General features: G+C 66.7%; 109 protein-coding genes, 1 tRNA gene and 1 pseudogene (1 of these 111 running past the window's edge). 64 read left to right on the top strand and 47 right to left on the bottom strand.

All coding sequences use genetic code 11. The features are described from left to right. Positions 1-114 precede the first annotated feature (114 nt). The 4 genes from OCUBac02_RS01635 to OCUBac02_RS01620 all read left to right on the top strand — a co-directional run bounded on the left by OCUBac02_RS01635 (position 115) and on the right by OCUBac02_RS01620 (position 5,643). Positions 115-2,688: a DNA translocase FtsK gene (locus tag OCUBac02_RS01635; protein ID WP_173043210.1), complete on the top strand. Its 2,574-nt coding sequence runs from the start codon at positions 115-117 to the stop codon at positions 2,686-2,688. 187 nt (positions 2,689-2,875) lie between these two features. Further along, positions 2,876-3,709, top strand: coding sequence for an outer membrane lipoprotein carrier protein LolA (locus OCUBac02_RS01630; RefSeq protein ID WP_173043209.1), 834 nt, complete (start codon positions 2,876-2,878; stop codon positions 3,707-3,709). A gap of 82 nt (positions 3,710-3,791) precedes the next feature. After that, on the top strand, positions 3,792-4,607 hold the full coding sequence (gene xth / locus OCUBac02_RS01625) for an exodeoxyribonuclease III (protein WP_173043208.1): 816 nt from the start codon (positions 3,792-3,794) through the stop codon (positions 4,605-4,607). 118 nt (positions 4,608-4,725) lie between these two features. Next, positions 4,726-5,643, top strand: coding sequence for an EamA family transporter (locus OCUBac02_RS01620; RefSeq protein ID WP_244639061.1), 918 nt, complete (start codon positions 4,726-4,728; stop codon positions 5,641-5,643). 10 nt (positions 5,644-5,653) lie between these two features. Here the strand turns inward: OCUBac02_RS01620 and OCUBac02_RS01615 are convergent, their stop codons facing one another. Together OCUBac02_RS01615 and OCUBac02_RS01610 are read right to left on the bottom strand one after the other, a co-directional pair. Beyond that, positions 5,654-6,118 (bottom strand): cyclic nucleotide-binding domain-containing protein, encoded by a 465-nt coding sequence (locus OCUBac02_RS01615; RefSeq protein ID WP_173043206.1) that lies wholly within the window; start codon positions 6,116-6,118, stop codon positions 5,654-5,656. Positions 6,119-6,121: 3 nt separating this feature from the next. Next, a complete protein-coding gene (locus OCUBac02_RS01610; protein WP_047576737.1) occupies positions 6,122-6,808 on the bottom strand; it encodes a response regulator transcription factor in 687 nt (228 codons plus the stop codon). Between the two features lie 82 nt (positions 6,809-6,890). Between OCUBac02_RS01610 and OCUBac02_RS01605 the strand changes: the two genes are divergently transcribed. Then, positions 6,891-7,457: a L,D-transpeptidase family protein gene (locus OCUBac02_RS01605; protein ID WP_244639060.1), complete on the top strand. Its 567-nt coding sequence runs from the start codon at positions 6,891-6,893 to the stop codon at positions 7,455-7,457. Positions 7,458-7,561: 104 nt separating this feature from the next. Further along, positions 7,562-7,942 carry a glyoxalase superfamily protein gene (locus OCUBac02_RS01600; protein ID WP_173043205.1) on the top strand — a complete coding sequence of 127 codons (381 nt, stop codon included), beginning with the start codon at positions 7,562-7,564 and terminating at the stop codon, positions 7,940-7,942. Between the two features lie 113 nt (positions 7,943-8,055). Here OCUBac02_RS01600 and OCUBac02_RS01595 read toward each other — a convergent pair whose 3' ends face one another. Continuing rightward, complete coding sequence (locus OCUBac02_RS01595) at positions 8,056-8,721, bottom strand: YggS family pyridoxal phosphate-dependent enzyme (protein ID WP_173043204.1); 666 nt, start codon at positions 8,719-8,721, stop codon at positions 8,056-8,058. 161 nt (positions 8,722-8,882) lie between these two features. On the opposite strand from OCUBac02_RS01595, the gene leuS reads away from it, so the two are divergent. Genes leuS through holA form a run of 3 tightly spaced genes read left to right on the top strand, consistent with a single transcriptional unit; the run spans position 8,883 to position 13,064 of the window. Next, on the top strand, positions 8,883-11,507 hold the full coding sequence (gene leuS, locus OCUBac02_RS01590; RefSeq protein WP_173043203.1) for a leucine--tRNA ligase: 2,625 nt from the start codon (positions 8,883-8,885) through the stop codon (positions 11,505-11,507). After that, the gene (locus OCUBac02_RS01585; RefSeq protein ID WP_173043202.1) at positions 11,494-12,027 is read left to right on the top strand and encodes an LPS assembly lipoprotein LptE; all 534 of its coding nucleotides are present in this window, start codon (positions 11,494-11,496) and stop codon (positions 12,025-12,027) included. Before leuS ends, OCUBac02_RS01585 begins: the two co-directional genes overlap by 14 nt. A gap of 8 nt (positions 12,028-12,035) precedes the next feature. Next, entirely contained in the window at positions 12,036-13,064 is a 1,029-nt protein-coding gene (gene holA, locus OCUBac02_RS01580) for a DNA polymerase III subunit delta (RefSeq protein ID WP_173043201.1), read from the top strand. A gap of 1 nt (position 13,065) precedes the next feature. Here the strand turns inward: holA and OCUBac02_RS01575 are convergent, their stop codons facing one another. The 8 genes from OCUBac02_RS01575 to hemE form a co-directional block, all read right to left on the bottom strand. After that, positions 13,066-13,947 (bottom strand): ParB/RepB/Spo0J family partition protein, encoded by an 882-nt coding sequence (locus tag OCUBac02_RS01575; protein ID WP_173043200.1) that lies wholly within the window; start codon positions 13,945-13,947, stop codon positions 13,066-13,068. Positions 13,948-13,977: 30 nt separating this feature from the next. Next, positions 13,978-14,808, bottom strand: coding sequence for a ParA family protein (locus tag OCUBac02_RS01570; protein ID WP_173043199.1), 831 nt, complete (start codon positions 14,806-14,808; stop codon positions 13,978-13,980). Continuing rightward, positions 14,805-15,452: a 16S rRNA (guanine(527)-N(7))-methyltransferase RsmG gene (rsmG, locus tag OCUBac02_RS01565; RefSeq protein WP_173043198.1), complete on the bottom strand. Its 648-nt coding sequence runs from the start codon at positions 15,450-15,452 to the stop codon at positions 14,805-14,807. Before rsmG ends, OCUBac02_RS01570 begins: the two co-directional genes overlap by 4 nt. Then, positions 15,449-17,335, bottom strand: a complete 1,887-nt coding sequence (gene mnmG / locus OCUBac02_RS01560; RefSeq protein WP_173043197.1) for a tRNA uridine-5-carboxymethylaminomethyl(34) synthesis enzyme MnmG — start codon at positions 17,333-17,335, stop codon at positions 15,449-15,451. Before mnmG ends, rsmG begins: the two co-directional genes overlap by 4 nt. 65 nt (positions 17,336-17,400) lie before the next feature. Further along, positions 17,401-18,834: a tRNA uridine-5-carboxymethylaminomethyl(34) synthesis GTPase MnmE gene (gene mnmE, locus OCUBac02_RS01555; RefSeq protein ID WP_348521640.1), complete on the bottom strand. Its 1,434-nt coding sequence runs from the start codon at positions 18,832-18,834 to the stop codon at positions 17,401-17,403. 498 nt (positions 18,835-19,332) lie between these two features. Then, the gene (gene rho, locus OCUBac02_RS01550) at positions 19,333-20,598 is read right to left on the bottom strand and encodes a transcription termination factor Rho (protein WP_047572568.1); all 1,266 of its coding nucleotides are present in this window, start codon (positions 20,596-20,598) and stop codon (positions 19,333-19,335) included. Positions 20,599-20,824: 226 nt separating this feature from the next. Beyond that, positions 20,825-21,247 (bottom strand): protoporphyrinogen oxidase HemJ, encoded by a 423-nt coding sequence (gene hemJ, locus OCUBac02_RS01545; RefSeq protein WP_047572571.1) that lies wholly within the window; start codon positions 21,245-21,247, stop codon positions 20,825-20,827. An 11-nt stretch (positions 21,248-21,258) separates the two neighbouring features. Further along, complete coding sequence (hemE, locus tag OCUBac02_RS01540) at positions 21,259-22,293, bottom strand: uroporphyrinogen decarboxylase (protein ID WP_173043196.1); 1,035 nt, start codon at positions 22,291-22,293, stop codon at positions 21,259-21,261. A gap of 489 nt (positions 22,294-22,782) precedes the next feature. Here hemE and OCUBac02_RS01535 point away from each other — a divergent pair, with 489 nt between their 5' ends. The 5 genes from OCUBac02_RS01535 to dnaQ are packed head-to-tail and all read left to right on the top strand — an operon-like array spanning position 22,783 to position 26,432. After that, positions 22,783-23,613: a pyruvate, water dikinase regulatory protein gene (locus tag OCUBac02_RS01535; RefSeq protein WP_173043195.1), complete on the top strand. Its 831-nt coding sequence runs from the start codon at positions 22,783-22,785 to the stop codon at positions 23,611-23,613. Further along, positions 23,610-24,236: a Maf family protein gene (locus OCUBac02_RS01530; protein ID WP_173043194.1), complete on the top strand. Its 627-nt coding sequence runs from the start codon at positions 23,610-23,612 to the stop codon at positions 24,234-24,236. The genes OCUBac02_RS01535 and OCUBac02_RS01530 overlap by 4 nt, the downstream gene beginning before the upstream one ends. Positions 24,237-24,247: 11 nt before the next feature. Continuing rightward, positions 24,248-25,081 carry a shikimate dehydrogenase gene (locus OCUBac02_RS01525; protein WP_173043193.1) on the top strand — a complete coding sequence of 278 codons (834 nt, stop codon included), beginning with the start codon at positions 24,248-24,250 and terminating at the stop codon, positions 25,079-25,081. 15 nt (positions 25,082-25,096) lie between these two features. Beyond that, positions 25,097-25,711, top strand: a complete 615-nt coding sequence (gene coaE, locus OCUBac02_RS01520; RefSeq protein WP_173043192.1) for a dephospho-CoA kinase — start codon at positions 25,097-25,099, stop codon at positions 25,709-25,711. Positions 25,712-25,715: 4 nt separating this feature from the next. After that, positions 25,716-26,432 carry a DNA polymerase III subunit epsilon gene (dnaQ, locus tag OCUBac02_RS01515; RefSeq protein ID WP_173043191.1) on the top strand — a complete coding sequence of 239 codons (717 nt, stop codon included), beginning with the start codon at positions 25,716-25,718 and terminating at the stop codon, positions 26,430-26,432. 119 nt (positions 26,433-26,551) lie between these two features. Here dnaQ and OCUBac02_RS01510 read toward each other — a convergent pair whose 3' ends face one another. Both OCUBac02_RS01510 and secB read right to left on the bottom strand, forming a co-directional pair. After that, the gene (locus tag OCUBac02_RS01510; RefSeq protein ID WP_173043190.1) at positions 26,552-27,286 is read right to left on the bottom strand and encodes a TerC family protein; all 735 of its coding nucleotides are present in this window, start codon (positions 27,284-27,286) and stop codon (positions 26,552-26,554) included. A 172-nt stretch (positions 27,287-27,458) separates the two neighbouring features. Next, positions 27,459-27,953 (bottom strand): protein-export chaperone SecB, encoded by a 495-nt coding sequence (gene secB / locus OCUBac02_RS01505; RefSeq protein WP_047580132.1) that lies wholly within the window; start codon positions 27,951-27,953, stop codon positions 27,459-27,461. A gap of 246 nt (positions 27,954-28,199) precedes the next feature. Here secB and OCUBac02_RS01500 point away from each other — a divergent pair, with 246 nt between their 5' ends. The 5 genes from OCUBac02_RS01500 to OCUBac02_RS01480 all read left to right on the top strand — a co-directional run bounded on the left by OCUBac02_RS01500 (position 28,200) and on the right by OCUBac02_RS01480 (position 32,124). Further along, positions 28,200-28,925: a Tim44/TimA family putative adaptor protein gene (locus OCUBac02_RS01500; protein WP_173043189.1), complete on the top strand. Its 726-nt coding sequence runs from the start codon at positions 28,200-28,202 to the stop codon at positions 28,923-28,925. Continuing rightward, positions 28,922-30,091 carry a murein transglycosylase A gene (gene mltA, locus OCUBac02_RS01495; protein WP_173043188.1) on the top strand — a complete coding sequence of 390 codons (1,170 nt, stop codon included), beginning with the start codon at positions 28,922-28,924 and terminating at the stop codon, positions 30,089-30,091. Before OCUBac02_RS01500 ends, mltA begins: the two co-directional genes overlap by 4 nt. A 1-nt stretch (position 30,092) precedes the next feature. Then, positions 30,093-30,656, top strand: a complete 564-nt coding sequence (locus OCUBac02_RS01490) for a Smr/MutS family protein (RefSeq protein ID WP_173043187.1) — start codon at positions 30,093-30,095, stop codon at positions 30,654-30,656. Beyond that, positions 30,653-31,027 carry a helix-turn-helix domain-containing protein gene (locus tag OCUBac02_RS01485; RefSeq protein WP_173043186.1) on the top strand — a complete coding sequence of 125 codons (375 nt, stop codon included), beginning with the start codon at positions 30,653-30,655 and terminating at the stop codon, positions 31,025-31,027. Before OCUBac02_RS01490 ends, OCUBac02_RS01485 begins: the two co-directional genes overlap by 4 nt. A gap of 98 nt (positions 31,028-31,125) precedes the next feature. Then, positions 31,126-32,124 (top strand): adenosine kinase, encoded by a 999-nt coding sequence (locus OCUBac02_RS01480; RefSeq protein WP_173043185.1) that lies wholly within the window; start codon positions 31,126-31,128, stop codon positions 32,122-32,124. Positions 32,125-32,329: 205 nt separating this feature from the next. Here the strand turns inward: OCUBac02_RS01480 and OCUBac02_RS01475 are convergent, their stop codons facing one another. The 4 genes from OCUBac02_RS01475 to OCUBac02_RS01460 form a co-directional block, all read right to left on the bottom strand. Next, entirely contained in the window at positions 32,330-32,965 is a 636-nt protein-coding gene (locus OCUBac02_RS01475; protein ID WP_173043184.1) for a pyridoxamine 5'-phosphate oxidase family protein, read from the bottom strand. Between the two features lie 214 nt (positions 32,966-33,179). Further along, positions 33,180-35,354, bottom strand: coding sequence for a polyribonucleotide nucleotidyltransferase (gene pnp, locus OCUBac02_RS01470; protein WP_047579445.1), 2,175 nt, complete (start codon positions 35,352-35,354; stop codon positions 33,180-33,182). A gap of 259 nt (positions 35,355-35,613) precedes the next feature. Beyond that, a complete protein-coding gene (gene rpsO / locus OCUBac02_RS01465) occupies positions 35,614-35,883 on the bottom strand; it encodes a 30S ribosomal protein S15 (protein ID WP_047579443.1) in 270 nt (89 codons plus the stop codon). Positions 35,884-36,050: 167 nt separating this feature from the next. Beyond that, a complete protein-coding gene (locus tag OCUBac02_RS01460; RefSeq protein WP_465247749.1) occupies positions 36,051-36,428 on the bottom strand; it encodes a winged helix-turn-helix transcriptional regulator in 378 nt (125 codons plus the stop codon). A gap of 124 nt (positions 36,429-36,552) precedes the next feature. Between OCUBac02_RS01460 and OCUBac02_RS01455 the strand changes: the two genes are divergently transcribed. Next, a complete protein-coding gene (locus tag OCUBac02_RS01455; RefSeq protein ID WP_173043183.1) occupies positions 36,553-37,176 on the top strand; it encodes an NAD(P)-dependent oxidoreductase in 624 nt (207 codons plus the stop codon). 75 nt (positions 37,177-37,251) lie between these two features. Here the strand turns inward: OCUBac02_RS01455 and OCUBac02_RS01450 are convergent, their stop codons facing one another. Together OCUBac02_RS01450 and OCUBac02_RS01445 are read right to left on the bottom strand one after the other, a co-directional pair. Beyond that, entirely contained in the window at positions 37,252-37,602 is a 351-nt protein-coding gene (locus OCUBac02_RS01450) for an Atu4866 domain-containing protein (RefSeq protein ID WP_173043182.1), read from the bottom strand. A 485-nt stretch (positions 37,603-38,087) separates the two neighbouring features. Further along, on the bottom strand, positions 38,088-40,199 hold the full coding sequence (locus OCUBac02_RS01445; RefSeq protein WP_173043181.1) for a methyl-accepting chemotaxis protein: 2,112 nt from the start codon (positions 40,197-40,199) through the stop codon (positions 38,088-38,090). Positions 40,200-40,560: 361 nt separating this feature from the next. Between OCUBac02_RS01445 and hslV the strand changes: the two genes are divergently transcribed. The 20 genes from hslV to trmB all read left to right on the top strand — a co-directional run bounded on the left by hslV (position 40,561) and on the right by trmB (position 58,442). Continuing rightward, positions 40,561-41,130, top strand: coding sequence for an ATP-dependent protease subunit HslV (gene hslV / locus OCUBac02_RS01440; RefSeq protein ID WP_173043180.1), 570 nt, complete (start codon positions 40,561-40,563; stop codon positions 41,128-41,130). Then, positions 41,127-41,660, top strand: a complete 534-nt coding sequence (locus OCUBac02_RS01435) for a GNAT family N-acetyltransferase (protein ID WP_173043179.1) — start codon at positions 41,127-41,129, stop codon at positions 41,658-41,660. The genes hslV and OCUBac02_RS01435 overlap by 4 nt, the downstream gene beginning before the upstream one ends. Then, complete coding sequence (gene hslU / locus OCUBac02_RS01430) at positions 41,657-42,967, top strand: ATP-dependent protease ATPase subunit HslU (protein WP_173043178.1); 1,311 nt, start codon at positions 41,657-41,659, stop codon at positions 42,965-42,967. Before OCUBac02_RS01435 ends, hslU begins: the two co-directional genes overlap by 4 nt. Before the next feature lie 80 nt (positions 42,968-43,047). Then, positions 43,048-43,308 (top strand): ribbon-helix-helix domain-containing protein, encoded by a 261-nt coding sequence (locus tag OCUBac02_RS01425; RefSeq protein ID WP_047578942.1) that lies wholly within the window; start codon positions 43,048-43,050, stop codon positions 43,306-43,308. Further along, the gene (locus OCUBac02_RS01420; protein ID WP_173043177.1) at positions 43,305-43,619 is read left to right on the top strand and encodes a type II toxin-antitoxin system RelE/ParE family toxin; all 315 of its coding nucleotides are present in this window, start codon (positions 43,305-43,307) and stop codon (positions 43,617-43,619) included. The genes OCUBac02_RS01425 and OCUBac02_RS01420 overlap by 4 nt, the downstream gene beginning before the upstream one ends. A gap of 16 nt (positions 43,620-43,635) precedes the next feature. After that, positions 43,636-45,189 carry a murein biosynthesis integral membrane protein MurJ gene (gene murJ, locus OCUBac02_RS01415; RefSeq protein ID WP_173043176.1) on the top strand — a complete coding sequence of 518 codons (1,554 nt, stop codon included), beginning with the start codon at positions 43,636-43,638 and terminating at the stop codon, positions 45,187-45,189. A 46-nt stretch (positions 45,190-45,235) separates the two neighbouring features. After that, complete coding sequence (trpS, locus tag OCUBac02_RS01410; protein ID WP_173043175.1) at positions 45,236-46,285, top strand: tryptophan--tRNA ligase; 1,050 nt, start codon at positions 45,236-45,238, stop codon at positions 46,283-46,285. 73 nt (positions 46,286-46,358) lie between these two features. Further along, the gene (locus OCUBac02_RS01405; RefSeq protein WP_047577943.1) at positions 46,359-46,853 is read left to right on the top strand and encodes a universal stress protein; all 495 of its coding nucleotides are present in this window, start codon (positions 46,359-46,361) and stop codon (positions 46,851-46,853) included. A 101-nt stretch (positions 46,854-46,954) separates the two neighbouring features. Further along, on the top strand, positions 46,955-47,515 hold the full coding sequence (locus tag OCUBac02_RS01400) for a NifU family protein (RefSeq protein WP_173043174.1): 561 nt from the start codon (positions 46,955-46,957) through the stop codon (positions 47,513-47,515). Between the two features lie 55 nt (positions 47,516-47,570). Then, positions 47,571-48,257, top strand: coding sequence for a tRNA (adenosine(37)-N6)-threonylcarbamoyltransferase complex dimerization subunit type 1 TsaB (gene tsaB / locus OCUBac02_RS01395; RefSeq protein WP_173043173.1), 687 nt, complete (start codon positions 47,571-47,573; stop codon positions 48,255-48,257). A gap of 53 nt (positions 48,258-48,310) precedes the next feature. Then, positions 48,311-48,808 carry a GNAT family N-acetyltransferase gene (locus OCUBac02_RS01390; protein WP_173043172.1) on the top strand — a complete coding sequence of 166 codons (498 nt, stop codon included), beginning with the start codon at positions 48,311-48,313 and terminating at the stop codon, positions 48,806-48,808. 82 nt (positions 48,809-48,890) lie between these two features. Beyond that, positions 48,891-49,691, top strand: a complete 801-nt coding sequence (locus OCUBac02_RS01385; protein WP_047580165.1) for a lysophospholipid acyltransferase family protein — start codon at positions 48,891-48,893, stop codon at positions 49,689-49,691. 106 nt (positions 49,692-49,797) lie between these two features. Further along, the gene (gene miaB / locus OCUBac02_RS01380) at positions 49,798-51,168 is read left to right on the top strand and encodes a tRNA (N6-isopentenyl adenosine(37)-C2)-methylthiotransferase MiaB (protein WP_173043171.1); all 1,371 of its coding nucleotides are present in this window, start codon (positions 49,798-49,800) and stop codon (positions 51,166-51,168) included. A gap of 174 nt (positions 51,169-51,342) precedes the next feature. Continuing rightward, positions 51,343-52,527, top strand: a complete 1,185-nt coding sequence (locus tag OCUBac02_RS01375) for a PhoH family protein (protein ID WP_465247748.1) — start codon at positions 51,343-51,345, stop codon at positions 52,525-52,527. Then, positions 52,524-53,096 (top strand): rRNA maturation RNase YbeY, encoded by a 573-nt coding sequence (gene ybeY, locus OCUBac02_RS01370; protein WP_173043170.1) that lies wholly within the window; start codon positions 52,524-52,526, stop codon positions 53,094-53,096. Before OCUBac02_RS01375 ends, ybeY begins: the two co-directional genes overlap by 4 nt. A gap of 12 nt (positions 53,097-53,108) precedes the next feature. Continuing rightward, complete coding sequence (locus tag OCUBac02_RS01365) at positions 53,109-54,098, top strand: hemolysin family protein (protein ID WP_052232409.1); 990 nt, start codon at positions 53,109-53,111, stop codon at positions 54,096-54,098. Next, entirely contained in the window at positions 54,098-55,693 is a 1,596-nt protein-coding gene (gene lnt / locus OCUBac02_RS01360; protein WP_173043169.1) for an apolipoprotein N-acyltransferase, read from the top strand. Before OCUBac02_RS01365 ends, lnt begins: the two co-directional genes overlap by 1 nt. Positions 55,694-55,819: 126 nt before the next feature. Then, positions 55,820-56,233 carry a helix-turn-helix domain-containing protein gene (locus OCUBac02_RS01355; RefSeq protein ID WP_173043168.1) on the top strand — a complete coding sequence of 138 codons (414 nt, stop codon included), beginning with the start codon at positions 55,820-55,822 and terminating at the stop codon, positions 56,231-56,233. 129 nt (positions 56,234-56,362) lie between these two features. Further along, complete coding sequence (metK, locus tag OCUBac02_RS01350; protein WP_173043167.1) at positions 56,363-57,595, top strand: methionine adenosyltransferase; 1,233 nt, start codon at positions 56,363-56,365, stop codon at positions 57,593-57,595. A 151-nt stretch (positions 57,596-57,746) separates the two neighbouring features. Continuing rightward, complete coding sequence (gene trmB, locus OCUBac02_RS01345; protein ID WP_244639059.1) at positions 57,747-58,442, top strand: tRNA (guanine(46)-N(7))-methyltransferase TrmB; 696 nt, start codon at positions 57,747-57,749, stop codon at positions 58,440-58,442. On the opposite strand, the gene OCUBac02_RS01340 is transcribed toward trmB, so the two are convergent. Then, entirely contained in the window at positions 58,417-59,505 is a 1,089-nt protein-coding gene (locus OCUBac02_RS01340) for a DUF2336 domain-containing protein (RefSeq protein ID WP_047580159.1), read from the bottom strand. The genes trmB and OCUBac02_RS01340 overlap by 26 nt on opposite strands. A 220-nt stretch (positions 59,506-59,725) precedes the next feature. On the opposite strand from OCUBac02_RS01340, the gene rimP reads away from it, so the two are divergent. The 7 genes from rimP (at position 59,726) to OCUBac02_RS01305 (ending at position 67,561) form a co-directional block, all read left to right on the top strand. Continuing rightward, positions 59,726-60,424 carry a ribosome maturation factor RimP gene (gene rimP / locus OCUBac02_RS01335; protein ID WP_082009843.1) on the top strand — a complete coding sequence of 233 codons (699 nt, stop codon included), beginning with the start codon at positions 59,726-59,728 and terminating at the stop codon, positions 60,422-60,424. Positions 60,425-60,429: 5 nt separating this feature from the next. Continuing rightward, positions 60,430-62,022, top strand: coding sequence for a transcription termination factor NusA (gene nusA, locus OCUBac02_RS01330; protein WP_173043166.1), 1,593 nt, complete (start codon positions 60,430-60,432; stop codon positions 62,020-62,022). Between the two features lie 14 nt (positions 62,023-62,036). Then, positions 62,037-62,726 (top strand): RNA-binding protein, encoded by a 690-nt coding sequence (locus tag OCUBac02_RS01325; protein ID WP_280528839.1) that lies wholly within the window; start codon positions 62,037-62,039, stop codon positions 62,724-62,726. Beyond that, positions 62,723-65,545 carry a translation initiation factor IF-2 gene (gene infB / locus OCUBac02_RS01320; RefSeq protein ID WP_173043165.1) on the top strand — a complete coding sequence of 941 codons (2,823 nt, stop codon included), beginning with the start codon at positions 62,723-62,725 and terminating at the stop codon, positions 65,543-65,545. Before OCUBac02_RS01325 ends, infB begins: the two co-directional genes overlap by 4 nt. A gap of 152 nt (positions 65,546-65,697) precedes the next feature. Beyond that, a complete protein-coding gene (rbfA, locus tag OCUBac02_RS01315) occupies positions 65,698-66,156 on the top strand; it encodes a 30S ribosome-binding factor RbfA (RefSeq protein ID WP_047578450.1) in 459 nt (152 codons plus the stop codon). Next, positions 66,146-67,093, top strand: a complete 948-nt coding sequence (truB, locus tag OCUBac02_RS01310) for a tRNA pseudouridine(55) synthase TruB (protein ID WP_173049228.1) — start codon at positions 66,146-66,148, stop codon at positions 67,091-67,093. The genes rbfA and truB overlap by 11 nt, the downstream gene beginning before the upstream one ends. A gap of 6 nt (positions 67,094-67,099) precedes the next feature. Continuing rightward, a complete protein-coding gene (locus OCUBac02_RS01305) occupies positions 67,100-67,561 on the top strand; it encodes a DUF3592 domain-containing protein (protein ID WP_173043164.1) in 462 nt (153 codons plus the stop codon). 167 nt (positions 67,562-67,728) lie between these two features. Here OCUBac02_RS01305 and hemA read toward each other — a convergent pair whose 3' ends face one another. From hemA to OCUBac02_RS01290, 3 genes are all read right to left on the bottom strand, one after another. Then, positions 67,729-68,940, bottom strand: coding sequence for a 5-aminolevulinate synthase (gene hemA / locus OCUBac02_RS01300; RefSeq protein WP_173043163.1), 1,212 nt, complete (start codon positions 68,938-68,940; stop codon positions 67,729-67,731). An 80-nt stretch (positions 68,941-69,020) separates the two neighbouring features. Beyond that, positions 69,021-70,280 (bottom strand): Zn-dependent hydrolase, encoded by a 1,260-nt coding sequence (locus tag OCUBac02_RS01295; protein ID WP_173043162.1) that lies wholly within the window; start codon positions 70,278-70,280, stop codon positions 69,021-69,023. Positions 70,281-70,561: 281 nt separating this feature from the next. Beyond that, positions 70,562-71,308 carry an SDR family NAD(P)-dependent oxidoreductase gene (locus OCUBac02_RS01290; RefSeq protein ID WP_173043161.1) on the bottom strand — a complete coding sequence of 249 codons (747 nt, stop codon included), beginning with the start codon at positions 71,306-71,308 and terminating at the stop codon, positions 70,562-70,564. 413 nt (positions 71,309-71,721) lie between these two features. Between OCUBac02_RS01290 and OCUBac02_RS01285 the strand changes: the two genes are divergently transcribed. Further along, positions 71,722-72,528: a WecB/TagA/CpsF family glycosyltransferase gene (locus tag OCUBac02_RS01285; RefSeq protein ID WP_244639057.1), complete on the top strand. Its 807-nt coding sequence runs from the start codon at positions 71,722-71,724 to the stop codon at positions 72,526-72,528. A 10-nt stretch (positions 72,529-72,538) separates the two neighbouring features. Beyond that, a complete protein-coding gene (locus tag OCUBac02_RS01280; protein WP_173043159.1) occupies positions 72,539-73,441 on the top strand; it encodes a DUF6492 family protein in 903 nt (300 codons plus the stop codon). Here OCUBac02_RS01280 and OCUBac02_RS01275 read toward each other — a convergent pair. Further along, a complete protein-coding gene (locus OCUBac02_RS01275) occupies positions 73,433-74,671 on the bottom strand; it encodes a lipopolysaccharide biosynthesis protein (RefSeq protein ID WP_173043158.1) in 1,239 nt (412 codons plus the stop codon). The genes OCUBac02_RS01280 and OCUBac02_RS01275 overlap by 9 nt on opposite strands. 110 nt (positions 74,672-74,781) lie before the next feature. On the opposite strand from OCUBac02_RS01275, the gene OCUBac02_RS01270 reads away from it, so the two are divergent. Beyond that, positions 74,782-75,882: an endo-1,4-beta-xylanase gene (locus OCUBac02_RS01270; RefSeq protein WP_173043157.1), complete on the top strand. Its 1,101-nt coding sequence runs from the start codon at positions 74,782-74,784 to the stop codon at positions 75,880-75,882. Between the two features lie 24 nt (positions 75,883-75,906). After that, the gene (locus OCUBac02_RS01265; RefSeq protein WP_173043156.1) at positions 75,907-78,381 is read left to right on the top strand and encodes an exopolysaccharide transport family protein; all 2,475 of its coding nucleotides are present in this window, start codon (positions 75,907-75,909) and stop codon (positions 78,379-78,381) included. Between the two features lie 54 nt (positions 78,382-78,435). Here OCUBac02_RS01265 and OCUBac02_RS01260 read toward each other — a convergent pair whose 3' ends face one another. Further along, positions 78,436-79,491, bottom strand: coding sequence for a glycosyltransferase family 2 protein (locus OCUBac02_RS01260; RefSeq protein WP_173043155.1), 1,056 nt, complete (start codon positions 79,489-79,491; stop codon positions 78,436-78,438). A 159-nt stretch (positions 79,492-79,650) separates the two neighbouring features. On the opposite strand from OCUBac02_RS01260, the gene OCUBac02_RS01255 reads away from it, so the two are divergent. Then, positions 79,651-80,820 carry a glycosyltransferase gene (locus OCUBac02_RS01255; RefSeq protein ID WP_173043154.1) on the top strand — a complete coding sequence of 390 codons (1,170 nt, stop codon included), beginning with the start codon at positions 79,651-79,653 and terminating at the stop codon, positions 80,818-80,820. Positions 80,821-80,826: 6 nt separating this feature from the next. Here OCUBac02_RS01255 and OCUBac02_RS01250 read toward each other — a convergent pair whose 3' ends face one another. Further along, the gene (locus OCUBac02_RS01250; RefSeq protein WP_173043153.1) at positions 80,827-81,936 is read right to left on the bottom strand and encodes an AbrB family transcriptional regulator; all 1,110 of its coding nucleotides are present in this window, start codon (positions 81,934-81,936) and stop codon (positions 80,827-80,829) included. A 286-nt stretch (positions 81,937-82,222) separates the two neighbouring features. Between OCUBac02_RS01250 and OCUBac02_RS27590 the strand changes: the two are divergent. From OCUBac02_RS27590 to OCUBac02_RS01225, 6 genes and pseudogenes are all read left to right on the top strand, one after another. After that, a pseudogene (locus OCUBac02_RS27590) lies at positions 82,223-82,831 on the top strand (DMT family transporter); the annotation flags it as partial. Positions 82,832-82,979: 148 nt separating this feature from the next. Beyond that, a complete protein-coding gene (locus OCUBac02_RS27585; RefSeq protein ID WP_465247771.1) occupies positions 82,980-83,306 on the top strand; it encodes an EamA family transporter in 327 nt (108 codons plus the stop codon). A 116-nt stretch (positions 83,307-83,422) separates the two neighbouring features. Further along, entirely contained in the window at positions 83,423-84,466 is a 1,044-nt protein-coding gene (locus OCUBac02_RS01240) for a GMP reductase (RefSeq protein WP_047580355.1), read from the top strand. Positions 84,467-84,562: 96 nt separating this feature from the next. Further along, entirely contained in the window at positions 84,563-85,597 is a 1,035-nt protein-coding gene (locus tag OCUBac02_RS01235) for a transporter substrate-binding domain-containing protein (protein ID WP_197933300.1), read from the top strand. Between the two features lie 121 nt (positions 85,598-85,718). Then, the gene (locus OCUBac02_RS01230; protein WP_244639056.1) at positions 85,719-86,882 is read left to right on the top strand and encodes an amino acid ABC transporter permease; all 1,164 of its coding nucleotides are present in this window, start codon (positions 85,719-85,721) and stop codon (positions 86,880-86,882) included. After that, a complete protein-coding gene (locus tag OCUBac02_RS01225; protein WP_047580746.1) occupies positions 86,879-87,922 on the top strand; it encodes an amino acid ABC transporter permease in 1,044 nt (347 codons plus the stop codon). The genes OCUBac02_RS01230 and OCUBac02_RS01225 overlap by 4 nt, the downstream gene beginning before the upstream one ends. A 178-nt stretch (positions 87,923-88,100) precedes the next feature. On the opposite strand, the gene OCUBac02_RS01220 is transcribed toward OCUBac02_RS01225, so the two are convergent. Continuing rightward, entirely contained in the window at positions 88,101-88,649 is a 549-nt protein-coding gene (locus OCUBac02_RS01220) for a GcrA family cell cycle regulator (RefSeq protein WP_173043151.1), read from the bottom strand. 543 nt (positions 88,650-89,192) lie between these two features. On the opposite strand from OCUBac02_RS01220, the gene OCUBac02_RS01215 reads away from it, so the two are divergent. From OCUBac02_RS01215 to OCUBac02_RS01205, 3 genes are read left to right on the top strand one after another with little or no spacing between them, the layout of a single operon-like run. Further along, positions 89,193-90,413, top strand: coding sequence for an aspartate aminotransferase family protein (locus tag OCUBac02_RS01215; protein ID WP_173043150.1), 1,221 nt, complete (start codon positions 89,193-89,195; stop codon positions 90,411-90,413). Positions 90,414-90,457: 44 nt separating this feature from the next. Continuing rightward, complete coding sequence (gene argF, locus OCUBac02_RS01210) at positions 90,458-91,378, top strand: ornithine carbamoyltransferase (RefSeq protein ID WP_047577722.1); 921 nt, start codon at positions 90,458-90,460, stop codon at positions 91,376-91,378. Next, on the top strand, positions 91,378-92,382 hold the full coding sequence (locus OCUBac02_RS01205) for an Hsp33 family molecular chaperone (protein ID WP_173043149.1): 1,005 nt from the start codon (positions 91,378-91,380) through the stop codon (positions 92,380-92,382). Before argF ends, OCUBac02_RS01205 begins: the two co-directional genes overlap by 1 nt. Before the next feature lie 228 nt (positions 92,383-92,610). Here the strand turns inward: OCUBac02_RS01205 and argE are convergent, their stop codons facing one another. Both argE and apaG read right to left on the bottom strand, forming a co-directional pair. Continuing rightward, positions 92,611-93,789: an acetylornithine deacetylase gene (argE, locus tag OCUBac02_RS01200; RefSeq protein WP_280528838.1), complete on the bottom strand. Its 1,179-nt coding sequence runs from the start codon at positions 93,787-93,789 to the stop codon at positions 92,611-92,613. After that, positions 93,786-94,178, bottom strand: coding sequence for a Co2+/Mg2+ efflux protein ApaG (gene apaG, locus OCUBac02_RS01195; protein ID WP_173043148.1), 393 nt, complete (start codon positions 94,176-94,178; stop codon positions 93,786-93,788). The genes argE and apaG overlap by 4 nt, the downstream gene beginning before the upstream one ends. A gap of 194 nt (positions 94,179-94,372) precedes the next feature. Between apaG and OCUBac02_RS01190 the strand changes: the two genes are divergently transcribed. Beyond that, a complete protein-coding gene (locus tag OCUBac02_RS01190; RefSeq protein ID WP_173043147.1) occupies positions 94,373-95,461 on the top strand; it encodes a 2'-deoxycytidine 5'-triphosphate deaminase in 1,089 nt (362 codons plus the stop codon). 114 nt (positions 95,462-95,575) lie between these two features. Next, positions 95,576-95,650, top strand: a tRNA-Gly gene (locus tag OCUBac02_RS01185). Positions 95,651-95,737: 87 nt separating this feature from the next. Here the strand turns inward: OCUBac02_RS01185 and OCUBac02_RS01180 are convergent. The 11 genes from OCUBac02_RS01180 to OCUBac02_RS01130 form a co-directional block, all read right to left on the bottom strand. Continuing rightward, on the bottom strand, positions 95,738-96,985 hold the full coding sequence (locus tag OCUBac02_RS01180; protein ID WP_173043146.1) for a site-specific integrase: 1,248 nt from the start codon (positions 96,983-96,985) through the stop codon (positions 95,738-95,740). Then, positions 96,972-97,229 carry a hypothetical protein gene (locus tag OCUBac02_RS01175; RefSeq protein ID WP_173043145.1) on the bottom strand — a complete coding sequence of 86 codons (258 nt, stop codon included), beginning with the start codon at positions 97,227-97,229 and terminating at the stop codon, positions 96,972-96,974. The genes OCUBac02_RS01180 and OCUBac02_RS01175 overlap by 14 nt, the downstream gene beginning before the upstream one ends. A 4-nt stretch (positions 97,230-97,233) precedes the next feature. Beyond that, on the bottom strand, positions 97,234-97,734 hold the full coding sequence (locus tag OCUBac02_RS01170; protein ID WP_173043144.1) for a hypothetical protein: 501 nt from the start codon (positions 97,732-97,734) through the stop codon (positions 97,234-97,236). Then, positions 97,731-99,605 (bottom strand): phage tail tape measure protein, encoded by a 1,875-nt coding sequence (locus OCUBac02_RS01165; protein WP_173043143.1) that lies wholly within the window; start codon positions 99,603-99,605, stop codon positions 97,731-97,733. Before OCUBac02_RS01165 ends, OCUBac02_RS01170 begins: the two co-directional genes overlap by 4 nt. Before the next feature lies 1 nt (position 99,606). Further along, positions 99,607-99,831 (bottom strand): phage head-tail joining protein, encoded by a 225-nt coding sequence (locus tag OCUBac02_RS01160; protein ID WP_173043142.1) that lies wholly within the window; start codon positions 99,829-99,831, stop codon positions 99,607-99,609. A gap of 2 nt (positions 99,832-99,833) precedes the next feature. After that, positions 99,834-101,732, bottom strand: coding sequence for a prohead protease/major capsid protein fusion protein (locus tag OCUBac02_RS01155; protein WP_173043141.1), 1,899 nt, complete (start codon positions 101,730-101,732; stop codon positions 99,834-99,836). After that, on the bottom strand, positions 101,729-103,117 hold the full coding sequence (locus tag OCUBac02_RS01150) for a phage portal protein (RefSeq protein WP_173043140.1): 1,389 nt from the start codon (positions 103,115-103,117) through the stop codon (positions 101,729-101,731). The genes OCUBac02_RS01155 and OCUBac02_RS01150 overlap by 4 nt, the downstream gene beginning before the upstream one ends. Continuing rightward, positions 103,114-103,356 (bottom strand): hypothetical protein, encoded by a 243-nt coding sequence (locus OCUBac02_RS01145; protein WP_173043139.1) that lies wholly within the window; start codon positions 103,354-103,356, stop codon positions 103,114-103,116. Before OCUBac02_RS01145 ends, OCUBac02_RS01150 begins: the two co-directional genes overlap by 4 nt. Positions 103,357-103,626: 270 nt before the next feature. After that, positions 103,627-104,214: a hypothetical protein gene (locus tag OCUBac02_RS01140; protein WP_173043138.1), complete on the bottom strand. Its 588-nt coding sequence runs from the start codon at positions 104,212-104,214 to the stop codon at positions 103,627-103,629. A gap of 156 nt (positions 104,215-104,370) precedes the next feature. Beyond that, positions 104,371-104,961, bottom strand: coding sequence for a hypothetical protein (locus OCUBac02_RS01135; RefSeq protein WP_173043137.1), 591 nt, complete (start codon positions 104,959-104,961; stop codon positions 104,371-104,373). Beyond that, entirely contained in the window at positions 104,951-105,469 is a 519-nt protein-coding gene (locus OCUBac02_RS01130; protein ID WP_173043136.1) for a hypothetical protein, read from the bottom strand. The genes OCUBac02_RS01135 and OCUBac02_RS01130 overlap by 11 nt, the downstream gene beginning before the upstream one ends. Before the next feature lie 85 nt (positions 105,470-105,554). Here OCUBac02_RS01130 and OCUBac02_RS01125 point away from each other — a divergent pair, with 85 nt between their 5' ends. Further along, the gene (locus tag OCUBac02_RS01125; RefSeq protein ID WP_173049220.1) at positions 105,555-105,770 is read left to right on the top strand and encodes a helix-turn-helix domain-containing protein; all 216 of its coding nucleotides are present in this window, start codon (positions 105,555-105,557) and stop codon (positions 105,768-105,770) included. A gap of 63 nt (positions 105,771-105,833) precedes the next feature. Here OCUBac02_RS01125 and OCUBac02_RS01120 read toward each other — a convergent pair whose 3' ends face one another. The 7 genes from OCUBac02_RS01120 to OCUBac02_RS01090 form a co-directional block, all read right to left on the bottom strand. Further along, positions 105,834-106,505: a hypothetical protein gene (locus OCUBac02_RS01120; protein WP_173043135.1), complete on the bottom strand. Its 672-nt coding sequence runs from the start codon at positions 106,503-106,505 to the stop codon at positions 105,834-105,836. 156 nt (positions 106,506-106,661) lie between these two features. After that, a complete protein-coding gene (locus OCUBac02_RS01115; protein ID WP_173043134.1) occupies positions 106,662-106,862 on the bottom strand; it encodes a hypothetical protein in 201 nt (66 codons plus the stop codon). Between the two features lie 281 nt (positions 106,863-107,143). Continuing rightward, entirely contained in the window at positions 107,144-107,692 is a 549-nt protein-coding gene (locus tag OCUBac02_RS01110; RefSeq protein ID WP_280528858.1) for a PIN domain-containing protein, read from the bottom strand. Positions 107,693-107,714: 22 nt separating this feature from the next. Continuing rightward, positions 107,715-108,155, bottom strand: coding sequence for a helix-turn-helix domain-containing protein (locus OCUBac02_RS01105; protein WP_173043133.1), 441 nt, complete (start codon positions 108,153-108,155; stop codon positions 107,715-107,717). Between the two features lie 102 nt (positions 108,156-108,257). Next, entirely contained in the window at positions 108,258-110,129 is a 1,872-nt protein-coding gene (locus OCUBac02_RS01100; protein ID WP_173043132.1) for a phage terminase large subunit family protein, read from the bottom strand. Further along, the gene (locus tag OCUBac02_RS01095) at positions 110,126-110,578 is read right to left on the bottom strand and encodes a hypothetical protein (protein WP_173043131.1); all 453 of its coding nucleotides are present in this window, start codon (positions 110,576-110,578) and stop codon (positions 110,126-110,128) included. Before OCUBac02_RS01095 ends, OCUBac02_RS01100 begins: the two co-directional genes overlap by 4 nt. A gap of 469 nt (positions 110,579-111,047) precedes the next feature. Next, positions 111,048-112,286, bottom strand: partial view of an AAA family ATPase gene (locus OCUBac02_RS01090; protein WP_244639054.1) — the 3' portion only. It continues 87 nt past the right edge of the window; only the last 1,239 of its 1,326 coding nucleotides appear in the window; the start codon falls outside the window, past its right edge; its stop codon occupies positions 111,048-111,050.

The raw sequence follows: 112,286 nt of genomic DNA, 5'->3' as shown, positions 1-112,286 counted from the left end.
GGTCCGGCGCTGCCGATACGGCTCAAGGTTAAGCGGGTCTTAACCTCGGCTTCCTAACCTTCCGCTGATGGCCGGAATGACGCGGCCCGACAGCCGGATAAGACCCGAAACCGCATGCGCACGATCCGCCGCTCCCAATCGCTCATGGACCGCCTGCCGGACCCGGTGCGCGAGTTCCTGTCGCGCCGCGCCTCGGAGCTGACCGGGATGGGCGTGCTTGCCCTGATGGTCGCGATCGCCGTCGCTCTGGCGAGCTGGTCGGTCGACGATCCCAGCCTCAACAACGCCACCAGCGGCGCCGTGCGCAACTGGCTCGGCCGCCCCGGCGCCATGGTCGCCGATCTGCTGATGCAGCTCATCGGGCTCGGCGTCATCGCCCTGCTTTTCCCGCCGGTGATCTGGGCGCTCAGGCTCGTCCGCTTCCACATCTTCGACCGCGGCGCCCTCAAGCTCGGCCTCTGGGTCGTCGGCGTCACCGCGACCGCCGCCGTCGCCAGCGCCCTGCCGGCGACCCCGCGCTGGCCCCTGCCGACCGGCATGGGCGGCGTCATCGGCGACGGCCTTCTGTTCGGCACGCGCAATATCGCGGGCATCGCCGGCAGCGCGGTCGGCAGCCTCGTCGGCTTCCTCTATGCCGGCATCGCCATCCTCGCCGTCACCGCTGCCGCCGGCTTCGGCTTCGTCACAGACGAGGACCCGGCCCTCGACAGCGACGAGGCCGAGGATAGCTGGTCCGATGGCGACGAGCGCCGCGACGACGAGCCCGGCATCGCCGTCATCCTGATCGGCTGGCTTGCCCATGGCGCGATGGCCTTGCGCGCCGCGATCCTGCGCCGCCTGCCGCAGCCGCCGGAGCCCGCAATCGATACCGGTCTCGTTCCGACCCGTGACAATGGCCGCGTCCGCCGCGAGCCGCAATTCGGTGAGGCCCCCGCCGGCCGCCGCAGCCTGCCCGAATTCGATCCCGAGCCGCTCCCCGGCGCCCGTTCCGCTTCGGGCCCGAATCGCGCTTCCGACGACTATGATGCGCCCTTCGATCTCGACGACGAACCGCAGGACCTGCGCGATCTCAACGCCCCGCGCGTGACCATGCCGCGGCCGGCGCCGAAGCCCGGCAAGCGCATGCAGCGCGAGGCCCAGCCTTCGCTTCTCGACCGCGACACCTTCGAACTGCCGCCGCTGACCTATCTGGCCGAGCCGAAGAAGGTCGCGGCCAACGCGGTCTCGACCGACGCGCTGGAGCAGAACGCGACGCTGCTCGAAGGCGTGCTGGAGGATTTCGGCGTGCGCGGCGAGATTTCGCAGGTCCGCCCCGGTCCGGTGGTGACGCTCTACGAGCTTGAGCCCGCGCCGGGCACCAAATCCTCCCGCGTGATCTCTCTGGCCGACGACATCGCGCGTTCGATGAGTGCGGTGTCGGCGCGCGTTGCGGTGGTGCAGGGCAAGAACGCGATCGGCATCGAGCTGCCGAACACCCGCCGCGAGACCGTCTTCCTGCGTGAGCTTTTGGCCAGCCAGGATTTCGAGGCGACCAAGCACAAGCTCGCGCTCTGCCTCGGCAAGACCATCGGCGGCGAGCCGGTGATCGCGGATCTGGCGCGGATGCCCCACCTGCTCGTCGCGGGCACCACCGGCTCGGGCAAGTCGGTCGCGATCAACACCATGATCCTGTCGATCCTCTACCGGCTGAAGCCGGAGGAGTGCCGCCTGATCATGGTCGATCCCAAGATGCTGGAGCTCTCCGTCTATGACGGCATCCCGCATCTGCTCACCCCGGTCGTGACCGATCCCAAGAAGGCGGTCGTCGCCCTGAAATGGGCGGTGCGCGAGATGGAGGAGCGCTACAAGAAGATGTCGAAGCTCTCGGTGCGCAACATCGACGGCTTCAATGCCAGGGTCGGCGAGGCCAAGGCGGCGGGCGAGGTCATCACGCGCACGGTCCAGACCGGCTTCGACAAGCACAGCGGAGAGGCGATCTACGAGGAGGAGGTCATGGACCTCGAGCCTCTGCCCTATATCGTCGTCATCGTCGACGAGATGGCCGACCTGATGATGGTCGCCGGCAAGGAGATCGAGGGCACGATCCAGCGCCTCGCCCAGATGGCGCGCGCGGCCGGCATCCATGTCGTGCTGGCGACGCAGCGCCCCTCGGTCGACGTCATCACCGGCACGATCAAGGCGAATTTCCCGACCCGCATCTCCTTCCAGGTGACGAGCAAGATCGACTCGCGCACGATCCTGGGCGAGATGGGCGCCGAGCAGCTTCTGGGCCAGGGCGACATGCTCTACATGGCCGGCGGCGGGCGCATCACCCGCGTCCACGGCCCCTTCGTCTCGGATGCCGAGGTCGAGAAGGTCGTGGCCCATCTCAAGACCCAAGGCCGCCCGCAATATCTCGACGCCGTCACCTCCGAGGAGGACGAGGGGGGCGAGGACGAGGACGGCGCCGTCTTCGACAAGACCGGCATGGGTTCCGCCGAGAGCGACGACCCCTACGAGCAGGCCGTCGCCGTCGTGCTGCGCGACAGGAAGGCCTCGACCTCCTATATCCAGCGCCGCCTCCAGATCGGCTACAATCGCGCCGCATCCATCATGGAGCGCATGGAGAACGAAGGCATCGTCGGGCCCGCAAACCACGCAGGAAAGCGCGAGATCCTCGTCGAGGGCCAGAATCAGCACGACGAATGAGGCTTGCGACGAATCGGCACCCTTGCGGCAACCGGCACCAGTCCTCAAATTGCCATGACGATGCTGCAACCTCGGCAGCGAACCAGACGTTGAGACGGAAAGACCGGGTCGGGACATCGCCCGATCCTCGCGTCAGTGGTCTCTAGGCTTCGGCAGGACTAGCCGAGGCATAAGGAATGGAGCAGCCTTGCTCGACAGATTGACACCGGCCATTCGGGCTTCGGTTCTGGTGACGACGCTCATGGGCGGCGCGCTGACCGCTGCCCCGCTGGCGGCGCAGCCGCTCCAGCTCCAGCCGCCGAAGCCCGCTGCCGCGAAGCCGGCGGCGCCGCGCCTCGTCCTGCCGCCGCCCCGGCCCGCCGGACTCGGCCAGGGGCGTGCCGTCGCCACGGACGCCGCTCCGGTCCAGGCCGTGGCGACGAACGCTCCCGCGGCTGAGGCAGCGAAGCCCGTGACCGTTCCAGCCAAAGGCAAACAGCCCCCTCCCGCGACGCAGGAAGAGGCCGTCGAGCGGCTGAACGCCTATCTCAACAGCTTCCAGACCCTCCAGGGCAATTTCATCCAGCACGCCTCCAACGGTCGGCGCCTGGAGGGCCGCATCTATATCCAGCGCCCCGGCAAGATGCGCTTCGAGTACGAGCCGCCGACGACCACGGAAGTGATCGCGGACGGCACCTCCGTCGCCATCCGCGACAAGCGCCTGGCGACGCAGGATCTCTATTCCATCGGCCAGACGCCGCTGAAGTTCCTCGTCCGCGAGAAGATGGACCTGGCGCGCGAAGGCACGCTCAAGGGTGCCAGCATCGACGGCGATCTGCTCACCGTCCGGCTGGAGGATCGCTCGACGCTCGGGGGCACCTCGAAGATCACGCTGAAATTCGACCTCGTCGCCAACGAGCTGCGACAATGGGTCGTGGTCGATCCGCAGGGCTACGAGACCGCGATCTCGCTCTACAATCTCGACACGCGCCGCCGGCCCGATCCGCAGAACTTCGTGATCGACTACCAGCGCAGGCTCTGACCATATCAGGCAAGCCGAAAACGGCTTGCCTTTTGCGCTTCGACGACCCAGTTTCCGGCCTCCTCCCTGCCGGAAGCCTCGCGTGCAACTCACCGTCACCAGCTGGAACATCAATTCCGTCCGCCTGCGCATCGGCATGGTCGGCGAATTCCTGACCGCCCACGCCCCCGACGTGCTCTGCCTGCAGGAGACCAAGACGCCGGACGAGCAGTTCCCGGCCAAGGCCTTGAACCAGCTCGGCTATGTCCATCAGGCCTTCATCGGCCAGAAGGGCTATAATGGCGTCGCCATCGTCTCGAGATTGCCCTTCAGCGAGAAGGAGGCGATGTCGATGTGCGGCCGCAACGACGCCCGGCACATGACCGTGACGCTCGACAAGGCCGCAGGCCCAGCCGCAGGCATCGCCATCCATAATTTCTACATCCCGGCCGGCGGCGACCTGCCCGACCCCGAGAAGAACGACAAGTTCGCCCATAAGCTCGCCTTCCTCGACGAGATCGGCGCCTGGGGCGTGACCAGGAAGCCGACCGACCGGCCGGCGATCCTGCTCGGCGACCTCAACATCGCTCCGCTGGAGCATGACGTCTGGAGCCACAAGCAACTCCTCGACGTGGTCAGCCACACCCCGATCGAAACGACGACGCTGGAGAAGCTGCGCAGCGAGCTCGGCTGGACCGACGCCGCCCGCACGCTGCGGCCCGAGCCCGAAAAGCTCTATTCTTGGTGGAGCTATCGCGCGCAGGACTGGGCGGCCACGAACAAGGGCCGCCGGCTCGACCATATCTGGCTCTCGGATGGGCTGAAGCCGGCTTTGCGCGACCTCACCTTCCTGCGCGAGGCCCGTGGCTGGGAGCGCCCCTCCGACCACGTTCCGGTCACGGTGACGCTGGAGCTCTGACCGGCGATCGTCCAGCGCTCCATGCCGCAGCGGCCCCTCGGCCATGCCGGCCCGTCCTAACCGGCGGCCAAGCCGGCATGGTATGGCCGGCGGCACGTTCACCGGCGAAGCCAGTCCCGTGCAGCCAGCCCCCTCGACATCGCTCTCCCTCCGCGACACGCTGCTCATCCTGGCGGTCATGATCGTCTGGGGCACGAATTTCGTCGTCATCCATATCGGCGTCGAACATTTCCCGCCGCTGCTCTTCGCCGCCCTGCGCTTCACCTTCGCGCTCCTGCCGGCGGTCTTCGTGCTCAAGCGCCCCGACGCGCCCTGGAGCAAGCTCGCCGCCTATGGCGTCCTGATCGGCGCCGGCCAGTTCGGCCTGCTCTTCTTCGCCATCAAGGGCTTCATCGCACCGGGCCTCGCCTCGCTCGTCGTACAGTCGCAGCCCTTCTTCACCATCCTGCTGGCGGCGGCGATCACCCATGAGCGCGTGCAGCCCTTCCAGTTTGCCGGGCTTGCGCTCGCCGCCATCGGCATCGGCGTGATCCTCTGGCATACCGACGGCTCGACCACGCCGCTCGGCATCGTCCTCGTGCTCGGCGCAGCCTTGTGCTGGGCCGCCGGCAACAGCGTCGCGCGCAGCACGCCCAGGGTCGACATGCTCGCCTATGTCGTCTGGACCAGCCTGTTCGCGATCCCGCCGCTGCTCGCCCTGTCCTGGGCGATCGAAGGCTGGCCGGCGATGCGCGACGCCCTCGTAAGTGCTCCGCCCGCCGCCTGGGCCGCGGCGATCTGGCAGGCGGTCGGCAATGTCATGTTCGGCTATGCCGTCTGGGGCTGGCTGCTCTCGCGCTATGCCGCCGCCACCGTCGCGCCGACATCCCTGCTGGTCCCGGTCTTCGGGATGGGCGCCGCCGCGATCTGGCTCGGCGAGCCCCTACCCGGCTGGAAATTCCTCGCGGCTGGACTGGTGCTCTCCGGCCTGTGCATCAACAGCCTGTGGCCGCGCTTCGCCGCGATCCGGGCGGCGCGGCACCCGCCCTCGTCCTGAACAGCCGGGCTTACGTCCGGTCGATCGCGTTCAGCGCGGCCTGGACGGCCGAAAGCTCGGCGACGAAACCACGCAGACGGTCGCCGATGGCAGCCGCGATCGCCTCGGCCGAATCAGGTGATTCGCCGAGCACCCGACGCATCACGCTGCGCGGCAATCGCATCACCTGCGTCGGCTCGCGTGCAATCGCGGTGACCTGGCGCGGGACGGAGGTGAACAGGGCAAGCTCGCCGATCATGGCGCCGGGACCAATGATCTCGGTCGCGGGCTTGCCGTCGTCCTGCGCCGTCAGCGCGACCGTCCCTGAAACCACGAGCACCGCCCCGTCCGACGGCTCGCCGGCCCGGAACAGCACGTCGCCGGCGCGCAGGATGCGGCTTTCGGCCGCGAAGGCGAGCAGTCTCAGCGCATCGCGATCCATCAGGCTCAGCAACGGCTGCCGGGCCAGCAGGGCCATGTCCTCGTCGAGCGCCATCCGTCAGGGATTCAGCCGGTAACCGCCGGCATCGGTGACCAACAGGCGGGCATTGCCAGGATCGGGCTCGATCTTCTGGCGCAGCCGGTAGATATGGGTTTCGAGCGTATGGGTCGTCACCTGGCTGTTATAGCCCCAGACCTCCTGCAGCAGCACCTCCCGCGCGATCGGCTTGCGGCCGGCACGATAGAGGAAGCGCAGGATCGCCGTCTCCTTTTCGGTGAGCTTGGTCTTGGAGCCCTTTTCGCTGACGAGCAGCTTCGAACCAGGGTGAAACGTATAGGGGCCGACTTGAAAGATGGCGTCCTCGCTCGCCTCGTGCTGCCTGAGATGGGCACGAATGCGCGCCAGCAGCACGGCGAACTTGAACGGCTTGACCACATAGTCGTTGGCGCCGGCCTCGAGCCCGAGCACCGTATCGGCATCCGAGCCCTGCGCCGTCAGCATCACCACCGGGCTCTTGAAGCCGTTCTTGCGCATCACCTTGACGGCCTCGCGCCCGTCCATGTCGGGCAGGCCGACATCCATCACGGCAAGATCGACGCGGTCGCCCTGCACGGCCTTGATCGCCGCCGTCGCGGTATCGGCCGTCGAGACCCGGAACTCCTCGTAGAGGGAAAGCTGCTCGGACAGGGTGTCGCGCAGGGTCTGGTCGTCATCGACCAGCAGGATATGATGGACGGCGGACATGAATGGGTTCGCTCGGACATGAGGGTTGCGGCAACATGAGCCTGCTGAGTCGTCATCGCAAGTGAGGCCGCCTGGAATTCCCGTGAGAAACCGATCCGATCACCCGCGCCATCCGCATGACGGGCCACGCAATCTGACTGCTTTGCGCGTCTTCGCCTCGGTCCGTGACCGCCGCAAAGGCTTCCTCGTCGCCGGCAATACCATCTTCCCCTGCGCGCTCGGCCGCTCCGGCATCGGTACGCTGAAGTGCGAGGGCGATGGCCGCACGCCGCGCTTCGACCTGCCTTTGCGCAGCGTTTTCTACCGGGCCGATCGCCTATCTCGCCCACGCACCCTGCTGCCGCTCAAGCGGATCGGGCCGCGCGACGCCTGGTGCGACGACCAGAAGGACCGCCGCTACAACCGCCTGATCGACCGCCCGCCCGGCGAAGCCGAGGAGCGTCTCCAGCGCGAGGATCATCTCTATGATGTGATCGTCGAGCTCGGCTGGAACGACCGGCCGGTACAGCGTGGGCGCGGCAGCGCGATCTTCTGGCATCTCGCCCGTGCCGGCTTCACGCCGACCGCCGGCTGCGTCGCCGTCGAGGGCCATGTCTTCGCCAAGCTGCTGCCGCGGCTGGCCCGTCATTGCCGGATCGTGGTGAGGTGAGCTAGGAGGGAGGCGGGCACCGTCTCGATCACATCTACGGATCAAGCCGCCGCGCTGCCGGGCACCGTCCCGCCACGCGACGCCATCCCGGCCAGAGATTTGCGATGACTGATTCGGTTTCCGCGTTCCGCTTCGGGCGGATCGCCGCCATGCTGCCCGTCGCCGACATCGCCCGCGCCTGCGATTTCTATGTCGGCGCCCTCGGCTTCCGGAAAACCTTCGAGAACGGCAATCCTGTCGGCTTCATGATCCTGAAGCGCGACGCCGCCGAACTGCACCTGACGCTCCAGCCCGGCCACAAGGCGGCGCCCTTCAACGTCGCCCATATGATGGTCGAGGATATCGACGCGGTGCATGCCGTGATCCGCGCGCGCGGCCTGCGCATCGTCAAGGGCCTGCGCGACAAGGATTACGGCCTGCGCGCCTTCGTCTTCGAGGATCCGGACGGCAACCGCATCGATGTCGGCGAGCCCTTGAGTAGATAGGGCCGTCATTCTCGGGCGAAGCGAAGCGCAGACCCGAGAATCTCTTGACGCATGGGCGCTGGAGCCTTCTTCGGCCTGAGATGCTCGGGTCAAGCCCGAGCATGACGCCTCGTTTACCCCCGCGCCCCGAAAATCGCGCTGCCCACCCGCACATAGGTCGCGCCAAGCTGGATCGCCGCTTCGTAATCGGCGCTCATACCCATCGACAGGCCCTTGAGCCCGTTGCGGGCGGCGATCTTGGCGAGCAAACCGAAATGCGGCGAGGGCGGCTCGTCCGCCGGCGGAATGCACATCAGCCCCTCGATAGCGAGACCGTGAACCTCGCGGCAGCGGGCGATGAACGCGTCCGCCTCGGCGGGCACCACGCCGCCCTTCTGCGCCTCCTCGCCGGTATTGACCTGGACGAACAACCGCGGGGTCTTGCCGGCCCGCGCGATCTCGCGCGCCAGCTCCTTCGCCAGGCTCTCGCGATCGAGCGACTGAATGACGTCGAAGAGCTCGACCGCCTCGCGCGCCTTGTTCGATTGCAGCGGGCCGATCATGTGCAGCTCGGCATCGGGGAAGCGCTCCTTCAGCCCCGGCCACTTCGCCTTGGCCTCCTGGACATAGTTTTCGCCGAAGACGCGCTGTCCGGCTTCGAGCACCTCGGTGATCTGCTCGGCCGGCTTGGTCTTGGAGACCGCGACCAGCGCGACTGAACCGGATTGACGCCCGAAATCGCGCTCGGCCCGGCCGATCGCCGTCCTGATTTCAGCCAAACGCGTAACCGTATCGCTCATCTGCCAGCCTCTCATGCCCTGCGCGCCGTTGACCGCGTGCGCGCAATGGTGTCCTAGAGCAGGTTGCAAGATTCCGACATCCGGTTTTTGCATTCAGCCCCTGCGCCGGCCTGCCTCCGGGAGTCGGCAAGAATCGTCCGCTCAGAGAATTGCCCGCTGACATGGCCGTCGAACGCTACAATCCGAAAGAGTCCGAGCCGAAATGGCGCGCCGTCTGGGAAGAGCGCAAGCTTTTCGAGACGAGGAACGACGACACCCGGCCGAGCTACTACGTCCTCGAGATGTTCCCCTATCCGTCGGGTCGCATCCATATGGGCCATGTCCGCAACTACGCGATGGGCGACGTGGTCGCGCGCTACAAGCGCGCCAAGGGCTTTTCGGTGCTGCACCCGATGGGCTGGGACGCTTTCGGCCTGCCGGCCGAGAACGCCGCCAAGCAGAAGAAGGTCCATCCGCGCGAATGGACCTATGAGAACATCGCGACCATGCGCAAGCAGCTCAAGTCGATGGGCCTCTCCCTCGACTGGAGCCGCGAGCTCGCGACCTGCGATCCCAGCTATTATCGCCACCAGCAGAAGATGTTCCTGGACTTCCTGAAGGCCGGGCTGGTCGACCGCAAAACCGCCAAGGTCAACTGGGACCCGGTCGACGAGACCGTGCTGGCGAACGAGCAGGTCATCGACGGCCGCGGCTGGCGCTCCGGCGCGCCGGTCGAGATCCGCGAACTGACCCAGTGGTTCTTCAGGATCACCGAATACGGTGAGGCACTGAACGACGCGCTCGACGGCCTGACCCGCTGGCCGGAAAAAGTCCGGCTGATGCAGAAGAACTGGATCGGCCGCTCGGAAGGCCTGCTGGTTCGTTTCGCTCTCGAATCGAATGGAGCCGGGCAGGACGAGGTCGAGGTCTACACCACCCGTCCCGACACGCTGTTCGGTGCGAAATTCGTCGCCATCGCGCCGGATCATCCGATCGCCAAGTCCATCGCGGCGAAGAGCCCGTCGCTGCAGGCCTTCATCGAGGAGTGCAAGCGCACCGGCACGGCGCAGGAGGCGATCGACAAGGCCGAGAAGCTCGGCTTCGACACCGGCTTGCGCGCCATCCATCCGCTCGATCCGAACTGGACGCTACCGGTCTATGTCGCCAACTTCGTCCTGATGGAATACGGCACCGGCGCCATCTTCGGCTGCCCGGCGCATGACCAGCGCGACCTCGACTTCGTCAACAAATATGGCCTGGGCAACATCCCGGTCGTCGCACCCGAGGGCACCGACTCGGCCGGTTTCGTCATCACCGACACCGCCTATGACGGCGACGGCCGCATGATCAATTCGCGTTTCCTTGACGGCCTGACCATCGCGGAAGCCAAGGAGGAGGTCGCCCGCCGTCTCGAAGGCGAAACCCGCGGCAACCGCCCGGTCGGCCAGCGCAAGGTCAATTTCCGCCTGCGCGACTGGGGCATCTCGCGCCAGCGCTACTGGGGCTGCCCGATCCCGATCATCCATTGTTCCGCCTGCGGAACGGTGCCCGTGCCGGACGCTGATCTTCCCGTACAACTCCCGGACGATGTCTCCTTCGAGAAGCCGGGCAACCCGCTCGACCACCATCCGACCTGGAAGCATGTCGCCTGTCCGCAATGCGGCAAGGACGCCCGCCGCGAGACGGACACGATGGACACCTTCGTCGATTCGTCCTGGTACTTCGCCCGCTTCACCGATCCGTGGCGGACGGAGAGCCCGACCGACCGCAAGGCCGTCGACCGCTTCCTACCGGTCGACCAGTATATCGGCGGCGTCGAGCACGCGATCCTGCACCTGCTCTATTCGCGCTTCTTCACCCGCGCGATGAAGAAGACCGGCCATGCCGGTCTCGACGAGCCTTTCGCCGGCCTGTTCACGCAAGGCATGGTCGTGCACGAGACCTATCGCGCCGCCAATGGCGACTGGGTCGAACCGGGCAATGTCCGCATCGAGATCTCCGGCACCGAGCGCCGCGGCTTCGATGTCGATACCGGCGCGCCGATCGAGATCGGCTCGATCGAGAAGATGTCGAAGTCCAAGAAGAACGTCGTGGACCCCGACGACATCATCGCCTCCTACGGCGCCGACACCGCGCGCTGGTTCATGCTCTCGGATTCGCCGCCGGATCGCGACGTGATCTGGACCGACGAGGGCGTGCAGGGCGCTGCCCGCTTCGTCCAGCGCCTCTGGCGCATGGTCGCGGAGATCGCCGAACGCACCGGCGGCAAGGCCGACAAGCCCGCCCAGATCGGCGAAGCCGCACAGGCTTTGCGCAAAGCGAGCCACCGCGCGCTCGATGCCGTCGGGGCCGATATCGAGCGTCTCGGCTTCAACCGCTGCGTCGCCCATATCTACACGCTGACCAACGCCATCGGTAAGGCGCTCGACGGTGCGGCCGAGAAGTCCGAGCTTGATGCCGACAACGCCTTCGCGCTCCTTGAGGCTGCCACGATCGTCACCCAGCTTGTCGCGCCGATGATGCCCCACTTGGCCGAGGAATGCTGGCATGTTCTCGGCCAGCAGGGCCTCGCCGGCGAGGCATTCTGGCCGGAGGTCGACCCCGCGCTGCTGAAGGACGACAGCATCACGCTGCCGGTCCAGCTCAACGGCAAGAAGCGCGCGGAAGTGACCGTGGCCGCCGATGCCGATACGGTGGCGGTGGAGGCGGTCGTGCGGGCCAGCGAAGCCGTTCAGCGGGCTCTCGAAGGGCGTCCGATCCGCAAGATCATCGTGGTTCCCGGGAGAATCGTGAATGTCGTCGTCTGAAGCCGCTCTCCCCCGCCGCAGCCTGCTGGCGGCCATGCTGACGGTCGCCGCGCTCGCAGGCGGCTGCTTCCAGCCGCTCTATTCCGACTATACCACCAGCACGACGGGAGGCAGCGTCAAGGCGGCGCTGCGCGGCATCGAGATACCCGAGATCAAGGGCCTGATCGGCCATAACTTCCGCAACGAGCTGGTTTTCGAGCTCGACGGTGGCGGCGACCCAGATATCCGCAAGACCTCGAAGCTCGAAGCGGCGATCGCCGAAGCGGTCGAGGTCGTGACGGTCGACTACGCCAACGGCCGCGCCGATTCGGCCGTTCTCGTCGCGACCGCGACCTGGAAGCTCACCCAGAACGGCACCGGCACGGTTCTCGCTTCCGGCACGAACTCGGTGCGCATTCCCTATGAGCGGTCCTCGCAGCGCTTCGCCACCGTGCGCGCCGCGCGCGATGCCCAGATTCGTGCGGCGAAGAACCTTGCCACCATCGTCCGGGGCCAGATCGCCGCCGATCTCACCTCCTGACGGGCGCCATGGTTGCGATCAAGGCGCACGAGGCCGAGAGGACGCTTGCACGACTCGACCCCGCCTGGCGGCTGATCCTGATCTACGGCCCCGATGCGGGGCTCGTCTCCGAACGGGCGTCGGGCCTCGCCCGCGCCAGCGTGGACGATCCGCAGGACGCTTTCCAGCTCGTGCGCATGGATGGCGACGCCATCGCCTCCGACCCGCTCAAGCTCGCCGACGAGGCCAACACGATCGGCCTCTTCGGCGGCCGCCGCGCCATCCGGGTCTCCCCGACCTCGAAGCCGCTCCTCGCCGCCCTTGAGCCGCTTCTGGCGACCCCGTCCCAGGACGCGCTCGTCATCGTCGAGGCCGGCGATCTCCAGCGCAGCAACCCTGTCCGAACCGCCTGCGAGAAGGCCAAGACCGCGTTGGCCGTGCCCTGCTACGGCGATGCGGCACGCGATCTCGGCTCGATCATCGACGAGATGGTCCGGGCCGCCGGAAAGGCGATCGACCGCACGACGCGCGATCACCTCGCCGGCCTGCTCGGCGGCGACCGGCAGACCTCGCGCCGCGAGATCGAGAAGCTGCTGCTCTATGTCGGCTCGGACTCGGCTGTGCAGGTCGAGCATGTCGACGCCGTCGTCGGCGATACCGCCCAGCGCGAGCAGGCGATGCTGGTCGATGCGGTCTTCGCAGGAAAGCTGCCGGTTCTCGACCTCGCACAGGCCAAGCTCAGCAGCGAGGGGCTCGACCCCGGCGTCATGCTCGGCGCTGTCCTGCGTCAGGCGCTGACACTGCTGAAGGCGCGCCAGTCGATCGATGCCGGAAAAGGGCTGCGCGATGTCGTCGCGACGATGCGCCTGCCCTATCCGCGGATCGCAACCACGGAAGCAGCGCTGAACACCTGGTCCAGCGCGAAGCTCAACGAGGCCGTCGCCCTCCTGGGCAATGCGGTGCTGGCGACGCGGCAGAATGCCGATATGGGCCGGGCCATCGCGACCCGCGCCCTCTGGACGCTTGCCAGGCTCGGACGCGCCGGCCGCGGAGAGTGAATCAGGTCTTCAGGCGGTGACAGAGCGCGTCGAGCTGCTCGAGCGTCTTGTAGCCGATCTTGACCTCGCCTGCGCCACTGGCCTTGTGCCCGATCGAGACGGAGAGGCCGAGCGCCTCCTCCAGCGCCTTCTCCAGAGCCCGCGTATCCGGGTCCTTCACCGGCTTCGGCTTGCTCGTCACCGCGCTCTTGATCTCGCCGCGCGCCTCTTCCTGGACGATGCGCTCGATATCGCGAACGCTCAGACCATCGTCGATGATCTTCTGCGCCATGAATTCCGGGTCCGAAACGGACAGAAGGGCACGGGCATGACCGGCTGAAACCGCACCTTCGCTGACCAGCTTGCGCACCGGCTCCGGCAGCTTCGACAGGCGCAGCGTGTTGGCGACATGGCTGCGGCTCTTGCCGATGACGCGGGCCAGATCGTTCTGCGTATAGCCGAATTCGGCGATCAGGCGCTCATAGCCGGCCGCTTCCTCGATCGCGTTGAGATCCGTGCGCTGCACGTTCTCGACGATCGCGATCTCTAGCGCCTCGCGATCATCGGCCTCGACCAGCAGAACCGGCACATCGTGCAGCTCGGCGCGCTGCGCCGCACGCCAGCGACGCTCGCCGGCGATGATCTCATAAGCGTCCATCATTCCGGGGATGGAACGAACGATGATCGGCTGCAGGATGCCGCGCTCGCGGATCGAGGTCGTCAGATCTTCGAGGTCCTCCTCGACGAAATTGCGACGCGGGTTGCGCGCGCTCGGCCGCAGGAACTCGACCGGTACCCGACGCTGGCCGCGGGCCCGCTCGATCGCCCCGATCTCGTCACCGACATCGCCGATCAGTGCCGCCAGACCGCGGCCAAGGCGGGAACGCCCCTGTTCTTCGGCCATCGCCATCCTCATCAACCTCTGATTTGTAACTTACGCGGCTGCCCGCAAAGCACGCTCGCGCTTGATCACTTCGGAAGCCAGTCGCAGATAGGCCTGCGAGCCCGAGCAGCGCAGGTCGTAAAGCAGGGCCGGCTTGCCGTAGGAGGGCGCCTCGGAAATCCGGACATTGCGCGGGATCACCGTCTCGTAGACCTTGTCGCCGAGGAAGTTCTTCACATCCGCCATAACCTGCCCGGACAGGTTGTTGCGGGGGTCGAACATGGTCAGCACCACGCCCTGGATGATCAGGCGCGGATTGAGACCCGCCTTGACCTGTTCCACCGTCTTGAGAAGCTGACTCAAGCCCTCCAGGGCGAAGAATTCGCATTGCAGCGGGACCAATACCGCGTCCGCCGCCGTCATCGCATTGATCGTGATCAGGCTGAGCGAAGGCGGGCAATCGATCAGGATATAGGTCAGATCCTGGCAGCGCTGGTCATAGACCAGCTCGTCGATCGCATTCTTCAGGCGGTGCGCGCGGTCCTTGGCCGAGGCGATCTCCAGTTCGACCCCGAGGAGATCCAGGGTCGAGGGCGCCAGCGACAGGCCGGGAACCGCCGTGGCCTGCAAGGCCTGCCCCAGGCCGACATCGCCGCAGAGCACATCATAGGTCGAGGACTTGCGGTTGCGCCGATCGACGCCGAGTCCCGTCGAGGCATTGCCCTGCGGGTCGAGGTCGACGATCAGGACCTTCTCGCGGATGGCGGCCAGGGCAGTGCCGAGATTGATCGCGGTCGTCGTCTTGCCGACGCCGCCCTTCTGATTCGCGAGCGCGATCACGCGCGGGCGGCGCGGTGTCGTCACGGATGTGAGCTCAGTCATGGATCGGCTCGTCTCTCGGCCGAGCGCACCATCAGGATTCGCGCGGCGTCATCAGTCACGGAGGAAACCGTTGTCGCCTGAATCTTCCAATATCTGGCCGAGTCGGTCAATTCCGTATCTAGATGTTGTCCCTTGGGAAAGAGACCGAGCGTACCGGTTCTCAACAGCTCTTCGCACCAACCGAGCAATTGGGGCAGGGGAGCGAGCGCACGGGCCGTCACCACGTCGACTTTGCCGATGAAATCGCCGATCACATCTTCGATACGAGCCGCATGGACCTTGACCGGCGCGCCAGTCACGCGGGCCGCATGGCGCAGGAAGGCGCATTTCCGGGCGTTGCTCTCGACCAGGTCGATCTGGCCCTTGCCCTGCGCGGCGAGGCAGATGCCGATCACCAGTCCCGGGAAGCCGCCGCCGGAGCCGAGATCGAGCCAGCGCTCCCGGCCCTCGGCCAGGCCAAAGATCTGCAAGGAATCCGCGATATGGCGCGTCCAGACATCAGCGAGCGTCGCCGAGGAGACGAGGTTTTTCGCCGCCTGCCAGCGCCCCAGCTCTGTCACCAGAAGCGCGAGGCGCTCCTCTGTTTCACGTGAAACAGGCGTCAAGCGCAAAGCGCGCTCGCGGTCGCTTTTATCAACAGTCACGGTGAACCTGTGGATAATACGGGAGCCCGACTCTTCCTGGCATGAGCCGCGAGCAGGGTCAGGGCGGCCGGCGTCATGCCCTCGATCCGTCCGGCCTGGGCCAGATCGGCCGGGCGCTGAGCTGCCAGCTTGAGCTTCAATTCGTTCGACAGGCCGGAAATCGCATCGAGATCGAGATCGGCCGGAACCTTCAGCGACTGGTCGCGGCGATAGGCCTGGATCTCTGCCGCCTGCCGGTCGAGATAGACCGCATAGACCGCATCCGCGGTCACGCGCGCTACGACCGGGACAGGGTAATCGTTCAGCGCAGGCCAGACGGAAGCGAGCTGATCGAAGCCCACATCCGGATAGGACAGAATCTGATAGGCGCTGCGGCGCAGCCCATCATGGTTGAGCTGCAGGCCCACAGCCTGCGCCTGCTGCGGCGTCAGGGACAGGCTCTTCAGCTTGTCTCGAAGAGCCGCGATATCCCGGTTGCGCGTCTCGAAGGCGTCCTGCCGCGCGGAACTGACGATCCCCAACTGCAAGCCCAAAGGCGTCAAGCGCTCATCGGCATTGTCGACACGCAAGGACAGGCGGAACTCCGCCCGCGACGTAAACATTCGATACGGCTCCGTAACGCCATGTGTCACGAGGTCGTCGACGAGCACGCCGATATAGGATTGCGCCCGATCGAACACGGCGGGCTCCGCCGCGCCGGCCATCCGCGCCGCGTTCAGCCCGGCGAGCAGGCCCTGTGCTCCGGCCTCCTCGTATCCCGTCGTGCCATTGATCTGCCCGGCCAGGAACAGCCCGGCGATCGCGCGGGTCTCCAATGTGTTCTTCAGCGCGCGCGGATCGACGAAATCGTACTCGATCGCATAGCCAGGCCGCAGCATCGCGGCCTTCTCCAGGCCGGGAATGGTCTTCAACAGGTCGAGCTGGACATCCTCGGGCAGCGAAGTCGAGATCCCGTTCGGATAGACCGTATCGTCGTCCAGCCCCTCGGGCTCCAGGAAGATCTGGTGACCGTCGCGATCGCCGAAGCGCCCGACCTTGTCCTCGATCGACGGGCAATAGCGCGGCCCGCGACCTTCGATCTGGCCCGAGAACATCGGGGCGCGATGCAGGTTGGCCCGGATGAGATCATGGCTCGCCAGCGTCGTCCGCGTGATCCCGCAGGAAATCTGCGGATTGGTGATGGCGGAGGTCAGCGCCGAGAAAGGCTCGGGCGGCTCATCGCCGGGCTGCATCTCCAGCGCCGCCCAATCGATGCTGCGGCCATCGAGCCGCGGCGGCGTGCCGGTCTTCAGACGGCCCAGGGGAAACCCATGGCGCTCCAGCGTCGCCGACAGGCCGAGGGACGGCGCCTCGTCGACGCGCCCCGCCGGAATCCGCTTCTCCCCGATATGGATCAGGCCACGCAGGAAGGTTCCGGTCGTCAGCACGACCGTTCCGGCAGCGAATCGACGCCCGTCTGCCAATACGAGCCCGGTCACGCGGCCGGCCTCAACCTGAAGGTCAAAGACCTCGCCAGCGACAATGTCGAGATTGGATTGCGCGCCCAGCAGATCCTGCACGGCCCGACGATAGAGCTTGCGGTCTGCCTGCGCGCGCGGCCCCCGAACCGCCGGGCCTTTCCGGCGATTGAGCATGCGGAACTGGATACCGCCGAGATCGGCAGCTCGGGCCATGATACCGTCGAGCGCGTCGATCTCGCGGACGAGATGCCCCTTGCCGAGCCCGCCGATGGCAGGGTTGCAGGACATCACGCCGATGGTTTCGGGCTTATGCGTCACCAAAGCCGTGCGGGCGCCGTAACGCGCCGCGGACGCGGCCGCCTCGGCTCCGGCATGGCCGCCGCCGACGACGATGACGTCGTAGTTCTGCCGATGAAGTGACATCCGGTTTCGCTAGCGAAGCCCGACGGACGGGTCAACGAAAACCGCCGCCACCGACCGGCCAGGCGTCACTTTCCGATACAAAATCCCGCGAACAGCCGGTCCAGGACATCCTCGACATCGATCCGGCCGACGAGACGCTCAAGGGCGACCACGGCGAGGCGGATGTCCTCGGCAAGCAGCTCGCCTTGTCCGTGCTGCGCCGCCACCGCTCGCTCCAGTGTTCCGATGGCTTCGGCGACGGCAATGCGATGCCGCTCGCGCGTCAGCAGGGCCGGCTCGCCCTGCCCAAGCTCCTGCAGCCGCGCGACGATATCGGCAAGCAACGCGGCCATACCCTCTCCGGTCTTCACGGAAACGGGCCGCTCGTCCGGAAGGACAGGTCCCGCCAGGTCGGCTTTCGTCGCGACCTTAAGTAACTGAGCCTGATTCTCGACTCGATACGGGTCCGAATCGACTGCGCGCAAACCAAGAACGAGATCCGCGCGCTCGACCAGCGCCCGGGCGCGCCTGACGCCCTCGGCTTCGATCGGATCGGCGCTGTCGCGAAGGCCCGCGGTATCGACCAGGATGACCGGAAGGCCCGCGAGGTCGAGACGCACTTCCAGGCTGTCGCGCGTGGTGCCGGCAATCGGAGAGACGATGGCGACATCGCGCCGCGCGAGCGCATTGAGCAGGCTGGACTTGCCGGCATTGGGCGGCCCTGCCAGCACGACCACGAAGCCCTCACGGACCCGCTCGCCCATAGCGAAGCTGCCGAGCGCGTCGCGCAACGATTCTAGCACCTGAGCGGCCAAGACCAGCGCCTGTTCTTGCAGCGGCCCGGAGACATCACCCTCATCCGAAAAATCGAGCTCAGCCGCCAACAGGCTCATGGCCTCGATCAATGCGTTTCGCCAATCCTCGACAACGTCGCCAAGAGCGCCATCCATCTGCTGCAGCGCCTGCCGGCGCTGCCATTCCGTCTCCGAATCGATCAGGTCTGCCAGGCCCTCGACGGCAGCCAGATCGAGCTTGCCGGCTTCGAACGCCCGCCGGGTGAACTCGCCGGCCTCTGCCAGCCGCACATCCGGCAAAGCCGTCAGAGCCGCAAGGAGCCGCGCCAGGATTGCCCGCGAGCCATGAACATGGAACTCGGCGACGTCTTCGCCGGTAAAGCTGGCAGGGCCGGCAAAGAACAGGACCAGCGCGCTATCGATGGCTGCCCCTTCCGCATCGACGAGCCGGCGCAAGGTCGCGATCCGCGGTTCAGGGACCAAACTCGCAAACGTTTCGAGAACGAATCGAACGCGCGGGCCGGAAACTCTGATCACCGCCACGCCGGCTTTCCCGGGCGCCGAGGACAAAGCCACGATCGTGGAATGGGTGTCCGGAATCATCATGCCTGTCGAAAGCCGGGAAGACGGCTTCTTGGACGAGCTTCCCGCGAACATCAAGCTCACGAGTTGCTCAGGCTGTCGGGAGTCTTCCGTGCTGGAGCCGCGGTGTTCCAGCGCAGCCACCGAGCGGTATGACTCGGCCGAAAAGTCGAAGCACTACCGGTCATACTTATTGCTCAACCCGGGTAGCGCCGGATGGGTATGCCCGGAATCCCGCCGGTGTGCCCCTCCGCGAGTTGGAAGCGCGAGTCCTCGGAAGTCGGTCTTCACGCAAGCAGCGGCAACAACCTGATACGTGGTGGCAATTGAGCTTTCGCTTGGCTTCGGTGAAGCGACCGGACACCACCGTTCGGCTCGGTCTCGCTGGGCGTGCCTCGCGGTACGACCGGCCTGACTCGATCTGCCGCGAGGCCTGAAAGCTGCGCGACATCGGTCAGGCCAGGTTTCGGCCTGGGCGCATCGGTCGTTGCGTCGAAGCCATCGTCCGTCACGGTTCCGAATCGAAGCAGGTCTGAGTTTTGGTCCGGCTTTATGGCGCTTCCGACCAGCCAGAAACGATTTCGCCGCTGCACCGGAGATCGGTACGGCGGCGAATCGAAACGCCGGAGAAGCTGAACAGCGTCAGGTATTCATCGAGTCGAAGAATTCCGAGTTCTGCTTGGTCTGGCGCAGCTTGTCGATGAGGAACTCGATCGCGTCCTGCGGGCCCATCGGGTTGAGGATGCGGCGCAGCACATAGGTCTTCTGCAGGTCGGAGCGCGGCGTGATGAGCTCTTCCTTGCGGGTGCCGGACTTGAGGATGTCGATCGCCGGGAAGATGCGCTTGTCGGCCACCTTGCGGTCGAGCACGATTTCCGAGTTGCCGGTGCCCTTGAACTCTTCGAAGATCACCTCGTCCATGCGCGATCCTGTATCAATCAGCGCCGTTGCGACGATGGTCAGCGAACCGCCTTCCTCGATATTGCGGGCCGCGCCGAAGAAGCGCTTCGGCCTCTGGAGGGCGTTGGCGTCGACACCGCCGGTCAGCACCTTGCCGGAGGACGGCACGACCGTGTTGTAGGCACGGCCGAGGCGCGTGATCGAGTCGAGCAGGATTACGACGTCGCGGCCATGCTCGACCAGGCGCTTGGCTTTCTCGATCACCATCTCGGCGACCTGGACGTGACGGGAAGCGGGCTCGTCGAAGGTCGAGGACACGACCTCGCCCTTCACCGAGCGCTGCATGTCCGTGACTTCTTCCGGGCGTTCGTCGATCAGCAGCACGATCAGATAGCACTCGGGATGATTGCTGGTGATCGACTGGGCGATGTTCTGGAGCAGAACCGTCTTACCCGTGCGCGGCGGCGCGACGATCAGAGCGCGCTGACCCTTGCCGATCGGAGCGACGATATCGATGACCCGCGGCGAGAAATCCTTCTTGGTCGGGTCCTGCACTTCGAGCTTCAGGCGCTCGTCCGGGTAGAGCGGCGTCAGATTGTCGAAATGGATCTTGTGCTTGATCTTCTCCGGGTCCTCGAAATTGATCGAGTTGACCTTGAGCAGGGCGAAATAGCGCTCCCCGTCCTTGGGACCGCGGATCGGCCCTTCGACCGTGTCACCGGTGCGCAGGCCGAATTTCCGGATCTGCGACGGCGAGACATAGATGTCGTCGGGGCCCGGCAGGTAGTTCGAATCGGAAGAGCGCAGGAAGCCGAAGCCGTCCTGCAGAACCTCGACGACGCCCTCGCCCAGAATCTCGGTCTCACGCGCGGCGAGCTGCTTCAGGATGGCGAACATCAGCTCCTGCTTGCGCATGGTGCTGGCGTTCTCGACCTCGACATCCTCGGCGAAGGCCAGGAGTTCGGTCGGCGACTTGCTCTTGAGCTCTTGAAGCTTGATTTCCCGCATGGGGCACCCGGATCGTGAACACCCTGCCGACGAGCAGGGGAGAGGACGGTACTGGATTGATCGACTTAGTCGGTCCTGGCCGGACCTGCGCTGGGGTTGCGCGACATGGGCTGCTGCAAGGGCAGGCGGCTCACGAATAGTCGACAACTAGGGAGGACGCTGGAGAAGCGCAGCGTCCTGATAGCGGGAATCGCATCCGGGCTCAAGCGGGAAAGCGCGGGCCGGCTCAGAACGGCTTCACGATGACGAGAATGACGATGCCGACCATCAGCACCGCCGGGATCTCGTTGAGGATGCGGAAATAGCGCGGGGACTTGACGTTACGGTCGTTCGCGAAGTTGCGGACATGCTTCACCAGCACGCCATGGATGCCGGAGAGGAGGAAGACGAGCAGCAGCTTGCCGTGCAGCCAGCCGCCCTTGAAGCCGAAAGCGTACCAGGCGAGGTAGAGGCCGAGCACCCAGGTCAGGATCATCGCCGGGTTGATGATGCCCTTGAGCAGCCGGCGCTCCATGATCTTGAAGGTCTCGGACTGGATCGAACCGGTCTGCGCCTCCGCATGGTAGACCATCAGACGCGGCAGATAGAGCATGCCGGCCATCCAGGAGATGACGGCCATGACATGGAAAGCCTTGATCCACTCGTACATCGCCTGAGCCCTCAGCCCCGTACCTGTTTCAGCAAGCGCTCGACATGCGCGATCGGCGTATCCGGCAGGATGCCGTGGCCGAGATTGAAGATGAAGGGCCGGCCTCCGAAAACTGTCAGGATGGCATCGGCCTCCCGCTCCAGCTCGTCGCCGCCGGCGCGCAGCACCAGTGGATCGAGGTGGCCCTGCACCGGCACCTTGGACTGAATGGCGTCACGGGCGAAGCTCCGGTCGATATCGGTTTCGAGCCCGACGGCATCGACCCCGGTACCCGCGATATAGTCCGGGATCAGGCGGCCTGCTCCACGCGGGAAGCCGATGATCCGCGCTTGCGGGTGCACCGCCCGCACGCCATCGACGATCCGGCGCGTCGGTTCGATGCACCAGCGCCTGAAATCCTCCGGCCCGAGCGACCCCGCCCAGCTATCGAAGATCTGTACGGCATCGACGCCGGCCGCGATCTGCGCGTTGAGATAGGCGATCGACGAGACCACCAGCCGGTCGATGATCGCCTGGAAGAGGTCTGGGTCGCGCGCGAACAAATCCTTCGCCGGCCCCTGATCGGGCGTCCCACGACCGGCGACCATATAGGTAGCCACGGTCCAGGGCGCTCCGCAGAAGCCTATGAAGCCGGTTCCGGAGGGCAGGGCAGCGCGAACCCGCCGCACCGTCTCGAGGATCGGGTCGAGCCTGCTCTGATCGGCCTCGCGATCGATCTCGGCAAGGCGCGCCGCATCGGCCACAGGCTCGAGCCGCGGACCCTCTCCCTCGGCGAACCAGAGCTTCTGGCCGAGCGCCTGAGGCGCGACCAGGATATCCGAGAACAGGATCGCGGCGTCGAAGCCGAAGCGCCGGATCGGCTGCAAGGTGACCTCGGCGGCCCATTCGGGATTGTAGCAGAGCGCCAGGAAGCTGCCGGCTCTAGCCCTGAGCTCGCGATATTCCGGCAGATAACGCCCGGCCTGGCGCATCAGCCATATCGGAGGGGTCGGCAGGGCTTCGCCGCAAAGCACACGGATCAGGGCAGGGGTGTCGTGTGTCGTCATGGCTGACGGGCCGTCCATCCCGCTATCTCTCAAATAAGATTCCTAGAGAGAATCTTTTGTTTTGACTCTTGGAGGCAGGGAGATAGCCCGCCGCAATTTCGTCCACAACCGATCCACAGCCACTGGGACAGCGAGTCGCGGGTCGGCCGGAGCCCCCATCACCCGTTAAGGCTTTATTAACGAATTGGAATCGGCGGTCGCCTCGCCGGCTTCCAAAATGATTCACGTGAAACACTTTCTTTACCATTCACAGCTCGGCGGCTGTTGATCGTTCGGGCGGGTTATACAGAGCCGTCGCCCGGTCCCCGTTTCCTGTCCACTTGTCCACACTGCTCCCCATCCTCCGGGATAACCCGCCAGCCCTGCGCGGCCGGATGTTCGGGGCTCGCGGGCACTGAAATGCCGAGCCGGCATCAATTCGCCTCGGGGCGATTCCGATCCGGCCCAAAGCACGCTAGAGGTTAAGGACGCTTCAGGCCGGGGGATGCCGTGGTCCGCAACTATTTCCATCTGCATCTGGTCTCGGATGCGACGGGCGAGACGTTGATCGCCGTCAGCCGGGCCGCAGCCGCGCAATATGAAAGCGTCTCGGCGATCGAGCATGTCTATCCACTGGTGCGCTCCGAAGCGCAGCTTGCCCGCGTCCTCGCCGAGATCGAAGCCTCGCCCGGCGTCGTGCTCTATACGCTGGTCGAGCCGGAATGGCAGGAGAAGCTGGAGAATTTCTGCCGCGAGCTCGGCTGCCCCTGTCTCTCGGTGCTGCAGCCCGTTCTGTCGCTGTTCCAGTCCTATCTCGGCCAGGCCCAGGCGACGAAGCCCGGCGCACAGCATGTGCTCAACACCGAGTATTTCCGCCGCATTGACGCGATGAACTATACGTTGCTGCATGATGACGGGCAGATGGGCGGCGATCTCGACAATGCCGATGTCATCCTCGTCGGCATCAGCCGGACCTCGAAGACGCCGACGAGCATCTATCTCGCCAATCGCGGCATCAAGACCGCCAATATTCCGCTGGTGCCGAACATTCCCCTGCCGCCCGAGCTGGAGAACGCCAAGAAGCCGCTGATCGTCGGCCTGATCGCCAGCGCCGACCGCATCGTCCAGATCCGCCAGAACCGCCTCTTGTCGCTTCGCGCCGACGACGACACGGCCTATGTCGATCCGACCGCCGTCGCCGACGAGGTCACGCAGTCGCGACGCCTCTGCGCCCGCAAGGGCTGGCCGGTGATCGACGTGACGCGGCGCTCGATCGAGGAGACGGCCGCCTCGATCCTCGATCTGCTCCGCGACCACCGCATGAAGTTCATCGCGACATGAGCGCCGCGTCCGCCCTCTGGCTCGCTCCCGAGCCGCTGATCCTCGCTTCCGGCAGCGCGACCCGGCGCGACATGCTGCTCGCTGCCGGCATCCCGGTCGAGGTGATCAAGCCGGAGATCGACGAGCGCGCCGTTGAGAAGCCGCTGGTCGATCGCGGCGTGCCGGCCGATCAGGTCGCGGCAGCACTGGCCTGCGCCAAGGCACTCGCCGTCTCGCGCGACCGTCCGGGCCGCTTCGTCCTCGCCGCCGACCAGACCCTGACCTGCGAAGGCGTGTCTTTCCACAAGCCGGAGGATCTGGCAGCGGCGGAACGGCAGATCGCATCCCTCGCGGGCAGGAGCCACGAGCTCCATTCGGCCTTCGTCATCGCCTGCGATGGTGCGCCATTGGCCGAGGGCCTCGAAGTGGCTCGACTGACCATGCGCCCGCTCCAGCCCGATTTCATCGCGCGCTATCTGGCTGTCGCCGGCGCGGCTGCCCTGAGCAGTGTCGGCGGCTATCAGGTGGAAGGGCCGGGCGCGCAGCTCTTCGACACGATCGAGGGCGATCATTTCACCATTCTCGGGCTGCCGCTGCTCGCGGTGCTCGCGGCGTTGCGCGAGCTCGATTGCCTCGCCCGCTAACGGATTTGCATATGGCGCCTCGCTGCTTCGTCATCGGACATCCCATCGCGCATTCGCGCTCGCCCCTAATCCATGGCGAGTGGCTGCGCGAGCATCGGCTTGCCGGTTCCTATGAGCGAATCGATGTTGCGCCAGCCGATCTGCCGGCTTTCGTTTCCCGCGTGCGCGAGGGCGAATTCGCGGGCGGCAATGTCACCGTGCCGCACAAGGAAGCGGTGATGGCGCTGGTCGACGAGATCAGCGCTGCCGCACGCGCCGTCGGCGCAGTCAACACGCTCTGGCGCGAGAACGGCCGGATCATCGCCGACAACAGCGATGTCGATGGCTTTCTGGCTCATCTCGATGCAAGCGTGCCGGGCTGGCAGGGCAGGGTCGGCACGGCCCTCGTCCTTGGCGCCGGTGGCGCGGCGCGTGGCATCTGCTATGGCCTGAAGGCACGCGGCATCGCGTGTATCCTTGTCGTCAATCGCAGCCCGGAACGTGCGGCCGAATTGGTCGCAGCTCTCGGCCATCCGCTTGAGGCGGGCGATTGGGCCAAGCGCGACGCTCTCGTCGGCGAGGCCGATCTCATCGTCAACACGACGGCGCTCGGTATGCAGGGCAAGCCGCCGCTGGAGATCGATCTGGCAGCTTTGCGGCCGGGCACCATCGTCGACGACATCGTCTATGTCCCCTTGAAGACGGCTTTGCTGACCGAGGCGGAACGGCGCGGCGGCGTTCCCGTTGACGGGCTCGGCATGCTGCTGCACCAGGCCGTGCCCGGCTTCGCCCGCTGGTTCGGCGTGACGCCGCAGGTGACGCCGGCGCTTCGCGCCCTGATCGAAGCCGATATCCTGAAGGCCTGATTCGCCGGAGTATTCATGACCTTCGTGCTGGGCCTGACGGGCTCGATCGGAATGGGGAAATCGACCACCGCGCAGCTCTTCGTGCAGCGCGGCGTGCCGCTGCACGATGCCGATGCGGCTGTTCATCGCCTGCATCGCGGCCGGGCGGCAGCGCCGATCGAAGCCGCCTTTCCGGGCACGGTGATCGATGGTGCGGTCGATCGCGCAAGGCTGGGCGCAGCCGTGCTCGGGAAGCCCGAAGCCTTGCGCCGGCTTGAGGCGATCATCCATCCGCTGGTGCGCGAGGAGGAGGAAGCCTTCCTCGCCCGCTGCCATCGAGAGGGGGCGGGGCTCGCGGTCCTCGACGTGCCGCTCCTGCTGGAGACGGGTGGCGAGGCGCGCTGCGATGCCGTGCTCGTCGTGACGGCCCCTGCCGAGGTGCAGCGCCAGCGCGTGCTGGCCCGCCCCGGCATGACCCCGGAAAAGCTCAACGCCATCCTGTCGCGCCAGATGCCGGATGCGCAGAAGCGTCGTCGTGCCCATTTCCTTGTGGACACCTCGCGCGGCCTCGTGGCCGCCGAGCGGCAGGTCGGCTCTATCCTGATGGCGCTCGCCGGCCGTCCCGGGCGCGGCGCGCAAGCGAGGCCCTGAAGCGATGCGCGAGATCGTTCTCGATACCGAAACCACCGGCGTCGAAGCCAATAATGGCGACCGCATCGTCGAGATCGGCTGCGTCGAGCTGCTCAATCACTGCCCGAGCGGCCGCACCTTCCACGTCTATATCAATCCCGAGCGCTCGATGCCGATCGAGGCGTTCAACGTCCACGGCCTCTCGGAAGAGTTCCTCTCGGACAAGCCGGTCTTCGCCGCGGTCGCCGACGAATTCGCCGAGTTCATCGCCGGCGCGAAGCTGGTGATCCACAATGCCGCCTTCGACGTCGGCTTCATCAATATGGAGTTCAAGCGCCTCGGCCTGCCGCCGATCGAGCAGGGCTTCGTGGTCGACACCTTGTCGATGGCGCGCCGCAAGCATCCCGGCGCCTCGAACAGCCTCGATGCGCTCTGCTCGCGCTACGGCATCGACAACAGCCGACGCACCAAGCACGGCGCCTTGCTCGACTCCGAGATCCTGGCCGAGGTCTATATCGAGCTGATCGGCGGCAAGCAGGCCTCGCTCGGCCTCGGTGTCGAGGCGGCGGCCGGCCGCCCCGGCCTCGCCATGGCGGCCGTCGAGAAGCCGCAGCGTCAGCGTCAATTGGCGCCGCGTCTCAGCGAGGAGGCGCTCAAGGCGCACGAAGCCTTCATTCTCGGGTCGCTCAAGGCGCCGCTCTGGAAAGGCTATCTCGGCATCACCGACGACGCGGCGCAGTAACCGCCGTCATTCTCGGGCGGAGCGAAGCGCAGACCCGAGAATCTCATGAAGAAGGGGTGCCCTTCCGTCCTGAGATGCTCGGGTCAAGCCCGAGCATGACGGAGGTGTATAGGTCCAGCTTATCGCGCCCGGCGACGCGACAGCATGTTGAGCGCCTCGATCAGGGCCGAGAACGCCATCGCGGCGTAGATATAGCCCTTCGGCACATGCACGCCGAAGCCTTCCGCGATCAGCGTGCCGCCGATCATCAGCAGGAAGCCCAGCGCCAGCATCACGATGGTCGGGTTCCTGTCGATGAAGCGCGCCAGCGGATCGGCGGCGAGCAGCATCGTCAGCACCGCGACGATGACGGCGATGACCATGACCGGCACATGCTCGGTCATGCCGACGGCGGTGATGATCGAGTCGATCGAGAACACCAGGTCGAGGATCAGGATCTGGAAGATCGCGGCGCCGAAGCTCAGCGTGACGGCGCGCGCGCCGCCCTCGGCGAGCACCGATTCCGGATCGGGATCGACCTTGTGATGGATTTCCTTCGTCGCCTTCCAGACCAGGAAGAGGCCGCCGGCGATCAGGATGAGGTCGCGCCAGGAGAAGGCCTGGCCGAAGACCGTGAAGATCGGGGCGGTCAGCTTGACGATGAAGGCGACGGTGCCGAGCAGGCCGAGACGCATGATCAGCGCCAGGCCGATGCCGATCTTGCGGCCCTTCGAGCGCTGATGCTCGGGCAGCTTGTTTGTCAGGATCGAGATGAAGATCAGGTTGTCGATGCCGAGCACGACCTCCATGGCGATCAGTGCCCCGAGCGCGGCCCATACGGCAGGGTCGGCGGCAAGCGTCATAAGGTGGTCCATCGGGTCTCCATCGGATACGGAAAAGGCGGGCGTCCCTGCCGGGGCGTCCGCCGCTGATGTCCGGCACATGGAGAGGGGTGCCTTGCTCCGCAAGGGCAACAATCATCCGCAATAAACGAAGAAAGGGCCCCCAAGGGGCCCTTCCGTCATGCTTTGCCGATATGGCGGTCGCTCAGTTGGTCGCACCGCCCTGCTGGGCCTCGAGCTCCTGCAGGCGCTGCTGGAAGAGCTGCGCGAAGTCGATCGGCGGCACGTAGAAGGGCGGGAAGCCGCCGTTCTGCACGGCCTCGGCGATGATCTGCCGGGCGAAGGGGAAGAGCAGGCGGGCACAGTCGATCACCAGGACGGGATGGACGTGCTCCTGGGGGATGTTCTGCAGGCGGAACACGCCGGCATAGCTCAGGTCGAAGGCGAAGAGCGTCTCGCCCTTGACCTCGGCCTTGCCTTCCAGGCGCAGCACGGTCTCGTAATCGTTGTCGCCGAGCGCGGTCGAGCCGACATTCACCTGCAGCGACATCTGCGGGCCCTGCTGCGCATCCTGCTGGGCGAGCGAGCGCGGCGCCTTCGGGTTCTCGAACGAGAAATCCTTGGTGTACTGGATCAGGGCGTTCAGGCTCGGAGCTGCTTCGGCGCCGGCACCATTGCCGTTGGGGAGTTCGTTGGCCATCGGTCCCATCTCGTTCTGGCAGGCTGTCTCGGGAAATCCCGTGCCTCTGCCGGCATGCGGGACTGCGCTCCATGCTATGGAGCGGCGCGCGCGTCGGCTATCATGGACGCCGTGCCGGCACAAGAACTCGCCTTCACAAGCGGGGGGGTGGATGTTACGAGCCAGTCTCACCATATGACTGGTGAAGGCCCGGCGCGCGTTCGCGGCAGGGCAGGACAACAACGGGGAGCCACGGGTCAGCTTTCGATGCAGAACTCCTTCGACATGCAGACTCTGATCTTCCTGGTTCTGGCCGTGTTCGTGGCTTGGAAGCTGCGTTCCGTGCTCGGCCAGAAGACCGGCCACGAGCAGCCCAAGGACCCCTTCGCCCGCCGCGAGACGCCGCCGATGCGGCCCGACCAGGCGCAAGGCGCGGACAAGCGCGACAATGTGATCCGCCTGCCCGGCGCCGCCAACGACCCCGTCGCTGCGGAGCCGCCGGTCGCGGAGCGCTGGAAGGATCTGGCCGCGCCGGATTCGCCCGTCAGCACCGGCATCGAAGCGGTGATCCGCCAGGAGCCCGGCTTCGATCCGCATGAATTCGTCGGCGGCGCCAAGGCGGCTTACGAGGCGATCGTCACCGCCTTCGCGCGCGGCGACCGCAAGATGCTGAAGGGCCTCCTCGCCAGGGAGGTCTATGACGGCTTCGAGCAGGCCATCAGCGAGCGCGAGAAGCGCGGCGAGAAGGCCGAGTCGAATTTCGTCTCGATCGACAAGGCCGATCTCGCCGCCGTCGAGGTCAAGGGCAAGACCGCGCAGATCACCATCGCCTTCGTCTCGCAGCTCATCAGCGTCACGCGCGATGCGCAGGGCGCGGTCGTGGACGGCAGCGCCGAGCAGGTCTCGGAGGTCAACGACATCTGGACCTTCTCGCGCCAGCTCGGCAGCCGCGATCCCAACTGGCTGCTCGTCGCCACCGAATCCGCCGCGTGAATCGCGGCGGCGCCGGTGTCGCGCTGGCGTTCTCCGCAGCCCTGGGCCTTGCATCCGTGACCGCCATGGCCTCGCCGCCCCCGCTGCCCCAAGGCGCCCGCGCCGAGGCCTTGTCGCCATCCGCGATCGCCGGCTGGGCGCAGGATGATCACGCCAAGGCCTTCGCCATCTTCGCCAAGGGCTGCATGGCCGATCCGCCCTTGCGCCAGGGCGTGCCGCTGCCGGAGCGACTCACCGTCGTCTGTGACAAGGCCAAGGCGCTTTCTGCGGCGGGACCCGTGGGGCGCGAGCAGGCGAAAACCTTCTTCGAACAGAATTTCTCCTTCTGGCTGATACGGCCGGAAGGCGGCGGGACCGGCTTCACCACCGGCTATTTCGAGCCGGAATTCGAGGGCTCGCTGATGCGGTCCGACGCCTTCCCGACGCCGCTTTACGACCGGCCGAAGGATCTGGTGACGCGCTTCTCCGAGGATGACTGGCCCGGCCTCGACAAGGCGCTCTCGGCCGCGCGTCGCACGAGCAAGGGTTTCGAGCCCTTTCCGGATCGCACCGCGATCGAGACCGGGGCGCTCGACGGGCAGGGGCTCGAAATCCTATGGCTGCGCGATCCCGTCGATCGCTTCGTCCTGCAGGTCCAGGGTTCGGGCCGTATGCGGCTCCCTGATGGATCGGTGACGCGCCTGACCTATTCCGGCCGCAACGGCCATCCCTATACCTCGCTCGGCCGCGTGCTCAGCCAGCGCGAGAGCATTCCGCCCGAGCAGATGACCATGGACCGGCTGATCGCCCGGCTGAAGGCCGATGCCGGCTTCGCCCGCGACCTGATCCGCCTGAACAAATCCTTCGTCTTCTTCGCCCGCCGCGACGGCCTGCCGGCCGAGAGCGGCCCGATCGGCGGCGCCGGCCTGCCGCTGACGCCGATGCGGAGCATCGCGGTCGATCGGACGGCCTGGCCCTATGGCCTTCCCGTCTGGATCGATACGACGCTTCCCGATGGCACCGGCGGCGAGGAGCGTCTGGCCCGCCTGATGGTCGCGCAGGATACCGGCTCCGCCATTCTCGGCGCGGCTCGCATGGATCTCTTCGTCGGCTCCGGCGCTGCGGCCGGGCATCGCGCCGGGCTGATCCGCCATCCCGTCGCCTTCACCGTGCTCTGGCCGCGCTGAGATGCGGTCCCGCCGCGGAAAGACCCTGACGGAGGCCGATATCGCGCTCTGGCGCCAGGTTGCGCGCTCGGTTAAGCCGCTGCCCGGTCGGGCGCCCGTCGAGCCTGAACCTGTCCCCGAGCAAGCACCGCCCGCGCCGACCGAAACCGCCATGCGCGCCGTCGCGGCCGCTTCGCCGGTCAAGGCTGCCCCACCCTCGGCCCCGCCACTGGCACCGATCGAGCGGCGCTTGCGCACGCAATTGCGCCGCGGCCAGCAGAGCGTCGATGCCTCGATCGACCTGCACGGCATGCGGCAGGACGAGGCGCATCTGGCGCTTCATGCCTTCCTGCGCCGCGAGCAGCGCCGTGGCTGCCGCATCGCGCTGGTCGTGACCGGCAAGGGGGCGCTCGCGCCGGCCCTCTTCGGCGACGAGCGCGGCGTGCTGCGCCGGATGGTGCCGCATTGGCTGCGCCTTCCGGACCTGCGTACGCTGGTCCTCGGTTTCGAGGAAGCCGAGCAGCGCCATGGCGGCTCGGGCGCGCTCTATGTCCGCCTGCGCCGCTTGCGGGAGCACGGGCCGTGACGCCCTTCGGCCAGCGCGTCCGCGCCTTGCGGGAGGCGCGCGGCATGAGCCTCGCGCAGATGGCGGAGGGGCTCGGCGTCTCGCCGGCCTATCTTTCGGCGCTGGAGCACGGCAAGCGCGGCCGCCCGACGTTCACCCTGATCCAGGGTACGATCCACCTGCTCGGCGTGATCTGGGACGAGGCCGACGAGCTCGTCAGGCTCGCCGATCTCTCTCATCCGCGCGTGGCGATCGACACTGCCGGGCTCGACCCCGAAGCGACGCTGCTCGCCAACCGGCTGTCGCGCGAGATCGCCCTGCTGGAGGGCGAGGACCTGCGCCGCCTCGCCGCCATCCTCGACGAGGCCGCCAACCGCCGCGACCCCACCTGATTCGCCCGGCTTGACCCCGCGCCGGACGGATGCGACAGGGCCAGCACCTTCCTTTTCGGCCGACGGGCCGTGCCATCCCGACAGAGCAAGCAAGAGCCATGACCCAGACCCGCACGGACGTCCTCGCACTCGGTAATGCCATCGTCGACGTGCTGGCCTCGGCCGAGGAGGATTTCCTCATCGCCCAGAAGCTGACCAAGGGCGCGATGATGCTGATCGACGAGGCCCGCGCCGAGCAGCTCTATGCCGCCATGGGGCCGGCCCGGATCATCTCCGGCGGCTCGGCCGCCAACACCATCGCCGGCCTCGCCTCCTTCGGCGGCAAGGGCGCCTTCATCGGCAAGGTCCGCGGCGACGAGCTCGGCAAGCTCTATCGCCATGACCTGACCTCGCTCGGCGTCGCCTTCGGCACGGCCGATGCGACCGAAGGCCCGGCGACGGCGCGCTCCTTCATCATCGTCACGCCCGATGGCGAGCGCACGATGAACACCTATCTCGGCGCCTGCCAGGGCCTGTCGGTGGCCGATGTCGACGCCAAGGCCGTCGAGGCTGCCGACATCGTCTATCTCGAAGGCTATCTCTGGGACCCGCCGGCGGCCAAGGAAGCCTTCCGCAAGGCCTCCGAGATCGCCCACAAGGCCGGCGGCCGCGTCGCCATCACCCTGTCGGATTCCTTCTGCGTCGACCGCTATCGCGACGAGTTCATCGGCCTGATTCGCAACCGCATGGTCGATCTCGTCTTCGCCAACGAGCACGAGCTCAAGAGCCTCTACGAGACCTCGGATTTCGACACGGCCCTGTCCTGGCTGCGCTCGGAGAACATCCTGGCCGTCGTCACCCGCTCCGAGAAGGGCGCGCTGGCGGTGACGCCGGACGGCATTGTCGAGGAGCCGGTCTTCCCCGTGGAGCGCGTCGTCGATGCGACCGGCGCCGGCGATCTCTTCGCCGCGGGCTTCCTCTACGGCCTGACCTCGAACCGCGAGACCCGCGACTGCCTGCGCCTCGGCGCGCTGGCAGCGGCCGAGATCATCTCGCATGTCGGCGCCCGCCCGGATGTCGGCCTGAAGACGCTGGCGGGGAACGAAGGGCTGCTCTGAAAGCGCCGTCTCCGTCGCTCCGGTGATTGCCGAGTCAAACGCGGGGAACCCTCTCCCGTAGGGAGAGGGTAGGGTGAGGGGTAGGCCGCTCACCGTGATTGCCGTGAGGTGGTCGCTGCACAGCGGTGAGGGGTGCTCCCCGGGTCCGACGGACTACACCTCACCCCTGCCCCTCTCCTTACAGGAGAGGGGTTCCCCACGCTCTTCAATACAGCGTCGCCTTGACCCGGCCCGGCAGCGCCTCGTCATAGGTCTTGCCGTCGAAGGTCTCGACCTCCGCATTGCGCGCCGTGATGTCGCGCAGGATGGTGCCGGGCGAGGGCAGGTCGCGCCGGTCGACCTGCCGCTCCGGGTTCCAGAGCTCAGCCCGCACCACCGCGCGCGAGCACTGGAAGTAGACGGCCTCGACATGGACGATCATGACGCTCGCCGGCAGCTTCCCGGCCATCTCGAACTGCGAACACAACGCAGGGTCGCAGGAAACCTCCGCGCGTCCGTTCACGCGCAGCGTCTCGCCGCAGCCGGGGATCAGGAAGAGCATTCCGATTCGATCGTCGAACAGGATATTCTTCAATGAATCCAGTCGGTTATTGCCTTTTCGGTCGGGAATCAGCAGCGTTTTCGCGTCCCGGACCGTGACGAAGCCCGGCAAATCCCCGCGCGGCGAACAATCCAGCCCCTCCGGCCCGACCGTCGCGAGCACGAAAAACGGCGAGGCGGCGATCAGCGCGGCATAGTTCGCGTCGACATGGTCGATCTCCTTGAACAGCGATGCCGGCGCCATCGGGTTGGGATAGGCGCGGGCGAGGTCGTCGAGCGAGGCGATGCGGTGGTCGGACATGCCGGTCTCCATGGATCGGCATATGTCTAGACTATTCCAAACAGCACGTCATCAGGAGCCGGCTGCCATTTTCGGACAGCGTGAAGCGGCAGCCCGGGAATCTTCGGCAATCATTGGCTCTTCCCGCCTTCATTATGGGCGCAGCGAAAAAGCAAAACGCCCCGCATCGTTGGATGCGGGGCGTCCTGTTTCACGCAAAGCTGGCGTGCCGAGATTACTCGGCCGCGCCCTGCTTCTCGCGGGCCTTCTCGGCCTCGCGCTCGGCCTTGAGCTTCTCGGTGATGTCCTCGCCGGTGGCCTGATCGACGACCTTCATCGAGAGGCGGATCTTGCCGCGCTCGTCCATGCCGAGGAACTTGACCTTGACCTTGTCGCCTTCCTTGACGACGTCCTGCACCTTCTGGACACGCTTGGGAGCGAGCTCGGAGATGTGGACGAGGCCGTCCTTGGCGCCGAAGAAGTTCACGAAGGCGCCGAATTCCATGATCTTGACGATGGTGCCGTCATAGATCACGCCGGCTTCCGGCTCGGAGACGATCGACTTGATCCACTTGATCGCGGCTTCGATCGACTTGCCGTCGGCCGAGGCGATCTTGATGGTGCCGTCGTCTTCGATGTTCACCTTGGCGCCGGTCTTCTCGACGATCTCGCGGATGACCTTGCCGCCGGAGCCGATGACTTCGCGGATCTTGTCGACCGGGATCTTCATCGTCTCAATGCGCGGCGCGAACTCGCCGAGCTGGCTGCGCGACGCCGAGAGGGCCTTGGCCATCTCGCCGAGGATGTGCTCGCGGCCGCCCTTGGCCTGCTCGAGCGCGACCTTCATGATCTCCTCGGTGATGCCGGCGATCTTGATGTCCATCTGCAGCGAGGTGATGCCCTCGCCCGTGCCGGCCACCTTGAAGTCCATGTCGCCGAGATGGTCCTCGTCGCCGAGGATGTCGGACAGCACGGCGAAGCGCTCACCTTCCAGGATGAGGCCCATCGCGATGCCCGCGACCGGCGACTTCAGCGGAACGCCCGCATCCATCAGCGCCAGCGAGGTGCCGCAGACGGTGGCCATCGAGGAGGAGCCGTTCGACTCGGTGATCTCCGAGACGACGCGCAGCGTGTAGGGGAACTCGCCCTTGGCCGGCAGCATCGGGTGGATGGCGCGCCAGGCGAGCTTGCCATGGCCGATCTCGCGGCGGCCGGGCGAACCCATGCGGCCGGTCTCGCCGACGGAATAGGGCGGGAAGTTGTAGTGCAGCAGGAAGGTTTCCTTGTAGGTGCCTTCCAGCGAGTCGATGAACTGCTCGTCGTCGCCGGTGCCGAGCGTGGTCACGACCAACGCCTGGGTCTCGCCGCGGGTGAACAGGGCCGAGCCGTGGGTGCGCGGCAGGACGCCCGCTTCCGCGACGATCGGGCGGACGGTCTTGCCGTCGCGGCCGTCGATGCGGATGCCGTCGTCGAGGATGTTCCAGCGCACGATCTTGGCCTGGGCTTCCTTGAACTGCGCGCCGACCTTGTCCTTCGGGAAGGTGGCGACGCCGTCCGGCGTCTCGGAGACGAGCGCGGCGACGACCTTGGCCTTGACGGCGTCGACGGCCTTGTAGCGCTCGGCCTTGGCGGTGATCTTGTAGGCGGAGCGAAGTTCCGCCTCGCCCACCTTCATGATCGCGGCGAGAACGGCGGAGTCATCCGGCGGGTTGAACTCGCGCGGCTCCTTGGCGGCCTTCTCGGCCAGGCGGATGATGGCTTCGATCACCGGCTGGAAATGCTTGTGGCCGAACATCACGGCGCCGAGCATGATCTCCTCGGAGAGCTCCTTGGCCTCCGACTCGACCATCATCACGGCGTCCTGGGTGCCGGCGACGACGAGGTCGAGAGCCGATTCCTTGGCTTCCTCGATCGTCGGGTTCAGCTTGTAGGCGCCGTCGATATAGCCGACGCGGGCGCCGCCGATCGGGCCCATGAAGGGCACGCCGGAGAGGGTCAGAGCAGCCGAGGTCGCGACCATCGCCAGGATGTCGGGATCGTTCTCGAGGTCATGCTGGAGAACGGTGACGACGACCTGGGTGTCGTTCTTGTAGCCTTCGACGAAGAGCGGGCGGATCGGGCGGTCGATCAGGCGGGAGACCAGCGTCTCCTTCTCGCTCGGACGGCCCTCGCGCTTGAAATAGCCGCCGGGGATGCGGCCGGCCGCGAAGGTCTTTTCCTGGTAGTTCACGGTCAGCGGGAAGAAGTCGAAGCCCGGCTTCGGCTCCTTCGCGGAGACGACGGTCGCGAGCACGACGGTCTCGCCATAGGTGGCCATGACGGCGCCGTCGGCCTGGCGGGCGACCTTGCCGGTCTCGAGGACGAGCTTGCGGCCGCCCCAGATCAGTTCTTCGGTTTGGATGTCGAACATGTGTTTCGTCTTTCGGTCGGGTTCGACCCGTCCGGTGCCTTCAGGCCCATGGGCAAGACGGCCGAACGCTCGGGTTGGGAAGGGAATGCGCCCGAGCGCTCGGCGATCCTGCCATGGACGTCTTGGGCGCCCGGCGGGTCACGCGGGAGGCCGCCCCATGCGGCTGCCGCGAGAGTCAGGTGGCTCGCCCCATGGCGGCTTCACCTGAAAAAGAGCCGCCCGGAGCAGGTCGCACCGGGCGGAAACCGTCGGCTTTCGATCAGCGGCGGATGCCGAGCCGTTCGATCAGCGTCTTGTAGCGAGCCTGGTCCTTGCCCTTGAGGTAGTCGAGCAGGGAACGGCGCTGGGAAACCAGCTTGAGCAGGCCGCGGCGCGAATGGTTGTCCTTCGCATGCGACTTGAAATGGCCGGTCAGATTGGTGATGCGCTCGGTCAGGATCGCGACCTGAACTTCCGGCGAGCCGGTGTCGTTCGGCTTGGTGGCGTATTCCTGGAGCAGCGCGGTCTTGCGCTCGGCAGTGATCGACATCGGGAGATCCTCGTGTTCGGGTTGATCTGGCGGGCCAGGCCGGGATGTCGTCCAGCAAGGTCCGAAGCCCGCGAGCCGCCTCATCAGGGAGGGGTCGCGCCGCCGGCTGGTTGAGCCGGTTGCCCGGGCATATACACGAAATCGGGGGAAACGCCAGCGTTCCTGAGTCAGGGCCGGGCGGAGGCCTCGCCGCGATCGTAGCGCTGCTGCGCCGCCTCGACCTCGCCGATATGCGCCTCGGCCCAGAGCGTGAGCTGGCTCACCGTCTGCGCCAGCGTCCGTCCGAGCCCGGTCAGCGAATACTCGACGGTGACGGGCACCGTGGGAAAGACCTCGCGCCGCACCAGCCCGTCGCGCTCCAGGCTCTTCAGCGTCTGCGACAGCATCTTCTGCGAGATGTTCTCGATCCGGCGTCTCAGCTCGTTGAAGCGCAGCGTGCCGTCGTCGAGCGCGATCAGGATCAGAACGGCCCAGGTGTCGCCGATGCGATCGAGCACCCGTCGCGTCGGGCACAGCGCCTGGAAAGGGTCGGGGCGTTTCAGCATGGCGGTTTCCCGGAGGTGACCATGTCGCGTGAAAGTGCCTTCTTTACGGGGCCGCGCGGCAGGATCAGATAGGTTCCATTGGAGTGCAGGTATCCGACAGATACCAAACAAAGGAACCTTTGTCATGAAAGTCGCCAAGAAGGTCGCATTGATCGGCGCCAGCGGATTCATCGGTTCGCGCCTGCTGGCCGAGTTCTCCGCCCGTGGCCATGCCGTCACCGCCATCGCGCGCAATCCCGAGAAGATCGCAAGCGCGCCCGGCGTCACCGCCGTCAAGGGCGACGTCTTCGACAAGGACGGGCTCGCCAGGCTCGTCGCCGGCCATGACGCCGTGATCAGCGCCGTGCATTTCACCGCCAGCGATCCGCAGATCCTGCTCGCGGCCGTGAAGCAATCCGGCGTGGAGCGCTATCTCGTCGTCGGCGGCGCCGGCAGCCTCGAGGTCGCGCCGGGCGTGAAGCTGTTCGACACCCCGGAATTCCCGGCCATCTATCTCGATGAAGCCCGCAAGGGCGGCGCCTTCCTCGACCTGCTGAAGCAGGAACAGGGTCTCGACTGGACCTTCCTGTCGCCTTCGGCTCTGATCCAGCCGGGAGAGCGCACCGGCAAGTTCCGCCTCGGCGCGGACCAGCTTCTGGTCGACGGCAAGGGCGACAGTGCGATCTCGGCCGAGGACTACGCGATCGCCCTTGTCGACGAGCTTGAGCAGCCCGCCCATAGCCGACGGCGCTTCACGGTCGGCTATTGAGCGTCGCACCTATGAGAGAAGGGCCGCGCCTCCTGGAGGCGCGGCCCTTCTTTGCTGAGTGGTTCGCGATTGCGCTTATGCCTTGCGGAAGCGCTTCTCGCCGATGCTGAGCGTGCCGCGCTTCAGCTTCCCGAGCGCCACCCAGCCGGTTTCGCCCTCGAAATAGAGCTTCGAGCGATCGACCGCATAGCGCCCGACATGCTGGGCGCCGGCGGCGGGCTTGGCCTTGTGGAACTGGCCATCGGGCCGGAGGTCGATCAGGATCGACCCGTCCTCTGTCTTCCACTGGCCGATCGCGGCCTGTTCGAAGGGGCCGGGCGTGTCGGCGGTGTCGAAATCGATCTCGAGCGGGCGGACGGAACGGCTGGCCGGCGCGAGGCCGGAGGCGAACTGGCCGAGAGCCTGAAGAACCTGGCTGATCTGCATGGTTTTCGTCTCCCTGTGGTGGTGACGGCTGAAACCGCTTGTCGCAGACATCCCCGTCGGGACCTGTCAGCAAGCGGTGCGGCATCGATCGGCTCCAGCGAGCCGGCCGAGGAACGTCACGGATTGAATGTGCGAGAGCGGCGTCGTGATGGAGCAAAGCTCCGGCGCCTGTCACGGAGATAGGCCGATCAGGCGTTTCGACAAGATGCGGCGCGAAAAAATTTGTGTCGCTGGCCCTGCAGGCCCTGCCGCAGTTTACCAACCGCGGCGTCATCCCGGACGGAGCGCAGCGGAGATCCGGGATCCATTCCGGAGCCTGCCCGGAAAAGGTTCCGGAATGGATCCCGGGTCTCCCTTTGGTCGCCCGGGATGACCGTTCTGTTTCGACGCGGAGCCGAAGGGCATTGGCTGTCGCCTGAAACCGAACGGCGCCCTTTCGGGGCGCCGCGCGTGCCGTGTTCGAGTAGTCCGGAGGCCGTGTCGCCTCAGAACTCCTCCCATCCCGAATCGCTGGCGCGTCCGTTGCCGCCATTGGCGACCTTGCGCGGGGCGGGGGTGGAGCGGGACTGGACGAAGGCCGCCTCGGCGAGCTGGCGCAGCCGCTCCGGCTCGCCGGAGGTCTCGGCGGCGACGGGAGCGGGCCGCGCGGCCCGGACCGGCGCCTTCGCCCGCGCCATCGCGGCCGGCTGGGCGTAAGTCCCCTGGCCGGAAGCCTCGCGGCCGGTCTTGAACGCCGCGACCAGCGCGTTGAGCTGCTCGATCCGGCCGGACAGCGAGCCGGCCGAGGCCGCGCTCTGCTCGGAGAGCGCCGCGTTCTGCTGGGTCATCTCGTCGAGATGGGCGACGGCCTGGCTCATCTCGTCGATGCCGTTGGCCTGCTCGCCCGAGGCCGCCGAGATGTCGGCGATGGTGGCCGCCACCTTCTGCGAGGCTTCGAGGATGCGCGCGAGCTGGTCGCCGGCCTGGCGCACCAGCTTCACGCCCTCGCCGACCTCGGCGTTGGACGAGGAGATCAGCCCCGAGATGTCCTTGGCCGCCTCGCCCGAGCGCTGCGCCAGGGTCCGCACTTCGGACGCCACCACCGCGAAGCCCTTGCCGGCCTCGCCGGCGCGCGCCGCCTCGACTGCGGCGTTGAGCGCGAGCAGGTTGGTCTGGAAGGCGATGTCGTCGATCACGCGGATGATGTCGGAGATCTTCTGCGAGGCGGTCTCGATCCTTGCCATGGCGTCGACCGCCTGGCCGGCGATGGCGCCGCCGTTCTGGGCGGCCTGCATCGCCTCGTCGGCGATCCTTGCCGCATCCTTCGAGGCCTGGGCCGAGGCCTTGACCGAGGCTGCGAGCTCCTCGGTCGTGGCGGCGGTCTCCTCCAGCGAGGAGGCTTGCTCCTCGGTGCGCTTCGACAGGTCGTCGGCACCCATGTTGATCTCGCGCGCCGCCAGCCCGACATCCGCGGACGTCGTCTGGATCGTCGCCACCGTGTCCGACAGACGGTCCACCGTCTCGTTGATCGCGCCCTTGAGATCGGCGAAGCGGCCGCGATAGGCCGTCTCGACACGGTTCGTCAGGTCGCCGCCCGCGATCGCCGACAAAGCCTCCGCGAACTCAGTCGTCGCGCCGTCCACGACCGCGTTGATCTCGTTGATGCCGGCCACCAGCCGCTGCATCTGCTCGTCGGCATCCTCGATCTGGAGCCGCGCCGAGAAATCGCCGGCCGCAGCGGCGGCGACGACTTCGCCGACATCCGAGACCACGGCTTCCATCGACTGTGCACGCGCGAGGCGCGCGGCGGCGGCGGCCCGCTCCTGCTCCTGCAGCAGGGCAACCTGCTCGGTGCTCTCACGCAGCACGGAGACCGCGCGCGCCATGGCGCCGATCTCGTCCGCGCGCCCGGAATGTGGCACGTCGATACGGGTGTCGCCGGTCGTGAGTTTCTCCATGACCTGGCTGAGATCGAGGATCGGGCGGGTGATCGAGCGCTGCGCGAAGACGAGTGCGACGCCCACCGAGACGAGCAGCGTGGTCAGCAGGACGATCGGCAACAGCCACTGGATCTGCTGGGTGAAGGCCGTGGCCTCGTCGCCAACCACGATGCCGGCCTTCTCGATGCGCTGGCTGAAGCCGATCAGCAGGTCATTGAGCGCCTTGCGGTTCGCGCGGTTGGCTTCGTTATTGCCCTGTTCGTTGGCGGCGGCAGGCGAGACCTCGCGCCCGAGTCGCGCGGTTTCGGCCCGGAAAGTGATGAAATCCTCGACCGCTCGAGCAATCTTCCCGACCGTATCGCGCTCCTCCGCCGGAGCGATCTTCTGAAGGTCCGCGGAGAATTTGCGCAAGGTCGGGAAACGATCCTCGACGCCTTTGACGAAAGGCGCTGCTTCCTTGCTGGATTTTGCCATGTAGATGCCGCGCGAATCCATCACCACGGCCGTGACCACCCCGTTGATGCGCTGGGTCAGCAAGGCGACATTGCCCTGCACCTGCGAACGCGTGTTCAGATCGTCGGCCTTGTACAGGCCGTAGATGCTGATGATCGCCGAGAGGATGGCGCCGCCGGCGACGATGGCCAGCATGGCAAGGATTTTCAGGCGGATGGATTTCATGAATGACGCCCCGAGGCGGCTTCCCACACCATGGAAGCCGATCTAAGCCTCGACCATTGGCCGTTAATGATAAAAAACTGCTTAAAAGACTATCATTGTGGCGAAGCAGGATTCTGCTGCGGCTGCTCTACGGCACAGACGCGGTGCCGTGCGCATGAGAGTGGGCTGATCGCTGGGATGACCGCGCGCGTGCCTCGAAACCTGTGATTCAACTTCAAGTAAAATCGGCGCTCAAGCCTGGATTGCATCGGGAGCCCTACCCCATCGACCGATCGGACCGGCTCCCCCTTGATAGTGCGGCCTCTCCTGAACATGTTTGGCGTCATCCGCCGCCCTGTCCCGATCCCCGGTTAGCGATCTCATGTCTGAAAACAGCAATGCCCCCGTGATACACGCCACCACCATCCTGATGGTGCGCAAGGGCGGGCGCGTCGTCATCGGCGGCGACGGCCAGGTCTCGCTCGGCCAGACCATCATGAAGGGCAATGCCCGCAAGGTCCGCCGTCTCGCCAAGGGGCAGGTTATCGCCGGCTTCGCCGGCGCGACCGCCGATGCCTTCACCCTGTTCGAGCGCCTCGAGAAGAAGCTGGAGCAGTATCCGACGCAGCTCCTGCGCGCCTGCGTCGAGCTCGCCAAGGACTGGCGCACCGATCGCTACCTGCGCCGTCTGGAAGCCATGCTGCTCGTGGCCGACAAGGAGGTCTCGCTCTTGATCTCCGGCACCGGCGACGTGCTGGAGCCCGAGGCCAGCGAGCATGGCGCGGTGATGGCGATCGGCTCCGGCGGCAATTACGCGCTCTCGGCGGCCCGCGCGCTGATCGATGTCGAGCCTGATGCCGAGGCGATCGTGCGCAAGGCGATGAAGATCGCCGGCGACATCTGCGTCTACACCAACCACTCGCTCGTCATCGAGACGCTGGAGGCGGCGTGACGCAGGACGAGATCGGCTTCAGGCCCGTCGAGCGGGATGACTATGCGTTGTTGGCAGATTGGCTGCGGCGTCCTCATTGGCGTGAATGGTGGGGCGAGCCGGAGGTCGAGCTGGGTTATATCCGCGACATGGTCGAAGGGCGCGATCTGACCTGCAGGCCTTTTCTGTTCACAGTGGCGGGGAGCCCTGCCGGCTATATCCAGTTCTGGCACGTCGCGCCGCATCAACGCCCAGCATGGGCGGATGACAATCCGTGGCTGATGGACGTGCCGGCAACGGCTGTCGGCGTGGATCTGTCGCTGGCTGATGGTGACGGGCTTGGTCAGGGCATCGGCTCGGCCGTGCTGCGCCGCTTCTGCGAGCTTTTGTCCTCTGAGGGCTATTCCACCATCGTCATCGATCCCGATCCCGGCAACGAACGCGCCGTCGCAGCTTATCGGAAAGCCGGCTTCCGTCCGATGCCGGACGTTACGCGCAGCGCCGACGCCGCGTTCATCATGCAGTTTCATTCGGACAAGCCAGCATCATGACCTCTTTTTCCCCCCGCGAGATCGTCTCCGAGCTCGACCGTTTCATCGTCGGCCAGAAGGACGCCAAGCGCGCCGTCGCCATTGCGCTCCGCAATCGCTGGCGCCGCCAGCAGCTCGAAGGGCCGCTGCGCGAGGAGGTCTCGCCGAAGAACATCCTGATGATCGGGCCGACCGGCTGCGGCAAGACCGAGATCGCGCGGCGCCTGGCGAAGCTCGCCAATGCGCCGTTCCTCAAGGTCGAGGCGACCAAGTTCACCGAGGTCGGCTATGTCGGCCGCGACGTCGAATCGATCGTGCGCGACCTGCTGGAGGTCGCGATCGCGCTGGTGCGCGAAAGCCGGCGCAAGGATGTCCAGGCCAAGGCCCATGTCGCGGCCGAGGAGCGCGTACTCGATGCGCTGGTCGGCGCCAATTCCAGCCAGGCGACGCGCGATTCCTTCCGCCGCAAGCTGCGCAACAACGAGCTCGATGACAAGGAGATCGAGGTCGAGGTGGTGGCAGGAAGCGGCGCATCCGCGCCGATGTTCGAGGTTCCGGGCATGCCCGGCGCCTCGATCGGCGCGATCAACCTCTCGGACATGCTCGGCAAGGCCTTCGGCCAGAAGGGCAAGCCCAAGCGCGTCCTGGTCAAGGATGCCTACCAGCCGCTTCTGGCCGAGGAGAGCGACAAGCTGATCGACCAGGATGCGATCATCCAGGCCGCGATCCGCGAGGTCGAGGAGAACGGCATCGTCTTCCTCGACGAGATCGACAAGATCTGCGCCCGCGAGGGCAAGGGCGGCGCCGATGTCTCGCGCGAAGGCGTGCAGCGCGACCTGCTGCCGCTGATCGAGGGCACCACCGTCGCGACCAAGCACGGCGCGGTGAAGAGCGACCACATCCTCTTCATCGCGTCCGGCGCCTTCCACGTCTCGCGCCCCTCCGACTTGCTGCCGGAACTGCAGGGCCGCCTGCCGATCCGCGTCGAGCTCAACCCGCTCGACATCGAGGATTTCAAGCGCATCCTGACCGAGACGGAAGCGAGCCTGATCAAGCAGTCGGTAGCGCTGATGGCGACCGAGGAGGTCACGGTCACCTTTACGCCCGACGCGATCGACGCCATCGCCCGCATCGCCGTCGAGGTGAACTCGACCGTCGAGAATATCGGTGCCCGTCGCCTCCAGACGGTGATCGAACGCATTCTGGATGAGATTTCCTTCACGGCTCCGGACCGCTCGGGTGAGGCCGTGACGATCGACGCCGTCTATGTCGAGGCCCGCATTGGCGACCTCGCCAAGAACGCCGACCTGAGCCGGTTCATCCTCTGACGGGAGCATGGGTCGAGCCGCGCCGCGATGGCTTCTGTCTTCAAGATTGTGTATCTTGAAGACAGAAGGGAGCCCGAGCCATGTCTCGAACGACGACCATGACCGTGCGCATCGGCAGCGCGCTCAGCGAGTTCGTGGCGGGCAAGGTTGGTGACGACGGTCCCTACGAGAATGTCAGCGAGTATGTTCGCGACCTGATCCGACGCGACAAGGAACGCGCCGAAAGCGAGGCTTTCGACCGTCTCAAGGCTGAGCTGACCCATGCCTTCGCCGCGCCGGATTCCAGCTACCGGCCCCTGACTGCCGCAGAGGTGATCGCGCGCAACAAGGCGCGGGCGTGACGGCTGTTCGTATCCAGGAAGCGTCGTCGCGCCGCCTGGATGATATCTATTGCTACACCCTGGAGCAGTTCGGCGCCGCGCAGGCCGAGCGCTATATCGAGGGTCTCTTCGAAACCTTCGGCAAGATTGCGACGCATGATGTGCCGTCCCGGCCGGTGCCCGGCGATTTCGGCGTCGATGGCTTCAGCTTCCGCTACGAAAGGCATGTCGTGTATTGGCGCAGGCTGGCGAACAGCGATATCGGCATCGTAACGATCCTGCACCAACGCATGCATCGGATCGATCGCTTCCGCGAGGATTTCGGATTGTGATCGGAAAACCCCGGCCTTGAGCGAACGGCCCTCCCGCCTCGCGCGCGATTCGGCGATTGTCGGCGCCGCCACGATCGCCTCGCGCCTGCTCGGCTTCGCCCGCGACGTGCTGATCGCCCGGCTGCTCGGCGGCGGGCCGGTGGCGGATGCCTTCCTGGCGGCCTTGCGATTGCCCAATCTCGTCCGGCGCGTGCTGGGCGAGGGCGGGCTCAATGCGCCCTTCGTGCCGCTCTATCTCGCGATCAAGGGCGAGCGCGGCGAGGCGGCGGCGCGCGGCTTCGCCGGCGAGGCGGCCGGGCAGATCGCCCTGTTATTGCTGGTACTCGTCGGCCTGGGCGAGCTGTTCGCGCCCTGGCTCGTGCTGGGCCTTGCCGGCGGCTTCGCCGATGCGCCGGAAACCCTGGCGCTGGCTTCGTCCTATACCCGGTTGATGCTGCCTTTCCTGTTCCTGACCACGCTCGCCTCCATGCTGGCGGCGCTGCTCAATGCCGAAAAGCGCTTTGCCGTCGCGGCTTTGGCCCCGGCGCTGATGAACGCGATCCTGCTCGGCGTGCTCCTGCTGCTGCATGGGAAGGGCGCGTCACCGGAAACGGGCTCGCGCTGGCTCGCGCTCTGCACCAGCCTGACCGGCCTCGCCCATCTCGTCATGATCCTGCTTGCGCTGCGCGGCCCCGGCCTGCCGGGCCCGCGCCTGCGCTGGTCGCCGGACATGACGCGGCTCGTCCGCACCGGCGGCGCGACCCTGCTCGCCGCTTCCGCGGCCCAGCTCGTCCTGCTGGTCGCGACGCAGATCGCCTCGATCGGCCCGGGCGCCGTCGCGGCGCTCTATTATGCCGATCGCGTCTTCCAGCTTCCGCTCGGCTTCGTCGGCGTCGCGATGGGCACCGTCGTGCTCTCCGACATGGCGCTGGCTGCGAATCGCGAAGGTCCTGACGCCACGCTCGGCCAGGCTCTGGCGTTGGGCCTTGCGCTCGCCTTACCCGCGGCGACCGCGCTCGTCGCGCTGGCCGATCCGATCGTTTCCGTGCTGTTCGAGCATGGCCGCTTCGATGCCGCCGATCGCGAGCGCACCTCTGCGGCGCTGGTGATGTTCGGTTACGGCCTGCCCTTCGCCATCGCAGCCAAGGTCTTCGGTCAGGTCTATTTCGCCCGTCGCGCGCCGCGTCTGCCGCTCATCTCGGGCGGTCTTGCCGTTTTCGTCGCGACACTGGTCGGGCTCTGCTTGGCGGGTCCGGCAAACGCGGCGTCGATGGCTGCGCTGGCAGCGACATTCGCCTTCGTGGCGCAGGGGTGCCTGCTGGGTGGGGCGCTGCTGCGCGATGGCATCTGGCGGCCGAGCCTCAACAGCTTGCGGCCGATCGCCGCCGGCCTCGCCGCCAGCGCGATCATGCTCGCCGTGCTGGAGCTGCTGCTCCGGTTGCTGAACGGACCGCTGGCCTTCGATCAGCCGGCCTTGCACCGGGTCGGAGCGCTTGGCCTGCTCTGCCTCGCGGGGCTTGCGAGCTATGGAGCGGCGGGCCTGGCTCTGGGCGCCTTCGGCGCTCTCCCCTTGCGCAAGCGGCGGGGTTGAGCCAGAAGCGCCGCTTCCCTTCTCCATCGTGACGACGGAGTGCCCCATGTCGGGTTTTCATCAGCGCGTATTCTCAGGCATGCAGCCGACCTCGACGCTGCATCTCGGCAACTATCTGGGCGCGCTGACCAACTGGGTCGCGATGCAGGATACGCATGAGTGTATCTATTGCGTCGTCGACATGCACGCGATCACGATGTGGCAGGATCCCGCCGACCTGAAGCGCGCCATCCGCGAGGTCACCGCCGCCTATATCGCGGCCGGCGTCGATCCCAAGCGCAGCATCATCTTCAACCAGAGCCAGGTGCCGGGCCATGCCGAGCTCGCCTGGGTGTTTAATTGCGTCGCCCGCCTCGGCTGGCTGAACCGCATGACCCAGTTCAAGGAAAAGGCCGGCAAGGACCGCGAGAACGCCTCGGTCGGCCTCTATGCCTATCCGAACCTGATGGCGGCGGACATCCTGCTCTACAAGGCGACGCATGTTCCCGTCGGCGAGGACCAGAAGCAGCATCTGGAGCTGACCCGCGACATCGCCCAGAAGTTCAACAACGATTTCGGGGCGCAGATCGCCGAGCGCGGCCTCGGCACCGGCGAGCTCGGCTTCTTCCCGTTGCCCGAGCCGATGATCCAGGGGCCGGCGCCGCGCGTCATGAGCCTGCGCGACGGCACCAAGAAGATGTCGAAATCGGACGCGTCCGACTATTCGCGCATCAACCTGACCGACGATGCCGAGGGCATCGCCCAGAAGATCCGCAAGGCCAAGACCGATCCCGAGGCTCTGCCCTCCGAGGAGAAGGGCCTTGAGGGTCGTCCTGAGGCGGAGAACCTCGTCGGCATCTATGCCGGCCTCTCCGGCTCGTCGAAGGATGCGGTGCTCAAGCAGTTCGGCGGCGGCCAGTTCTCCGGCTTCAAGGCGGCGCTGGTCGATCTCGCTGTCGAGAAGCTTGCGCCGATCGCCGGGGAGATGCGCCGCCTGCTGGCCGATCCCAAGCACATAGATGATATCCTCGGCGCGGGCGCGGACCGCGCCGATGCGATCGCCGCGCCGATCATGCGCGAGGTCAAGGACATCGTCGGCTTCGTTCGGAGCCGCTGACGTAGGGTGCACTTGCGCCGGAGTGCCGGTGCAGGCCACCATGCCCGTCCCTGAAGCGGCGGCAGGACAGTTCATGGTCAAGAGACGGCGGTCCTACGAGACGGGCCATCGCCCGAAATTCCTCGCCGTGGTCGACGGCAGCGAGGAATGCGCCAAGGCGATTCGCTTCGCCGCGCGCCGTTGCGCCCGCGTCGGCGCGGCGATCGTCCTGCTCGGCGTCGCCACCCCGCCCGAGCACGAGACCTGGCTCGGCGTCGGCGAGGTCATGCAGGCCGAAGCCGAGGCCGAGGCCGAGAAGCGCCTCGAGGCTGCGGCTGCGGCAGTACGAACGCTCGCCGGGCTTGAGCCTGAAAAGATCGTGCGCGTCGGCAACAAGGCCGACGAGCTCGTCAAGCTGATCGAGGAGGACGAGGATATCTCGCTGCTCGTGCTGGCGGCGGGTACGAGCAGTAAGGGGCCGGGGCCGCTGGTCTCGGCGCTCGCCGGCAAGTCCTCGGCGAGCTTTCCGATTCCGGTCGCCATCGTGCCCGGCCATCTGGAGGACGAGGAGATCGACGCCCTCGCCTGAGGTCGCCGGCCTGCGCGTCCATGGCGCTGGAATGATTCCAGCCGGCGGCCTATATCGGAGCCAGGAACGGCGACCTTGAATCGCCGGTACCGGAGGTTGTCATGTTCATCCAGACCGAAGCCACGCCGAATCCGGCGACTCTGAAGTTTCTTCCCGGCCGCGCCGTCATGCCCGATGGCACGCTCGACCTGCGCGACGTTACCGACGCCGAGCGCTCGCCGTTGGCGCAGCGTCTGTTCGGCGTCTCCGGCGTCTCCGGCGTTTTCCTCGGCTCTGATTTCATCACCGTCACCAAGTCCGACGGCGAATGGCCGCATCTGAAGCCCGCGATCCTCGGCGCCATCATGGAGCATTTCATGTCGGGCGCGCCGGTCCTCGCGGCCGGCTCGGCCGCCGATGTGATCGAGGAGGGCGAGTTTTTCGATCCCGCCGATGCGCAGACCGTCGAGACCATCAAGGATCTGCTCGAAACCCGCATCCGTCCGGCGGTCGCCGGCGACGGCGGCGACATCACCTTCCGCGGCTATCGCGACGGCACCGTCTATCTCGCGATGAAGGGCTCCTGCTCGGGCTGCCCCTCCTCGACCGCGACGCTGAAGCACGGCATCCAGAACCTGCTCCGCCACTTCCTGCCGGATGTGCGCGAAGTCGAAGCCGTCTGAGCGAAACGGGATTATTGGTGACGATGAGCCGGGTCTTTTGCGGAATGACATCCTGATGCGCATTCTCGCGATCGATACCGCGCTCGGCGCCTGTTCGGCCTGCGTGCTGGACACGGCCGACATGGTGAAACCGTTGGCGATCGAGCAGATCGCGATGGATCGCGGCCATGCCGAGGCGCTGATGCCGCTGGTCGAGCGCGTCATGAAGGATGTCGAGGGCGGCTTCGGCTCGCTCTCGCGGGTCGCCGTCACCGTCGGCCCTGGCAGCTATACCGGCCTGCGGGTCGGCGTCAGCGCGGCGCGCGCCATCGCCTTCGCCGCCGGCATCCCGGCCGTCGGCGTCACCACGGTCGCGGCCTGCGCCGCGCCCCTGATCGGGCGCGAATCGGGCCGCGTCATCGCCGCTGCGCTCGATGCCAGGCATGGCCAGGTCTGGTTCCAGGCCCTCACCGCCGAGGGCAAGCCGCTGGTCTCGCTCCGGCAGGTCAGCTATCGCGACGCGGCCCGCGCCATCGGCGCAGGCCCGGTCAGCCTTGTCGGCTCGTCGGCGCTTGCCGTCGCCAACGAAGCCTGGGCGATCGGGCTCGACGCGCTGGTGATCGACGATGCCAGGGCGCCGGATATCGCTTGGGTCGCCCGGCTGGGCTTCATCGCCGATCCAGAGACGGCCCCGCCCCGCCCGCTCTACCTGAAGGCGCCCGAGACGACGCCGCAGGACAAAGCCCGCCTGCCGCGCCGGTGAGCGCATCCTCCAAATGGTGGTTGCCGCTGCGTCATCCTGTGGCAACAGGGGGCATGGCCTGGCTGCGCAGATTGCTGAACCCTGATTCGGTCCCGCTGCGGACGATACGGCTCGACACCGGCCATGCCCGTGACGTCGCGACCCTGCATCACCAGGGTGGCTTCGCCCGTGGCTGGGAGCCGGCCGAATGCGCGGCGCTGATCGCCGATGCAGCGGTCGTGGCCGATGGCGTCTTCAGCGGCGGCGGCCAGCATCCCGAGGGCTTCGTCATCTCGCGCAAGGCCGCCGACGAGGCCGAGATCCTGAGCATCGTCGTCGCGCCCGCCCGTCGCCGCGATGGTTTTGGCCGCGCCTTGCTCGCCGCGCATCTTGCCCGATTGGCCGAGGAGGGCGCGACCCAGGTCTTTCTCGAAGTCGAGGAGGGCAATCAGCCGGCAGAGCGGCTCTACCGCCATTTCGGTTTCCGCGAGGTCGGGCGGCGCAAGGGCTATTACCCCAAGCCGGACGGCACGCGGGCGACCGCGATCGCGATGCGGCTCGATCTCGCGTGACAAGCCGGCTCAATCGCGCCATTGACGGCGCTCCAGCTTCCACGAGCGCCGCCGCTTCGCCGATGACCGGACCCGCCTCAGCATGAACGGACTCCGCTTCGGTGCGCTCGCCCGTCTGGCGATGCTGTGTACCGGCACGCTCGGGCTCGTCCTCGCCCAGCTCGTCGTCATGCGGGTCATGCCGTCGCGACGGGGCGCCCTGCCGCTGCGCTTCCACCGCCTGACCTGCTGGTGCCTCGGCGTGCGCACGCGCGTGCGGGGCGCGCCGCCGCCGGCCGGAACCGGGGCGCTGATCGTCGCCAACCACGTCTCCTGGCTCGATATCGGCGTGATCGGTGCCGAGCGCGAATTGGCCTTCGTCGCCAAGAGCGAGGTCGGCGAATGGCCGGTGGTCGGCTTCCTTGCCAATCTCCAGCGCACACTCTACATCGACCGCCAACGCCGCAGTGCGACCGCCGGCATGGCCGCGACCATGGGCGCCCGCATCGCCGATGGCGAGGAGGTCGTGCTTTTCGCTGAGGGGACGACCGGCGACGGCACGCGCATCCTGCCTTTCCGCTCCTCGCTGCTCGGCGCCGCGCATCAGGCCATGGGCGACGCCACGGCGGATGTGACGGTCTATCCGTTGACCATCACCTATACCGGCTGGCAGGGCCTGCCGGGCGGGCGCGACGGGCGCGCGGCGCTCGCCTGGTACGGCGATACCGAGCTCTGGCCGCATCTCAAGCTTGTGCTGGACTGGGGCGCGGTCGATGTCGAACTGGTCTGGGGTGAACCGATCGTGATGGGCCGGGCGACCTCGCGCAAGGAAGCGACGCGCCTCGCCGAAGCATCCGTTCGCAAGGCGCGCCGGCAGGCCGTCACCGGCCGCGCGGAGATGTGAACCCGGTTGGTCCGCCGCTTGCTTATCTTTCCCCCGCGCCCCTGAGCCGTTCCCAAGGCGCCCGATCCGCAGTAAAGGATGCGTTTTGGAGACCTGATCCGCACCGATGAAGAAAGTCCATATCAAGTCCTTCGGCTGCCAGATGAACGTCTATGACGGGCAGCGCATGGCCGATATCCTGAGCCATCAGGGCTATGAGGAGACGGCGACGCCGGAGGGCGCGGATCTCATCCTGCTCAACACCTGCCATATCCGCGACCGTGCGGTGCAGAAGGTCTATACCGAGCTCGGCAAGCTGCGCGACATCAAGAAGGCGCAAGGCGCCGAGGGGCAGGAGACGAAGATCGTCGTCGCCGGCTGCGTCGCTCAGGCGGAGGGCGGCGAGATTCAGCGCCGCCAGCCCGCCGTCGATCTCGTGGTCGGGCCGCAGGCCTATCATCGACTCCCCGAATTGCTGGCCGAGGCGGGCAAGCGCCGCGTCGTCGATACCGACCTGCCGGTCGAGGACAAGTTCGGCTTCCTGCCGGCGCCGAAGCGTCAGGCGATCCTGGCGCGCGGCGTCTCGGCCTTCGTCACGGTCCAGGAAGGCTGCGACAAGTTCTGCGCTTTCTGCGTCGTGCCCTATACGCGTGGCGCCGAATTCTCCCGGCCAGTCGCGCAGATCATGGCCGAGGTCGAGCGTCTCGCCGGGGCCGGCGTGCGCGACGTCACCCTGATCGGGCAGAACGTCAACGCCTATCACGGCGAGGGGCCGGACGGCGCCGTCTGGAGCCTGGCGCGCCTGATGCACCGCGTCGCGGAGGTGTCGGGCATCGCCCGCATCCGCTATACCACCAGCCATCCCAGAGACATGGACGACGACCTCATCGCTGCCCATCGCGACCTGCCGCAGGTCATGCCCTTCCTGCATCTGCCGGTACAGGCGGGCTCCGACCGCATCCTCGCCGCGATGAACCGCAAGCATACCGGCGACGAGTATCGCCGCCTGATCGAGCGCATCCGCGAGGCCCGGCCCGATATCGCGCTCTCCTCGGATTTCATCGTCGGTTTCCCCGGCGAGACCGATGCCGATTTCGAGGACACGATCCGCCTTGTCGAGGAGATCGGCTTCGCCTCCAGCTATTCCTTCAACTATTCGCCGCGCCCCGGCACGCCGGCGGCCGATCTCGACGCGCAGGTCCCGCGCGAGCTGATGAACGAGCGGCTCTACCGCCTGCAGGAGCGCATCGAGCATCATCGGCAGGCCTTCAACCGGGCCATGGTCGGACGGACGGTGGATGTCCTCCTGGAAAGAGCGGGACGCTATCCCGGACAGCTTGCCGGCAAGTCGCCCTATCTGCAGGCTGTGCAGATCGAGAGCGACGCGAATCAGATCGGCGATATCGTGCGGGTGGTGATCGAGAAGACGAGCACGAATTCCCTGTTCGGCCGGCTGGCTGAGCCCGGCGAGACCGATGGAAAGGGCCTGGCCGCTTGAGCGCGCCTCGTCTCGTCACCATTTGCCAGGGACGGGCGCCGGCCTGTCATCAGGCTGAAATCGTTGCGTCCGGTTATGCTGTGAGACGACCCGGCCGGGCGCTCCTGCCCGGTTGGAACAGGTGCCGGGGCCGGACCATCCTCCGCCACCCCGGCTTGAAGCGAGGCGACGCATTTGGCACAGGCTGATTCGACGCAGAGACCCGACCGTAACCCGCGGCGCGACCTCGCGCCCGCCCGCCCCGAGGGCGGCGTGCGCGAAAGCGCGGTTCGCGAGGGGCTCGCGGCGACGGAGGTCGTGCTCTCCTTCGACGACAACCGGCTCGCGAGTCTGGTCTTCGGCCAGTACGACCAGAACCTTGCCCATCTCGAGCGCCGGCTCGGCGTCGTGGTCAGCCCCAACGGCAATCACGTCACGGTAAAGGGCGCCCGCGAGACGGCCGAACAGGCAGGACGCGTGCTCAAGACGCTCTATGCCCGCGCCAAGGCCGGCGCCCCCGTTACGCTCGGCGAGGTCGACGGCGCGATCGAGGAAAGCAACGTGCAGCGCTCGCTCTTCCCGACAGCCGATGCCGGCAAGGCCTACTTCGACGCGGTCGTGACGCGCAAGCGCGGGCCGGTCCGGGCGCGCAATGCGGCGCAGGACGCCTATCTGCGCCAGCTCAAGCGCCACGAACTCGTCCTCGCAGAAGGCCCGGCCGGCACCGGCAAGACCTGGCTCGCGGTCGGGCACGCGGTCTCGCTGATCGAGCAGGGGGTGGTCGAGCGCATGATCCTGTCGCGCCCGGCCGTCGAAGCCGGCGAGCGCCTCGGCTTCCTGCCCGGCGACATGCGTGAGAAGGTCGATCCCTATCTGCGCCCGATCTACGACGCGCTGAACGATTTCATGGAGGCGCGCCATGTCGAGCGTGGCCTCCAGACCGGCATGATCGAGATCGCGCCGCTCGCCTTCATGCGCGGCCGTACGCTCTCGAATGCCGTGGTGCTGCTCGACGAGGCGCAGAACGCCACCTCGATGCAGATGAAGATGTTCCTCACCCGCCTGGGCGAGGGCTCGCGCATGATCATCACCGGCGATCCCTCGCAGATCGACCTGCCGCCGGGCCAGCGTTCCGGGCTCGTCGAGGCCGTCAAGCTGCTCAAGGATGTCGAGGGCGTCGGCTATGCCCGCTTCGAGGAAGGCGACGTCGTCAGGCATGAACTGGTGCGACGCATCGTCATGGCCTATGAGAGCGCTGCGCGTCATGAGCGCGCGGAACGGGAGGAGCGCTTGCGCAATCCCGAAACGCCCCCGGACATCAACCGGGAAGGCGACAGCGAAGGGCTGAAGCGGATGTTGGCGCGGGAGCGGCCGCGATGAAGGATCGACCTCGCGGGCGGCGCTCGGCGCCGCCACCCGAGACGACGTCTCCCGAGATCCATCTCGACGTCAGGGCGCAATCGCGCCGCTGGAGCGAGCTCGGCAAGCTGCCGGGCCTGCGTGCCCTGCTGAACGAGGCGCTGGAGGCCGGCATCGCGGTCTCCCCGCGCAAGCCCATGGCCGGCGCCGAGCTCAGCCTGCTGCTCACCGACGACAAGCGCATCCGCATCGTCAACCGCGATTGGCGCGGCTTCGACAAGGCGACGAACGTGCTCTCCTTCCCGGCCGCGCCGCCGGAGCGCATCGCGCAGAGCCCGCTGCTCGGCGACATCGTCATCGCCTACGAGACCGTGCTGCGCGAGGCGGAGGCCGAATCCAAGAGCGTGGTGGATCATCTGCGCCACCTCGCCATCCACGGCCTGCTCCATCTCCTCGGCGAGGATCACGAGACCGAGGACGAGGCGCGCCGCATGGAAACGCTCGAAGTCGAAGCCCTTGCCCGCCTCGGCGTGGCCGATCCCTATGCCGGTGCCGAGCTCGTCGCGGCGCCCGTTCCTTCTTCCGCATAAGCCCCCACGATCATGAGCGACGACGGTCGACAATCCCAGAATGAAACCGCCGGCCGTGGCCTAGGCCACTGGCTCGGCCAGTTCCTCGACCGGCTCGGCCTGCGCGGCGGCGGCACGGCCCGCGAGGAGATCGTCGAGGCCCTGGCCGAGGAGAATGGCGAGCTCGCCGATCTCTCCGTGCAGGAACGGGCGATGCTCACCAATGTGCTGAGCCTGCGCGAGCGCCGCGTCGGCGACGTCATGATCCCGCGCGCCGATATCGTCGCGGTCCCGGCCGAGGCGACGCTGGACGAATTGCTTGCGCATTTCCGCACCGCCGGCCATTCGCGCCTGCCGGTCTTCGACGACACGCTCGATGATCCCCGCGGCATGGTCCATATCCGCGACTTCCTCGAATACATCGCCGAGAAGGCCCGGCCCGGCGAGAACGGACCGCCGGACGAGAACGGCAAGCTCGCGATCCCGCACACGCTCTCCGCCGTCGATCTCGCGACGCGCCTGTCCGAGACCAAGCTGCTGCGCCCGGTCCTCTATGTTCCGCCCTCGATGCCGGCGGTCGATCTGCTCGTCCGCATGCAGTCGACCCGCACGCATATCGCCCTCGTCATCGACGAATATGGCGGGACCGACGGCCTCGTCTCGATCGAGGACCTGATCGAGATCGTCGTCGGCGATATCGAGGACGAGCACGATCTCGAGGAGACTCCGATCGTCCCGGCCGGCGAGAACCGCTACACGGCCGATGCCCGCGCGACCCTGGACGAGCTCAAGGAGGCGACCGGCGTCGACCTCTCCGGCAACGAGGTCGCCGACGACATCGACACGCTGGGCGGTCTGATCGTCACGCTGGCGGGCCGCGTCCCAGCCCAGGGCGAGACCGTGAAGGGCCCGGACGGGCTCAGCTTCGAGATCCTCGATTCCGACCAGCGCCGCGTGAAGCGCCTGACCATTCATTGCCAGAGCGAGCCCGCGCCCGAGGAACCGGCGATGGAGCCCGGCTGATGGCCCTGGCGCGGGTAGCCGAGGCCGTCATCCTGGGTTGGGGCTGGCGGAAGCGCCTGATCGCGCTCGCCGCCGGTGCGAGCGGCGCGCTCGCCCTGCCGCCGCTTGATCTCTGGCCTGTCATCGTCGTGCCGATGACAAACGCGGTCTGGCTGATCGACGGCGCCGTCGGCATCAGCGCCTGGAGCCGTTTCAGGGCCGCTTTCGCCGCTGGATGGTGGTGGGGCTTCGGCTTTTTCATCGCCGGACTCTGGTGGCTCGGTGCCGCCTTTCTGGTCGAAGCCGATAAGTTCGCCTGGGCGATGCCGCTCGGCGTCGTCGCCCTGCCGGCGTTCCTCGCCCTCTTTCCGGCTTTCGCCTTTGGTTTCGCGCGCCTGGCCTGGCCGAGGGGCGCCGGCCGCATCCTCGTGCTCGCTGCGATGCTCGCGCTCAGCGAATGGCTGCGCGGCCATGTCCTGACCGGCTTCCCCTGGAACGTCTACGGCATGATGCTGGCCGGCGAGATCCATCTCGCGCAGGCGGCCGCGCTGATCGGGCTCTACGGATTGACCCTGTTCGCGGTGGCGATCGGCGCGGCTCCGGCCGTGCTCGGAACGGCGCGCACGGCGTCAGGCAGCCGCTTGCCGCTGCTCCTCGCTTTCGTCGCGCTGGCCGGTCTCTTCGCCTTCGGGCTCTGGCGCATGCCCGATGCCCCCTCGCCGCTCGTGGCGGGGGTGAAGCTGCGCTTGATGCAGCCCAACCTGCCGCAGGATGCCAAGTTCAACAGCAATAGCGGTGCGGCGATCCTCGAACGCTATCTGGAGCTGAGCGACCGGGCGACCAGCCCGACCACGCCGGGCCTCCAGGGCGTCACGCATCTGATCTGGCCGGAATCCGCCTTCCCGTTCCTGCTCGGCCGCACGCCCGGTGCCCTGTCCCGTATCGGCGCGGCGCTCCCGCCCGATGTGACGCTGGTCACCGGTGCGGCGCGCGCCGGCGAGATGCTGCCCGGCGAGAGCCGACCGCCGATCTACAATGCGATCCAGGTGGTCAACGACGAGGGCGTCATCCTCGCCAGCTACGACAAGGTCCATCTCGTTCCCTTCGGCGAGTATCTGCCTCCCATCCTGGACAGGCTGATTCGCGGCGTCGGCCTGTCGCAGTTCGTCGCGATTCCCGGCGGATTCGCGGCGGGCAGCGCCCGCACCCAGCTCGCAATCAAGGGGCTCCCCACGGCGGCGCCCCTGATCTGCTACGAGGCGGTGTTTCCCGGCGAGGTCGCCGCGCGCGGCCCGCGCGCCGGGTTCTTCCTGAATCTCACCAACGATGGCTGGTTCGGCCAGACCAGCGGCCCCTACCAGCATTTCGCGCAGGCGCGCCTGCGCAGCATCGAGGAAGGCCTGCCGCTGGTGCGCGTCGCCAATACCGGAATCTCCGCGGTGGTCGATGCTTACGGCCGGACGGTGGCGAGCCTGCCGCTCGGCGTCGAGGGTGTGCTGGATTCGGGCCTGCCGCGCGCCGGCCCCGTCACACCCTATGGACGGCTGGGCGACAGCATTTTTGCCGGGCTTCTGCTGCTTTTCCTGGCATTTTCCCGGTTTCGGGCGCATGATTGATCCCAATTGGAACTTTTTCGCGCCAGAGGGTGGATTAGCTGCGACGGCTATAATAAAGGGACGATTACCGCGCCGACCAGGATGGCGGCTCCTGGTCATGACACTGATGCCTAAGCAGGGTGAATCATGATCAAGAAGGTCCCGAATCCGATCGACAAGCATGTCGGTAGCCGCGTCCGCATGCGTCGAATGCTCGCTGGGGTCAGCCAGGAGAAGCTGGGCGAGGCGCTCGGGCTGACGTTCCAGCAGGTGCAGAAATACGAGAAGGGCTCCAACCGCATCAGTGCGAGCCGCCTGCAGCAGATCGCCAAGATGCTGGACGTGCCGGTGTCCTTTTTCTTCGACGGCGCGCCGACCGGGGACATGCCGGAGACCGGTTTCGCCGATTCGGCCGCCACGACCTATATCTCCGAATTCCTCACCACCAGCGAAGGCGTGCAGCTGACCAAAGCCTTCACGCGGATCAAGAGCGGCCGGGTGCGCCGCCGGATCATCGATCTCGTAGAGGCGCTGGCGGAGGAAGATGCCGGAACGGCGTGATTCCACACTCATTTCGTTCGGTGTAACGAACGATCTTCCCGATAAGCGGATTTTAGCGCTTGACGGCGAACGCGTCCGCTGCAATGACGGACCGTTCGTTGGGCTGGCGTCGCTGCGCCGGCCTTTTCCATGTGCCGTTTCAGGGAATCCCCGACCGTGTCACGCCAGAATTATCTGTTCACAAGCGAGTCCGTGTCCGAAGGACATCCCGACAAGGTCTGCGATCGCATTTCCGACGAGATCGTCGATCTCTTCTTCAAGGAAGCCGCCAAGGCAGGCATGGACGCGAGCAAGGTCCGCGTCGCCTGCGAGACGCTTGCGACGACCAATCGCGTCGTGATCGCCGGCGAGGTTCGCACCTCGCTCGACGAGAAGGCGATGAAGAGCAAGGTCAAGTCGGCCGCCCGCAAGGCGATCAAGGCGATCGGCTACGAGCAGGACGGCTTCCACTGGAAGAAGTGCAAGATCGACGTGCTGCTGCATCCGCAATCCGCGGATATCGCCGTGGGCGTCGACGAGGCCGGCAACAAGGATGTCGGCGCCGGCGACCAGGGCATCATGTTCGGCTATGCCAGCCGCGAGACGCCCGAGCTGCTGCCCGCCCCGATCTACTACGCCCACAAGATCCTGGAGACGCTGACGCTCGCCCGCAAGAAGGGCGAGGGCGACGCCGCCAAGCTCGGCCCCGACGCCAAGAGCCAGGTCACCGTCAAATATGAGAACGGCAAGCCGGTCGGCGTCACCCAGATCGTGCTCTCGACCCAGCATCTCGACGAATCGCTGAGCTCGGCCGACGTCCGCAAGATCGTCGAGCCCTATATCCGCCAGGCGCTGCCCGACGGCTGGATCTCCAAGGGCACGGTCTGGCACATCAACCCGACCGGCAAGTTCGTGATCGGCGGTCCTGACGGCGATGCCGGCCTCACCGGCCGCAAGATCATCGTCGACACCTATGGTGGCGCGGCTCCGCATGGCGGCGGCGCCTTCTCGGGCAAGGACCCGACCAAGGTCGACCGTTCGGCCGCCTATGCGGCACGCTATCTCGCCAAGAACGTCGTCGCGGCCAAGCTCGCCGACCGCGCCACGATCCAGCTTTCCTACGCCATCGGCGTCGCCAAGCCGCTGTCGATCTATGTCGACCTGCACGGCACCGGCAAGGTCGACGAGGCCAAGCTCGAGGACGTGCTCGGCAAGCTGGTCGATCTCTCCCCGAACGGCATTCGCAATCATCTCGGCCTCAACAGGCCGATCTATGCCAAGACCTCGGCCTACGGCCATTTCGGCCGCAAGGCGGGCCGTGATGGCTCCTTCTCCTGGGAGAAGACCGATCTCGTCGATGCGCTGAAGAAGGCCGTCGCCTGAGACAACGTCGTCGCTTGAATTGAAAAGGCCGGAGCCAATCGCTCCGGCCTTTTCATTTTGCTACAGGCATCCTATCCGCGCCGTCATCCCGGATCGGCGCGGCTAAAGCCGCTTGTCCAGGATGACCTCGGTTGCTGCGAGACGATCTCGAATGACCCACCCTTCCGATCATGACGACCGCGCCTTCTATGGCCGCCGCAAGGGCAAGGCCCTGCGCGACGGCCAGAACCATCTGATGGAGCACACGCTGCCGCGCCTGCGCCTGCCGGAGGGCGAGATCGCCGATCTCAAGGCGCTGTTCCCTCATCCCGTGGAGGCGGTCCGGCTAGAGATCGGCTTCGGCGGCGGCGAGCATCTGCTGATGCGGATGCGCGAGAGCCCGCAGATCGGCTTCATCGGCGTCGAGCCCTTCATCAACGGCATGGCCAAGTTCCTGTCGGTGGCCGAGCGCGAGGGGCTGACCAATATCCGGGTCTGGGACGACGATGCCGCGCTTCTGCTGCCGCGATTCCCGGCCGGCGGCCTCGACGCGATCGACCTGCTCTACCCCGACCCCTGGCCGAAGCGCCGCCAGCGCAAGCGCCGCTTCGTCTCCGAGCATACGCTGGGCCTCTTCGCTAGGGCGCTGAGAGCCGGCGGGCGCTTCCGCTTCGCCAGCGACATCGACGACTATATCGGCTGGACCTTGTCGCGCCTGATGGCCTCGCCGGATTTCGACTGGACCGACGAGCGTCCGGGCGATTGGCGCACGCCCTATCCCGGCTGGATCCGTACCCGCTACGAGGCGAAGGCGGTCCGCGAAGGGCGCGTCTCCAGCTATCTCACGGCTTTGCGTCGCGCATCCTGAGGAAGCCGAGCACGCGCTGCGCGGTGCCCTGGGCGAGGTTGCGGAAGCTCTCGCGGGCCCGGTCGACGGCGGCCTGCGACTTGCCGAAATCCTTGCGCAGCGAGATCAGGGCCGCCGTGGTGTCCCACGACCAGCCGAGCGCGCGTGCCACCAGCAGCACCGCTTCGCGGTCGCTGCCGAGAATGATCTGCTCGCTGGCCGGCAGGCCGAGCTGCGCCAGCACGGCGACGCCGCAGATCGCATGCTCGGTCGCACCGTCGCGGGCGTAGGCGCGGACCTTGGCCTCGTCGAGCAGTCCGGCCTCGTTGAGCTCGCGGATTTCGACGAGCGCCGCGCTGATCGCGCCGAGCTCGCCCGGCATCTGGCCGCCTGCGGCGATGGCATCGGCCCCGCGCTCGACCGCGCTCTCGACATCGTTGGCGAGCGTCGGCTCGAGGCTTTCGCTCAAGCGGCGCCGGGCGGAATTCTTGGCGGCGGTCATGAGCTGGTCGACGAGCTCGGCCGGGATGTCGCGCCTCAGGCCCAGCGTCGCCTGCAGCGCGTCGTCCTGCGCCGCCCGCATCACCAGCACACCCATGCCGTGCCGGGAGAAGCGCGCGGTCTGGTTGGCGGCCACCGCATGGGTGACGACGCGCCCGCCGCGCAGGATCAGGAAATCGGTGACCGGCTCGCCGAGCTCTGGCCGCTCGGTGATGGCGAGCATATGGTCGCGCCCCTTGGCGGCGGAGACCGCCACGAGGTCCTGGTCGGACAGGCGCGGAGACTGAACGAGCACGGCGCGCGCCACGGCGATCTCGTCGAGCGCGAGCTGGCGGACGACGCCGCTCGGCGCGTTCGGCACCGGCGCGATCCGCTCGGACAGTTCGACGCGGGCGCGCAGTTCGATGGCCCGCGACAGGCGTCCGATCACCACGTCGAAGACGCCGACCTGCTCCTCGTCCATATGGACGGCGGTCGCCAGGAACAGGTCCGTCAGCCGCGACAGGATGTCGGCGCGCTCGTCGCTCGAGCCGCGCAGCATCGTGGATTCGAGATCTCGCAGCAGCGAGCCGACCGCACTCATACCAAGTCCTCAACCCATATCCCGTTGCGTAATCTGGCACGCGAAGGATGACCATCGGGTTAGCGCCGCCGCAACCGAGCTTGCATATCGGTGCGATGCGGACTAAATAGCGCCCAACAGCTCTGGTATCGGTTAACGCCGATGATCAAGAGCGGGCCCACCGGCCCGCTCTTTTTTATTGGCCGCGACCCGCCGGAGGCAGACGGAACGGTCTCAGGCCATGAGTGAACCCACCCACGAGCCCGCAGCGGCAGCCGATCAGGAGCCCCGCCTCGTCGTCGAGAGCGGCGTGGCGGCGCGCGTCGCGACGATCATCGAGCCGGCGATCGTCGATCTCGGCTACCGGCTGGTGCGCGTGCGCGTCACCGGCCAGAACGGCTGCACCGTGCAGATCATGGCCGAGCGGCCGGATGGCACGATGAATGTCGAGGGTTGCGAGGAGATCAGCCAGGCGGTCTCGCCGGCGCTCGACGTCGACGATCCCGTCCAGACGGCCTATCATCTCGAAGTCTCGTCGCCGGGCATCGACCGGCCGCTGGTGCGCGCCAGCGATTTCGAGCGCTGGGCCGGCCATCTGACCAAGATCGATACGAGCGAGCCGGTTGCCGGCCGCAAGCGCTTCCGTGGTATCCTGCGCGGTGCCGCCGGCCAGGATGCGCTGCTGACGCGCGACGACGCCAAGAGCGAGGAAGAGCGCGACGTCGCGATTCCGATGCGAGCGATCGCCGAAGCTCGCCTCGTGCTCACGGATGCGCTCATCACCGAGGCGCTGCGCCGCGGAAAGTCCGGCCTGCCGCCGGAAATGCCGCCGGCCGAAGAGATCGCCAGCCCGAAGAAGGGCCGAGGAAAATCGCTGGGGCCGCGGCCGAAGAAGGCCGACACGCAGGCCCCGCACGAAAACGATAACGAAGAGGAGTGAGCGTCATGGTCGTCAGCGCCAACCGGCTCGAACTGCTGCAGATCGCCGACGCGGTCGCCCGCGAGAAGTCGATCGACCGCCAGATCGTCGTCGACGCCATGCAGGACGCCATCGCCAAGGCGGCCCGCTCGCGCTACGGCATCGAGACGGACGTCCATGCCGAGATCAACACCAAGACCGGCGAACTGCGCCTCGCCCGCCATCTCCAGGTCGTCGAGCACGTCGAGAATCCGGCGATCGAGATCACCGTCGACGAGGCCAAGCGCCATAACCCGGCCGCCCAGGTCGGCGACGTCATCGCCGATCCGCTGCCGCCCTTCGATTTCGGCCGCATCGCCGCCCAGTCGGCCAAGCAGGTCATCGTCCAGAAGGTGCGCGAGGCCGAGCGCGACCGCCAGTACGACGAGTACAAGGATCGCATCGGCGAGATCGTCAACGGCGCGGTCAAGCGCGTCGAATACGGCAATGTCTTCGTCGATCTCGGCCGTGGCGAGGCGATCATCCGCCGCGACGAGATGATCCCGCGCGAGACCTTCAAGGTTGGCGACCGCGCCCGCGCCTATGTCTACGACGTGCGCCGCGAGCCGCGCGGCCCGCAGATCTTCCTGTCGCGCACCCATCCGCAGTTCATGGCCAAGCTCTTCGGTCAGGAAGTGCCCGAGATCTACGACGGCATCGTCGAGGTAAAGGCCGTCGCCCGCGATCCGGGCTCGCGCGCCAAGATCGCCGTGATCTCGCGTGATTCCTCGATCGATCCGGTCGGCGCCTGCGTCGGCATGCGCGGCTCGCGCGTGCAGGCCGTGGTCGGAGAGCTCCAGGGCGAGAAGATCGACATCATCCCGTGGTCGCAGGATGTCGCGACCTTCGTCGTCAACGCGCTCCAGCCGGCGGAAGTCGCCAAGGTCGTGCTCGACGAGGAGGCCGACAAGATCGAGGTCGTGGTTCCCGACGAGCAGCTTTCGCTCGCCATCGGCCGCCGCGGCCAGAACGTGCGCCTCGCCTCGCAGCTCACCGGCTGGGATATCGACATCCTGACCGAGCAGGAGGAGTCCGAGCGCCGCCAGAAGGAATTCGTGCAGCGCACCGACCTGTTCATGAATGCGCTGAACGTCGACGAGACGGTCGGCCAGCTCCTGGCCTCGGAAGGCTTCCGCAATGTCGAGGAGCTCGCCTATGTCGACCTCGCCGAGCTCGCCTCGATCGAAGGCTTCGACGAGGATACCGCCGGCGAGATTCAGAGCCGCGCCCAGGAGCATCTCGCGGCCGTTGAGGCGGAGCTGGACGAGAAGCGCCGCGCGCTCGGCGTCGAGGACGCCTTGCGCGAGGTCGACGGCGTCACCACATCGATGATGGTCGCGCTCGGCGAGAACGATGTGAAGACCGTCGAGGATCTCGCGGGCTGCGCCACGGATGATCTCGTCGGCTGGACCGAACGCAAGGACGGCGAAACCACCCGTCACGCTGGCTATCTCGACGGCTTCGATCTGTCGCGCCAGGAGGCGGAAGCGATCATCATGGCCGCCCGCATCCATGCGGGCTGGGTCGAGGCGCCGGCCGAGGAGCCTGAGGCGGAAGCCGACGAGGCGGCCGAGGCCTGAGCAGGGTTTTGGCGGTGAAGGCGGCTCGCAGCGAGGGACCGGAGCGGAGCTGCGTCGTGACGCGGACCGTGAAGGCGCCCGAGGATCTGATCCGCTTCGTCGCCGGGCCGGACGGCATTTTGGTGCCGGACCTCAGGCGCAAACTGCCCGGGCGCGGCGTCTGGGCCAGCCTCAGCCGCAGGACGGTGGCCGAGGCGATCAGGCGCAAGGCCTTCGAGCGCTCGCTCAAGGCGAAGGTCGCGGTTCCCGCCGACCTTCCGGAGATGATCGATGCGCTGATGCTGCGCGATGCGTTGCAGGCGCTGTCGATGGCCAACAAGGCGGGGCTCGTGATCGCGGGCTTCGCCAAGGTCGAGGCCCTGATCGGCTCGGGCCGCTGCGTCGGCGTCATCGCCGCCAGCGACGGCGCCGAGGACGGCAAGCGCAAGATCGGCCAGGCCGTCAGGCGGCTGGGCGCGGTGCGCGAGGCCGAAGGGCTCAAGGCCCGTGAACTGCCCGTCGTCGCGATTTTCACGGCGGCGGATTTGGAATTGGCGTTGGGGCGGGCACATGTGATACATGCCGCGCTTGCTCCGGGACCAGCGGCCGAGGGTGTCCTCTCCCGCTGGCGTCGGCTCGTCCGGTACCGGACGGACGATACCGCCGCATCCGACCAGAACGACACCGAAGACACGACCGAACCGGCAGGACCGAACGCGGAATGACCGATACCAAGAACCCGGGCGACAAGACTCTCACCGTCAACCCGCCCAAGACCCTGTCGCTGAAGCGGCCTGTCGAGCAGAGCACTGTTCGCCAGAGCTTCTCGCACGGGCGCACGAAGCAGGTCGTCGTCGAGGTCAAGCGCCGCGCCGCCGGGCACGAGGTCAAGGAACCCGTCGCGCCGCGCGCCCCGCAGGCCCCGGCTCCGCAGGCGACGCAGCCGCGCCCCGCCGCGCCTCAGCAGCCCCAGCGTCCGGCTGGCGGTATGCTCCTGCGAACCCTCTCCGACGAGGAGAAGGATGCACGTCAGCGCGCCCTTTCGGAAGCCCGCAGCAGCGAGGCCGAGGCACGCCGCATCGCCGAGGACGAGGCGCGCCAGCGCGCCGCTGCGGCCGAGCGCGAACGTCATGAGCGTGAAGCGGCCGCAGCCCGTCAGCGGCAGGAGGAAGAGCGCCGCCGTCAGGAGGACGACCAGAAGCGCCGCGTCGAGATGGCCGCCCGCCAGCGCGACGAGCAGCCGGCCCGCCCGGCCGCTCCGCCGCCGCAGGCCCGCGAGGCCGCGCCTGCGCCTCAGGCTCCCGCGCCGCAGCCCACGCAGTATTACGGCCGGCCTGCCCCGTCCGGCCCGCGCGAGTTTTCGTCGCGTCCCCCGATGCGCGATACCGGTGCCCGTCCGCCGCGGCTCGACAGCCGCCCGCCGCGCTCCGATTCGCCGCGCCCGCCGCGGCTCGACAACTCGGCCCCGGCCGAGCCGGCTGTCGCCCGCCCGGCACGCCAGGCGCCCTCGGCCAATACCACCCGCAATCGTTCCGACGATGTCGACGTCAAGGCCGCCTTCCGCCGCCCCGGCTTGAGCGCCGGGGCCGGCCGTGGTCCGGCTCCCGCCGCGCCCAAAACGCCGAAGACCACCAATGACAGGCCGCGCGGCCGCCTGACGCTCGCCACCGCCACCGGCGGCGACGAGGAGCGGACACGCTCGGTCGCCTCGTTCCGCCGGCGCGTGCAGCGCATGACCGGCCACCGGGCTTCCGACGCGCAGAAAGAGCGCGTGATGCGCGAGGTGATCATCCCCGAGACGATCACCATCCAGGAACTCGCGAACCGCATGACGGAGCGCGGCGTCGACGTCATCCGCCTGCTGATGAAGCAGGGCGCGATGCACAAGATCACCGACGTGATCGATGCCGACACCGCCCAGCTCATCGCCGAGGAAATGGGCCACACGGTCAAGCGCGTCGCCGAATCGGACGTCGAGGAAGGTCTGTTCGATACGCCGGATACCGACGAGACCCTGGAGTCGCGGCCGTCGGTCGTGACCATCATGGGCCATGTCGACCACGGCAAGACCTCGCTGCTTGATGCGATCCGCAAGACCAAGGTCGTCACAGGCGAGGCCGGCGGCATCACCCAGCATATCGGCGCCTATCAGGTGACGACGCCGCTGGGCTCGCAGGTGACCTTCATCGACACGCCCGGCCACGCCGCCTTCACGGCGATGCGCGCCCGCGGCGCCAAGGTGACGGATATCGTCGTGCTGGTCGTGGCGGCCGATGACGGCGTCATGCCGCAGACCGCCGAGGCGATCAATCACGCCAAGGCGGCCGGCGTTCCGCTGATCGTCGCGATCAACAAGGTCGACAAGGCCGATTCCAACCCCGACCGGGTCCGCGCTGAACTGCTTCAGTACGAGATCCAGGTCGAGACGCTGGGCGGCGAGACGCTCGAGGTCGAGGTCTCCGCCAAGACCGGGCACAACCTCGACAAGCTGCTGGAGGCGATCTCGCTGCAGGCCGAGCTGCTCGATCTCAAGGCCAATCCGCATCGCCCCGCCGAAGGCACGGTGATCGAGGCCAAGCTCGATCGCGGCCGCGGCCCGGTCGCGACCGTGCTCGTCCAGCGCGGCACGCTGCGCACCGGCGACATCGTCGTGGCCGGCGCCGAATGGGGCCGCGTCCGTGCGCTCATCGCCGATACCGGCGCGCAGGTGAAGGAGGCTCCGCCCTCCATGCCGGTCGAGGTTCTCGGCTTCAACGGCACGCCCGAGGCCGGCGACCGCGTCGCGGTGGTCGAGTCCGAGGCCCGCGCCCGCGAGATCACCGATTACCGCGAGCGTCAGCGTCGCGACCGCCTCGCCGCCCGCGGCGCGGCTTCGGGCGCCGGCCGCTCGCTCGCCGAGATGATGCGCGAGCTCAAGGAGGGCGCCGGCCGCAAGGAATTCCCGCTCGTCGTCAAGGGTGACGTGCAGGGCTCCGTCGAGGCCATCGTCGGCGCGCTCGAGAAAGTCGGCAACGACGAGGTGCGGGCTCGCGTCCTCTCCTCGGGCGTCGGCGCGATCACCGAGTCGGATATCACGCTGGCCCAGGCTTCGGGCGCGGTCGTGGTCGGCTTCAACGTCCGCGCGCACAAGGAAGCGCGCGAGGCGGCGGAGCGTGCCGGCGTCGAGATCCGCTACTACAACATCATCTACAACCTCATGGACGACGTGAAGGACGCGATGTCGGGCCTGCTGGCGCCGACCCTGCGCGAGACTATGCTCGGCAACGCCTCGATCCTCGAGATCTTCAACGTCTCGAAGGTCGGCAAGATCGCCGGCTGCCGCGTCACCGACGGCACGATCGAGCGCGGCGCCAATGTCCGCCTGATCCGCGACAACGTCGTGGTTCACGAGGGCAAGCTCGGCCAGCTCAAGCGCTTCAAGGACGACGCCAAGGAAGTCGTGGCCGGCCAGGAATGCGGCATGTCCTTCGAGAATTACCAGGACATGCGTGTCGGCGACGTGATCGAGTGCTATCGCGTCGAGGAGATCAAGCGCAGCCTCTGAGCTGCGCTGCCTGAAACAGCGCGTCATGGCCGGGCCTTCGGGACCGGCCATCTCGTGACGAGAAGAGCGCGTCCAGCGCCTGATCATCCTGAGACGGCGGGCCTGGCCCGCCGGGACGTTTGGTCCGGTCCGATCCCGGAGAAACGAGAACCATGGCTAAACCTGCAAAACCCTCAGGCCCCTCCCAGCGGCAATTGCGCGTCGGCGAACTGATCCGCCATGCGCTGGCCGAAATGCTCGCACGGGGCGACATCCATGACGACGTGCTGGCGAAGCATGTCGTGACCGTGCCGGAGGTGCGCCTCTCGCCGGACCTCAAGCTCGCGACCTGCTACATCATGCCGCTCGGCGGGCTGGACATCGCCCCGGTGCTCAAGGCGCTCGATGCCAACAAGCGCTATCTGCGCGGCGAGATCGCCCATCGCGTCAACCTGAAATACGCGCCGGACCTTCGTTTCCGCGCCGATGAGAGCTTCGCCGAGGCCGAGCGCATCGACGCGCTGCTCGACACCGAGGCCGTACGCCGCGACACCCAGGTCCAACGCCTCAGGATCGACCAGGACCACGAAGACCAAGACCCCGAAACTGACCGTCGTGACGATGACCGCTGAGAACCCATCCGAAGCCGCCCCGAATCAGGACGTTGCGCCGGCGCCGCGTCCGAAGAAGCGCGACGTCCATGGCTGGGTCATCCTCGACAAGCCGATCGGCATGACCTCGACCCATGCGGTCAGCGTCGTGAAGCGCGCCTTCGGCGCCAAGAAGGCCGGCCATGCCGGCACGCTCGACCCGCTCGCCTCCGGCCTGCTGCCGATCGCCTTGGGCGAGGCGACCAAGACGGTCCCCTTCGTCATGGACGGCCGCAAGGCCTATCAGTTCACCGTCGCCTGGGGCACGCAGACCAATACCGACGACACCGAGGGCAGCGTCATCGCGACCTCGGACAAGCGCCCTGACGAGGCCGCGATCGCGGCCCTGCTGCCGCGCTTCACCGGCACCATCCTGCAGACGCCGCCCAAGTTCTCCGCGATCAAGATTGCCGGCGAGCGCGCCTATGACCTCGCCCGCGACGGCGAGGAGGTCGAGCTTGAGGCGCGCCCCGTCGAGATCGACGCGCTGCGCATCGTCAGCCATGACGGCGCCACCACCACCTTCGAGGCCGAATGTGGCAAGGGCACCTATGTCCGCGCCATCGCCCGCGATCTCGGCCTGGAGCTCGGCTGTCTCGGCCATGTCGCGCATCTGCGCCGGACCCGCGTCGGCCCCTTCACCGTGGCCGAGGCCGCGAGCGTCGAGACCCTGCGCGAGAGCCCGGAGAGCGCGCTGACGGCTCTCCAGCCGGTCAAGGCGGCGCTGACGCTGATCCCGGAGATCGTGCTCCATCGCGACGCCGCCGCCCGCCTCAAGCGCGGCCAGAGCGCCCTGCTGCGCGGCGCCGGTGCCCCGATCGAGCTGGAGGCGGCCTACGCCACCTGCGCCGGCACGCTGGTCTCGACGGGCTCGGTCCAGAACGGCGAATTCGTCCCCCACCGCGTCTTCAATCTCTGAGAGCGGATGGGCGAAAGCCGCAGGAAGCAACGGTTCGGGGGCCTCGCCCAGGATGGCAGGCTCGTGCTCTGGCGCATCGGCTGCGTCTTCGGGATCGTCGCCGTCATCCTCGCGACGGCCTGCTATTTCACCTACAGCCATAACCGGAAGCTTCTGGCGCGGGCCGATCGCGCCGATGGCACCGTGATCGAACTGCGGCATGGCGGTGGGGATTCCACCTATCGTCCGGTCGTGAGTTTCCGCACGGCCGGAGGCCGGTCCGTCACCTTCGTGACGTCATGGGGCACGAAACCGCCCGCCTATCGCAAAGGCGATCAGGTGTCCGTCCTCTATGACGCTGCTGCGCCTGAAAAGGCCGAGATCGAAGGTTTCCTCTCCCAATGGCTGGGAACCCTGATCCTTGCCGGCCTGGCGAGCGTCTTCGCCCTGCTCTCGGCGGTCCTGATGATCGTGGCCAAGCGCGGCTGAGCGGCGGAGGCCGTTTGGAAAATGGGAGCCCTCACCCTGAGGAGGCATGTCGGTAGAAATGGCGTCTCGAAGGATGATCCAGATGGTTCCGGAGCCTCCTGAAGCATCCTTCGAGACGGCCCTGCGGGCCTCCTCAGGATGAGGGCTCGCGGGGAATTCCCCGTGTCTCAGGCCGCGCGCTTCAGCCCGTCGCGCGCCCAGATCGCGCCGAGCGCCGCTACCAGCGCGTCGATATCGGCGTCGGAATGGAAGGGCGAGGGCGTGATCCGCAGGCGCTCGGTACCGCGCGGCACGGTGGGGTAGTTGATCGGCTGGACATAGATGTCGAAGCGGGCGAGCAATTCGTCGCTGATCGCCTTGCAGGCCTTTGCCTCGCCGACCATCACCGGCACGATATGGCTGGGATTGGCGAGATGCGGGATGCCGGCGGCGTCGAGCCTGGCCCGCAAGGCCGCGACACGGTCCTGCTGGCGCTCGCGCTCGACGGAGCTGTCCTTGAGATGCCGGATCGCCGCGATCGCGCCCGCCGCCACCGCCGGCGGCAGCGAGCTGGAGAAGATGAAGCCGGAGGCGAAGCTGCGGATGAAGTCGCAGAGCGCTGCCGAGCCGGTGATATAGCCGCCGATCACGCCATAGGACTTCGCCAGCGTGCCCTGGATCAGGGTCAGCCGGTCGGTCAGGCCCTCGCGCTCCGAGATGCCGCCGCCGCGCGCGCCGTAGAGCCCGACGGCATGGACCTCGTCGATATAGGTCATTGCGCCGAACTCGTCGGCGATGTCGCAGAATTCGCGGATCGGGGCGATATCGCCATCCATCGAATAGACCGACTCGAAGGCGATCAGCTTCGGCCGGTCCGGATCGAGCGCCGCGAGCTTGCGGCGCAGATCGGCGGGGTCGTTATGGGCGAAGATATGCTTCTCGGCCCGCGAGTGGCGGATACCCTCGATCATCGAGGCATGGTTCAGCCCGTCGGTCAGCACGATGCAGCCGGGAATGCGCGCGGCCAGCGTCGAGAGCGAGGCCCAGTTCGAGACATAGCCGGAATTGAAGATCAGCGCGGCTTCCTTGCCGTGCAGGTCGGCCAGCTCGCGCTCCAGCAGGACATGGTAATGGTTGGTGCCGCCGATATTGCGGGTGCCGCCGGCGCCGGCGCCGCTGCCGTCGAGCGCCTGATGCATCGCGGCGAGCACCTTGGGATGCTGGCCCATGCCGAGATAGTCGTTCGAGCACCAGACGGTGACGTCGCGCGGGCCGCCTTCGCCATGATAGGTCGCGAGCGGAAAGCGGCCGGCCTGGCGCTCCAGGTCGGCGAAGACGCGATAGCGGCCTTCGCTGCGCAATCCGTCGAGTTCCCGGCGGAAGAAGTTCTCGAAATCCATTCCAGCCTCCTGCGGCGCGCCTCTCCTAGGCCTTTCGGGCCGATTTCGGAATGGCGCGCGGTGTCGCGGCTGGAATCGTTCTACTGTGAGTGCCCGGCCAGTTCCAGAATCGTTTCGATGAGGACGCGGATGGCGATGCCGGCATCGGCCTCGGTCATGTTCTCCAAGGGCGAGTGGCTGATGCCCTTCTCGTTGCGCACGAAGAGCATGGCGACGGGCGCGACCGTCGCGATCGCCATGGCGTCATGCCCGGCGCCGGAGGGCAGGCGGCGGCCGGCGAGATTGCTCCCGGCGCGGGCGATGCCGGCGGCGAAGGCATCCTGCAGCCGGGGTTCCATCGGCACGGCCGCGGCCCTGGCATAAGGGATGATCTCCAGCCCGACGCCGCGACGCTCGGCGATCTCGCCGAAGCTCTTGCGGATCTCGGCATCCATGGCCGCGAGCGTCTCATCCTTGGGCGCACGGAAATCGATGGTGAATTCGGCCGCGCCGGGGACGACATTGGTCGCGCCGGGGTCAGGCCTGAGCACGCCGACCGTGCCGACCGCAAGCTCATGCGCGCCCGCGATCTGCTCCAGCGCCAGCGCCATCTCGGCCGCCGCGGTCAGCGCGTCCTTGCGCAACGCCATCGGCACGGTGCCGGCATGTCCCGCCTCGCCCGCGACGCGCACGCGGGCGCGACTCTGCGCGTTGATGGCGGTGACGATGCCGACCGGCTCGTTCTCCGCCTCCAGCACTGGCCCCTGCTCGATATGGACTTCGAGATAGGCCTGGATCGAGCCGGGCTTGCGCGCCAGCGCCGGAATTCCGGCCGGATTGCCGCCGAAGGCGACGAGGGCCTCGCCGAGCTTCACGCCCTCGCTGTCGCGCGCCTCCAGCCAGGCCGGGTCATAGGCGCCGGCCAAGGCCTCGGAGGTCGAGAGATGCGTGGGAAAGCGGACATTCTCCTCGTCGCCGAAGCCGATCACTTCGAGCGGGAAGGGCAGGTTGATCCCGGCATCGCGCAGGGCCTGGGCCGCCAGGATACCGGCGACGACGCCGAGATTGCCGTCGAAACGCCCGCCATCCTTGACCGTGTCGATATGCGAGCCGATCAGCACGGCAGGCAGACCCGGCACGCTGCCTTCGCGCCGGCCCTGCACCGAGCCGGCGGCATCGATGAAGGCGGTCAGCCCCGCCACCTCCATCGCACCCTTGACCCATTCCGCCGCCTGCTTGTGCGCGGCCGAGAGATAGAGCCGCGTCAGCTTACCGGGCTCGTCGCTGAAGCGGTTGAGGCCGGCCAGCGCGGCGAAGGCGCGGGCACCGAGGACGGCGGCGGAGGGGAGCGTCTGCATCATGCCGCCAAGCTAGATCAGGGTTGCGAAAACTGCGACGGGCAATTTCGCCAAGCAGCTTCTCCGTGGCGGCGTTTTTGCGTGCCGTGTTTGATGAAACGCCGCCGTCATGGTCGGGCTTGTCCCGACCATCCACGTCTTCATCGATGCCATGCGGCGTTCAAGACGTGGATGCTCGCCACAAGGGCGAGCATGATGAACTGGAGCGCATCTTGTTTCATGGCTTCCGGGCACAGGCCTGCAGCCTGCCCCGGAATGACAGGGCAACTCTCGATCCAGCGGCTTCAATAAGTCGCGCGGCCACCCGAGAGGTCGAACACGCCGGCCGTGGTGAAGCTGTTCTCGGCAGAAGCGAGGAAGGCGACCATCGCGGCCACCTCGTCGGGCAGCAGGAAGCGCCCGCGCGGGATCTTCGCCAGCATGTAGCCGATATGCTCCTCGCTCATCTGGTCGAAGATGCGGGTGCGCGCCGCCGCCGGCGTGATGCAGTTCACCGCGATGTCTTTGTCGGCGAGCTCCTTGCCCAGCGACTTGGTCAGCGCGATCACCGCCGCCTTCGAGGCGGAATAGGCGGAGGCGTTGGGGTTGCCTTCCTTGCCGGCGATCGAGGCGACCAGGACGATGCGCCCGTAATTGCGCTTGACCATGCCGGGGATCACCGAGCGGCAGCAATGCAGCGTGCCGTCGACATTGAGCTTCATGACCCGGGCCCAGTCCTCCAGCGGATATTCCCAGGTCTTGTGGTTGGGCCCGGCGATGCCGGCGCTGGTGACGAGGATATCGATGCTGCCATGCCGGGCTTCCAGCGCGTCGCTGGCCTTCTGCACGGCCTCGGCATCGGTCACGTCGACGCCGACGCCGACCGCGCCATGGCCGATCTCGTTGGCGGCCTTGGCTGCGAGCGCGGCGTCCACGTCCCAGATCGCGACGGTCGCGCCGCTCTGCGCGAAACGCTCGGCGACGGCGCGGCCGATGCCTTGCGCTCCACCGGTGACGATGGCGACGCGCTTCTTTAAATCGATTTGGTTCATGCTCAGCCCTCCCGAACGTCTTATGCGAATCACCCTAACCGGCCGGCGGAGGAGCGGCCAGATGGCATCGACGCTTCGGTGAGATGCGCAAGGCCGCCATGCGTTTCGTTAAGGATGATGGCAAAAAGATCGGGAGCCGATGGCCTCCGCGGCGTGCCGGATCGGGGCGGTTTGGATCAGGCCTGTATCGCGGTGGGACGGCGTTCCGGAGAGGGTGGCGCGGTGGTCCGGACAATCGTTCCGGTTCGGTACAAGGCCTTGTTGCTGCAAGAGGATTGCCATTAACGCGGCTTCGCGGATCGCGGGAACAACCCGTTCACCTTTCAGCCGGCTTTGCCTTGACCCGGCCCCTGAAACGGCAAAGACAATCACGGCATTCGCAATGGGCCGCCATGCCCCCGACCGAGAGCACCGTGCCCGCAACCGCCTCCATCACGATCGCCAGCGAAGCCGGGGGCCGCAAGCGCCACGGCTATGCCAAGCGCGATATCGGCGGCATCGGCATCGCCGTGATGGAACGTGAGGCGGCACTTGCCGAGGTCACCGATGCGGTGCTGACCGGCGGCCATATGAAGCTTGCCTTCTGCAACGCCAATCTCGTCAACGTCGCTGCGGGCAACGCCGCCCTGCAGCGCAGCCTTTCGACCTTTCTCGTGCTGGCCGACGGGATCGGCGTCGATCTCGGGAGCTGGATGCTCTACGGCAAGGCCTTCCCGGCCAATCTCAACGGCACGGATTTCTTCCCCGCGCTCTTCGCCCGCGCCGGGCGGCCGATGCGGGTTGCCCTGCTCGGTGGCCGGCCCGGAGTCGCAGATCGGGCCGTGGCCAATCTGACGCAACGCTATCCGATGCATCAGTTCAGTGTCGTCTCGCACGGCTATTTCACCGACGACGACGAAACCGTTCTTCTCGGCAAGTTGAGGATCCAGCGCCCGGACCTGCTTCTGGTGGCGATGGGCAATCCGCTGCAGGAGCGCTTCATCGCCGACAAGCTCGGGCCGCAGCATTGCTCGGTCGCAGCCGGCGTCGGCGCGCTGTTCGACTTTTTCGCCGACGAGGTGCCGCGCGCGCCCGAGCTGGTGCGCCAGATCAGGCTCGAATGGATGTATCGGCTCTGGCTCGAACCGCGCCGTCTCTGGCGGCGCTATGTCCTCGGAAATCCCGCTTTCCTGATGCGCATGGCCCGGCAATATGCCATGGGCGGCAGACGGAGCGGGTGAGTCACCGATAGTGAGCGAAACCTTTGCCCTGGCGACGCCGAGCTACAGGGGCGATGTCGAGCGTTGCCGGCTGCTTTGCGCCAGCGTCGATCGCTTCGTCAGCGGCCATGCGATCCATTATCTCCTGGTCGAGGATCGCGACGTCCCGCTCTTCCGCGATCTCGAAGGGCCGTGCCGCCGCATCCTGCCGGAATCGCAATTGCTGCCGGGCTGGCTCAGATCGCGGCCCGATCCGCTGAGCTTCGGCAAGCGCCGGCTCTGGACCGGGGTGCAGGCGCTGGCGCGCGGCATCCCGCCGCTGCGCGGCTGGCATGCGCAGCAGCTCCGGAAATTCGCAGTGGCCCGGGCGAGCAGCGAGGACGTGATCCTCTTCGCCGATTCCGACATGCTGTTCGTGCGGCCCTTCGACCTGACCAGCCTGTCGGATGACGGCGCGATCCGGCTCTACCGCAAGCCCGATGCGATCACCGCCGACATGGCGCGCCACATTCCCTGGTGTACCCATGCCGCGACGCTGCTCGGGCTCGACGCGCCCTCGTTCCCGAGCCCGGACTACATCAACAATCTGGTGAGCTGGCGCCGCGACCATGTCCTTGCCCTGCTCGACCATGTCGAGAGCATCAGTGGCCGCGACTGGGTCTCCGCCATCGCCCGCGAGCGCCAGTTCTCGGAATATGTGATCTACGGCTATTTCGTCGAACGCGTGCTCGGGCTCGAGGCTGCAGGCCACTGGCCGGACACGCGCGAGCTCTGCAAGGTCTACTGGTTCAGCGAGGATGTCGCCGGGATGGATCGGCTCGCCTCCTTCGAGGAGGTGCTGGAGCCCTGGCAGGTCGCCGTCGGCGTTCAGTCCTTCATCGGAGAGCCGCTGGAGCGCATCCGCGCCCTGTTCGAGCGGCAGGCCTCAGCGTAGCGGCCTGCGCTCCTGCGCCAGCAGCGTGTAGGTGAAGCCGGCCGAGGCGAGATAGACCGCTCCGAAGACGAGGTTCATCCAGGCGGCCCAGCTTGCGGCTTCCGGGAAGCGCGTCATCACCAGCGAGATCAACCCGGCCTTGATCGCCGTCAGCAGGCAGAGCAGTGCGATGCGCGAGCCGGTGCGCTCGCGCGCATAGAGCAGTTCGGCGTGGTACTCGACGAGATTGCGCAAGGCCGGGACCAGCAGCATCGGCGCGAACAGATAGGCCGCTTCCGAGACATTGCGTCCGAGCAGGTTCGGGAAGGGCTTGAGCGCGACGATGACGGCGACGAGCCCGCCGATCGAGACCAGCGCGATGCCCGCCTCGTAAGCCGCGAGCCGCCTGAAGCCGCCGACGCCGCGATCCTTCATGATCTTCTGCACGAGCATCTGGTTGAAACTGCGCACCGGCATGGCGGTGAGGTCGATCACCCTGAGCGCGATGGCGTAGAGGCCTGCAGTGCGCTCGCCGGCGAGGCCGAGCACCAAGAGCTTGTCGAGCTCGGACTGGACGTAGAACACGATGTCCGCCGCGCCGGCGAAGACCGCATCGGCCATCCGGCGCGGATAGAGGTGGCGCACGAAGCGCCAGCGCGCCCTCGGCAGGAAGGCGAGGAGGGCGATCGCCGCGCTCGCCATCGTCGCCCCGCAATAGGCGAAGGCCCAGATCTCCAGGCTGGCATGGCCGAAACCGGCGAAGAGCAGGGCCGCGACCGTCCGCAGGGCGGAGCCGATGATGACCAGCAGCGCCGCCTGCCGGAATCGGCGCAGTCCGTTATTGACGATGGCGACGACCTCGACGAGCCGCCAGCCCAGCACCTCCGCGACGATGATCACGGTGAAGGGCAGGAGCGCGAGGCGCTCCGCGAACAGCAGCAGATAGGCGCCACCGGCCGCCGCGACGATCAATGGCAGCGACAGGGCCGCGAGGCCCGCGAAACCCGAGAGATAGGCGCCGAGCAGGCGCGGCTTGACCGTGGCGACGCGATAGAGCGGCGAGATGAAGCCGAAGGCCAGCAGCCGCGATAGAATGAGCCCGGTCGAGGACGCCGTGGCGAACAGACCGAATTCGCCGAGGGTCAACGTATTCGCAACGATGAGGAAGTAGACAAGGGAGATCACGAGCCGGCCGGCGGAGCCGCTCAGGATGGTGAGGTAGGCGAAGATGGTGGCGCGATCCGGCAGCATGACCCGTTTCCGCGGCGGCTGGCCCGGCGCGTGCCTTAGCGTTTCAACATGACGAATCCCTCTTAGCCCAGAGGCGTTGAACGACCCTAAACGACACGGAAGCGTCCCGATTGACCGACCAGAAACCCGAAACGGACCGGAATGAGGCCCTGCCGGCGCGCCGCGATGTGCTGCGCGGTGCCTCCGCTTGCCTGATGGCCGGCGCATTGGGGGGCGGAAGTTCGGCTCTTGCGGCCGTCAGGCCGATCCCCTTCGGCTCTGCGGCGGAGATCGGCGCTTTCCGCGACGACCCACGTTATCGCGACGCGCTGAAGCGCTATTGCGACGTCATTGTCCCCATGAACGACCTGAAATGGGAGGCGCTGCGGCACGACCAGCCGCGCTTCGATTTTTCCGGCGCCGACGAGCTCGTGGCCTTCGCACAGGTGAACAGGAAGGCGCTGCGCGGCCATACCCTGCTCTGGGGCGAGGCCCTGCCCAACTGGGCGAGGGAGATGACGACGCGGGCCGAGGCCGAGCGTGAGCTGGTCAACCACATCGAGATCGTCGTCGACCGCTACAAGGGCAAGATCGCGACCTGGGACGTGGTCAACGAGGTCATCAAATACGATCCTCTCGAAGGCGGGCCCTGGCGCGACACCATCTGGCAGCGCCTGCTCGGGCCGGAGCATGTCGACATCGCCTTCCGCACCGCGGCGCGGGTCGATCCCAAGGCCCGGCTCGTCCTGAACGATTTCCATTTCGAGGAGCCGGTTCCCGGCGCTGCCGCGCGTCGCAAGGTCGCGCTCGATATCTGCCGGCGCCTGAAGGACAAGGGCATCCCGGTCCACGGCGTCGGCATGCAGGCCCATCTCTATGCCGACAAGGGCATCGATGTGGACGGTCTGCAGCGCTTCATGCGCGATCTCGACGAGCTCGGCCTCGATGTCGAGATCACCGAGCTCGACGTCATCGACTGGAAGCTTCCGGCCGACGCAGCGAAGCGCGACAAGACCGCCGCCGCCCTGGTCGGGACGTTCCTCGACGCTGTCGTCTCGGCCAAGCGGCCGAAGGCGATCGTCACCTGGGGGCTGACCGACCGCTATTCCTGGGTCCACGAAACGTTCCCGCGCAAGGACAGTGCCCGCGCCCGGCCGCTGCCGCTCGATGCCGACTACCGGCAGAAGCCGATGATGGCCGTGCTCGAGCGCTATCGGCGCGGGCTGGCGTAATGCGGAATGGTGAAGCGTAGCGTCATGTTCACGACCGAGCCGGCTGCGAACGAAGCACAGGACAGGCGGGGCCGCCGCGAGCGGACGGCATCGCCCCTGCCTGCCCATCTCGCCCGGCTCGCCGATCCCGTCTGGATCGTCGGGACGCTCTGGGCGCGGCGTGGTTTCGTCCTGCTCATGGCGCTGCTCGGTCTCGCGCTCGCGATCCTCGCCGCGCTGCTGATGACGCCGAAATACGTCTCGACCGCGCAGCTCTTCATCGATCCGCGCGACCTGCGCGTGCTCCAGAACGACGTTTCGCCCAATACCGTCGGCAGCGATCCCACCTCGATCACCGGCTATCTCGAAAGCCAGGCGCGCGTGATCGCCTCCGACAGCATCAAGTCGCGCGTCGTCGAGCGCCTGAACCTCGACCGCGATCCCGATTTCGGCGGTGCCTCGGCCGGATTCCTCGCTCGGCTGATGGGCGCCGATACCGGCCCCTCGCCTAAGGCGACGCTCTATGCGCTGGCGGCGCTCGACCGCACGGTCGCGGTGCGCCGCGGCGAGCGCACCTTCGTCATCGACATCTCCGCGACGGCGCAGGATCCGGACAAGGCGGCGAAGATCGCGAATGCGCTGGCCGAGGCCTATCTGGAGGATCAGGCGGCCGTGCGTGCCGAAGCGGCGCAGCGCGCGACCGCAGCCCTGACCGGCCGGCTGGAGGAATTGCGCAACCGCCTGCGCATCGCCGAGGAGAAGGCGGAGAAATACAAGGAAGCCAACAATATCGTCGGCGTCGGCGGCCGTTCGCTCAGTGAGGAGCAGCTCTCCCTCAACAGTGCCCAGCTCGTCGCGGCCCGGACCCGCTCGACCGAGGCCAAGGCCAAATACGACCAGATCACCGCGACGCGTGCGTCCAATATCGAGGCGGGCGCCATTCCGGAGGCTGTCGCGTCCAACACCATGACCGCCCTGCGTGCCCAGCTTGGCGCGGCGCTGGCGCGTGAGGCCGATCTCGTCTCCTCGCTCGGCGCCCGCCATCCGTCGCTCGCCTCGGCGCAGTCGCAGGTGCGCGATGCGCGCCGCCAGATCGCCGACGAACTCGCCCGCATCGCCCGTGCCGCCAAAGCCGAATACGACCGCGCGGTCGAGGCCGAGCGCCAGCTCGCCCGCCGCGTCGACCAGCTCACCGCTGGTCAATACGCCGTCGGCCGCGCCTCCGTGCAGTTGCGCGAGCTCGAACGCGAGGTCGAATCCTCCCGCGCCATCTATGATGCCTTCCTCAGGCGCGCCCGCGAGACCGGCGAGCTCGGCGGCATCGACACCACCAATGCCCGCATCATCAGCCCGGCCATGCCGCCGCTCGAAAAGAGCGGCATGAGCCGGCGGACGCTCGCCATGCTCGGCGCCTTCGGCGGTGGCGCCGCCGGCATGCTGCTGGCGCTTGGCCTGGCCTTGTTCGCGGTGCCTCGCCCGTCGGCCGCCTCCGAGCCGCCTCCGCGCAAGCCGTTCTGGCGCCGCGCGCCGCGCCCGATCGCCACCGAAACCTCCGAGAGCGCGCGGCCGGCATCCCCGTCGCCATCGCCTGCCGCTCCCCCGCCGCAGCCTGCAGCGATTCGGCCGGAACCGGCGCCGCCGGCTGCTTCCACCGGCCTGGGGCCGGCGGGCTGGCGGCGGCTCATGGCGATTCAGGGTGGGCAGGCGGAGCGCGCCGCGCGCCGCCCCCAGCCCCCAGCCGAACCCGCGCCGGAACCGCTGCGCCGTTCCGTTCCCGCCACGCTTCCGCAAGACGCCTCGGCACCTGTCGCCCAACCAAAGGCTCCGGCTGCGCTCGGCACGATCCCGCCGGTGCGCCACCGCCGCTGGCGCCGTAATGCTGCGGAAGCGCGTTCGGTCTTCCAGGGGCAGGCGCATCTGGTCGATGTCATCGACAAGCCGCAATCCGCCTTCGCCGCTGCCATCGCCGCCATCCGCCTCGAACTGGCCAGGGCGGCCGGGGGGGAGCAGCGCCGCCGCATCCTCGTCCTCGGCCTCGAGCCGCAGGCGGGCGCGACCACGCTCGCCCTCAACCTCGCGCTGGACGCAGCCCTGTCCGGCCTGCCGGCGCTGCTCGTCGATGCCGGTGACGGCGCTCACGGCCTGACCCCGGTCTTCGCTGCCGATGCGCCGCTCGGGCTTGGCGACGTGCTGGCCGGGCGCGCGGCGCTGGCGCGTGCCATCCTCAAGGACGAAGGCACCGGCCTGACCTTCCTGCCGTTGGCCGGAAGCCCACCGCCGGCAGGGCACGGCTCACTGCGGACAGGCCCGTTCGCGGCTGCGCATCGCTTCGGGCCGATGATCGTCGATGGCGGCAGCCTGCCGATCGCCGGGCTGATCGGGCGTTTCGCCGAGGCGGTCGACGACATCGTTCTGGTCGCGCGCGACGGGGGCGCCGCCAAGGCAGCGGCCGAGCGCTGGCAGGCAGAGCTCGGGCCGCACGCGAACAAGCTGCGCGGCCTCGTGATCAACGCGGCCTGAACCGTCATTGCTTCGCTACGCTCGCAATGACCGGTTGAGGGAGCGAGGGCGACCCTAGTTCTTCTCGGGCTTGCGATACTGCTCGTTGGCGCCGGTGAATTCCGAGGTCAACCGGCCGATCGCGACCTGCAGGTGATACAGGCCGATCAGCCCCGAACGCGTGCGCAGGCCGAGCGCGATGCCTCGCGGTATCGCGACGGCCAGCAAGGCGAGCGATTTCGCGAGCACGCGGATCCGGCCGGCGAAGCCGGGATGTTCGCGCCTTTGAATCAGGGTCGAGAGGGCGCCGTTGCGCAGGCCGCGCGCGTGGATCCAGGCGAATTCGCTGCGCCGGGCCGGCATCGTCTCACGCTGTGCCGCCTCCTGCACCCACCAGAAGCGGAAGCCGGCGGCTTTCGCGCGGGTGAAGAAATCCGTGTCGCCGCCGCCGGTGAAATCGAAGCTTTCGTCGAGGAAGGGAAAGCCCAGCTTTTCCAGCACGCTGCGCCGGATCAGGTAGTTGGCGCTGGAATAGAGCATCGGCACCGGCCCGGACGCGCCGTAATGCGACTGGAATACCGGGTGCGCGGAGAGCCAGGCGCGCGAGGCGTCAGTGAAGACGGGTGTCACCGAGCCGCCGAACAAGTCGGCCGGCGCCGTGCGGGCCGCCCGGAGGAAAGCATCGAGCCAGCCGGGCTCGGCCTCCTCGTCGTCATCGATGCCGAGCACCTGTTCCAACGCGGGAAAGCGCGTCAGCGCGCAGCGCCAGGCGGCATTATAGGCCTTGCAGTTGCCCTGGCGCGGCTCGACGATGACGAAGCCCTTGAACAGGCCAGCGGCATGCAGGGCGCTGGCTCGGGCCGCGCCGGCGCGCTCTGCGCCTTCGTTCTCGACCACGATCACCGCGAAATCATGCCCGCCCTTCTGGCCGGCGAGCGAGCGCAATGTCGCTTCCAGCATGTCCGGGCGCTTGAAGGTCGGGACGCAGACGACGCTCGCGACCCCGGCTAGTTCCTCAGGCGCGGAGCATGCCGCCACCTCGAAGCTTTCGGGGTTGCCGAAAGCCGGCGCGACGGAGCGGGTTCGCTCGTCGCTCGTCGCGCGTCCGGTTGTCTGACGGGCCGTGGTCATCGGTCTGCAAGCTAGGCTGCGGCAACTTAAGGTTCGGTGTTCGCCGCTATCGAAAGAGCGACCAACGCCGCCAGCACCTGTTGATCATAGCCGGCGCTGCAGCTTGACCTGCCCGGGCAATGGGAGGAGTGGAATACCATCTTCCCACGAGCTCTCTCCTTGCGCCTCGCTTTCCTGACCTCGCTCATCCCCGTTGCCCGGCCCGATACCGGCTTCGAGATCGCCAATGCGGCGATCCTCTCGGCGTTGCGCGAGGCGGTGCACGACGTCACCGCGATCGGCTTCCTGCGCCCCGGCGATGCGCCGGCCGAGCCGGATCAGGCGGTCGTCGTCGCCGAGGCCGATATCGAGAATGTCGTGGTGTCCCGGGCGCAGAAGCTGCGCTGGCTTGCCGCCGCGATCAGGCTCCGGCTGCCCGTGGCCTGCGCGAAGCTCAGGCTCGCCGGTGCGGGCCGCTTCGTCGAGACGGTGCGGGCGCAGGGACCCTTCGATGCGCTGGTGCTGAATTCCGTGATGCTGCCCGGCGCCTTTCCCGAATTGCTGCGGATCGCGCCCTGCATTCTGGTCGAGCACAATATCGAGCATGTTTCGGCCTGCCAGAATGCCGAGCATGCCGAGAATCCAGTCCTGCGCCGGCTTTACGGTCGCGAGGCCCGGTTGCTCGAACGGCTGGAGCGGCGGCTCTGGGACGAGGCGCGCTTCGTCTGGACGCTGGCCGAGGAAGACCGTGCGGCGCTCGGTCCGGCCTATCGCGAGAAATCCTGTGCCCTGCCGCTGGTCTCCGGAAGCCCGGCTGCTGCCCCGCCCGATGATCTCGGCGAGGCTCCGGCCTTCGATATCGGCCTGATCGGCACCTGGACCTGGGGTCCCAATCTGATCGGCCTCGAATGGTTCCTGCGTGAGGTCTGTCCGCTCCTGCCGGACGATATCCGCATTGCGGTCGCTGGCCGGGTGCCGCCCGCGCTGCGGACGCCGCTTGCCGTGACGCTGGTCGGGCGCGTGCCCTCGGCCGAGCATTTCCTGCGCTCCTGCCGGCTTATCGCCCTGTCGAGCCGGGCCGGAACCGGCGTGCAGCTCAAGACGATCGAGGCGATGCAGCTCGGCCTGCCGGCCGTGGCTACGGCCCTGTCCTGCCGGGGTTTCACCGAGCTGCCGGCCAATTTCACCCGCGCCGACACGGCGGAGGATTTCGCCCGTGCCCTGACGGAGCGTGTCGCGGCGATCCGCGCAGGAGACCGGCAGCGCATCGACGGCGCCGCCTTCATGGCGAGCCAGCGCAGTGCGTTGGCGGACGGGCTCGCGCGCGGCCTCGCCAGCGCTATCGGCTGAGGGCGATTATTCCGCCGCGGCCTTGCTGTTTCGCCGGCCGATCAGGCCGAAGATCGGCCCGGCCGAGACCATCACCAGGAAGACGCGGATGATGTGGTGGGCCGCGACGAAGGCGACCTCGGTATGGAGCGCCAGCGCGATCAGGCTCATCTCGGCGAGGCCGCCGGGCGAATAGGCCAGGATCAGCGGGACATGGCCGTGCACGGAGACCAGCGCGACGAGCCAGGCGAAGCCCAGCGTCAGGGCCAGCAGGATCGCGGTCGAGCCGACCGAGAGCAGGAGCACGCGCAGGATGATGCGCGGCGGCGTGCCGACGAAGCGGCAGCCGATCGTCACGCCGAGTACGAGCTGCGCCGCATTGACGATCTCCGAGGGCGGCATCGCGGCGCTCAAGCCCGCGACATGAACGATCGCGCTGACCAGCATCGGGCCGAGCAGGTATTTCGCCGGCATCCTGAGCCAGTGCCCGACGATCACGCCCACGATGCCGCAGCCGATCAGCCAGAGCTCGGAGCCGAGCGGCGTCTGCGTGATGGATGGGCCGGCGACGCGCCCGCCGCTCACCGTGACGCCGCCGATCCACTGCACGATGAAGGGCAGCGTCATCACGACGAGCAGGATGCGGGCCGAATGGATCAGCGCGATGATGCGGGCATCGCCGCCCTTCTCTTCGCCGACCGTGACCATCTCGATCAGGCCGCCCGGCATGCCCGAGAAGAAGGCGGTGACCGGGTCGAACCCGGCGACGCGGCGGAAATAGCTGACGCAGCACAGCCCGCAGGCGACCATGAACAGCACGAGCCCGATCAGCGTCGGCAGCCAGTTCGGCAGTTGCGCGACGACCTCGGGCTTGAAGGAGGCGCCGAGCATCACGCCGATCACCGCCGTCATCGGGGGGCGGATCACCGCCGGTGCGGCGACGGGCAGGCTGATCAGGGCGGCAAAGGTGCAGAACACCATCGAGCCCAGCATCCAGGGCAGAGGCAGCCTGGCCTGCACGAAGAGCCAGCCGCCGAGCCCGCCGAGCACCAGCGCCAGGGCGAAGCGGCGATAGGGAAAGCGGCTGGGCGCCAGCGCCTTCAGGCCGCCGACGAAATCATCGAGCAGGATCTTCATCGGCCCGGCCCGTTGCGTCGGGCGCGTGAAGCGGTTTGGGCGGCACGTGGCCGGGGCGAGGGGCGGTCTTGAGACGTCAAGCGGCAGGTCCCTTTCGGATTCCTCCTAGAGGCTGTTCGGGCCGTTGCACAGCCCGTGCCGGGTATGCCGCCCCTGCGCGTCGCGCGGCCGGGACAACGCGGCCATGCCGCATTGTCATTGGCCGAATTGCCGCGTTTCCTCAATGATTTGCGGCAGGGATGAAATGCCCGGCCGTTGAGCGGCCGCCGACCACTGGTTGAGGGTGATGAGCGAGGAGCGGCAGTCCGGCCGGCAGGGTCGGCCGGGGTTCGAGGGCGATGCCCCCTGGCACGAGCCGGCTGCGTCCGCGCCTCCCGAGCCGGGTCTCGCCCGTCCTGTCCCGATCGTCGAGCCCGAACCGCCCGGCGGCCCCGGGCCGGGCCGGATCGGCTGGCTCGAAACCCGCCGGCAGCGGCTGCGCTACTGGTGGCGCGGCGCCAGCCCGAACCTGCGCGGCTCGGTCTTCATGGTCTCGGCGATGCTGGTCTATGCCGTGATGGTCGCCGGCATCAAGCATGTCGGCCAGGGCATCCCGCTCGTCCAGATCCTGCTGATCCGGCAGGTGATCATGACCGCGATCCTGCTGCTCTTCGCCGCCGGCAGCCTGCGCCTGGCCCTGCATACCGACCGGCTCGGCCTGCAGATCTTCCGCAGCGTGGTCACGCTGCTCTCCATGCTCTGCGGCTTCACGGCCATCGTCAAAATTCCGCTCGCGCAGGCGACTGCGATCGGCTTCAGCCAGGTGCTGTTCGTCACCATCGCGGCGGTGCTCTTTCTCAAGGAGGTGGTCGACGGCCGGCGCTGGGCCGCCACCGTGATCGGCTTCGTCGGCGTGCTGATCATGCTGCGTCCGAGCTCGGAGGGGCTCGACATCTACGCCTTGCTCGCGGTCGCCGGCGCGATCTGCGGCGCCGCCATCACGGTCAGCGTTCGCAAGCTTGCCGCGAGCGAGCGCACCGATACGATCCTGCTCTACCAGGGCCATGGTGCTGATCGTGCTATTGGCCGTGCCGACCTTGCTCTGGTGGCAGCCGCCGACGCCCGATCAATGGTTCTGGCTGATCACGCTCAGCCTGTTCGGCACGGCCGGGCAGTGGCTGATCACCCGCGCCTATCAGGTTGGCGAGGCGGCGGCGCTGGCGCCGCTCGATTTCAGCCGCCTGCTGCTGGCGAGCTTCACCGGCTTCGTCTTCTTCGCCGAGATTCCCAGGCTGACGACCTGGATCGGTGCCGCCATCGTCATCGGCGCGACGCTCTATACGATCCGCAAGAACGCTCGTGTCAACGCGCCGCCGGCGGCCGCAGCCTGAGCGGAAACCGGCTCGGGATTGCGCCGGCCCCATCCCCGACGCTATGAATCGGCGCACGCCTCTCCCGCGTGCGGCCGCCGGCCCTGCTCTGCGGCACGATAGCCAGAGGCCCGGTCATGCGCATCGAAAATGATCCGAAGCTCGATTTCCGCGACGTGCTGATCCGTCCGAAGCGCTCGACGCTGGGCAGCCGCGCCGAGGTCGATGTCGAGCGCTCCTTCCGCTTCGCCCATACTGGCGAGGAGTGGAAGGGATTCCCGCTGATCGCCGCCAATATGGACGTTGTCGGCACCATGGCGATGGCCCGCGCGCTGCTGAGGCACGGCGCCATGGTCGCCCTGCACAAGCATTATGGCGCCGAGGAGCTGATCGCCTTCTTCCGCGAGCCCGGCTCCGCCAATGCCTTCTACTCGCTGGGCACCACGGATTCCGACCATGACAAGTTGAAGGCGGTTCACGCTCAGTCGCCGATCACGAAGATCTGCCTCGACGTCGCCAACGGCTATACCGAGAAATTCGTCGACACGGTCAAGGCGACGCGCGCCGCCTTCCCCGACGCCGCGATCATGGCCGGTAATGTCGTGACCGGCGACATGACCGAGGCGCTGATCCTGGCCGGCGCCGATATCGTCAAGGTCGGCATCGGGCCGGGCTCGGTCTGCACCACCCGCAAGATGACCGGCGTCGGCTATCCCCAGCTCTCGGCCATCATCGAATGCGCCGATGCCGCCCATGGCCTGAAGGGCTTCGTCTGCGGCGATGGCGGGCTCACCGTGCCGGGCGACGTCGCCAAGGCCTATGGCGGCGGCGCCGATTTCGTGATGATGGGCGGCATGCTCGCCGGCCATGACGAATGCGAGGGCGAAATCCGCTACGAGGAGCGCGACGGCGAGAAGGTGCCGGTCGCGATGACCTTCTACGGCATGTCCTCGGACACGGCGATGAACAAGTATTCCGGCGGCGTCGCCAAGTACCGGGCCTCAGAGGGCAAGACCGTCGAGGTGCCCTATCGCGGCCCGGTCGAGGGCACGATGCAGGAATTGATGGGCGGCGTCCGCTCGGCCATGACCTATATCGGCGCCGTCCGGCTGAAGGAGATGCCGAAGCGCACCACCTTCATCATGGTCGGCAGCCAGCTCAACACGATCTTCGGCAACTGACGCGGATTGGCATTTCCGCCGCTACCGCTTTCGGTACGCCTGTTGCATAGTCGGTCTCCAACACAGAAAGCCCATGACGGCTTCGGGGAGACGGATATGACGACCTTCAGGATTTTGGGTGCGGCGGCTTTCCTTGCTGCAGGGGTTTCGATGGCGCAGGCGCAGCAATTGGCGCCGAGCCCGACGCTCGACGCCATCAAGGCGCGCGGCAATCTCGAATGCGGCGTGCATCTCGGCCTGCCCGGCTTTTCCTTCGCCAATGACAAGGGCGAGTGGAGCGGCCTCGACGTCGATTACTGCAAGGCGCTGGCCGCCGCGGTGCTCGGCGATGCCGGCAAGGTGAAGTTCACGCCGACCTCGGTGCAGCAGCGCTGGCCCATCCTGCAGTCCGGCCAGGTCGACCTGCTCTCGCGCAACTCGACCATCACCTTCTCGCGCAACGCCACGCTCGGGCTGAATTTCCAGGGCATCAATTTCTACGAGGGCCAGACCTTCATCGTCCGCAAGTCGGCCAATGCCAAGACGGCCGCCGATCTCGACGGCGCCTCGGTCTGCGTCGCCGCCGGCTCGACCGAGGAGAAGAACGCCGCCGACTGGTTCCGCGAACGCAACCTCAAGACCACCATCACCAATTTCCAGAAGAACGACGACGCCATCGCCGCCTATGACGCCGGTCGCTGCGACGCCTATACCGCCGGCGTCGGCGCCCTCGCCGGCCAGCGCGCCAAGCTCAAGAACCCGGAAGAGCATGTCATCCTGACCCAGCCGATCTCGAACGATCCGCAGGGGCCGGTGACGCGCTGGGGCGACGAGCGCTGGCAGCTCATCGTGCGCTGGGTGCTGAACGGCATGATCGCGGCCGAGGCGCTCGGCGTCACCTCCAAGAACGTCGACGAGATGAAGGCGAACTCCAAGAACTCGGAAGTCCGCCGCCTGCTCGGCGCCGAGGGCGGCTTCGGCGCGATGATGGGGCTGTCGAACGACTGGATGTACAACGCCATCAAGCAGGTCGGGAATTACGGCGAGAGCTACGAGCGCACCGTCGGCATGGGTTCCCCGCTGAAGCTCGAACGCGGCCAGAACCAGCTCTGGCTCAAGGGCGGCCTGCTCTTCACCCCGCCCTTCCAGTGAGAGCGGGTTAAGGCTCGTCATGGCCGGGCTTGACCCGGCCATCTCGGAATCCAGCCCAAGCGTCACGAGATTCCCGGGTCAAGCCCGGGAATGACGTCCGCGAACCTCGGTCGAGGTGGTCGTGAGCAGCTTTCTATCCTTCATCAACGACAAGCGCGTGCGGGACTGGTTCTACCAGATCGCCCTGATCCTGCTGCTGGTGGGCTTGACCGTGTTCTTCGTGCGCAATGCCTCGGAGAACATGGTCAAGGCCGGCATCGCCTCTGGCTTTGACTTCCTCTGGCGGACATCGGGCATCGAGGTGCCCTTCGTGCTGACCGGGTACACCCAGTCCGACGATATCTTCGCACTGTTCTGGGTCGGCGTCGCCAATACCATGCTGGTGACCGTGATCGCGATCGTGCTGGCGACCGTGCTCGGCTTCGCCATCGGCATCGCGCGCCTGTCCTCGCACTGGCTGCTCTCGACCATCGCTGGCGCCTATATCGAGTTCGTCCGCAACATCCCGCTGCTGTTCTTCGTGCTGTTCTGGTATTTCGGCGTCATCGCCGCCCTGCCGCAGCCGCGCCAGAGCATCGGCCTGTTCGGCGTCGCGTTCCTCAACAATCGCGGCCTCACCATGCCGCTGCCGGATGCGCCCGGCAATTTCCGCTGGGCGGCGCTGGCGATCTTCGCCTCCTGGCTCGGCTACTGGCTGGCCAGCGCCTGGGCGCGCCGCCGCAAGGACCGCACCGGCCAGGATGCGCCATTGCTCGCCATCGGCATCGGCCTGATCGTGGTCGTCCCGGCGCTCGCCATCGCCTGGGCCAGCCTCGCCACGCGCTGGGACATTCCCGTGCTGCGCGGCTTCAACTATCGCGGCGGCTTCGTCGTCATCCCTGAATTCGTCGCGCTGCTCGCCGCGCTCGTCACCTATACCGCCGGATTCATCGCCGAGATCGTGCGCGGCGGCATCGAATCCGTGGCGAGGGGCCAGACCGAGGCAGCCTCGGCACTGGGCCTGCGCCCCGGCCGAACCTTGAGCCTCGTCGTCATCCCGCAGGCCTTGCGTGTGATGACCCCGCCATTGACCAACCAGTATCTGAACGTGCTCAAGAACTCGTCCTTCGGCGCGGCGATCGCCTATCCCGACGTGGTCAGCCTGTTCATGGGCTCGGCGCTCAACAATACCGGCCAGGCGATCGAGATCATCGCGATGACGCTCGCGGTCTATCTCGTCATCGGCCTCGCGGTCTCCGCGCTGATGAACTGGTACAACGCGCGTATCGCGCTGGTGACGCGATGACCCGCACCTCCGCCCTCTCGATCTGGCGCGAGCGCCTCTTCGCCACGCCCTTCACCGGCTTCACCTCGATGGTGCTGGTCGTCCTGATGGCATGGATCGCGATACCGCTGATCCGCTGGGCCGTGATCGACGCGACCTGGGTCGGTTCGACGCGGGCCGATTGCGCGCCCGGCGGCGCCTGCTGGGTCTTCATCCGGGCCCGCTTCGGCCAGTTCATGTACGGGCTCTACCCGGTCGACCAGCGCTGGCGCGTCGATATCGCCGGGCTTCTGGTCCTGGCGGGCGTGCTCTCGGTGGTCTTCGCGCCGCAGCGCTTCAAACTGAATCTCACACTGGCGCTGCTGGTCGTCCTGCCGCCGCTCGGCATCTGGCTGCTCTCCGGCGGCTTCGGCCTGGCTTATGTCGAGACGCGCGAATGGGGCGGGCTGATGCTCACCCTGTTCATCTCGATCTATTCCAGCCTGATCGCGATCCCGCTCGGCATCCTCTTCGCGCTGGGCCGGCAATCGGAACTCCGGATCATCCGCCTGATCAGCGTGATCTTCATCGAGTTCTGGCGCGGCGTGCCGATCATCGCCGTGATCTTCCTCGCCTCGCTCCTGCTGCCGCTGATCCTGCCCGGCGGCATCGGCATCGACCGTCTGGCGCGCGCCGTCATCGGGCTCGGCTTCGTCATCGCAGCCTATATGGCGGAAGCGGTGCGCGGCGGCCTGCAGGCCCTGCCCAAGGGCCAGCGCGAGGCCGCGACCGCGCTCGGTCTCAGCTACTGGAAGGCGACGGGCCTGATCGTGCTGCCGCAGGCGCTGCGCATCTCGCTGCCGGCGATGACCAACGAGTTCATTGCGCTGATCAAGAACACGACGCTGGTGCTGGTCGTCTCGATCCTCGACCTGCTCGGCATCGCCCAGGCCTCGCTGGCCGATCCCAACTGGGTCGGCATGAACATGGAGGCCTATGTCTTCTCGGGGGCGATCTACTGGCTGATCTGTTTCGCGCTCTCGCGCTGGAGCCGCTCGCTGGAGAAGAAAAGGCGGTTGTGACACCACCGTCATTCTCGGGCGGAGCGAAGCGCAGACCCGGGAATCTCTTTCCGGAGGAGGCTCTGGCGTCTCCTGGTCATGAGATGCTCGGTCAAGCCCGAGCATGACGGAACTTTCGACCGTCCAACAAAAAAACCGGCCGAAAGGCCGGTTTTTGCTATCGATGTTCCGAAACCTCTCAGGCCCGGGCCTTGCTCCGGTCGCGCCGGCGATCGGCGGCGGGCTGGTAGGCGATGCGGGCATGGTGGCTGCAATAGGGCAGGCCGGTCTGCGAGCGGGCGCCGCAGAAGCGGAAATCCGGGCTCGTCGGGTCGCCCATCGGCCAGCGGCACATATACTCGCGCAGATCCATGATGGTGACGCGCTCCGAGAACGGGATCACCACATCCTCGGACAGCGCAGGCGCGGCTTCGACCTCGCTCTCCGCCTCGGGTGCGAAATCCGGCGCCAGCGCATGGGCGCCGCGCGTCGGGGCCGGCGTCGCGCCGGCCATCGGGTGGCTCGGCGAGCGGGCCGGGGCCTTGCGCGGGGCGCTGTTGCGCGGCGCGGCGGGCTGTGCCGCGCTCTTGGCCCGGCCCGAGAGGCCGAGACGATGGACCTTGCCGATCACCGCATTGCGCGTGACGTTACCCAGCTCGGCGGCGATCTGGCTGGCGCTCAGCCCGTCGCTCCAGAGCTTTTTGAGCTGCTCGACGCGCTCGTCCGTCCATGCTCCGGCTTCGTTCATCCGCATCACCTGTCTTGTCCGGCCGGCCCCTCGCGGGTCCTGCCTTTAAGGGCGCTTCGTGACGGAATCCGGGACCGGCGGCTCTGTCGCAGGGACAAAGCCGTTGCTGCCGCAACAGACGGTACAGGAGGCGCCGCACGAAATGTCGTATCTGACGAAGCCGACCATACAAGCTGCGGTGACTCGCGAACAAGAGTCGGCGAATCCCAATTAGGCTTTTCCCCAGACGATTCGCGATTACGCGGTCAAGCGAATCCTTTCGGCAACACTGTCCCAGCGGCATTCAATTGACAGTCGCGGCCGCCTTAAGCATATTTATCCACAAGGTGACGCCGCCCCGCTCGGGCGGCGCTTATGTTTGGCGGATCAAGGTTCCGACGATGCGGATGACGGCGCGACGAGAGGTCAGGAGCTGGGTGCGACGATAACGTCGCCGCCGGGTCGTATCATGGCTGCATCATGCAGCGCTCATCCCCGGATCGTCGTTATCAATCCAGCGCCAATCCGATCTCACCCCGTCCCCTTCGCGAGGATCTTCGTATCATGGCTCCCGCCCCTGTTTCCGCCAGCCAGTCCGTGCTCGTCCCGACCTATGCCCGCGCCCCCGTCGCCTTCGAGCGCGGCGAAGGCCCCTGGGCGATCACGGCCGACGGCACGCGCTATCTCGATTTCGGCGCCGGCATCGCGGTCAACGCGCTCGGCCACGCCCATCCGCATCTCGTCAAGACGCTGACCGAGCAGGCCGGCAAGATCTGGCACACCTCGAATCTCTATGGCGCGCCGGATGGCGAGCGGCTCGCCCGCCGGCTCTGCGAGGCGACTTTCGCAAGCCGAGTCTTCTTCACCAATTCGGGCGCCGAAGCGAACGAGTGCGCCATCAAGATGGCGCGGAAATACCACGCCGCGAAGGGCCATCCCGAGCGCTACCGCATCATCACCTTCGAGGGCGCCTTCCACGGCCGGACGCTGGCGACCATCGCCGCCGGCGGCCAGCAGAAATATATCGACGGCTTCGGCCCCAAGGTCGACGGCTTCGATCAGGTGCCTTTCGACGACGAGAAGGCCCTGCGGGCCGCGATCACGCCGGAAACCGCCGCGCTGATGATCGAGCCGATCCAGGGCGAGGGCGGCCTGCGCTCCGTGCCGGCCCGCTTCCTCAAGCTGCTGCGCGAGCTCTGCGACGAGCAGGGCCTGATGCTGATCTTCGACGAGATTCAGACCGGCGTCGGCCGCACCGGCAAGTTCTTCGCCCATGAGATGTACGGCGTCTCGCCGGACATCATGTCGATCGCCAAGGGCATCGGCGGCGGCTTCCCGATGGGCGCCTGCCTCGCGACCGAGGAGGCGGCCTCCGGGATGACGCTCGGCACCCATGGCACGACCTTCGGCGGCAACCCGCTCGCCATGGCGGTCGGCAATGCCGTGCTCGACGTCGTGCTGGAGCCGGGCTTCATCGAGCGCGTCGGTCAGATCGCGCTTCGGCTCAAGCAGTCGCTGGCCGAGCTCAAGGACAAGCATCCCGGCATCATCGCCGAGATCCGCGGCGAGGGCCTGATGCTCGGCCTCAAGCTGCACACGCTGAACACCGATTTCGTCAACGAGGCGCGCGCTCACGGCCTGCTCGTCGTCGGCGCCGGCGACAATGTCGTGCGCCTGCTGCCGCCGCTGATCATCACCGAGGCCGATGTTGCGGAAGCGGTGTCGCGTCTCGACAAGACGGCCAGCGCGATCGAGGCCACGCTCAAGCGCCCGGCCGCCGAATAAGTTCACCCGCAAGACCCACACTAGCGAAGCGTAAGGAAGCGCCCGTGACGCGCCATTTCCTCGATCTCTCCGATTTCTCCGGCAGCGAGCTGCGCGCGATCCTGCGCACGGGCGAGGAGATCAAGGCGCGACGCCGTACCCCCGCCGCGGCGGGCGACCGCCTGCTCGAAGGCAAGGTCGTCGCGACCATCTTCGAGCAGCCGAGCCTGCGCACCCGCGTCTCCTTCGATGTCGGCATCCGTGAGCTCGGCGGCTCGCCGATGATGGTCGCCGGCCATGAGATCGAGCTCGGCGAGCGCGAGACCATCGCGGACACTGCCCGCGTACTCTCGCGCTATGTCGATGCGATCATGATCCGCATCCTCGACCACGACTCGCTGGTCGAGATGGCGAAATACGCCACCGTCCCGGTGATCAACGGCCTGACCAAGCGCCAGCATCCCTGCCAGGTCATGGCCGATGTCATGACCTTCGAGCAGCGCAAGGGCGCGATCGAGGGCAAGCGCATCGCCTGGACCGGCGACACCAACAATGTGCTGACCTCCTGGGTCCATGCCGCCGGCCGGCTCGATTTCGAGCTCGCCGTCGCGACGCCCGAGGAGCTGGCGCCGCCGCCGGCCCTGATGACCTGGGCGAAGAAGCAGGGCGCGAAGATCACGCTCACCAATCGGCCCGAGGAAGCGGTCGAGGGCGCCGATTGCGTCATCACCGATTGCTGGGTCTCGATGGGCGACGAGGAAGGCACCCGCCACAACCTGCTGCGGCCCTATCAGGTCGACGACAGGCTGATGCAGCGCGCCGAGAAGGACGCGATCTTCATGCACTGCCTGCCGGCGTCGCGCGGCGAGGAGGTCACGGACGCGATCATGGACGGCCCGCAATCGGCCGTCTTCGACGAGGCCGAGAACCGCCTGCACGCGCAGAAGGGCATTCTGGCCTGGTGCTTCGGCGGAGTCGCGGCCTGATGGCCGTGGACGAGACCATGAGCACCGCCGGGCTCGACGATCGGGTCATCCCCTTCGCCGTGCCCGATCTCGACGTGCGCGGCCGCATCGTGCGGCTGGGCGCCTCGATCGACACGATCCTCGATCGCCACGGCTATCCCGAGCCCGTCTCGCGCGTGCTGGGCGAGGCGGCGGCGCTCACCGTCCTGCTCGGCACGGCGCTCAAGTTCGAGGGCCGCTTCCAGCTCCAGACCAAGAGCGACGGGGCCATCCCGATGATGGTCGTCGATTTCAACGCGCCCGACAACTTCCGCGCCGTCGCCCATATCGACGAGGCCAAGCTCGTCGAGGCGATCGCGCTCGACAAGGTCTCGACCGGGGAACTGCTCGGCGAGGGCCATCTCGCCATGACCGTCGACCAGGGCTCGGCCACGACGCGCTACCAGGGTATCGTCGCGCTCAAGGGCCAGAGCCTCGAAGAGGCCGCGCACCAGTATTTCCGCCAGTCCGAGCAGATCCCGACGCGGGTCAGGCTCGGCGTCGGCACGGTCACCACCGGCGGGCGCCCGCAATGGCGCGCCGGCGGCATCCTCGTGCAGTTCATGCCGCATTCGCCGGACCGCCTGCGCGCGGCCGACATGCATCCCGGCGATGCGCCCGAGGGGCATGAGATCCTCGCCAACCCCGATCCGGACGGCATCGCCGACGATGCCTGGATGGAGGCCCGCTCGCTGGTCGAGACGGTCGAGGATCACGAACTGCTCGACCCGACGCTGGAAAGCGAGCGGCTGCTCTATCGTCTGTTCCACGAGCGCGGCGCCCGGGTCTTCGAGCCGGTCACCGTGCACGAGGCCTGCCGCTGCTCGCGCGAACGCGTGCTCTCGATGCTGCGCGGCTTCGCGCCCGAGGATCGCAAGGCGATGATCGCCGATGACGGCAAGCTCGGCGTCACTTGCGAATTCTGCTCGCGGCGCTATTCCTTCGACCCGGCCGAGGTCGAAGAGGGGCAGACGGCGGGGCAGTAGAGGCATTGGAACTGCGGGGAACCCCTCTCCTGTAAGGAGAGGGGTAGGGGTGAGGTGTCGGCCCCTGGACCAGCAAAACGCAGCCTCACCGCAGCGACCACCTCACAGCAAGCACGGTGAGCGGCCGACCCCTCACCCTGCCCTCTCCCTACGGGAGAGGGTTCCCCGCGCTCTTATTGTCGCGCTTGGTGCGATCGAGGTGCGGCGGGCTGAGACAAATGCCAGCCTCTACCCCGCCTGGCACTCCGCCATCAGCTTGCGCATGAAAGCCTCGCCGGCTGCCAGTTGCTCCAGCGTGATGTACTCGTCCGGCTGATGCGCCTGGTCGATCGAGCCGGGGCCGCAGACCACGGTCGGAAGTCCCGCCTGCTGGAAATGCCCGGCTTCGGTCGCATAGGCGACGGCGATCGTGTGGTTGCGGCCGGAGAGCCGCATCGCGAGCCGCTCGGCCTCCGAGCCCGGATCGGGCGCCAATCCCGGCACGTCCGAGGTCATCTGCGTCTCGATCGCCGCGCTCGGCGCGGTCGAGCGCATCCGCGCCAGCACGTTGTCGGCCGTCTTCGCGAAGCGAGCCGGGCCGGCTTCGGGATCGGAACTCGGCACCGTCCGGATCTCCCAGAGGATCTCGCTGCGATCGGCCAGGATGTTGCGGGCGATGCCGCCATGGAAGGTGCCGATATGGACGGTGTCATAGGGCGGATCGAAGCGGCCGCTCGTATCCGGCCGCTGCTTGGCGTCCTCGGCCATCTGGTCGAGTTCGGCGGCGAGCAGCGCCCCGGCATGGACGGCGCTGGCGCCGAGTTGCGGCTTGGAGGAATGCGCCGCGAAGCCCTTCACCACGGTCTGGAAGGTTCGCACGCCCTTATGGGCGTCGCAGATGTCGAGCATGGTCGGCTCGCCGACGATGACCGCACGGGGCCGCGGCAGGGTCTTGCCCATGGCATTGATCCCGTCGACCACGCCGAGGCAGGTCACCTCCTCGTCATAGGACAGGAAGAGGTGGATCGGCGTCTTCAGGTTCGCCGCCAGGAAATCCGGCACCAGCGCCAGCCCGAGCGCGAGGAATGCCTTCATGTCGACGGCGCCGCGGCCATAGGCCTTGCCGTCCGCGACATGCAGCGTGAACGGGTCGCGGCTCCAGGCTTGCCCCGCCACCGGCACGACATCGGTATGGCCGGAGAGCACGATGCCGCCGCGATCCTGCGGACCCACCGTCGCGAACAGGGCGGCCTTGTCGCCGGTCGCGTTCGGGAAGCGCAGGGACGAGACGCCCCAGCCGGCGAGATAGTCCTCGACGAAGTCGAGCAGGGCGAGATTGGACTTGTCGCTCACCGTGTCGAAGGAAACGAGGCGGGCGAGCATTTCGAGCGGCGTAAAGCGCTGCCCGGCTGGAGCGGAGGCGGTCAATGCAGAACCTTCTTCACATAGGGGGAATCGAGCGGGAAGAGCGGCACCTCGACGTCGAAGACCGTGCCGTTCTCGTCCTGCATGGCGTAGAAGCCGTGCATCGAGCCGTCGGGCGTCGTCAGCGGGCAGCCCGAGGTGTAGTTGAAGCTCTCGCCCGGCCGCAGCACCGGCTGCTTGCCGACCACGCCTTCGCCGCGCACCTCATGGACCTCGCCGCGCCCGTCGGTGATGAACCAGTGCCGGGTCATCAACTGCACGGTCTGCGTCGAAAGGTTCACGATCTCGATCGCATAGGCCCAGAAATAGCGGCCCTGCGCATGCGAGGATTCCGCATCCATGAAACGAGGCGCCGCGGTCACGCGCACGCCATGCGTCTGGGACTGATACATCGAAGGCTCCGCTTCGGCCGGTCGCGGCTTTGCCGCCGTGATGTGTTATCGGCCAGCCGGCGCCAGCGTCAATGCGGGGATGCGGCGATTCTGGCGTGGACAACCCCCTGGCCTGCGCATGCCCCGCATCCGTCATGCTTGGCCTTCAGGGCCTCGTTCGCTAGCTATGACCGATTGTCCCCTGCGGAACGCGCATGCTGACCTTCAAGCCCGGCATCCAGCCCGACAGCTCCATCCGCGCCTTCATCGAGGCCGGCGCGATCACGCTCGCACGGCCCCCGGCCGAAGGGCAGATCCAGCCGGCGAGCCTCGACCTGCGCCTGGGCGCGCGGGCCTATCGCGTCCGCGCCTCGTTCCTGCCCGGTCCCGACCGCACGGTGCGCAGCCGGATCGAGGACCTCTCGCTGCACGAGATCGATTTGACGCAAGGCGCGGTGCTTGAGACGGACTGCGTCTACATTGCGGAATTGATGGAAGGCCTGCGCCTGCCCAGGGGCCTGCGCGCCGCCGCCAACCCGAAGAGTTCGACCGGCCGGCTCGATGTCTTCACCCGCGTCATCACCGATCGCGCCCGCGAGTTCGATCTGGTCGAGGACGGCTATGACGGCCCGCTCTTCATCGAGATCTCGCCGCGCACCTTCCCGATTCTGGTCCGCTCCGGCTCGCGCCTCTCGCAGATCCGCTTCCGCGCCGGCGAAACCCGCCTCGACGACCGCGCGCTCGGCGAAATCCACTTGCGCGAGACGCTGGTCAGCGCGGCCGAGCCCTCTTTCCAGGGCGGCGTCGCCGTCAGCGTCGATCTTTCCGGCTTCGACGGGCTGCTCGGCTATCGCGGCAAGCACCATACGGCGTTGATCGACGTCGACCGCGTCGGCGCCTATCGCGCCGCCGATTTCTGGGAGCCGATCCACGATGACGGCTCGGGCAGCATGATCCTCGATCCCGGCCAGTTCTACATCCTGGCCTCCAAGGAAGCGGTGCATGTCCCGCCGGATTATGCCGCCGAGATGACGCCATTCGACGCGCTGGTCGGCGAATTCCGCGTCCATTATGCCGGTTTCTTCGACCCTGGCTTTGGCCACCGCGCCGCCGGCGGCCAGGGTGCCCGCGCCGTGCTCGAGGTCCGTTCGCGCGACGTGCCCTTCATCATCGAGGACGGCCAGATCGTCGGCCGCCTCGTCTATGAGACCATGGCGGCCCGCCCGGAGGCGCTCTATGGCGCCGATCTCAAGTCGAACTATCAGGGACAGGCCCTGAAGCTCTCCAAGCATTTCAAGGGTTGAGCGGGCACTGCGCTCGTCCTCTCGCGATCGCCCGCGATTCCCGGATGACACCTGGGCCCGGACCCGCTATGAACGCGGGCCTGCCGCGCGTTGCTTCGCCAGCGTGAAGGGCATGCGGGCGTAGTTCAGTGGTAGAACGTCAGCTTCCCAAGCTGAATGTCGTCGGTTCGATCCCGATCGCCCGCTCCAAAAATCTCTTGGAACGTCAGCCTGTTACGACGGCCTACCGCTGATCTAGCGTTCCCCATGTTCCCCAACGCGTTCCCCATGGTTTGTTCAGGCCTCGTTCTCGGCCGCGCGATGCGCGACTCTGGCCTTCGCAACGCGCCGGCTCTTTCCGACCGCGCCGCGTGAGTACCGGACAGTTGTCGAGGCTTGCGCGTGCCCGACTGATCCGCGGATCGTATCGAGATCGGCGCCCGCATCCTCGGCCTCGGTGATCGCACCGGCGCGCGCGTCCGCGTTCCACACCGCGTCCGGGATGCCAGCTTCGCGCGCGATGACGCGCCAGTCGCGGGCATAGGCGAACTCGGCATAGGGACGGCCGGCCGACTCATCGACGATCAGGGCGCCGAGCCGTTGATCGGCCGGGATCTGCGCCAGCAGCGACATGACGATCGGGAACTCCTTGAGATCGTGCGAGACGAGCGCGCCGGTCTTCGTCGTTTCCTTGCAGATCACCAGATCCTTGCCGAGATCGGCCCAGGTGAGGCCGTTCGACCAGCGTCGCCAGCCCTTGCCTCGACGGCCGCGCAGTACGATCCCGGATGGCTCCTCGTCAGCGGAGACGGGCAGCCACTCGCCGATCACGTCCTTCTGGCGCATGCCAGATTCGAACTGAAGCGCGGTACCGAGCGCGAGGGACATCCGACCCGCGGCGACAGCCCTCGGAACGAAGGCCTCGACGTGAGACAGTTCGAGTTTCGAGCGGCGGCGCTTCGGTCCCTTGAACTCCGTCGAGGTCAGGATCGTGAGCAGGCGAACGCAATCACCCTGCGCCAACTCGGCCGCGATGCCATAGCGCAGCATCTCCCGGATCATCTTCATGATCTTGCAGGCGCGATCGATACGCTCTGGCCCGCCTGGCTTCTTCGGCTGCCTCGCTGCGTCATACCATCGACGGAAGTCTTTCAGACCGAGCGCGGAGAGGGCGCGGCTTCCGAAGGCCTTCTCGATGGTACCGACAACGTGCAGTTGCGACCGACGGGTGTTCCACTTCCATTCCTTGACGGGGCTTTCGTCGTCGATTTGGAAGCGTCGGGCGAGGGCGCCTAGCGTGCCGTCGAAGGTCTTGTAATCCTGCTTCTGGCCACTCGACCAAGCAAGCATTTCAGCCTGGAAGCGTAGGCATGCGGCCGAAACCAGGGGAAGATCCGCTGGGGTATCGGCATAGTGCAGGCGCACCGTTTCAGGGCTGTAGCCGGCTTTGACGATATCTGCCCGCGCCACCCAATAAAGCGCGGAGCCTGACGCTCGCCTTCGCCGTTTCAACCCCGGCGTGGGGTAGTTGCTATCTGAGGACATCGAGATTCTCCATTCCGTCCAAGGCGGACGGGCTAGAGGTTGCGATGCCGTAGCGGCGATTGAAATAGGCGAGGAGTGCCGGCCAGTATCGGCCGCCCATAATCGGGTCGACCTTCGGCATGCCGTCGCGCTCCAGCACCGCGGCCTTCGCGCGCCACTCGCTCGGCTCCTGGTTGAGCCTCCGGGCGATTTCCGCCTCGGAGGGAAACAGCCCGGCGCTATGCTTGCTCGACGTGCGCACCATGCTGCTACCGGTCCGCGCGAAGCCGCTCGAAGAGATCCTGTAGACGTTCGATGGAGCGTCGGCGGTCGAATCCCCGAAGAACGAGGCGGTCTATGATCGCCTTCACGAGATGTGGCATTTGCGGCAGCTGCGCCAGGCTCAGCGTGAGGCAGGCCTCGAGGCATGCCGATGCGAGATCAGCCCGCTCCGGCGTGCGCTCGGCAATCAGCCGCTCGCGATATTTTCGCTGATATTCCCTCTGCCTTTTCAGGCGCCGGCGCCAGCGGCGGGCGTCTTCTGGATCATGGAAGGTCATGCCACGGGCCTCCTTGGTCCCGTTAGGCCCCATGATCCCGAAAACGACGAAAGTCAGAACTGGAGAAAAAACGCGCACAATTGACGACGCCTCGCGTGAGCTCAGCGCGTTTTTTTCCCTTACGTTTTCATGGAAGGGCACCGTGAGTTCACGAAGGAAGCTCACGGGGTTAGCGAACGCCGATGCGAAGGAGGCGGCGATCATGGTCATTCCGCCCCTTGCCAGCCGGTATTGAGGCCGCTGACGCTGCCATTGATGCGCGGATTGATCTTCGGGGAAGTCGAGAAGTTGAGCATCGCCTGTATCCGCGCGATCTGCGGTGCGATCGCTCCGGGCACCGCGGCGAGTTCGGCCTCAAGCGCTTCCTTGAACTGACGACCGGCGTTGCGGCCGGCTTCGCCCATCGCGCCTACATCGGTGCTCACGTTCTTGAGTGACATGCTGGGGGCCATCGCTTTGTCACGCGCGCCCTGGACCTCGGCAATCTTCAGATTCAGCTCATTCGACGCAGCGACCAACATATTGATCGCGTTGATCTGCTCCTTCAGTGCCGAGATCTGCCGATCGATCGCACTGACTTCATCGGACGAGCGCGTGGAGTTTGCGTCCGCCAGGTGCGGCGGCAAAATCTCGTTTCCGGCCGCGGCATCGTCGGAAAGCTTTTTTCGCTTCGCAGCGAGCGTGGCGAGCTCGGCTTCCAGTCGAGCTCGCTTATCGTCAATCTCCTGGCGCTGAAGGAATTCCTTCCGCGCGTCGATCAAGCGGCGGCTATCCGGGCCATAGTCGCCCTTCGGATCGCCACGCATCTCCTGCACCGCGATGACATCGGCGTTGTAGTGGGTCGCCCACTCGTTGACGCGGTTGACGGTCGGGTTCTTTCCCTCCTCAATCCGCTTGATCGCCTCCTCAGCCGGGAGAACGATGTGCTTCGCTAGAACACCGCCTACCTGCACCGCGCGGTTCTCGACCGCGGAGAACATGCGGTCGATCTGAGCACGGGCATCGTTCGTGACGCGCGTGAGATCGCGTGCGACAGACCCGGGCGCCAGCTTCAAAATTGCCTCGACCATCTTCTGCCACTCGCCCCGATAGGTGCGAAGGGCCAGCACGCCGCGCTTGAACTCTTGATCTTTGACGATCTCGCCGATCTTTGCGTTGTCGCCCTTGGTGGCCATGTCGATTAGGCGTTCGAACGTCTCGATGACGTTTCCGCCGGATTTGCGCGTCTGCTCCAGAGCTTTCGATGAATCGATCCCAAATTTCTTGAAATTCTTCCGCGTCTCGTCGCTATCCATCTTCATCAGGATGTTGTTGAGCGACGTGAATGCTTCCTCGGGACTACCCGAGCCCTTGCGCATGACCTGCAGGATCGAAACCAGCTCTGCCAGCCCCTTTGTGCCGGTGAAGCCCACCGCAGAGGCTGCGGGTGCCAGGCTGGGTAGGTATCGAGCCATGTCGGGGAGCTCAAACTGCCCGGCCTTTCCGCCCTCCGACATGATGTCGAATGCCTTTTGCATCTGGGCGCCGGCGATCTTGAAATTGCTCGCAACAGCATCGGCCGACTTCGCGATATCGGCGACCTCCGATCCCGTGGCGGCAGCCGTGCGAGCGACACTGGGCAGAAACTCCAAGCTTTCCTTGAGCGACCTGCCTTGCGCAACCAGAACTCCGAGACCGCCGGTCACCTTGCCGGACGACTGCGCGGTCTCGTAAGCGATACCTTCGATCTCCTTGCGGACGCCGCCGAGCTCATCAGCCGATGTGTTCGCGGTCAGACCGATACGGGTGATCTCGCGATCGACATCAGCAAATTGCTTGTATGACGCTGCAAGCGCGGCCGGTCCGCCGAGCGTGACGAGCTGGCTGCGGCCTGCCGCCAGCATGCGCCCTTGGGCGGCAGCGACGGCAGCGGAGGTGCGCTGCTGAAACGCCATGGCGCGCGCAGCCGTGGAATTGAATGCCGCGCTTGCCTTCGTCTGCATCGCCCGGAACTGCGAGAGTTCCGCAGCGGCCTTCGCGAGGCCTGGCTTCAACTTGCTTTGTGCCGTGAGTACAGCTTCAGCTCGAACGACCGTCACCATGTCAGGCCCCCTTGGAATAGCTGAAGCGGATGGTGGTGATGGGGGACCGCGAGAGCGCCGCAAGGCGACGCTCCACGTCGGCGATAGCGGCTGCGAGATCGGCGTCCGACTTGTGTTCGACGACGCGCCGCGTCTCGCCGCTGACGAATTCGACCCTCGCCGCGCCGGTGGCACGGGCGTTCCGGAGCTTGGAGAGCTGGGCCTGGAGCTCGGCGAGGGTTTCCATCGTCAGGCTCCCGCGTTGGTGTACCAGCCGCGGTGATCGACGAAGCCGGCGCCGAAATCGACGCGCGCCTTCACCTGGACACCGTCGACCTCGAAGCCTGCTTTGGTCTCGATGACGACGCCCTCCTCACCTTCCAGATAGGCGTATTCGAGCCCGTCGACGGTGGCTGGATCGGCCGAGACGTACCAGCGATTGCCGGTCAGGCGGGCGTCCACCGCGATCGCGAGCTTGCCGGCGAAGGGGTTCGTGTCCTCCGCCTTGGCTGGGTTCAGCACCGTGAGCAGTTGCTCGACCTCGGTCTCCTTGTCGGGACCGACGAGGATATAGCGGGGCGAAATATCGATCGCTTCGCCGGTCAGGCCGACCTGCTTGCGCAACGCGCTGCGAGCGATCGACAAGGAACCAACCGAGATTGCCGAGCCCGAGGTAGCCTTGTTCCCGTGATCGGCGTGGAACAGCGGCTTGCCGTCCGACATGGTCGGACCGTTGCCGCTGCTGGAAACAAGCAGATCGACGAGGATCTGCGCCTCCGTCGCGGCAGCGGCCTGGCCGAGGCGGCGGGCGAGGTCGGTGAAGGCACCGAGGTCGTCGTTCACGATCGCCGTCCGCGAGATCGAGAAGATACGGCCCCAGGTCGAGAGCTTGTAGCTCTCCTTCGCCTCGTCGAAGGTGCCCTGCTCGAATTCGCCGCCTTCAACGACTTGCTTCAGCCGCGGCCCTTCCGAGATCTGCAGGCGATGCTTCGTGCGGAAGTCGCGCGCCGTGGTCTTCCGGCCCAGAAGCTTCAGGCCGGAGGGAGCCGCGCGATACGATTCACGCAACGTCCGACCAACGGCATCACCCAGGATCAGCGGAAAATCGCTCGTCGCATGCATGGCACGCTCGACGATCGTCGCTGCCGAAAGCCCGGTGGTTGCCATGCCTCGCAGTCGGAGGCTCTCGCGCGCGATATCGAGCGTGCTGAGACCGAAGAACTGGCGCGCCGGTTCCGAGAGCTGATGACCCGGATTGTGCCGGGCATAGAGCGCCTCACCGACTTGGCGAACCCGCAGCTCCGGGTCGGAGTGATCCGTGCCGATGCTGATCGAGGTGTTGCGAACCTGACCTGCCGGCGCAGCACGCTGGGACATGGCAGCGAATGCCGCCTGACGCGCGTTGTCGGCGGTCGCATTGCCGTCGATCTGCGAGTCGACCCAGGCCTGATCGAGGCCGGAGAGGCGGGCGATCGAGCGGATCTCGCCATTGACCGCGGCGCGGTCGACGATGGTGTTGGCGGCCTCGGCCCGTTCCTGGGTCGACGCCGCGGCGTTGGCCGGCGGGGACGCCGGCGTGCTGACCGGCGTTTCGACCGGTGCGGGGATAACCGTCATGCTGTGGCTCCTCAAGCCAGCAGAGCGGTCGGCGGGGATGGTGACGAGCGATGCCTCCAGCACGTCGAGGCGCGTCGCGATCATTTCGCGGCGCTTCGTCGAGGGATTGGTTCGCTCGCGCTGTTCGCGCGTGATGTAACCAATGGAGACGCCGAGCGTGTGCCCGTCCGCGATCTCCGCGGCGATCCGCTGGGAAAGGGGATGGTGGCGGGACAGCCTGATGCGGCCATGCAGTTCCCCGCCGACAGCTCTGAGAGTGTCGACACTGCCAAGCCGGGCATCAATGCTGTCCCGCCGATGGCTGTCCAGAAGAGGGATCTGGACAGGCCATGACTGATTTTCGAACGACAGAAACTCGGAATATTCGCCGCGCGCGTCATAGCGCGTCACGCCCGCGCCCGGCGTTGCGAGCGTGGCATCGACCGTCCAGGTCTCCGCGTTCCAGCTCGTTGCGGCCTGGGGCAAGGCGCGAGTGATGATGGCTTCTTCCGCCATGGGCTCGGAGACCGCGATGGGCGTGACGGCGTTCATGCGCTCTCCCTTTCGATGGTGCGCGGACGGTTAGTCGTGAATTCGAGCCCGAGGCCCTGCGCTCGGGCGTTATCGGTAGCGATCTCGGCATCGAGCTGCTCGATGTCATAGCCACGGGCGGCCACGGCCTGCCGACGGCTCATCAGGCCGGCGCCGATCGCTGCAATCTCCGCTTCGGCATCCTTGAGCGGATCGACCCAGTCGAAGCGCGGCGTGATCCACTTCGCGGCTTCGAAGTCGGCGGGATTGTTGAAATAGCCGGCCATATCCGGGCTGCCGGCGAGCGCCCGCTGCAGCAGCCAATTCCGCCAGATGGGCCGGCAGAACTGGAAAACGATCACGCTGTGCTGGATAGCCTCGACGCGGCGGCGCCACTCGACGAGCCCGGCGCGCAGGCTCGAATAATTCGCCTGGCTCAGATCTCCGGACAGAACATGCGAAGGGACGCCGAGACCGGCAGCAACCTCGTCCCGGGTCACTTTCAGGAAATCGATAGCCTCTGCGCCGATGGGCGCTGCCTCGCTGAAGCGGACATCATGGCCGGGCGGAATAACCTGCATCGTGCCTGGCTCGAGGCCTGCCTGCAGAACAGGACCGTTCTGCTCTCCGAAGAAGCCGCCTGCGTCGCCATTCGGCGCTACTACGAAGCCGGTCAGCAGCGATGCGACGAGCTGGCGCTGAAGCTGCGCGTCGATCGCGCGGTCGAAATCAGCCATACGCAGCAACACTGGGGCGAACCACGACAGGCCGCGAACCTGGCCCGGGAAGATAGGGCGGAACATATGGATGCAGCGATCCGCAGGCACGCGCACGATTTCGTAGGAAATCGCCAGCGGCATCCCTGGCTGATCCCGTCGGATGTGGAACGCGATCTTCCGGCCGGCGGGGTCGAACTCGACGCCCTGGACGATCCGGCCGCCAGCCGCCGTGGCCTGCGTCAGGTTGCGGTCGACCTGCTCCGGGTCGATCTGCCGAATCTGCCCATTTGGCAAGATCAGTGCGAAAGCCTCACCACTGACGACCATGGAACGCGCCATAGTGGCCTGGAGGCCATAGAAATCCGTCAGCCCGTCTGCGTCTGCCTCATCGGTCCAGCCCTCGAAAGTTTGTGCGACACCCGGCCGACGCGCCTGAACCTTGAGGCCGGTTCCGACCAGAGCGCTCGTCCAGGCTTCGGCTCCGCTGGCGGCATGGCCATTGTTGGCGACCAGGCCGCGACCACGGCGAGCGAGCGTGCCGCCGCTCGCCAGCATCGAAGCGATGGCGCTGGGCATGTCAGCGAAGCCGGACCAGCGGCGACCGGCGCCGGCACCTTCGAAGGATCGCAGCACGGGCACCTTGCCGGAGCGGCCGAGCAGTTTCTGAGCGAAGGCGGGCAGCTTCATCGCGTCGCCTCCACCACGAAGGGGCGCATCAGTTCAACCAAGCGTTTACCGCTCTCCTCCGCAGCGCTGACCGCAGCAAAGAGCCGTTCGTATTCGGCCAGCGCGGCAGCTTGCGTGAGGGCGTCGACGCCACTGAACACCTGCGGCTCGACCTTCATGTCGATGACAGGCAGGCGCAGCACAAAGGCGTCGGGCTGCCGTTGACCGAGATGTCGACGCGGAAAGATGACGACGCTCATCGGGCGAGCTCCTTCCGAGAAACGGCACGGTCGATCGCGCTTTGGAGGTAGGGGACCGCCTTCTGCAGGCGAAGAAGCTCATCGAGAGAGCAGCGGTCGAGCCGCCAGGCCGGCCAGCAATGGTCATTGTAGAAGCGGCGCCAGAAGGGCGAGACGCGATCATGCCGCTCGCCGGCTGTGGTCGCGGCGTCAGCGGCGAGCTCAATATGTTTCTGATTTGAGTTCGTTTTGTTCTCGCGGAAGGCTGCCGCCGGATTGTGCTCTCCCATCTCAACCATCCTGCCGTGCGAATTCTGCGCCGATGGCACGCAGCAATGGAGCGTCGATGCGGGTGGTTCTCCGAAAGGACTGGGGAGCAGAAGAGGTTAGCTCGTTCGTGTGGTCGGCAAAATTAAGCGTAGCAGCGAATATGCGACGCCCGCCCATCGGGCCAGGCCCGATCACATCAAGATCGACTAGTGCTCGAAACGACAACGGCTCGAACTCGATGTATGTATTCCGATAGGCGTGCGCGAACCAATCTGGGTTGTCTGAGGCCTTTTGGATCAAGTCCGCCAGGACATCCACGAACGAAGCATCCTCCCGCTTGAACACAGCGAATTCAGGACCGGCATCCTCGTTCTGACGGGCGTGCTTGAGGTCCATATTTCGCATGGCTTCGGCGCGAGCGATCGTGCGTTCCGCGTAGAGTGCCGGCGCGTCGCTGAGAATCATCACGATGAGATTGGCCACCTGCCGATGTGTCGCGCGTGGCGAATTTGGAGATCGGGTCTCACGGACGAACAGCCCGACCTCGCGCAAACGTCGCGCTTTCAAGGCCAACTCCGTCGTGTCGATCCCAGTCTCCGCGTGCAGCATCGCTATGAGGTTCCCTGCTCTCATAATTAATGTATCCGATGCATCTATCTTTATAGCGAACGGGACGGCCCGTCAAGGATTGACGTATCAGATACAACAATCGACCTTCAAACGCAAATTGCTCTTTTTCAACAGGGCCTTGCGTAAAAGGACAAGCTAAGCGACGGTTGGCGTTGCGAAAATAATTGTGAGCTCATCATCCGTCGGCGGAAGGCCCATCTGTATCTGCCGAAGGATGAACGCGTTCTTCGCGGCAACCTCGGCCATGGTGGTCGGCTGACGGGCGAATATCTCCCCGCGAATGTCCCACTGGTGCTGTTCGGCGCGCTGCCACAGGTCTTCGGCCGTCTTCAGTCCGCAGAGGCGTTCGGCTTCAGTGCGCGCAGCTTCAAGGCGCCTGAGCTCTGCCAGCAGGCTCTCGCGCCGTTCCCTGAGCCTCGGAGCAAACTCGGCCTGCAGCCTGTCGCTTTCCCAGGCTTCGATCCACCTGTCGAACTTGGTGCTCACCTCATGCGGGTATCTGAAGCACTGTTCACCATCGTAGACTTCGACCTTGGGGAGATCGGCAGTGTCGTGGATGCGGTCCGCTTCGCTGGATAGGGCTTCAGCCTGTTCTCGCGCGAGGTGCCAATCCGCGATCAGCTCATCCATGCGGGAATATTCGGGAGTTGCGGAGACTGCCGGTGCAACGGCTGCGCTGGCGGCGACGGCGAGGCAGGCGCGGCGGCTGATCACGTTAGCCTTCATGGCTGGTCTCCTCGCTCGCCGTTGCCGGAAAGAGCTCGGCCAAGCGCTGATAGACGTCGCGCCACTGGTTGGACCTCGGGTCGACGAGGTGGTCGATTCCGTCCCGCGCAGCGTCGAGACCCGCAGCATCAACCATCACCGTCAAAGCGGAAGTCATGAGACGATTGATCGCCCGCTCGTCTTCAGGACGCGGGGTCTCTTCCATGGTTGCCCAAGCGAAAAACTTGACGGCGGCCGCTAACTGGACGGCTGCGCCAGCCAGAGAACTCGCGGGAGATGTAGCGAGTGCGCGGATCAAGGCCTCTTCCCGATCGAAGGCATGATCGAGGGAAGCCTTGATCACCCCAGCTCCCGGGGCATTTGTGGCCTCGATCGCCGCGATCTCCTCCTCGGCGCGAACTATGTCGGCACCGGCGCGGGCGATCGCTCGGCCGAGGTTCAGATGGAAGTCGGCTTCGATGTTTTCGGGCAAGCCGGTAACGGCTGCCGCAGCGCTTGCGCGGGGCATTAGTTGATCCTCCTAGGGTCTTGTGCTACTTTCACTTGTGACGTTAGCACAAGGATTATAGCTTGTGAAGCCTGCACAAGTGAGGATGGCGAGAGCTGCGCTAAATTGGAGCCTGGCCGATTTGGCTAGCGCCGCAGGCGTTCACCGCAACACGATTTCGAACTTTGAGACTGGCAAGTATGCCGGCGATCAGGAAAAGCTCGCTGCTGTGCGAGCCGCTCTCGAGGCTGCAGGAGTCGAGTTCATTCCTGAGAATGGCGGCGGAGCCGGCGTTAGGCTGGCTAAGAGACCTGTAGAATAGCTGAAACAGAACAAGCGGTACGGACTAGCCGTACCGCTACGATCAAAAATGGGGCCAAATCTGTCAGGCGAGCCTGACGAGATCCTCCGCAATCGACACGATCATCTTCCGATCGTTGTCGATCTCCTCTCCGTCCAGAATGAGCTGCTTCCGGGTCAATATCGCCCTGGCCTTGGCCTGAGCGCCGGCAATTGTTGCGGGCTTCGATCCTGCCAAGATGTCCATCAACTCGTGAAATCTCGCTACCGCACGGCTGTGGCGAGCCTCGATTTCCGCCCTGCCGGTTGCTACCTTGTCGCGCTCGCAGGCGGCCTGCCAATGATCGAACGCAGCAACGATCTCATCGGCGCGCTTCTGGGCGGCAGGATCGGGAACCATGACGGTCTCGCCGTCATCGGTCCTGGCCCGCCTCACCATCGGGTTGGATCGAAATTGATCGATCGCACCGCGATACCACATGAGCCCGTCGTGGCGCCGGCATGAAGGCAGCGATCTTGGATCTTGGGGGCGGACGAACATAGCCTCGGGTGCCTCCGGACCCGGGTGAGCCTCCTCGGCTTCCGCCATAGCCTCGTAGATTTGCTCGAAACCCAGTTCCAGCGCTTCGAACTCGACAGTCAGCGCGATCAGCTCGGCATCGGGATTGCTGGTCATGATTGCCTGCGCTGCAGCCAGGTTCGAAGTTGGAGCGGGCGTGGCGCTGGCAAGAATATCGTGAGCGACGGTAACGGTCATGGCGGCCTCCTTGGCATGGACTGACGCCAGAGGCCTGCAGATCGGCGAGAGGCGCAATTGCTCAGCCGAAACCCTCCTCGCAATGCCCGGAAACCGCCCCCGCAATTCACACAGCAAAGAGACGCGGGCCGGAGCCCGCGCCTCCCTGTTTTGCCGTCAGGCGGCGGGCGGGACTTCGGCGAACCGCTTTCCCGTCTTGATCTCGCTGATCCGCCCGGGGTTCACGTCGAAATCAGCCGCGATCCGGTTCAGGAACTCACCCCGAAGGATGCGGTTCTTGATGATCGCGGCGTCGCTCGCGGTGAGACGACGGGAGGGAGAGCGAGAGCCGCCACGCGGCTTGCGACGATCAGCCATGGTGGGTACTCCGTGGTTGGCTGATTGGCCGAACCATCTTGCGCACGTCACCCAAATCAGCGTATCGCTACACTGTGGTGGGTACCACGCGGCCGGCGCAGGCTCAGACAGCGCCGACACCGCTTCAATTCAAACGGTCCGGGGTTGCAGCCCTGGACCGTTCGTTTTTTACGAAGCGATCAACCGTCCAAATCGGCTGATTCTGGCAATCTCGTCAATGGGTTCTGGCTTCCGGGCGTGCTTGCGCACGGATTGTCCACATAGACATCAGGATCGTCGAGTCAGATCACGTCAGCAAAGGCGCGCAGCTCCGCCACCAATTGCGGTAAAGCTTGAGCCTCAAGTATATCGAGATACTGGGCTGCCGTCGTCGGAGGGTTCTTCAGCCTTGCGCGTATTGTGCTCGCGGCGATGACAACCGCAGCCTGATCAAGCCCGAACTGCTGATGAAGAAAATCGTCCGGGTGGATGATGTCGAGCCCATACCGCCGCACAACCTCGGCCGGAAAATCCTTCAGGTTAAAGGTTACGATGCCATCTGCACCGGTGCGGATCGCTGCGGCGAGCACATGGCGATCATCGGGATCGGGCAGCTCGATCGCGGCGATTAGATCTTCATAGTCTTCGACAATGCAGCCCAGCACCGCATCATTCATCTTCTCACGCGTACGAACGAGCCGAGCCGGATCGAGCTCAGGGCGTTTTGCCAGCAGGTTCCGGATCCATTCGTCATGGATACGGTCGGTCCAGCGCGCGCGAAAAATCCCGCTCCCGGCGAGCTCCAGTAGGAAGTCTCGCAAGGGAGCGGGATAGAGGACGCAGGCGTCCAGGATGACCGTATAGCCTGCGACCCTAATAGCCCATCTCCAGTTCCTGAGCCTCGGCAGCTAAGGCGTCGAGAGCTTCTCGGCGCCTTGCGTCCTGGGTAGCCTTGAAAGCCTCCAGATCCGTGAACCTAATCCGGCGGTGCGTGCCGACCTTGGTATGTGGAAGACGGCCTTCCTCGATAAGCTTCACCACATGCGGGCGAGAAACATTGAGGTATTCCGCCGCCTGCCGGGTGGTCAGTTCAGCATGTAGCGGGATCAGTGTGACGGCGTTGCCGTCAGCGGTCTCCGTCAGGATGTGCTTCAGCAAATCGACGACGCCAGTCGGCAGCGGCAGCTCCGCACCATCGTCGAGCCGAATACGCAAGGGGCCGCCACGATGGCGGGCAAGCGTGCGGCTAGCCTCCGTCGCCATCTCTGCATCAGCGCGAGATGGGACCAAGGTGCCGGGGCGTTCTTTCAGCATGGCATATCTCCCTCTCCGAAGAGACATATGCGCACAGCCGCGACTAAACGCAATAAACGAAACGGGGCGTGAGTCAATCTGTCGCATGCTGTTTGCTGTGGTTTAGCGGCCCATCCATCGGGATTTAATAATTGAGGGCCTGTGGGGTAGCAGGCTCTTCTCGGCGCCGCCACCTTGACGCGCGCAGGCTTCGCTGATCCGCGATGCAGAATCGCTGAGCGAGAAGCCCGCTGCGCCAAGGCCAGCTAGCGCAGCTAGCGCGTAAATCCGGCAGTCGAGTGGCTCGTTCCTGACACCGCGGTCGACCACCCACTCGATCCGCGGCACGCCGCGGCTGTATTTTCTGATCGGCGGTTCCGCCAGCAGGCCAGCGAACCACGACGGATCGCGGTCGCTCGGGAAATGGCATGCGCCCGGGCCGGGCTCCGACAAGCGCAGGCGGGCCAGGAGCTGATGCTTCAGCCCATCCACGCCGATGATGTGCAGCGGTGTCGTCGTGGCCTTCCGCGGCTTTGGCGGGCGCCGGGGCCAGGCAGGCACGCCAGCCCCGCCCTTGCCCTTCACGGCCCATACATGGCGGTTCAGCCGTGCGGCAGAATAGGCCATGACCTGGCTGGTGCGGTGGCCGCCGGAATCGACCGCCACGGCCATCACCGGCAAATCCGGCACGGCGCGCGGATGGGCGAAGCGCCTGCCGATGATCCTGTCCAGCGCGTTCCATGGCTCAGGGCCGGCCGGATCGCCGTGGATGATCTGGTAGTCGATGGACCAGCTCTCTTCGTTCCGACCCCAGCCGACGAGCTCGACCTCGATCCGATTATCCTGCACGTCAACGCCGGCGGTAATCACCGCGACGCCGTCCGGCAGTAGCTCGGTCCAAAGTTGATCCAGATCCTCGGCGCGGGCCTGAAGCTGCTCGGCAGGAAGCGGCGCCGTCTCGCGATCCTCGAAGGGCTCGCCCAGCTTGAGGTTAACCCATGTCTTGAGACGGGTTGGATCGTCCTTGCTGGCGAGGAAATCGACAGCGATCTGCCCCCAACTCTCGAAAGGGCTGTAGAGCGCGGAGAGGTGATAGCCGGCTGCCTTCCCGGGACCGGCCGCCTCGGCCTCCCAGCGGCCGGCGGCGAGCAGCGCGGGCTTCTGATGCTCCTCGATAACGCCTCCGCATTCCCGGCAGGCGTAGAAGGCGCGCGCCGGCTCGTCCTCGGGCCAAGTCACGCCGCGCCACTCCAGCGGCTGAAAGGCGGCGCAGTGCGGGCATGGCACATGATAGCGACGGCGGTCGCTTTCCAGCCAGGCGCGCTCGATGCGACTGACACCGGCGATGGTCGGGGTCGAAATCATCACGATCTTGCGGCGGCCGCGGAACGTCACGGTGCGCTGGATCGCAAGCGAGACGGGGTCGCCCTCCTCGTCGACATCCATCGGGAAGGCGTCGACCTCGTCGAGGACGAGATAGCGCGCAGCGGTCGATCGCAGGGCCGTCGCGCTGTTGGCGCCGGTCATCATGAGCGAGCCGCCCGGAAATTCCTTCTGCGAGATCGTGTTGCCCGGCTCCTTTGCCTTCGGCTGGACGATCTTCGCGCGAATCGCAGGCGTGCCGGCGATGAGGGGCTCGATGCGGATGCGGGAGTTCCGGCGCACCATGTCGATCGATGGCCAGACGGCGAGGATTGATCCAGGCGCGTGGTCGATCCAGTAGCCTATCGCGTTCAACGCGGCTTCCGTACCGCCGGTCTGGGAGCCCTTCATGAACACGACCTGCTCCGTCGGCGTGCTGATCGACAGCTGGTCCATGATCTCGCGGAGATAAGGCACGCGATCGGTCCGCCACGGACCAGGCTCCGCGTTCTCGGACGGGAGCATTCTGCTGCGATCGGCCCATTCGGAAACCGTCATCGCAGGCGGGGTCGAGAGGCCGCGCCGCCAGGCCTCATCGACGAGGGCGAACGTTTCGGTCGCGAGATCCATCATGCCTCGAGCCTTTCGATCTTGATCTCGGCCAGGCTGGCGAGGTGCTCGCGAACCAACCGATCCAGCTCGCCAGCGATGACGGCGATGTCCCCGCCGGTCGCCGCGGCTATCCCCGGTCCAACCCGATTGACCCAGGCAATCCAGCTATCCCGTTCCATGCGGGCGCGGCTCTCGACGACGCGCAGCGCTACACGACGGTCGATGAGGTTCCCGGCGAGCTTGGCGGCCTTCAGCTCGGCCGTCACAGCATCCGCTGCATCGCGTCTGGCGCGAGAACTACCTGCAGGCGCCGACGCCGTGCTGCCGGGCAGGATAGCGCGCCGGCGGGCGGGGTCGGTATTCGCTTCGACCCAGGCGACGCCCTCCTTGACCGCGATCGTGCCATTCGGCTGAACCGGCAACCCGGCTTCGATCAACTGTGACACGCGGCCGGGCGTCACGCCGATCATCTCGGCAAAGCCCTTCTTCGAAACGGCCGGGGCCGGAGCGGGGACGAAGTCAGCGAACAATCCGTTCTGCGTTGGGTGCATGGCTCGGACCGTCCTCAAGTCCGGACTTTAGCGTCTAAAACGCCAGTCACTGGCAAACCCTCGCGGCCCGCCTGTCCCGCTAAATTGGCGGGAACAGGGACCCGTGACCGCGCAACAATGTTGCGCGACACGACCCGCAGCTCGTTCGCAATCTCCGACCGCTCGATGAAGAACGCTTCCGGGTCACGATGCGACACGCTCAGCCGCTCGATCTGAGCCGCCAACTGCGCCAGCCTTCCGGCCTGCTCCGCTGCCACACCGCTCGAACGCTCCTGCCCCACCCTTACGGCCCCCCTAAAGGGGGGCCTATAGGGAGGTGGGGCAAGTTCGGTTTGCCCCAGCGCCACACCCTGCCCCGCCACACCTTTGAAGGTTGGGCAATGTGCCTTCATGGTCCCTCTCCCGGTTCGACGAAGTCCCTCATCATCCGCTTTTGGTCCTGGCGCTTGACGACTTTCAGCCAGCGCTCTGCGATCCATTTCTGGACGAGCAGCTTCATGGCGCTGCGGACGGATTTCTCCTCGATGTCCTGGCCAAGCGCCTCTGCGATCGCATGCCCGACCCAGTTCTTTGCCTGCTGGTCGAGGCGCCATTCGCCCTGCGCAATGCGAGCCAGGGCTGCGCGAACGTCATCGACAGTCACCTCCTCGTTTGGGTCAGGCCATCTCCACGGCGTGACGACCGCAACCTCGTCGCCGCGGCCTTCGTTGCCCCCATTGTCGAGCGGTACGCCGATCAGCTTGAACCACCTCGCCCCCTCTGCTGGCGGCGCCAGGTTGGCCTTCACGTCGTCGATGCGGACATGGGAGCGCGGCTGCTCAACCTTGGCCTTCTCGGCGTCTTCCTTCGACATCTGATTGAGCGTGCGGGCGCTGCGGACCGCAGCGAGCAGAGCGCTGGCACCTCGAGCATCGTCCGCCGTCACGTCGCCGCTGCCGCCCACGCCCATCTTGCGGGCGTGGTGGACGAACTCGATGGCGCAACTCGTCTCATCCGCGATCTGCGCCCAGCGCTTGCAGATGGCCGCGATATGCCCGTTGTCGTTCTCGGAAGCCTCGTGGCTCGACACGAATGGATCGATGATCACCACGTCGATGCCGTGCTCGTGGATCGTTTCGATCAGCTCCTGCTTGGTCGCATCGTTCAGCGTCAGGCCGCGGGGTGAGCCTTTTGCGATGCTGATTTCTGTTTCGCGGCCGGTGTCGATGAACAGGCGGCCTTCGAAGTCGGCTGGCGGGATCAGATAGTGCTTGCAGATCGCGGCGATGCGACGCTGCGTCTCGTCGATCGGATCTTCGCCATTCCAGTACCAGACGTTCAGCGGAGCCGGCGGCTCGATACCGAGCAGGCCGCGCCCGCTGGCCATCGCCAGAGCCTCCGTCAAGGCCAGCGAGGACTTTCCAACGCCACCAGGGGAGATCGTCGCCGAAAGGTACTTCCGCGTTATGTGGGTGCCGTACAGGAAACGCCGCGGCGGGATGGCGCTCGGCGCGATCCATTTGAACGGCGTTGCCATGATCGGCTTGCGCTTCGGCGGCGCCTCATCGACCGGCGGCCCGAGCTGAAAACCGTCATCAACGCGGGGGTTGAATGCGTTCTCGACCATCTCGGCGATACGCCGATGCGG

The sequence above is a fragment of the Bosea sp. ANAM02 genome (assembly GCF_011764485.1).
GTDB lineage: Bacteria > Pseudomonadota > Alphaproteobacteria > Rhizobiales > Beijerinckiaceae > Allobosea.
Note: the sequence above shows the minus strand (reverse complement) of the source record. Positions and strands in the feature narration are given on the sequence as shown.

Excerpts from the sequence above, each read along its gene's own strand:
- OCUBac02_RS01455 (WP_173043183.1), top strand. The coding sequence starts at position 36,553 with ATGAAAGTCGCCAAGAAGGTCGCATTGATCGGCGCCAGCGGATTCATC.
- OCUBac02_RS01205 (WP_173043149.1), top strand. The coding sequence starts at position 91,378 with ATGGCCGTGGACGAGACCATGAGCACCGCCGGGCTCGACGATCGGGTC.
- OCUBac02_RS01450 (WP_173043182.1), bottom strand. The coding sequence starts at position 37,602 with ATGCAGATCAGCCAGGTTCTTCAGGCTCTCGGCCAGTTCGCCTCCGGC.
- OCUBac02_RS01240 (WP_047580355.1), top strand. The coding sequence starts at position 83,423 with ATGCGCATCGAAAATGATCCGAAGCTCGATTTCCGCGACGTGCTGATC.
- trmB (WP_244639059.1), top strand. The coding sequence starts at position 57,747 with ATGACCCACCCTTCCGATCATGACGACCGCGCCTTCTATGGCCGCCGC.
- OCUBac02_RS01105 (WP_173043133.1), bottom strand. The coding sequence starts at position 108,155 with ATGCTGAAAGAACGCCCCGGCACCTTGGTCCCATCTCGCGCTGATGCA.
- ybeY (WP_173043170.1), top strand. The coding sequence starts at position 52,524 with ATGAAGGATCGACCTCGCGGGCGGCGCTCGGCGCCGCCACCCGAGACG.
- OCUBac02_RS01250 (WP_173043153.1), bottom strand. The coding sequence starts at position 81,936 with ATGAAGATCCTGCTCGATGATTTCGTCGGCGGCCTGAAGGCGCTGGCG.
- OCUBac02_RS01575 (WP_173043200.1), bottom strand. The coding sequence starts at position 13,947 with ATGGCCGAAGAACAGGGGCGTTCCCGCCTTGGCCGCGGTCTGGCGGCA.
- OCUBac02_RS01155 (WP_173043141.1), bottom strand. The coding sequence starts at position 101,732 with ATGAACGCCGTCACGCCCATCGCGGTCTCCGAGCCCATGGCGGAAGAA.
- OCUBac02_RS01175 (WP_173043145.1), bottom strand. The coding sequence starts at position 97,229 with ATGGTGCGCACGTCGAGCAAGCATAGCGCCGGGCTGTTTCCCTCCGAG.
- apaG (WP_173043148.1), bottom strand. The coding sequence starts at position 94,178 with ATGTATCAGTCCCAGACGCATGGCGTGCGCGTGACCGCGGCGCCTCGT.
- trpS (WP_173043175.1), top strand. The coding sequence starts at position 45,236 with ATGTCGGGTTTTCATCAGCGCGTATTCTCAGGCATGCAGCCGACCTCG.
- OCUBac02_RS01295 (WP_173043162.1), bottom strand. The coding sequence starts at position 70,280 with ATGATGCAGACGCTCCCCTCCGCCGCCGTCCTCGGTGCCCGCGCCTTC.
- miaB (WP_173043171.1), top strand. The coding sequence starts at position 49,798 with ATGAAGAAAGTCCATATCAAGTCCTTCGGCTGCCAGATGAACGTCTAT.
- rbfA (WP_047578450.1), top strand. The coding sequence starts at position 65,698 with ATGGCTAAACCTGCAAAACCCTCAGGCCCCTCCCAGCGGCAATTGCGC.
- OCUBac02_RS01585 (WP_173043202.1), top strand. The coding sequence starts at position 11,494 with ATGTCGTCGTCTGAAGCCGCTCTCCCCCGCCGCAGCCTGCTGGCGGCC.
- hemJ (WP_047572571.1), bottom strand. The coding sequence starts at position 21,247 with ATGTACGAGTGGATCAAGGCTTTCCATGTCATGGCCGTCATCTCCTGG.
- secB (WP_047580132.1), bottom strand. The coding sequence starts at position 27,953 with ATGGCCAACGAACTCCCCAACGGCAATGGTGCCGGCGCCGAAGCAGCT.
- OCUBac02_RS01445 (WP_173043181.1), bottom strand. The coding sequence starts at position 40,199 with ATGAAATCCATCCGCCTGAAAATCCTTGCCATGCTGGCCATCGTCGCC.
- OCUBac02_RS01115 (WP_173043134.1), bottom strand. The coding sequence starts at position 106,862 with ATGGCTGATCGTCGCAAGCCGCGTGGCGGCTCTCGCTCTCCCTCCCGT.
- OCUBac02_RS01490 (WP_173043187.1), top strand. The coding sequence starts at position 30,093 with ATGCGGTCCCGCCGCGGAAAGACCCTGACGGAGGCCGATATCGCGCTC.
- OCUBac02_RS01365 (WP_052232409.1), top strand. The coding sequence starts at position 53,109 with ATGAGCGACGACGGTCGACAATCCCAGAATGAAACCGCCGGCCGTGGC.
- hemE (WP_173043196.1), bottom strand. The coding sequence starts at position 22,293 with ATGACGACACACGACACCCCTGCCCTGATCCGTGTGCTTTGCGGCGAA.
- OCUBac02_RS01340 (WP_047580159.1), bottom strand. The coding sequence starts at position 59,505 with ATGAGTGCGGTCGGCTCGCTGCTGCGAGATCTCGAATCCACGATGCTG.
- OCUBac02_RS01140 (WP_173043138.1), bottom strand. The coding sequence starts at position 104,214 with ATGCTGCACGCGGAGACTGGGATCGACACGACGGAGTTGGCCTTGAAA.
- OCUBac02_RS01500 (WP_173043189.1), top strand. The coding sequence starts at position 28,200 with ATGCAGAACTCCTTCGACATGCAGACTCTGATCTTCCTGGTTCTGGCC.
- OCUBac02_RS01225 (WP_047580746.1), top strand. The coding sequence starts at position 86,879 with ATGACCCGCACCTCCGCCCTCTCGATCTGGCGCGAGCGCCTCTTCGCC.
- rimP (WP_082009843.1), top strand. The coding sequence starts at position 59,726 with ATGAGTGAACCCACCCACGAGCCCGCAGCGGCAGCCGATCAGGAGCCC.
- OCUBac02_RS01510 (WP_173043190.1), bottom strand. The coding sequence starts at position 27,286 with ATGGACCACCTTATGACGCTTGCCGCCGACCCTGCCGTATGGGCCGCG.
- rpsO (WP_047579443.1), bottom strand. The coding sequence starts at position 35,883 with ATGTCGATCACTGCCGAGCGCAAGACCGCGCTGCTCCAGGAATACGCC.
- OCUBac02_RS01160 (WP_173043142.1), bottom strand. The coding sequence starts at position 99,831 with ATGGAAACCCTCGCCGAGCTCCAGGCCCAGCTCTCCAAGCTCCGGAAC.
- OCUBac02_RS01475 (WP_173043184.1), bottom strand. The coding sequence starts at position 32,965 with ATGTCCGACCACCGCATCGCCTCGCTCGACGACCTCGCCCGCGCCTAT.
- OCUBac02_RS01615 (WP_173043206.1), bottom strand. The coding sequence starts at position 6,118 with ATGGCGCTCGACGAGGACATGGCCCTGCTGGCCCGGCAGCCGTTGCTG.
- OCUBac02_RS01095 (WP_173043131.1), bottom strand. The coding sequence starts at position 110,578 with ATGATCGGCGTGACGCCCGGCCGCGTGTCACAGTTGATCGAAGCCGGG.
- OCUBac02_RS01635 (WP_173043210.1), top strand. The coding sequence starts at position 115 with ATGCGCACGATCCGCCGCTCCCAATCGCTCATGGACCGCCTGCCGGAC.
- nusA (WP_173043166.1), top strand. The coding sequence starts at position 60,430 with ATGGTCGTCAGCGCCAACCGGCTCGAACTGCTGCAGATCGCCGACGCG.
- OCUBac02_RS01355 (WP_173043168.1), top strand. The coding sequence starts at position 55,820 with ATGATCAAGAAGGTCCCGAATCCGATCGACAAGCATGTCGGTAGCCGC.
- OCUBac02_RS01150 (WP_173043140.1), bottom strand. The coding sequence starts at position 103,117 with ATGAAGCTGCCCGCCTTCGCTCAGAAACTGCTCGGCCGCTCCGGCAAG.
- lnt (WP_173043169.1), top strand. The coding sequence starts at position 54,098 with ATGGCCCTGGCGCGGGTAGCCGAGGCCGTCATCCTGGGTTGGGGCTGG.
- truB (WP_173049228.1), top strand. The coding sequence starts at position 66,146 with ATGACCGCTGAGAACCCATCCGAAGCCGCCCCGAATCAGGACGTTGCG.
- hslV (WP_173043180.1), top strand. The coding sequence starts at position 40,561 with ATGTCTGAAAACAGCAATGCCCCCGTGATACACGCCACCACCATCCTG.
- OCUBac02_RS01125 (WP_173049220.1), top strand. The coding sequence starts at position 105,555 with ATGGCGAGAGCTGCGCTAAATTGGAGCCTGGCCGATTTGGCTAGCGCC.
- OCUBac02_RS01190 (WP_173043147.1), top strand. The coding sequence starts at position 94,373 with ATGCTGACCTTCAAGCCCGGCATCCAGCCCGACAGCTCCATCCGCGCC.
- OCUBac02_RS01170 (WP_173043144.1), bottom strand. The coding sequence starts at position 97,734 with ATGACCATGATCGCCGCCTCCTTCGCATCGGCGTTCGCTAACCCCGTG.
- rho (WP_047572568.1), bottom strand. The coding sequence starts at position 20,598 with ATGCGGGAAATCAAGCTTCAAGAGCTCAAGAGCAAGTCGCCGACCGAA.
- OCUBac02_RS01265 (WP_173043156.1), top strand. The coding sequence starts at position 75,907 with ATGTTCACGACCGAGCCGGCTGCGAACGAAGCACAGGACAGGCGGGGC.
- leuS (WP_173043203.1), top strand. The coding sequence starts at position 8,883 with ATGGCCGTCGAACGCTACAATCCGAAAGAGTCCGAGCCGAAATGGCGC.
- OCUBac02_RS01145 (WP_173043139.1), bottom strand. The coding sequence starts at position 103,356 with ATGAGCGTCGTCATCTTTCCGCGTCGACATCTCGGTCAACGGCAGCCC.
- OCUBac02_RS01290 (WP_173043161.1), bottom strand. The coding sequence starts at position 71,308 with ATGAACCAAATCGATTTAAAGAAGCGCGTCGCCATCGTCACCGGTGGA.
- mnmG (WP_173043197.1), bottom strand. The coding sequence starts at position 17,335 with ATGTCACTTCATCGGCAGAACTACGACGTCATCGTCGTCGGCGGCGGC.
- OCUBac02_RS01525 (WP_173043193.1), top strand. The coding sequence starts at position 24,248 with ATGGCGCCTCGCTGCTTCGTCATCGGACATCCCATCGCGCATTCGCGC.
- metK (WP_173043167.1), top strand. The coding sequence starts at position 56,363 with ATGTGCCGTTTCAGGGAATCCCCGACCGTGTCACGCCAGAATTATCTG.
- OCUBac02_RS01235 (WP_197933300.1), top strand. The coding sequence starts at position 84,563 with ATGACGACCTTCAGGATTTTGGGTGCGGCGGCTTTCCTTGCTGCAGGG.
- OCUBac02_RS01390 (WP_173043172.1), top strand. The coding sequence starts at position 48,311 with ATGGCCTGGCTGCGCAGATTGCTGAACCCTGATTCGGTCCCGCTGCGG.
- OCUBac02_RS01480 (WP_173043185.1), top strand. The coding sequence starts at position 31,126 with ATGACCCAGACCCGCACGGACGTCCTCGCACTCGGTAATGCCATCGTC.
- OCUBac02_RS01400 (WP_173043174.1), top strand. The coding sequence starts at position 46,955 with ATGTTCATCCAGACCGAAGCCACGCCGAATCCGGCGACTCTGAAGTTT.
- tsaB (WP_173043173.1), top strand. The coding sequence starts at position 47,571 with ATGCGCATTCTCGCGATCGATACCGCGCTCGGCGCCTGTTCGGCCTGC.
- OCUBac02_RS01425 (WP_047578942.1), top strand. The coding sequence starts at position 43,048 with ATGTCTCGAACGACGACCATGACCGTGCGCATCGGCAGCGCGCTCAGC.
- OCUBac02_RS01530 (WP_173043194.1), top strand. The coding sequence starts at position 23,610 with ATGAGCGCCGCGTCCGCCCTCTGGCTCGCTCCCGAGCCGCTGATCCTC.
- OCUBac02_RS01595 (WP_173043204.1), bottom strand. The coding sequence starts at position 8,721 with ATGAGCGATACGGTTACGCGTTTGGCTGAAATCAGGACGGCGATCGGC.
- infB (WP_173043165.1), top strand. The coding sequence starts at position 62,723 with ATGACCGATACCAAGAACCCGGGCGACAAGACTCTCACCGTCAACCCG.
- OCUBac02_RS01260 (WP_173043155.1), bottom strand. The coding sequence starts at position 79,491 with ATGACCACGGCCCGTCAGACAACCGGACGCGCGACGAGCGACGAGCGA.
- OCUBac02_RS01100 (WP_173043132.1), bottom strand. The coding sequence starts at position 110,129 with ATGATGGATCTCGCGACCGAAACGTTCGCCCTCGTCGATGAGGCCTGG.
- OCUBac02_RS01165 (WP_173043143.1), bottom strand. The coding sequence starts at position 99,605 with ATGGTGACGGTCGTTCGAGCTGAAGCTGTACTCACGGCACAAAGCAAG.
- OCUBac02_RS01215 (WP_173043150.1), top strand. The coding sequence starts at position 89,193 with ATGGCTCCCGCCCCTGTTTCCGCCAGCCAGTCCGTGCTCGTCCCGACC.
- OCUBac02_RS01385 (WP_047580165.1), top strand. The coding sequence starts at position 48,891 with ATGAACGGACTCCGCTTCGGTGCGCTCGCCCGTCTGGCGATGCTGTGT.
- OCUBac02_RS01180 (WP_173043146.1), bottom strand. The coding sequence starts at position 96,985 with ATGTCCTCAGATAGCAACTACCCCACGCCGGGGTTGAAACGGCGAAGG.
- dnaQ (WP_173043191.1), top strand. The coding sequence starts at position 25,716 with ATGCGCGAGATCGTTCTCGATACCGAAACCACCGGCGTCGAAGCCAAT.
- OCUBac02_RS01130 (WP_173043136.1), bottom strand. The coding sequence starts at position 105,469 with ATGCCCCGCGCAAGCGCTGCGGCAGCCGTTACCGGCTTGCCCGAAAAC.
- OCUBac02_RS27585 (WP_465247771.1), top strand. The coding sequence starts at position 82,980 with ATGGTGCTGATCGTGCTATTGGCCGTGCCGACCTTGCTCTGGTGGCAG.
- OCUBac02_RS01135 (WP_173043137.1), bottom strand. The coding sequence starts at position 104,961 with ATGAAGGCTAACGTGATCAGCCGCCGCGCCTGCCTCGCCGTCGCCGCC.
- pnp (WP_047579445.1), bottom strand. The coding sequence starts at position 35,354 with ATGTTCGACATCCAAACCGAAGAACTGATCTGGGGCGGCCGCAAGCTC.
- holA (WP_173043201.1), top strand. The coding sequence starts at position 12,036 with ATGGTTGCGATCAAGGCGCACGAGGCCGAGAGGACGCTTGCACGACTC.
- coaE (WP_173043192.1), top strand. The coding sequence starts at position 25,097 with ATGACCTTCGTGCTGGGCCTGACGGGCTCGATCGGAATGGGGAAATCG.
- hslU (WP_173043178.1), top strand. The coding sequence starts at position 41,657 with ATGACCTCTTTTTCCCCCCGCGAGATCGTCTCCGAGCTCGACCGTTTC.
- OCUBac02_RS01600 (WP_173043205.1), top strand. The coding sequence starts at position 7,562 with ATGACTGATTCGGTTTCCGCGTTCCGCTTCGGGCGGATCGCCGCCATG.
- OCUBac02_RS01610 (WP_047576737.1), bottom strand. The coding sequence starts at position 6,808 with ATGTCCGCCGTCCATCATATCCTGCTGGTCGATGACGACCAGACCCTG.
- OCUBac02_RS01275 (WP_173043158.1), bottom strand. The coding sequence starts at position 74,671 with ATGCTGCCGGATCGCGCCACCATCTTCGCCTACCTCACCATCCTGAGC.
- OCUBac02_RS01460 (WP_465247749.1), bottom strand. The coding sequence starts at position 36,428 with ATGCTGAAACGCCCCGACCCTTTCCAGGCGCTGTGCCCGACGCGACGG.
- OCUBac02_RS01220 (WP_173043151.1), bottom strand. The coding sequence starts at position 88,649 with ATGAACGAAGCCGGAGCATGGACGGACGAGCGCGTCGAGCAGCTCAAA.
- OCUBac02_RS01570 (WP_173043199.1), bottom strand. The coding sequence starts at position 14,808 with ATGACTGAGCTCACATCCGTGACGACACCGCGCCGCCCGCGCGTGATC.
- OCUBac02_RS01120 (WP_173043135.1), bottom strand. The coding sequence starts at position 106,505 with ATGACCGTTACCGTCGCTCACGATATTCTTGCCAGCGCCACGCCCGCT.
- OCUBac02_RS01405 (WP_047577943.1), top strand. The coding sequence starts at position 46,359 with ATGGTCAAGAGACGGCGGTCCTACGAGACGGGCCATCGCCCGAAATTC.
- hemA (WP_173043163.1), bottom strand. The coding sequence starts at position 68,940 with ATGGATTTCGAGAACTTCTTCCGCCGGGAACTCGACGGATTGCGCAGC.
- OCUBac02_RS01305 (WP_173043164.1), top strand. The coding sequence starts at position 67,100 with ATGGGCGAAAGCCGCAGGAAGCAACGGTTCGGGGGCCTCGCCCAGGAT.